This window comes from Nostoc sp., from assembly GCF_036916575.1.
GTDB lineage: Bacteria > Cyanobacteriota > Cyanobacteriia > Cyanobacteriales > Nostocaceae > Nostoc.
The window spans coordinates 1-115343 of record NZ_JBALGC010000028.1 but is presented as its reverse complement, the minus strand read 5'-3'; the positions used below and the strand labels follow the sequence as shown (position 1 = coordinate 115343).

Here is a 115343-nt window from a genome sequence, read left to right as displayed (position 1 = left end):
GAAGTTAAAGACTCTCATGATCGCCACGCCAATGTCGAGGTAAGCTATTTACTACAGCGTATGGAAAGTTACCGAGGACTTTCTGTATTAACAACTAACTTAAAAAGTTCATTAGACCAAGCATTTCTGCGTCGGATTCGCTTTATTACGCAGTTTCCTTTCCCCGATTCAACTCAAAGGGCAGAAATTTGGCGGCGGATTTTTCCAAAGTCTACACCAACAGAAGGTTTAAATTATCAAAAGTTGGGACAGTTGAATGTCGCCGGAGGTAATATTCGCAGCATCGCTATGAATGCAGCGTTTTTAGCAGCAGATGCTAACGATGCAGTAACAATGTATTATATGTTGCAAGCAGCGAAGAGTGAGTATATCAAATTAGAGCGATCGCTCACAGATACTGAGGTTAAAGGATGGGTTTAATCATTGATTAATTCTAAATATTAAGGTAATTACTATTTTACTGATAATTATTCGGATTCTCAACTATAAAGCTTTCTCCTAATGCCGCTATATTCAACTCATTATCAGCTGACACAAACGTTAAAGATATATTATTAGTTAAACATAGTGCATTGATTGCACAAGCTGCCGCAAGTTGAACTGCATCATAGCCTCGTAAACTATAAGTTTCAGCCAGGATCATTCCTAACGCAATAATATTGTTTGTAATTTCAACAATTTGATAATCGGTCTGATAATCATTGCGAAATTGGTTGCACAATGTTGTTGTATTTGCGGGACTTATACTTCCACCTCTTGACCTTCGTGCAATTGCTGCAATTATTTCAACACCTGTAATGGCTGCAATAAATATTTTGTTATTTGACTTAGAATTAAATAGTCCCAAAACCCAAGCGGAGCCAACTTCATTCACATAACGTTTGACAATGGCACTGCTATCGATGAAATAAACCGTCATCTAACGCCGTTCCTCAATAATTGTTTCAGAGAGGGGCTTTCCCTGCACTTCTATTAACTCCTCCCTGTGAACATGGCGGTAAGTAGGTTGCTTTATTTGTTTCACCAGTCCAGATTCTAACAATGCCTGCTCGAATGCAGTTTGTTCAGGAGTTTGCGTTTTTACAATCAGGCGTTGCTTAACTGCTCGATCAAGTTGATGTAATTCTTCTGTTTCAAGCTCTTGAAGTTGGCTGATAATTTTCTGAAGGATTCCTTGAGTCATAAACTTTTATTTTTACAATTGTGAATTTTCTAATTCTAATTATTCTAATATAGTATTCCGCTCCAGAGCGATAGTATTCTCTTTGGTGAGAAGGCAAGTTTTCAAGTTCATTAGACCAAGCATTTATGCGTCGTATTCGCTTTATTACCCAGTTTCCTTGCATCATACATTTAGCAGCGCTCACACTGGCGGTGTTAGTGAGGTTAGCGCTCACCTCGACTCTTTTGGTAATCGGAACAACAAGCGATCACTCTGACTATCTCTCCAATTCTTCCCTAGATTGAGGTAAAATGCACACACAGAGTGTGGAAAGCATGAAAGTGTCTGGTATGAAGTGGGATTAATCGAACAAATTGCCTCAGATGAAGTGATCGAACAAGCCTTTAATTGGCTGTGCGATAAAAGGCAGCACTACCACTACAATGCCGATGTATGGCAGGTGCGGCGCTGGTGGGCAGAAAAGAAGGTGCTGGTGCAGGCACTATTGCTGGCGGGTACTTACCGATTTCGGGAGTTGCGCCGCATACGGGGGAAGGAACGGGTGACGGAAATGTGGGCGTCGCTGGATGCGCTAGTGCTGAAGGCGATGGCTATTGTGTTGACACAACACCTAAACCGCATCTTTCCCCTCGCTGTTTTCACCTGGCGGGGAATGGGGGCATGAAGGCGGCGGTGCGGGAGGTAGCCGCGCATTTGTCGGAGAATGCTTTTGTATTTCGGACGGATGTGAAGGGGTATTATGCCAGCATTGACCAAGAGATTTTGTTTGAGATGGTGCGGAAGTATGTAAATGATCCGCAGCCCCCTTTCTTTCAAAAGAGGGGAGAGAATTTAAAGCCTTTGCCCTATGAGGGAAGAAGTTTAGAGAGGGGTTTTTAACATCCCGTGAAAAGTTTGGTACAGAATTATTTTCATTCAACTTGCTTAAGTCTAAATTTATACTTGACGTTAGCTTTTTTTCCTCCTCTTCCACCGAGAGCATTTGTATTGGCGCGATCGTAGTAAGACCTGCACACTGAATAGCATCAAGGTGATGACCGTAGCGTTCTGCCTGACTTAAAGAAGTTTTTAAGTCTGGTTGCTGGGAAATCGCCTTTAATTGCATAATAAACGGGCGTCCTTGAAGCATTCCCGAATTTTGATTAGTTAGGGAATGCAGCGTTTTTTTCTTATTTCTTTCCTGGCGCTGGTACACTTGGCTATATATACAGATACTCTGACTAAGAGGATGTTTGGAAAGTCATGATTGATGTATTAAATATTTTTTTACCCCTCCCTAACCCTCCCCTTTCTAAGGGGAGGGTACTAGATTTTCTTATTTCCCCCCTTTATAAGGGGGGATTAAGGGGGGTAATAATGTGATTCAAATCACAGCCAACCACTTTTCAAACAACCTCTAAGCTTTGATCATTAATACTCTATTTCTTATATCTTAAAACCATTATTAAGTAAGTCAACATAAAACATTAGACTAAAGTCTAATCTTTTGCAAGATTTTCCGCAAATCAATTGAGCTATAATTTGGGGTATTGCAATTCCATTATTATAATTTAGAATTTCATCTCAATAGTTTTGGAGACTTGGTTAGTACAGCAATTTATCGCTTATGTTAAGTCGCTCAGTTTAATAGATTTATTGTTCAACATTATATCTGGAAGCAACAATGAGCACTCAAAAACTTCTTCAGAAAAAGTCCACCTCAACAGACACTGCAACCTCAGATAATCAATTTGAAGGTCGTGGGTTTGCCGTGCAAAGGAAGTCAGATAACCAGCAATCAGACTTAAATACTCAATTAAAGCAGGCAAAGCGCTTTGGTCACAGTATCACCCAAATGAAGTCAGAATCTGCTCAACCTTCAAAACAAAACCAAACTAATCAAAATTCATCCTCTGGTTCTCGTGGTTCCATGCCAGCACCAGTAAAATCAAAAATGGAAAATTCGTTTGGAGCAAGTTTTGGCAATGTCAATATCCATACCGATAGCCCTCAAGCTAAATCGATGGGCGCCTTAGCTTTTACTCAAGGCGATAATGTTCACTTTGCCCCTGGACAATATAACCCGCAAAGCTCTTCAGGACAAGCACTGTTAGGACATGAACTTACCCATGTTGTACAACAAAGAGCCGGAAGAGTAGCTGTACCACACCAAAGTAAAGGTGCCCCTATTAATGCTGACCCCAGCTTAGAAACAGAAGCTGACCAAATTGGAGCAAAAGCTGCCAACGGTGAGCAGGTGCAAGTTCCTGGTGCAACTAATAACTCCAAGACAAACCTACCAATCCAGAACAGCACCAAACCCGTTCAATGTTCCTTACTAGGTGGGTTAGGTGGGTTAGCAGAAGGAGCCTTGGGAATGATGGGCGGCGGCCAGCAAGAAGAAGGTGGTGGAGGTCTGATGTCAGGTATCGGTGAAGCAGTTGGAGGAATGGCTGGTCCGCTTGGAGGAATAGCTGGCGGTATGTTAGGTGGCGTTGCTGATGGTCTGTTAGGCGGATTAGGCGGTGGTAAAAAGAAAAAACCGGCGTAATTACAAATTTGTTTTTGGTGCGTGACACTGTTAATCAAAATGTCGAGTAAATTATAGCGGTTCTCAGTTGAGTCCAATATAGACCTAACCCCCAGTCCCAACCCTTGTAGCGTTGGGGAGTAAAATTCAAAGCCTCTCTCCTTTTAGGAGAGAGGTCAAAGTCTATTGCATACAAACGAGAAGCGCTATATTTGTTCGTAGCGTTACGCACCCTACATTATTTAATTGTGATTCGCGGCGATTCGTATTCGCCGCTTTGGTTTTTGGATTTTGCACTCTCTGCTCCATCTACCTTTGCCCGCACTAAGTATTCTCCTAGTCTGATGTTTTTAAGGGGTACTGTGATAGTGTCGGTGTCTTCTGTTTGTGCTGGCGCCAAACAAGAGTATGTGACTGGCTCATTATTTGAAATTCGATTTAGTTGTAATATCACTCTTTGGTCTTTACCAATTTTTGGACTAAATTTAACGCTGATATCTATTGAGCGTAAATCCTCCTCATCATTACCCTGTAGAGATGTTACATGTAACGTCTCTACGGTAATTTTTGGATGTAGCACAAAAGCCATAACGTTTGATTCGACGAGATTATGTTCATCTTTACTAACTAAAGCTTGGTGTATAATTTGTACGGTTTGCACACCTGCGTGTAATGGAGGTACTTGTAGACTTACTTGTGTATCTTGAACATCAAAAGGTGTAAATAATTTATCTATATTACTTAGTCTTACTTTAGTGATATCACCGCGTAATTGTTTACCCTGAATCAATAGCGTACTACCTACAATAATATGAGCTTCGGCTTGTGCGGGCATCGTTACTTTTTCGATAATTGGTTCAGACAACACCAAGTCAAGAACCCCTGATTTATCACTACTATCACTCTCTATCAGAGCCATTGATACTTGATAAGTAGCCGAAGGTCGATAATTTGTTTGCAGGGCAGACCAAATTCTGGAAGTTTCTTCCATAGTTAAGAATGCTGGACTAACTTTGATTTGCCCAACTTGAAGAGCTAGATTAGATACAGGCAAACCTGTAATAGCCTGTGAAAATACACCAGACGTACTTGTCTGGACAGCATTTTTTAAAGCATTTTCTATAGTGTTGGATGTAATGGTAGGTAATTTATGTAACATTTGCATTGCGTAACCCAGTAAAATCTCCGCTTGAAAATCTTTAGGACCGTAAGCCGTTAATACATAATGTAGGTCAAGAGCTAGGGGTGGATTGGTCGAGTATGTATTACTAGTGCTATAACGATTGCGATATTCTTGAGAGATCCAATCAACGTTACGATTTTGCGTGACATGATATAAAAAAAGGTTGATTTGCGCGCGCTCGTCACTTCCCACTTGAACTTTATCTGGTGGCAAAGCTGTAACAAGTACATCACCAACACTAGCTGCTATGGCATCACTTACTAAACCATTTTCCAGCAGATTTTTTATCACTGCTGTGACGGTGGCTATAGAGAGCGCATTACTCATCCTGCTTCCTCATCGCATCATAAATAATAATACCTGAGAATAATTATTATGTATGTTGAGTTCCGTGTAGCGAAGCCCACTTACGCATTTTTGACAAATTTTGTGATTTCGACAAAAGTACAATGTAGAATATTAAATACATATATTAAGATATTAATATCGCGTTCTAGCTAAAAATAAATATTAGTATATTTATTAATTGATTGTCTAATTTTATTTAGTACATCAGGTCTCTGAAAAAACTTTATTAAAAAATAGGATGGGTTTATTTAAATGAACTCCCCACCATCAAATAATTCTTGGATAGGTCGCTTGATTGGTGATAACCAACGCTACCGTTTGGATAAACGTCTAGGTGGAGGTGGTATGGGAGAAGTTTTCCTAGCCACAGATATCCGCGTTGGTAAAGATGTAGCCCTTAAACTGCTTAAAGACAAATTGGTTGCATCTGGTGAGATGAGAAAACGCTTTGAGCGGGAAATTGCAATTTGTGCTGCTTTGCAAAGCGACCACATTATTGAAATTAGCGACTGTGGTGTCACTACAGAAGGATATCCATTTTATGTCATGGAGTACCTGCGTGGGCAAACGCTGCGTCAACTGCTGATGCGCGAAAGGCAATTACCACCAGAACGTGTGGTAAGAATTATGACACAAGTGTGCAAGGGTTTGCAACTTGCCCACCGAGGGGTAGTTATGCAGCGCGATGGGAAGAACACAGAACGGATCAAAGTTATTCATCGCGATTTGAAACCAGATAATATTTTTTTAGTTCCCACAGATTTTGGCGAGTGGGTAAAGATTTTAGATTTTGGGATTGCCAAAATTTACAATGAGTCTTCCGAGCAAACAAATCTTACTAAGACATTTATTGGCACTCTTCGCTATTCGTCACCCGAACAAATTCAAAATAACAATAGTATAGATATATCTGCTGATATTTATAGTTTAGGGATCATTTTCTATGAAATGCTTAGTGCCGCAGATCCTTTTGGGTTAAGCATTCAAGGTAATAATATCAGTGAAGCTTCATGGTTACTTGCTCATAGCTATGAACCACCTAGACCGTTACGCGAGCAACCTGGCTGTGAGCAATTGTCTCCAGAATTAGAAGCTGTGGCGATCAAATGTCTTCAAAAAAATCCAATCAACCGCTTTCAATCGGTGCAAGAACTTGGTCAAGCATTGGAAGCGGCAATTAAACCCGTAACAAAAACCACTATTAAAAGTACAACAATTATTCAACCAAGACCACAGCGATCGCCAGATAGTTCTCATCAGGAAACTGCTGCCAGACCAATTCAAGCATCAAACGATGAGACAGTTGATAGAACACTACAATCATCATCGCAAAATAAAACTCAACCAGGTTTTGATGATGTAACAATTTATAAACCATTGCGACCGTTATCACAAACACCTCAACCCGGTTACAATGACGAAACAATTAACAAACCATTACAACCACCGCAACAACCTGTATCTAATCCACCTCAACAACAGGTGTCTGAAGGTACTATTTTCCAACCGAAGGCTGCTAATGGTAACAGACAACCACCAGATAAAACCTTATTTCAACCACGACCCGCGATCAATCCTGGTGGACAACAGGTTGTCGATAAGACTATTATGCAACAGCAACCTCGTGCTGCGAATAATCAACATCCAGGAAATACATCCCAAAACAAACGTGAAAATACAATATTACAACAACGGCCTGCTTCTAATCAAAGGCAAGAACAGATACCAGAACAAACAATCTTTCAGCCAAGAAAAGATCAAGCAACACCTCAAAAAAAATCTCTTAACACCTTACTGATTGCAGGTATTACTTTAGCGCTTGCACTCACACTAGGTATTATTTATTACTTGGTCTCTAATAGAATTAGTAATAATTATAGAAAGATGCCGACATCTATTATATTGAAGGTAAATGTGAGCAGTTAAACGACTTCCAAAGAATAAAACATCCCATAATAAATAATGATAATTATTATTTTTTCATATTTTGTGAGAAGTGCGAAAGAGGTATCCGCACCATTTACTTAAAAAACAATCGCACAATTTTAGGAAAAATAACCATGATTGATCTTTATTATTGGACAACCCCAAACGGTCATAAAATTACGATTTTTTTAGAAGAAGTCGGTTTGCAATATACCATAATTCCTGTGAATATTGGGGCTGGGGATCAATTTAAACCAGAATTTCTGAATATTTCTCGTAACAATCGCATACCGGCGATCGTTGACCACGAACCAGCAGATGGAGGTGTGCCAATTTCGGTATTTGAGTCTGGTGCAATTTTGTTATATTTGGCAGAAAAAACTGGGAAATTAATCTCCCAAGATTTACGTAATCGCACTCAAGTTTTAGAATGGTTGTTCTGGCAAATGGCAGGACTGGGGCCAATGGCGGGACAAAATCATCACTTTAGCGCCTACGCTCCCGAAAAGATTGAGTATGCCATTAATCGTTACGTGAATGAGACGGGACGCTTATACGCAGTGCTGAATAAGCAACTAGCAGATAGAGAATTTGTGGCTGGCGATTATTCTATCGCCGATATTGCTGCTTATCCCTGGATTGTGCCCCATGAGCGCCAAAGCCAAAACCTAGAGGATTTTCCTCACATCAAGCGCTGGTTCGAGACAATTAAGGCCCGTCCGGCAACAATTCGCGCCTACGAGAAAGCAGAAGCATTGAAAACTCAAGCGCTTGATCCAGATAAGTCACGAGATTTGTTATTTAACCAGTCGGCGAAGACTATTCAACCTTGAGCCTTTTGAATTGTCTTGTAACTAGACCTCTTGCATAAATGCTTAAATTGTCATGTTGAGCGGAGCGAAACATGTGGTGAGATTCTTCTCTCCACTGCGTTCCGTACCCTGCGGGAACGCTGCGCGAACAGAATGACATTCCTGATTTTTTGATTTTTGCAAGAGGTCTACTGTGGCGATCGCTAAGTTAGCTCTAACCCCAGATCATCAGTTGTAACTATGAGCTACGATTTCTCACTATCTTCTTTTCCTCAATTAGAAACAGAAAGGCTCCTTCTTCGTGAGACAACGTTGCAGGATGCTGAGGCGATCTTTACTGTCCTCTGTGATCCAGGCGTGACTCAGTTTCATGATCTTGATACCTTCACTTCTATTAAAGAAGCGATTGCAATCATTGAACGTAGAGCCAAGCGGTTTGAGCGAGGAGATGGAATTCGCTGGGGAATTGTTCATAAGCAAGACAACGTTTTGATTGGTTCTTGTGGCTTTACATGGAACCCACAAGAACACGCTGCTGAAGTTGGTTATGAGCTTGCCAGTACTTTTTGGAGACAAGGCATCATGACTGAGGCGGTGCATACTATCTTGGAATTTGGGTTTAAGAAAATGGATTTGCGTTTCGTTGTTGCCCAAGTCATGTTGAATAACATAGCTTCTAAAAAGTTGCTAGAGAAGTTAGGTTTTCAGAGTCAGGGTGTACTGAAACAGTATGGCTTCTTCAAAGGGCAGTTTTACGATCTGGAACAATTTGTGCTTCACAAATAAAAAACTGAGTGAGTAAGTTAGCAACGGATACAGGCTGATATTGAATTTAGTTTTTCAAATTGGGGTTGCTGACTTGCGCCTGTAATTTTCCTTCTATTTGGAAGGGTGGTTGATGATAGTTGTTAAGTTTATATTCTGGTGTGACTTTCCAATCATATTGTTGTAGCAACGTTGCCAAAAAAATCTTCATTTCCATCTTGGCAAACTCCATTCCAATGCATATATGTTCGCCACCACCAAAACCAATTAAAGCAAAGGAGTCTTTTTTATCTTCTTCGCGGGGAGGGGCAAAACGTTCTGGATCAAAACTTTCTGGATTAGTATAAATCTCGCTCATCCGATGCGTTAATCCTTGAGCAATAATCACTACCCAACCAGGAGGAATGCAGTAACCTGCGTATTCAATTTCTTTTACAACTCCCCGAAACAGTACTACACCTGCGGGGTTGTAAAGTCGTTCTATTTCTTTAAAAAAATAAGTCATTTGATTAAGTTGCTTGAGGTGTCCCAAGTTCAAAGGTTCATCTCCTACAACTTCTGCTAGTTCTTGACGGAGTTTCTCACGCCATTGCAGACGTGCTGCCAATTCAACCATTGCCCACGTTAAGGATGTAGCAGTAGTGAAATGCGCTGCATTTAATAAGTGTATCAGTTCGTCTATAATCTGCGACTGAGATAAAGCATTTCCCTGTTCATCTACTGCTGCTAAAAACAATCCCAATACGTCACAAGATTCCTGTAAGTTGCCTTGAAGTTTGCGTTCGCTGATAATCTTTTGTAATAAAGCTTTAAGCTGACGACGAGCATTTTGAGAACGACCATATTTTGTGAACGGTGTATCTAACCGTAATAATGCCAATGCTCCCTGTGTCAAAGTGTTATACAACTGCTCGACTTGCTCAATTTCGCTTTGTAGTTGAACACCTAAAAATAGCCGAATCCCAATTCGCAATGCTAACTGATTAAATTCATTCTTGATGGAAATTGGACTACCTTTCATCCAGTTTTCTAGGCACTTATTAACTTCAGTTTGCATGATGTCAAAATAGTTAGCAATGGCTTTTCCATGAAACGCTGGAGCGATTAAGCGACGAGTGCGGCGATGTTCTTCGCCATCCTGAAGCATCATTGGTTGCCCAAAAATATGCTCCATAGCCAGTTTCCATCCTAAATAGGAAGATACATAATCGGCTTTTTCTTGCAAAATTAGTCGATTTGCTTGTGTCCCTACCAAAACTGCATATTTCTTTCCTAAAATGCTGGTTTTAAAAACGGGCCCGTAGCGTTGGTAGTTCTTCGTCAGCCCCCATCCTTGGGTAGCAAATAATCGGAGAGTTTCACCTAAAATGGGTAGCCCAAAGCTACCGGGCATTTCCTCGGCTGGTTTTAGTTGTGTCATTTTTTGGACTATGGACTGAAAGTGTGGTGATAACTATTGAGTCTAGCTTTAACAAAATCATGCTGTCTCACGCAATCTTCCGAGAACTAGCGTTATCTTCCGAAAAATTCAGTGTAGCTTCTTAAATGCTTGAGGAGTGATGCCGATATATTTGCGAAAAACCTTGGCGAAATGACTTTGACTTTGAAATCCTACTAGTTGGGAGACTTGTATAACTGATAATTCTCGCTTTGCAAGTAAATACTTTGCTCTTTCAACTCGGCATTTAGTGACATATTGGTGAGGTGCTATTCCCATTGATTGCTTAAACAAGCTAGCAAAATAATGCGGACTTATCTGTGCGATCGCCGCAATTTCTGCAAGAGACAAATTTTGCTCTAAGTTATTGTTAATATAAGCGATCGCTTCTTCTAATTTATATTTTGGTAATCCACCTGTGTATTCTCTAAAAATTAATTTTTTGTTTGAGTAACGTTTCAATAAATGTACTGCCAGCAGATTTGCTGCTGACTCTATATACAGGTAACTATCAGAGCCACTAGTTTCTATTTCTTGCTTGAGTGTCAGTCCAATTTGTTGAATCAGTGGATCGTGGGTTTGCAGTTGTTGGACAATTTCAACGGCATCAGCATTTACTGACTCATAGGCAACACGAGTAATCATCGTTGGTTCAAGACCGACATGAATAAACCCTAATTCCTGTTCAAATTGTACTGCTGGAGAAATTTGGTGAGCAGGAAAAATACCCACATCAGTTGTTGCATAAGATTTACTTTGCCATTGTCCGTTAATTTTTAATTTTGCCTCAAACTCTCTACTGTAAATGGTAATAATGTGCTGAAAAGGCGATGTCTCAGGAAGTTGATAGTTCGACTGGCGATGATAGGCAAAATAAAAACCATTCCAACCGGTGACTGGGCTGGTGATAATTAAAGGTTTGGGAAGGAATTGTTTTAGCTTGTCTGGTTGGGCGGCATTAATTCTAAAAGGCTGCTCTATTTGCATGACAACTCGCACGCTTTTTTCTAAATATAAATTATCGAAGAACGCGAAGCACACAAGGAGGGAAAGAAGAGTTAGTCTTCACTAACTCTCTTACTAACGCAAGTTGCTAGTTAGTGCCCCTGAATCGTATCAAATGATACAAAACTAGCATTTTTACGTATTACTAGGCACAAAAATTTAAGATTTTGTACTTACAAAAAGGCGCTTTTTTATAACTAGCAACTTGGGTTACTACTTTAGTCTCTCTTTTGTCACTCTGGGGAAATAAAAATTGAGGCTAAATGATGAAACCTAGATTTAGTGAGAAGATTAGCGATCGCAAACTAATAGAAACATCCAAACAAAGCTTTATAGGTAAAATCCTGTCTGGGTAAGAGTTACAGATTATTCTCTGCCGAAAGTGACAAAAGAGGGTTAGTACAGCACGGCGTAAATAAACCAACATTCAAAATGGCGCAAAAGCCCGGAATATAATTCTTTTAACTTTTGACTTTTGACTTTTAACTTCCGCCTTGCGGTACCAGCCCTTCCCCTTCTGCAAAAAGTCTATTCTAGAAGTGCGAAAACTCAAACTACAGGAGAACAATAGCAGTGGGCAGGTTAGCAAAGGATACAGCAGGCAAGACACCTGTCTCATTAGGACTATTGGGCGCTGCTGCCTTCATGGTGGTTGCTGATGCACGGGTGATTGACCCCCTGCTGCATATCATTGCCGACGAGTTCAAAGTGGGTGTTGGCAGTGCTGCGGTGATTATTTCGGCATACTCGATTCCCTACGGGCTATTTCAGTTAGTCTATGGGCCACTAGGCGATCGCATTGGCAAACTTAAGGTAATTACAGTAGCACTGGCGGCATTTGCTGTGGGTACAGCTGGTTGTGCCTTTATGTCAAATATCGTCTTACTTACCTTACTGCGGTTTCTCACAGGGATAGCTGCTGCTGGGATCATCCCTGTCACCCTAGCTTATATTGGTGACAACTTCCTTTATGAAGAACGCCAAGCTGCGATCGGCAAGTATTTAAGTGCGCTGGTGCTAGGTCAAATCCTCGGTGGTAGTTTAGGCGGCATCTTTGGAGAATATATCGGCTGGCGTGACATCTTTCTCCTATTTGGGATCGTCTCCCTTGCCATTGCTGGACTTTTATGGCGGGGAACGCGCCACCTTAGCGATGAGCAACCTCCCCAAGGTCGGATAGGTACGATAACATTTCGCCCTTATTACCAACTATTGACTCAATCGATCGCCCGGACTGTAATTATTGGGGTGTTTGTGGAAGGCTTTTGCGTCTTTGGGGCATTTGCTTACATCGGCGCATTTCTGCGCGAGGGCTATAGTCTAAGTTATCTAGCAATCGGGTTTATGCTCAGTGGTTTTGGATTGGGTGGACTGATTTTCAGTCGCTCAGTTAAATGGTTAGTTAGGCGACTGGGTGAAATTGGTTTAATCGGCGTGGGAGGAGGCTTGATGTCTATCAGCTTTTTGGCGATCGCATTGTTCCAGAACTGGATGCTGTTTATCCCCTTGAATATTTTAATCGGATTGGGCTTTTATATGATGCACAGCACCCTCCAGACTCAAGCCACTGAGCTAACACCTGAAGCACGAGGTACTGCTGTTTCGCTGTTCGTTTTCAACCTGTTTGTCGGCCAGGGAATCGGCGCAGCGGTATTCGGTAGGATTGTGGATAACTTTGGCTACATTTATTGTTTTATTGTGGTTGGTGTAGCGATCGCTCTGCTCTCTATTTGGTTAGTCAAGCAGAAGCAAAACAGCGATGAAAGCTAAGTACAGCATTTGATTAATTCGTAGCGAATTCAAGAAAGGTAATATCTTGCAATGCTAATGCGTCGGCTGACAATGCCAATGCGTTGGCTGACAATGCCAATGCGTCGGCTTACAATGCTAATGCGTCGGTTAACAATGCCAATGCCTTCTCCTGCATTAATTGTTTGACCTTTACCAATCCTGTTAGAATGCATCGATGTCAAAAAAGCAACATCTCTTAAACAAAAAACCTGGTTGGTCTTTGGATGAGCGAGATCCAAAGTTCATAGAATTTTTGATGCCCCTAATAGGCTTTTTGTATCACTACTATTTCCGAGTTCAAACTAGTGGCTGGGATAATATTCAACCCCAAGAAAAAGTCTTATTTGTCGGTTCGCATAATGGGGGACTGGCGGCACCCGATATGACGATGGTAATGTACGACTGGTTTCGACGATTTGGTGTTGAGCAACCCGTTTATGGTTTGATGCATCCCAAGGCTTGGCAGGTTAGCCCGCCACTAGCGCAACTGGTCGTCAAGGCTGGAGCAATCATCGCTCATCCGAAAATGGCTTACGCTGCCTTGCGCTCTGGAGCTAGTGTGCTAGTTTATCCAGGGGGAGCCGAAGATATCTTCCGACCGCATTATTTACGTAATAAAATCCACTTTGCGGGGCGGCAAGGATTTATCAAGTTAGCGTTGCGGGAAAATGTGCCGATTGTGCCTGTGATTTCCTGGGGTGCTCACGATACGCTGATTATACTTGCTGACTGCTACAAAATTGTGCAGCAACTCCATGAATGGGGAATGCCTTGGCTGTTTGGGGTTGATCCGGAAGTTTTTCCGATCTATCTTGGACTGCCTTGGGGATTAGCAATTGGCCCGTTGCCTAACATTCCATTACCTGTGACCATCTACACGCGGGTTTGTCCGCCAATTGTATTTGAACGCTACGGCCGTGAAGCAGCTAGCGATCGCCACTATGTCAATCAATGTTATGAATTAGTTGTTAGTCAGATGCAGCAAGAGTTAGATCACTTAGTGGAGCTAACTGCTAAGTCCTAAAGCTATTGAATAGAATTGGCACGTACAACTCTAACCAGTTTGATTCCAGATTCTTTAACTCATAACTCCAAACTCATAACTGTTTTGCTAGCCGCCACTGACTGGCGGAATTAACACAACTTCATCGCCATCTTGTAGTAGGGTATCTGGTTCGACAAATATCAGATTAATCCCAAAGCGGGTGATGTCACGCCATTGGGAGAGTTCGGGGTGTTCAGCTATGAGGCGATCGCATACTGCTTTGACTGGCATACTATTGGGAAATTCCAGCACCAGTTCCGAAACCCTAAAGGCTTCTTGATAAGCAGCGAACAGTTTGACGGTAACGGTGATTGCAGATTTAGACATACAACATGCTTTGGCAGTACTAGCAAGTAGTTTAATACTTGACAAGCATCCTGAACTATTGGGGTTCATTGTACATTATTATGTATATGATTTCATAAGTTGATAGCTAAAAAAATTGCCTGATATTAAAGATTTTACCTAAATTACCTATATACTGTCTTTTGACGTAATCTGTCGTCGAGCCTTTCTTTTTATCTGCTATCTCATCAATAATCAATGTAATTTCTCGTCCAGCTAATACTTGTAAAATTAGCTTTAATCTAGCTTCTCTTAATTTCTCAATTTTCCCAGGGGATTCTGTTAGGAAATGTCATAACCCTTGTTTGTTACTTAATCCTACTACCCGCACTATTTATAATATAGTTTTGCGTCTAACCTCTGAAATCATTCCCACATGTAGACGCGAAGCGGCTTCCTGTTCACGTAGCGTCTCCCTTAGGAGAAGCAAGTGGCATTTGAGGGACGTAGACCTAAAGGGGCTTCCCGCAGAGTAACCCAACATTTTCGGGACTTTGTTGGGTTTCACTACGTACCCCTACAATACAAGCAAGCTACAACCCAACCTACAACTATCCTTAACCCAAGCGTATTGCAATCAATTAATAACGCAATTCCAGGATTTTAGACCAAAACTTTACAACTGTTTTGAATCATGTAGCGATGCCTGTATGGATTTGTTGGATGCGTTCGCGGATAATATAGGAACCAATTCACTAAGCATCCTTAAAGCTAATTGCCAGCAACTATTCTGACTCTTATCCACTGAATAATGTGATTGTCATGAAACACTACGCTCATCACCAGTTTTGATCTCTCGCAAGATTCGTTCGACTTGGTTAACTTTTTCATTTCTATTCTGTGCTTTAAAAATATTTAAAGCTTTTTCTAGAGAAGATAGTGCCTCATCTTTTTTATTTGTTTGCCACAATGCCAGTGCAAAATTAGTCAGCCCCTCGCCATAATTAGGATTAATTTTTAGAGCTTTTTTATATTCAGTAATAGCTTCTTCCCAGCGACTTTCGCTAGCATAAACAATACCGATTGCATTGTAGGCTACAGCATATTTTGGCTGGATGCGAATGGCTTCTCGATAAGAGCTAATTGCTTCTTCTAATTTCTTCTGCTGAAAAAGCACATTTCCCAGTTGAAAGCGTCCAAAGGCATCGTCTGGGAATTTTTTAATTAACTTGCGTAAATTTTCCTCTGCACCTGTTAAGTCTCCCTGATTAAATGAAGCATTGGCTTGTTGCATCATCTGCGATCGCTCTGATGATCCTGTGTCTGGAGCTTGAGACTGTGCTAGTTTTTGTGGTTGTCTGTGTGCATACTGTTGAGGCGAATGCAAAGAAACTTTTGCCGGAACCGCTAACACTAGTGGTGATATCCCCATCACAGTGATCATACTCAGCGTCATGCCGCTAAAAGATTGAACAAATGCTGATTTAGGTTTGTACTTCAACTTCATCGCCCTGAGCCCCTCAATAATGTTCTAATCTTTATAATAATATTGAGGTGCGTTAACACATAATGCATCACAAGACAGACGGAGCGCAGATATATGCGCCCCTACTAGGCTCATGAAATTATTTACGTACCTTGCCGTAATTTCTCCAACACGCTTTTATCTTCCAATGTCGAAATATCCCCAGATACCTCTTCACCCGCAGCCAGATTCCGCAGCAATCGGCGCATAATCTTACCCGATCGCGTTTTCGGCAAAGCATCGGTAAAGCGAATTTCTCCCGGACGAGCGATCGCACCAATTCGTTTAACAACGTGCTGTTTGAGTTCTTTACTCAGTTCCTCACTTCCCTGATAACTGCCTTCTAGAGTCACAAAAGCAACTACTTCTTCACCCTTAAGTTCATCTGGTTTACCCACTACCGCCGCTTCTGTAACCGCTGGATGAGAAACCAAGGCTGATTCTACTTCCATTGTACCGAGCCGATGTCCTGACACATTCAGTACGTCATCCACACGACCCGTTATCCAAAAGTAACCATCCTCATCGCGTCTGGCGCCATCACCAGCAAAGTAAGTATAGTTACCATCTTTGACCGGGATGTGTTCCCAGTAGGTGCGGCGGAAGCGTTCTGGATCGCCGTAGACTGTCCGCATCATTCCTGGCCAAGGATATCGCACTGCTAAATAACCGCTTTCGTTATTGGGTAGGGTGTTTCCATCCAAATCTGCGATATCTGCAATAATTCCTGGGAAGGGAAGAGTTGCTGAACCCGGTTTGGTGGGAATTGCTCCTGGTAGCGGTGTAATCATGATTCCGCCTGTTTCCGTTTGCCACCAGGTATCAACAATTGGACAACGTTCACCACCAATTATTTTGTGATACCACATCCAAGGCTCCGGGTTAATCGGTTCGCCGACGGTTCCTAGCAAACGCAACGAAGACAGGTTTCGCGCATTAGGATGTTGTTCTCCCATCTTAATAAATGCTCGAATTGCCGTAGGTGCAGTATAAAAAATATTGACACCATATTTTTCAATCACATCCCATGTGCAACCAGGATTAGAAGCACGGGGCGCACCTTCATACATCAGGCTCGTTGCACCGTTGGAAAGGGGGCCGTAGACAATATAGCTATGTCCCGTAATCCAACCTACATCGGCGGTACACCAGTATACATCTGTATCTTGCAGGTCGAATATCCACTTGGTGGTAATGTGGGTATATAAATTATAACCAGCAGTTGTATGCACTACACCCTTCGGTTTGCCGGTGCTGCCTGAAGTGTAGAGGACAAAGAGCATATCTTCGCTGTCCATTGGTTCGGCGGGACAATCTGCTGATACTCCTTTTTGCAAATCATGCCACCAATGATCGCGTCCGCCCAACTGCATATAAGTTTCCTGTCCGGTGCGCTTGACAACTAGGACATTTTCTACATTGGGAACAGCACCATCAGCTAAGGCTTTGTCTACCTGTTCCTTGAGAGGGACGATCGCATCTTTGCGCCAACCACCATCAGCCGTGATTACTAGTTTAGCTTTAACATCAATTAAGCGATCGCGCAAAGCTTCGGCACTAAAACCACCAAATACCACACTATGGGGTGCGCCAATTCTGGCACAAGCTAACATGGCGATCGCAGCTTCGGGAATCATCGGCATATAAATACCAACGCGATCACCTTTTTCTACACCCAGTTGCTTCAATACATTGGCGAACTGGCAAACTTCCCGGTGCAGTTGGGCATAGGTGAGGGTACGGGAATCTCCTGGTTCTCCTTCCCAAATCAATGCTGCTTTATTCTTACGCCAAGTAGTGAGATGTCTGTCAAGGCAGTTGTAAGAAATATTAATTTTACCGCCAACGAACCATTTAGCAAAAGGCGGTTGCCAGTCTAATACTGTATCCCATTTTTGGAACCATTCTAATTCTGTTGTAGCCAAATCTGCCCAAAATTGCTGTGGATCAGCTTTGGCTTTAGCATAGAGACGCTGATAGTCATCCAGGCTTTTGATATGGGCATTCTGTGAGAATTCCGAAGGAGGATGAAAGAGGCCGTTCTCTTGTGGGATTGATTCTATACTTGGTTGAGACATGGTTATAAGGGCGATCGCTATTGTTATTAAAAACTATTCTTAGCCCAGTTGTGTTATACCGTGCTTAGATTTTCGTTAAGCTAGGTGAAAATTGCCGAGTTATTTAGCTTACATTCATTTTCACACCCCAAAACCAAACCATCAAGAAATACAAGTGTGATTTGGCAAAGTATAGATTACTAAGCATGAAGCCTGTTTTACTCAGGTCAAACGCATCTAAAGTATAATAATCGTTTAATAGCAAGGAAAAGATATTCCATTGCAACGTCTCTACTAACAATGTTGCAAAATATAAGTAGTCTGGACAAATAACGCCTGAAACTATGACGCTCACCGTCGAAGCTAGCAGCCTATCTCTCAACGATGTTCATCGCTTTCTCAAACGAGAAAAGCTTTATAATGCTTCATTCGTAGACTTTTTAAGTCTAGAACCACTTTCTGAGTTTGAACAGCAGGATTTATTAAAAATCAGAAACGACTTTGATCGCTATTTAAGCGCTAGGAAAATTTCTGAAGGTTTAGTTAAATTGTTAACGCTTGCACCATTAATGCGATTAGCAGGATTTTACGATGTGTCGATTCGGTTGACAATGGAAGACAGCATTGCGATGCCTGCGGCGGTAAACAACGCAGTCGAAGATGAAGACAGAAGAATTACCGGACGGATGGATATTTTAGCAATCAACAATCCTCAAAGTAATATTGCGCCGCCTTTTTGGGTTGTGGTGATTGAAACAAAAAATAGTGCGGTTGAAGTGGGTGAGGGTTTACCTCAATTACTCACTTATGCTTTTAAAAGTTTAGATCAACAACCATCTGTTTGGGGAGTGGTAACTAACGGACTGCGTTATCAATTTGTTTATTTAAGACATGACGAACAACCAACTTATCAGTTAATGCCATTATTAAATTTGAATGAATCTCCAGATGCAATTGAGTTATTACAAGTTCTCAAAGCCATCTGCAAGTTACCGAATTTTCAGTAAAATGAACGTAAATTGCGGGGCGATTGCTGATGTCTGAACCTGCTATCCTAGAATTCATCTCTGATAATATTTCAGAGGACGAAGTTATTTTTCCTCCTGGCGATATACTGAGTGACGAACCACCTTTAGAAAGTGACCTGCACCGTGACCAAATCGATTTACTGATTCGCATACTTAAATTATGGTGGCGATCGCGGCAAGATTTCTACGCTTCTGGCAATTTGACCATTTACTACAGTCCTAACCAAAAAAATCAGAAAGTTTCCGCGGCCCAGACTTTTTTGTAGTTTTGGGAACCGAAAAAAAAGACCGTAAGAGTTGGGTAGTTTGGCAAGAAGACGGCAAATATCCGAATCTGATTGTGGAAATTTTGTCAAGTTCAACAGCAACAGTTGATAAAGGCTTAAAAAAACAAGTTTATCAGGATACCTTCCGTACACCAGATTATTTCTGGTTTGACGTTGTAACAATGGAGTTTCAGGGATTTCATTTAGTTGATAGTAAGTATCAAGAAATTCAATTAAACACTGATGGACGTTTGTGGAGTCAGCAGTTAAAACTTTATTTGGGAGTTTATGAAGGTAAATTAAGATTCTTCACTGCTGAAAATCAATTGATACTATCATTTGAAGAACTAGCTGAACAAGAACGTTTACGTGCCCAACAAGCAGAAGAACGCGTCCAACAAGTAGAGGAAGAAATTACTCGACTGCGGGAGGTTTTACGTACACAGGGCATAGACCCAGAGAACATTTAATGACATCAGAAAATTAACTAAAGACATTTTCAGGTTAAAATTTAGTTACAAGTGTGTAAAAAAAGCATTATCTTCTGAAAGTAGGGCATCGTTTGCAAGCTAAAGAGATTAAGGAGAAGCTAAAGTCCCTTATCGAGCAAGCCTCCTCGATAGATCATAATTTAGCGAGAAGATTAGATGAAATCAATCGCTGGGTAAAGGATATTAAGCCAGGTTCCCTGACTGCAAAACCTTTTGTCCTTGCCTTTCTCCTAGAGGTAATTACGGATTCGACAATTTGGCTGATAATCAAATCATTACCTTCAGAAGAACAAAAAGCAAAGTTTGAGCAAATGACGCCGATTGAGAGATATTGGTATGGTTATCTCTTTCCCAGATGGTTCAATGCAAGTGACTCCAAGTTTTATATTTGGAAACAAAAATTGATGACAGGCGAATTTAATCAGGTTGATCATGATATCATTAAGTCAATAGCCCAAGATATTGTTCAGCGAGAAGGTAGTTTTTGGCAGCGTTATATTGCCGACCTTTCTATGGCAACAGATTTAATTGTTAGTCGTAACAATCAACCACTGTGTATTCAAGTTACCAGTGTTAGTGAAGAACTTAATCAACAAAAGTATCAAGCTTGGCAAAATACACTGCGCTCGTGGGAAATAGAGAGAGGACTGTTCTTAAGTTACAATCCCAAGAATGCTAATTTTGTCAACCAGTTAGTCAACGTGGCACTGTATAACAGTGATTATCTTTCTAGTGGCAAGTATTTAAAATTTTCTTGAATTTTCTGGAATTTGATATTCCAGATTTGTGTTATAGCCTACATACCTACCTGCTAATTACAGCTTTTATGCCTAATAAAAGAGAAACTCACAGCTGCAACAATCAAGTAGATAGATTTGCTGAAGCTTTAGCAACAGCGCGACAAATGCAACAAAGCTGGCTAACTTACGGGGTTGATTTTGTTAATTTTTACGTTGAGGATGTGGATGGAGACTGGCTGGAAACGTGGGGACATGACGAAATATTAAGTAATTCTCGATTAGATGCTATTAAAGAATTTTTGGTAAGTCATGATAGTGTAGCTGTAAAGATAAGACAGCATTTAAAAGAGCGATCGCTGTTTGATTTTGCAGTAAACTTAGAAGAATCTTGGAGAATTTCTGAAGCAGATGACAGGTTATCTGCTGTGATAAGCTTATTAGCTGGTGAAGGAAGTAGTGTTGATACAGATGATATCAAGTTAGTAGATTTAGCAAATAGTCTGTTGGTAAAGTTAGAAGATATTTTGTGAAATTTTTAGTTGAGTAGTGGTAAAGTAAATTTTGAACTCAAGGGTTTTCATGTTTTATTTTGGTTGTGATTGGGTGGCAATATAGGCGATCGCTTTTCCAGACAAGCTTTAATAATCTTTTAGATGTGCAATCTTTATCACTGTTAGTAGTAAAGGTTGCTCCTGAATCTGGTAAATAATGCGGTATTCACCCAAACGAACCTTATACAGCCGTTCAGTGTCTTTTAATGGATAAGCGTCTTTTGGACGTGGATTTAATGCTAGTTCCTCTAACTTTTGTGCTAATTGTTGCTGCACCACTGAGTCTAATTCTGTAAGTTTTTGAACAGATGAAGGTGCTAATGCTACTTGGTAGCTCAGATCCCTAGCTCCTTTTTAATTTCTTCAAAGGGTGTTGTCCCCACCCCTGCAATTTCCTCTAGTGTTTTATAAGCATCTCTTACATCAGCGTCATCTAACCTTGCTTCAATTAGCTCATGCATCTGCTCTGTCGAGGTAATTTCAGTTCCTGGTTCCTCTCTAAGTTTGTCCGTTAATGCATGAAAAGCTTCTTGATCATCTCGATGTTCCAACACATAAGCTCTTAACTCTTGTTTGGTCATTGCTTGAAAATTTGCCTTAGTCATAAATATCTTACCCTTCCATTTGGCAATATTTCTATTTCAAAGCTTTGTCCAGCCAGAATGTAAATGCGTGTTGTCCGTTCATCTAATCTCACCAAGGAAATAGGTAGGTACATCTGAGTTAAATCTTGACACACCTTAAATAATTCAATTCCTTGTTCATTAGTTGGTTTCATTCAGCATCATTAACAAATTAAATTGTAATAAATTGCTTGCAGACGCTATTTACTTTGTTTTATTTCAATTATATACGTAGACGTCGGATAAAAATATTACACTTTTGAAGCAATTGTGACTAACATTTAAGTGTTTGTTGCAAACGTTCAAATGTTTCTTATCAATGTTGAAGCAATAGTTACTCAGGTTGAAGCATATATAAGAAAGATTTAAGTATTTCTTAAAAGATTAAATATTTTCTTATATATATTAAAGCAATAGTTACTCAGGTTGAAGCATATATAAGAAAAGTTTAAGTATTTCTTAAAAGATTAAATACTTTCTTATAAATATTGAAGCAATTGTTACTCAGGTTGAAGCATGTATAAGAAAGATTTAAGTATTTTTTAAAAGATTAAATATTTTCTTATGAATGTTAAAGCAATTGTTACTCAGGTTAAAACTTTGGTTAATAACGTTGAAAGTTTTCCCTACAGCGTACACTCGACTTTCACCAGAGAAACTGGATTAACCTCTATCTCTCTGGAATCCAAACATCTGTTATTGTATGCATCAGTTAAGATGTCGCCAGATAAGGTAGGATATTTTGGAACCAATCACAGCTAGTGCGATCGCAATAAAACCTCTGTAGCTGTAGGGTGTGTTATGGCTTCCATAACGCACTATTTATTTCAGGTTTTCGGTGCTTTAGGCTAGGCTAACGCGGTAACAGCGATAACACACTCTACATTTTTTCAACGTCCAAAGAGCAGTTTGGCATCAAAAACCACTTTTATCAAAATAGCTTTACCAACAAAAGTTAAATAAGTTTCCCTTTTGGGAATTATAGACCTATTGAAGCTCAGGCAAGTAGGTCAAAAGTATTGATTAGTGAAACTGCAAAACTATTTTACCCCTCGGTGGAAAAATTGGTTAACGAAATTGTGGCAGTTAACCACGCTTGGAAAGTGGCTTGTGAATTATTTGGACAAGATTCTGTCAGCCGAAGCTATAGGTCAAGCTGTAGGTCAGCAGATTAAGCCATGATTTCCAAAAGTTAGTAAATCTCATATTGAACAAGCTCGATTTGCAAGACTTCAAGTCAAATCGGCTATGTAGACGCAGGGATTTTTGGGCTGATTATAGTAACCGCTTTGAAAGGCTTCGCATCTTGTTACCTAAGACATCACAAATTGCCATAGGGTATCAAATCCAAGGTGATGTTGATTTATTAGAAGATGATGGTAGCGATCCGACAGAGGTCTGTATATTCGATTTTGGTGAGTGGTTTGTAGTCGAATTCTTTCGTGGAAGAGGTAGTGAGACGCGCCTGTTTCCGAAAAATTCCAGAAATGAGCAAATCCTCTTTGGTGAATCCATTCTTTCAGTTAAGCGGATTCGCTGTCTGGGTGGCAATAAGCACGATCATAAATTTCTTTGGCAGATATTTTCCCGCATCTGGCTTGCAAATAATGGAATTTTGCCTAATCCAAATACCCAGCCTTCCAGAAACCCGACAGCAGATCAATTGCAACAGCGAGAAAACAGGCTTGAGCGGTGGAAAAGAGAAATTGAACGTCTAGAACGGGAAGCTAAAGTCTACTGTAACAAGATTTGTTTTTTAATAGACTGAAAATTATCACCTTAAATCATCTTCTAATTCTAGAAGCGAAATGACAGCAGCCCATTGCGATCGCATTCACTAGATGTTAAAAGTTTTGGTGTATTGACTTATACGCAAATTACCCCACTCGCACGGCGATCGCATCCATTCAACCCTCTTCAAAATGCACCACAACCACGTTAAGCTGGATCAGAGTGGCAATTTATTGCGCTTTTTAATATTAAAATCTCTGTTCCTGTCAAATTTTAATTTTTTCTGTTTGAGAAACCCGGAATGCTAGACCGAATTTTTGATTACCTCGATTTTCATTTCAGCATTGAAGCCCCGATAGTTCTGGTCATCCTGGTGCTTTTAGAGGCGCTGTTATCTGCCGACAATGCCATCGCCCTGGCTGCGATCGCTCGGGGGCTGGAAAACGAAGAACTTGAGCGTAAAGGACTCAACTTTGGTTTAGTCGTTGCTTATGTGCTGCGAATCACCCTGATTCTCACTGCTACTTGGGTGCAACAATTCTGGCAATTTGAATTATTGGGCGCTGCTTACCTGCTGTGGTTGGTATTCCAACACTTTAGCTCTCAAGAAAGTGAAGATGAGCAGGATCACGAACCGCGTTTTAGTTCGTTGTTGCAAGCGATACCCGTGATTGCCTTTACAGATTTGGCATTTTCTTTGGATAGCGTGACAACTGCGATCGCAGTTTCTCAAGAAAAATGGCTGGTGCTGACGGGTGCAACAATTGGTATTGTTACGCTGCGATTCATGGCGGGATTGTTTATCCGTTGGCTAGACGAATATGAAAACCTAGAAGACGCAGGCTATGTAACTGTGGCCTTGGTGGGCTTGCGCTTGTTGTTGAAAGTGGTGAACGATAGTTTAGTTCCACCAGAATGGATAATGATTGCTGCCATCTTCCTAATTTTAGGCTGGGGATTTTCCAAGCGTGTTGGCACTGAATTACCCCAAGTAGAACCGGAAAAGAGCGAAGTCTCAAAGTAAGTCAGAAGTTAGGAGTGAGGAGTTATTAATTTTCAACTCCTAACTTTTGTACAGACGCGATTAATCGCGTCTCTACTCCTAACTCTTCATTACTCGTGCAACCAAGGCGTTAAGTGTGGTTGCCAATTAACTAATTCTTCATCTTTAAACCATAGAGCTATTTCCCGTTGCGCGGTTTCTTGAGCATCAGAACCGTGGATTAAGTTGCGCCCAATATTCAAGCCAAAATCGCCCCGAATCGTTCCCGGTTCTGCTGTTAAGGGGTTCGTCGCACCAATAATCTTTCGGGCAGATGCAACCACGCCATCACCTTCCCATGCCATTGCCACCACTGGGCTAGAAGTGATAAATTCGACTAAACCAGCAAAAAAGGGACGTTCCCGGTGAACATCATAGTGTTGTTCAGCCAATTCCCGACTGACTTTCAGAAACTTCAAACCAACTAGGGTAAAACCTTTAGTTTCAAAGCGACGGATAATTTCCCCCACTAGTCCCCGCTGTACTCCATCAGGCTTAATTGCTAAGAATGTGCGCTCCATTGCTATCTCCAAAAACTTAATAAATTTTTTATCTGGTCAATTGTCCTTTATTATTTGTCATTTGTTCTTTGTCCTCTGTCTTGAGTCTAAGAGTTTTACACTAATGACCAATGACTAATGTACAGACGCGATTAATCGCGTCTCTACTGACTAATGACACATGACTCTTGACCAATCAGAGTTTATCTCAGAAATTATCTTTGGGTGCATATCCGTTCCCAGATGAATGCGTTAAATTGTTAATTCGTGGGTGAAAAACAGAGGTTAGGAAGAAATGGGTGTTGAGCCAACTGCTACATCTGACGAGGTGGTACAAGTACCTTCCAATGGACAGAAATCTGAAGTGAAAAATCATAAACAGAAAAAGCTGTTACCACCTAGTACTACCACAGTAGATTTACCTCGCTCCTGGAAAATTGAGGATAGCGAAGCCTTATACCGGATTGAAGGTTGGGGACAACCTTATTTTTCGATTAGCGCTGCTGGACACGTTACTGTTGCACCCAAGGGCGATCGCGGGGGTTCTCTAGACTTGTTTGAATTGGTCAACGCCATGAAACAGCGCAACTTGGGACTTCCCATGTTGATTCGCTTTTCCGATATTTTGGAAGACCGAATTGAGCGGTTGAACGCTTGTTTTGCCAAAGCGATCGCCCGCTATAACTACCCTGGCCTCTACCGTGGCGTGTTTCCCGTCAAGTGCAATCAAGAGCGGCATTTGATTGAGGATTTAGTGAAATTTGGCAAGCCCCATCAATTTGGTTTAGAAGCTGGTTCCAAGCCAGAATTAATGATTGCTCTGGCTATCCTGGATACACCAGGAGCATTGTTAGTTTGCAACGGCTACAAAGACCGAGAATACATTGAAACGGCAATGTTAGCCCAAAGACTAGGGCAAACACCAATCATCGTTTTAGAACAGATTGAAGAGGTTGATTTGGTGATTAATGCCAATCGCCAGTTAGGTATTAAGCCGATATTAGGTGTTCGTGCTAAACTCAGTACCCAAGGTATGGGACGTTGGGGAGCCTCTAGTGGCGATCGCGCTAAATTTGGTTTGACGATGCCTGAGGTAATCGAGGCTGTTGACAAGTTACGGGAAGCTAACCTGCTCGATTCTTTGCAGTTAATGCACTTCCACATCGGCTCACAAATCTCTGCCATTAATGTGATTAAAGATGCCATCCAAGAAGCCAGCCGCATTTACGTGGAATTGGCGATGCTGGGGGCAGATATGAAATACCTTGATGTTGGTGGCGGCTTGGGCGTAGATTATGATGGCTCCCAAACCAACTTCTATGCATCGAAAAATTACAACATGCAGAACTATGCCAACGACATCGTGGCAGAGTTAAAAGATACCTGTGCTGAACGACAGATTACCGTACCCACACTGATTAGCGAAAGTGGACGAGCGATCGCTTCCCATCAGTCGGTGCTGATTTTTGATGTTCTCAGCACTAGTGATGTCCCCCTCGACACACCAGAATCTCCACAAGAGGGAGAATCCCCGATTATTAATTACTTGTGGGAAACTTACCAATCCATCAATAAAGAGAACTATCAGGAGTTCTACCACGACGCTGCACAATTCAAAGAAGAAGCCATCAGCCGCTTCAACTTAGGAATTTTACGCCTTAGAGAACGAGCCAAGGCCGAACGCCTCTACTGGGCTTGTTGTCAGAAAATTCTTAACATTACTAGACAGCAAGAATACGTACCTGATGAGCTGGAAGACTTAGAGAAAATTATGGCTTCCATCTACTACGTCAACATGTCAGTGTTTCAATCAGCACCAGATTGCTGGGCCATTGATCAGCTATTCCCAATCATGCCAATCCACCGCTTGGATGAAGAACCAACGCGGCGGGGAATTTTAGCAGACCTCACCTGCGACAGTGATGGTAAAATCGACCGCTTTATTGACCTGCGCGATGTCAAATCGGTTTTAGAACTGCACACCTACAAGCCTGGAGAACCCTATTATTTGGGGATGTTCTTAAATGGAGCTTACCAGGAAATCATGGGTAATTTGCACAACTTATTTGGCGACACCAACGCCGTTCACATCCAATTAACGCCCAAAGGCTACCAGATTGAACACGTTGTCAAAGGTGACACCATGAGCGAAGTGGTGAGTTACGTCCAGTATGACTCCGAAGATATGGTAGAAAACATTCGCCAGCGTTGCGAGCAAGCATTAGAAGAAAAGCGTATCACCCTAGCAGAATCTCAGCGACTCCTGCAAACCTACGAGCAGAGTCTCAGAAGATATACGTACTTAAATAGTTAGGATTGGGCATTGGAGAGTCAGTCACATGGGCGGATTTCTCGACTTGTGCGAACTGGCATCATTGGGCATTGGAGAGCCAGTTGCATGGGCGGGTTTCCCGACTTGTGCGAACTGGCATCATTGGTTATTCCCCTTGTCTCCCTTGTCCGTCCATTCCCCACTCCACATTCCACATTCCCCATTCCCCATGCCCCATGTCCTAATTTGCGTTTGTCCCCAGCAATTCCTCTATCGCTTGTTGTTCAAAAGGGGTATGTAATGGTGGTGTCTGACGGGCATCGGTAATCAGCCAGTCTAAAGCAGCGGCTTGAACATCTATTGCAGCGCCAGTTTTATCTACGCAATAACGTCCAAACACCAGCTTATCGACTAACCGGACTCCGGGGCCCAGGCGCGACCATTCAAAAATCACGCTGTTATCCACTGTTGCGCCACTACATATCCAACAATTGGGGCCAATCATCGCTGGGCCGACAATTTTAGCTCCGTCTTCTATTCTGGTCATGCCACCAATGTAAACTGGGCCTGTGATATCCACTTTGTCCCAATTTACGGCGACATTTAAGCCAGTGTAGATGCCAGGGGCAACTTCATGACCAGGGACTTGCACATTTTTGATTTCACCCAGCAGTACACCGCGAATCGCCCGCCAATAGTCTGGTACTTTACCAATATCTACCCATTCAAAGTCCATAGGGATGGCGTAGAAGGGAGCTTTGATTTCTACTAATTTGGGAAACAATTGGCTACCAATGTCATATTCGACACCAGAGGGGATATAGTTAAAAACCTCTGGTTCAAAGATGTAAATACCTGTGTTGATGTTGGTGCTGAGGGCTTCTTCAGTTGAAGGTTTTTCTTGGAAAGCTTTGACACGACCCTCTTCGTCAGTCACAACCACCCCGTAGCTAGAAACTTCTTCCTTGGGGACAGATTTGGTAATAATAGTAGCGATCGCTCCTTTAGCTCTATGCCATTTAACCGCCGCAGTTAAATCCAAGTCAATCAAAGCATCACCACACAAAACCACAAAGGTATCATCAAAAAACGGTGAAAAGTCTTGAATGCGCCGCATCCCTCCAGCTGATCCTATCGCTTCCCCCACCAGTTTCCCGTCATCATCAATTTTTCCTTCAAAGGAATAGGCAATCTGCACACCAAACCGCTGACCGTCACGAAAATAGTTTTCAATTTCCTCAGCTAAATGACTAACATTGACCAGAATCTGGTCAAATCCATGATGGCGTAATAGTTCCAGCAAGAATTCCATCACTGGCTTTTGCAGGATGGGCATCATCGGTTTGGGCATAGTATACGTAATCGGACGCACACGAGTACCCTTGCCAGCCGCGAGAATCATCGCTTTCATAAAAATTTATTCCTCAACCACAAGCCAGTTTATTTTCATCGAGTGATACTTAATCATCAGTTTTTATTTATGCTCTAAGTTATCCCTCAAGACAGGGATAACAGGAATTTAGTGGTTATTGCAACCATAGGTATACTTAGATGACCAGTGATCGCTTATCTTTTCAATTTACTCGGATTTTAGGGCTGAAGCACAAATCTGTAAATTATCTGTAGAGCTACTTTTGGCTTTCTTAGTTCATCGGATGCTCAAATGGTTTACAGGAGTTAGCTGAATCTCTAATTAAGCGAATTTTAATCTCATCGTAAAACTCCTCTTGAAATAGCTCTACTTTCGATTGAGCCGAGAGTAGTAGTAGCGCCCAGAAAACGCTAACTAAATTACTGTGTTTAGACTCATGTCCAGACCCATTTTGGTTGAGAAGCTTTGTCTGAGTCCACAACTCTACAAGTTGTTCTAAACTTAGCTCTGTTGCCGACAAATTCAACACCTGCTCTAGTTCCCCAGCGACTTCTGTCAGATTTTCCTGGTGAGCTAACTCCAGCGCCTCCCGCATACTTTGGACGCTAGGTTGACGCCTGGGACGGATAGGTTTACTGGCTTTTTCTACCAGTTTTAGCTGGTTAGCCATGATCTGCAATTGCTCAATTAACTCTTGCAGAGTCACCCGGCGCTTTGGTGGCGGCATTGCCGCTGGACGACGACGCAATTGCCGCTCTAATGGTAGACGATGACCTTGATGTAATACACCGTCTTCACCTTCCAATAGGGCATCATCTTCTACACCATCCTCTGCAACTCCTACTGTTGACAATTGCATTAAGGTATTGGCTTTGAATAATACCAGCATTGATGCCGACAAAAATGCCTGTCCAGATTGAGATAAGTCCGCTTCATAGCCTCTTGTTACTGCCTCCGGTGCCATCAGTTCTAAGTAACGGTCAATCACCTCAATCACTTGGACATCCCAAGGATCAATTTCTCCTTGTTCAGCTTGATAAATCAAGAGTGTAATTGTTTCTAATAGCTCAGAAGCTTCCATCAACAGGTTCTAAGTTAATTAATGAGAATCAAAAGACCGTAAATTTAACATTAAACTCATTGACTATTGGCAAAGCGTGTACTTTATCATAAATTAAAGAGTTTAAGACCCCTCTGTTATAAAGTTCTATTCGCCTTTGGCGTTGCCGCAGGCAGACGCTCTCTACGAGACGCTACGCGTAGCTTGCTTCTTTGCAGGAGTACGCGAACTCGCCCAGTTTCAGTCGGGATTTAAATCCCCGTCTGAAAATGTCTTGAATGTGTAAATTTTGAATTATTAAACATTTGCTTGTGCTTCTTTTAATCAGGAATCGCCTGCTGGCAGTATCCCCTGAAATTTGTAATCAATCACCATTGTGAATTGTGAGATCAGATTGTGCAACTTTTGACATGGGCATTCGGGAGCCAGTGCGTTGCGGAGGTTCTCTCCGTTGTACCCCTATGGGGAAGCAAGCTAGCAAGAGCGTCTCCGACAGGAGAAGCAACTGGCGTCATTGGGCATTTATCTTGTTCCCAGTCTCCGACTGGGAATGCCCCTCATTGAGGCTTTGCCTACCTTATTCGCGGCAGAGCCGCAATGAACAGCATTTCCAGCCAGAGGCTGGAAACGAGGTTTGAAACCCAGATTCTGTAGATTAGTTTGAAAATTTCGGTATTTTCTATAAATCAACTCTTGTCTTGGGTTTGGTGCATTGAAGCAATATTTTGCACTCTGCGATACCTTCTCTACGAGACGCTATGCGTAGCTTCTCCGTAGTAGTACGGTGAGCTACGCTAACGCAACTCTGGTAAGTGTCAAAATTTATGACCTTCTGTTTCAATCGGGGGGCGAGTCATGGGCAATAGTGACAGTTGAAACAAAGTTACTCTGCTTGCCGCTCTTGATTGCATCGAAAGTGCCTTTAATAGTACCAGCAACGGGAACAGCAACAAGCGTCCCCAACAACCCAGCAATCTCAAATCCCATCAAAATAGCCACAAAAATCCAGATGGGATTCAGTCCAATAAAGTTGCCGAGTAACCTGGGAGCTAACAGGTTATCTTTAAGCTGCTGCATGACAATCGCCGCTATGGCAACTTGAACTGCCAACCACCAATTTTGCAGCAGTACTAAAATCGTCACCAGACCAATGCCTAGAGACGCCCCGATAAAGGGAATAAGTTCTGAAATACCAATTAATATGGCAAACAACAGGGCAAAAGGCACCTTCAGCACTAAGAAAATTGGCGTCAGAGTTAGCACCATGAACAGTCCTAGCAACAATTGGCTGAGGAAAAAGTTCTGGAAATTTAGGCGCAAGGATGTGGTAAGGGGATCTGCAATATTAGAGGGCAAAAGATTGACCAGACCATACCAGACGCGATCGCCATATAAAAGCATATAAAATGCAAGCACTATCACTAACACTAAGTCAAGTAATCCTGAGAGCAGTGTTCCAGCAAATCCTACTGCACCAGAAGCTAGCTGTTGCACCACATTTTGAATGTTGGCATTGATTTGACTGCTCACAACTCTTAAATCAATTGGCAAACGTCGTTGCTTTGCCAACATCTCAAATTGCTCTAGGTTTGCTTGACTAGCAGCTAACCAATCAGGAATCTTATTTAACAGTTGGATTGTTTGGTCAATGATCAACGGCACTAAGGTGACCCCCAGAATCCCAAACAGGGTTAATGTTGCAAGTAAAACTATGCTCACCGCCTGAGTACGCGTGATCCGAGCACGTTCAAAGAACTTAACCGGATAATTTAGTAGAAAAGCTAGAATTGCCGCAATGCTCAAGACAGTAATAGGATGCTGGAAATAGCGAAAAAGCACAGACAGCAGCCAGACATTGAGAGCGATAATTGGACCGCTCAAACCATAAATTAACAGACGTTGAAAGGAGGCCGAACGGCGCATCTTATGCAACCTATTTTAGATATTCCTTGAGAGAATTTGTAAAATTCTAGATGGCACTGATCATCATCATAGATATTTTTAACAAAGACATGTATAAGCGTATCTGATAGCGAGGAACCAAATCAAAATGGACAAAACCGTAGCTGACCTTCGCAAAGACTACACCTTGGAAGGTTTGAGCGAACTCGAAGTAAATCTCAATCCTTTTATCCAATTTAAAAAATGGTTCGATCAGGCTCTAGCAGCACAACTCCCCGAACCGAATGCTATGACCATTGCTACCGCCACACCAGACAGTAAGCCTTCAGCCAGAATGGTGCTGCTCAAGGATTTTGATGAACGCGGCTTTGTCTTATTCACCAACTACAACAGTCATAAAGGACAAGAACTAGCAGAAAATCCCCAGGCGGCTCTAGTTTTCTGGTGGGCAGAACTGGAGCGTCAAGTCCGGATTAGTGGGTATGTGGAGAAAGTTTCCGAAACTGAGTCCGACCAGTATTTTCACAGTCGTCCTGCCAACAGTCGCCTGGGTGCGTGGGTATCTAATCAAAGCCAGGTGATAGAAAGCCGAGAAGTTCTGGAGCGACGCTTGCAGGAGTTTAAGAGCAAATATGAAAATCAGGAGATTCCTCGACCGCCTCATTGGGGAGGCTTACGAGTGATTCCCACAGAAATTGAGTTTTGGCAAGGACGCCCTAGCCGTCTGCATGATCGCTTGCTCTATAGTCGTTTAGATAATGGCACTTGGAATATTGAGCGATTGTCACCGTGAAGAAGAGGCAGGGGAAGCAGAAGAAGAATTTATAACTAATGCCCCATGCCCAATGCCCCGCGTCCTCTTACCACTGGGCGATCGCATCTTGAATTGCTGCCCGTGCTTTTGATAGAGATTTGGTACGGGCATCATCACCATTACTCAAGCTATTAGCGTTAATAAATTGAATGTCTGTAAGTCCAATAAACCCGAAAATCGCCCGCAGGTATGGTTCTTGGAAGTTATAGGCAGCAGCAGGAGATGTTGCACTATAGTCACCGCCGCTAGCTGTAATGATAACTGCCTTTTTACCCTCGACTAATCCTCTAAAACCTTGAGCATCTATTGCAACAGTCCGGTTAATCCGAACGATTTGGTCGATGTAAGCCTTGAAAGTGGAAGGTATATTAAAGTTATACATTGGCACTCCAAAAACGTAGCGATCGGCAGCGAAAAATTCATCTACTAACTCGTCAGAAATCCTAATTGCCTCAGTTAACTCTGGGGTATGGGTTTCTGGTGGTGAAAATGCAGCTGCAATCCAAGGTTCATCAACGTGAGGAACTGGGTGATGTCCTAAATCTCGATAAGCGATCGCATCTTCAGGATGCGCTGCTCTCCAACCACTGACGAATTCTTTAGATAGTTCTCTTGAGTGTGATCGTTCACCACGGGGGCTGGAATCAATATGTAAAATGTTTACCACCAAATATCTCCTGATTAACTAGGATCTACTGCTTTGACTTTTTTTGAGTCTAAATTTCAAAGCATTTCATCCATATACTAAAAGTAACTAGTTACTAAAGTAAAGTAGTTACCATAAAGTAACTGTTAGACAATTTTGGCGAACTTATCGATGTCTGTCTCTAAAAATCCTAATGCTTGCCCTGTCAGTATTCTGATGTCTTTACTATCAGGGCCTTGGACAATGTATATACTGTGGGTGTTGTGTAATAGTGGGCCTACTCGCTTTGGTGCATTGAAGCACTTAGTTGAGGGCATCTCAACCAAAGTTTTGACGGAAAGACTGAGAATGCTTGAGGCAGCACAAATTATTTATCGTCACTATGAACCAACTGTGCCACCCCAAGTAACTTACGGTCTGACAGAACGTGGTCAGGAATTAATTGATGTGCTTCATAAACTCAATGCACTTGCTGAACGTTGGTATGGCAGCGAACAACGGCAACATAGCAACACTAATTTTTACTAGGACTTACGCATCAAGTACGAAGTGTAGGGGCAATTCATAAATTACCCCTACGATAAATCAAGGCTTTCACTGCATTTTTGCGTAAGTCCTGTTTACAAAAAGCTAGGGGAAGTGTAAAAAAGCCGATGCATTCTCCATCGGCTTAACTGACAATATTCAACAGATGAATACTCTACTGTTCTTGAGCAGTGGCTGTTTTGGGAGGAAACTGAATTCTGGGATCTGGCATGAAATTGTATCTCAAGTACAATCCTCCCCAGACAAATAGGATAATTAACAACCCACCGATACCAAGGGGACTAGGAAGCCAGAAAACAGCTTCTATGTGGTTTAGCTCACCAGTCTGGAGTTTCCACACTAATTGATTGCCATTTTTTTCTGGCGCGTAGACGCCTAGCGGCTTGTCGTTAGACATCGCAGTTTCAGTTAGTTGAATATTTTTGGCTCCCCAAGGAGTCTTCAAGCTAAATTCCAAGTCGAGAATTGAACCAGCATTAGCCAAGACGTTACCTTTACTGGCAATTAGAGACAGCGATCGCAAATCCAAATCATAAATTAACCGATTTCGGACTAAAAGTAAAAAATTGTTCTCCTCCAAGAGAACGTTTGATTCAATTTTCGGCAGTTCTGAGTTAGATTCGCTCTGCACAGATTCAGAGGGTTGATTCGCAGGGGAGTTAAAAAATTTGTTAAACTTCTCTTGCAATTCCCTACCACTACTAAAAGGAATTGTGACGATGATTTCTTCAGTGGAAACTCGCTGTGCTTTACCCTCAAGTTTACGGGCGCGACGCTCTATAGTATTTAACCATTCATATACATAATCGCCACTAAAACTGGTTAGCCGCTCTCCCAACTTAATATGCTGTACTAGTTCACCACTATTTGAGTTGTCAAAGTTAAGTCCTACATCATACTTAACACAGCCAGATAGTAGCACGGATGTTAACAGCACTAACCACAAAATAGGATTTCGGATGGTAAAAACGCGGTTGATTCGATTTCGACCATTCAGTGGTGAGAGAAATTTAATTTTTGTCAACACAAAACGAAATGGTTTGATTAACCACAAGAAAATCTTTCCTAAAGTTGAAGAATTCATAACTATAAGTCTCCCCAAAAGTCAACAGATATTGGATTTAAAATTTTGGATTTTGGATTGACCCCACTGAGAAACGGATGAAGCTCGAAGATTTTTAATTTTAGATTTTGGTTCATGCTTCAACTTTTCTGGGTGAAGCATGAACCAAAAGAATCTAAAATCCAAAATCCAAAATCCAAAATTGGTATCAGCCAGGGGTTCCTGAAAAACTTAACCAAACCAAGTACGAGATGGTTAAACCAATAGCAATAAGCGCCACCCAGATAAAGCGATTATCTCTGGTATTGACCTGACTGAGGTCAACGAATTCTGGCTGGACAGGTTTAGGCTTTTGCTGGACAGAAGATTTAGTAGACTTAGCAGGTACAGAAATTTTGAGTTCATTATCAGGTAGTGTGCCCAAATCGGGGATTTGGGTCATCCATTCGCTGGGTCTTTTCAGCTTTGGTGCTTTTAAAATGTAAAGCATCCGCCGCGCTTGTTTGCTGATTTCAAAATGGGGATGGCGTTTAAGTCTTTCGCAAAGAGCGATCGCATCATCTGTGCGTCCAGCAGCTTCATAAGCTGTCACCAGATAAATTTCTACTTCGCCCCCAAAGCGAGAATTACGAGCTAACAGGGCGCTGGCTTTTTCTAAATTTTCTACAGCTTGGCGGTATTGCCCATTTTCAAAGGCAACTTTCCCACTCTGGTAGCGGGTTTTAGCAATTTCTAAACTTTCTGCACTCACGTCTTCTACACAAATCAGCACTGTTTTAATTTTGCCAATGCCAGCAATCTTTTTGGAATTTTTTCAAAAGCTGGCAATCTGAAGTGGATAAACTTCTAAAATTTTAACTAAGTAGCTGCGACTATTTTCTGAGAAAAATTCTGGTATCAAATGCAGGTGAGCAAAATATGTTGAAAATCAAGCATTCGCAACTGAATTGGCTCTTAGCAGGTATGACTTTAGCAGTTATGGGTGTAAGCATTGCTCCAGCTTCTGCCCAGTCTGTGATCGTGATTGATGGTGGTTATGGAGTTAGGCGTAGCTGCGGAGCAGCTTGTCGTCAGACATCGCCTGCTGTCGGTTCCTTTATTTATGGTAGTCCGATTCCCACACCTATGCCTGTAGACCCAGCAACGGGACTAATGCCACAACGCAATAATTACCCCGATTCTTACTATCCTCATGTAAGGCAGCGCGATTCTTATTATCCCCATGTAAGGCAACCCGATTCTTACTATCCCCATGTAAGGCAACCCGATTCTTACTATCCTCACGTAAGGCAACCCGATTCTTACTATCCCCAGGTAAGGCAGCCCGATTCTTATTTTCCCCAAGTAAGGCAGCCCGATTCTTATTTTCCCCAAGTAAGGCAGCCCGATTCTTATTTTCCCCAAGTAAGGCAGCCCGATTCTTACTTTCCCCAGGTAAGGCAGCCCGATTCTTATTTTCCCCAAGTAAGGCAGCCCGATTCTTATTTTCCCCAGGTAAGGCAGCCCGATTCTTATTTTCCCAGGTAAGGCAGAACGTGAGATAATTCCACCATGATTAATCAAAGTTGGATTAATCCAACAATTCGAGACTCAACTGTAGTTAATCCGGTGATTATAAATAATTCATGGCGTCATACAACATTTAGCGATGGGCGATCGCGGGTTATTATTACCTATCACCACTAGGAAAGTGGAGGAGCAGGGGAGGCAGGGGGAGCAGGGGAGGTGAGTATCAAAGACTCGCTCACGAGTAAAAAAGACTCGTCCACGAGTATTAAAGACTCGCCCGCAAGCAAAAAACGAATCTTAATTTACACAAAATTACAGTTACAAATCATTCTCCCCTGCCTCATTTTCTTCTACTATGTAAACTGCGAACCGAGAATCATCGTCCCAATCCCAACATCAGTAAAGATTTCTAGTAATAGCGCATGGGGAATGCGACCATCGATGATGTGTGCTGCACGGACTCCTTGAGCAAGCGATCGCACACAGCAATTGACTTTAGGAATCATCCCACCGCTGACTATACCATTGACAATCAACTCGCGGGCTTCGCGGATATCTACTTTTGGAACCAAGGTAGACTGGTCTTTGTAATCTTTGAGAATACCTCTAGTATCAGTCAGTAAAATTAACTTTTCTGCTCCTAGTGCAGCAGCGACTTCTCCAGCTACAGTATCGGCGTTAATGTTATAAGCTTGTCCCGTTTCGTCTGCGGCGACACTGGACACTACCGGAATATAGCCATTGCTAGCGAGGGTGTCCAAAATCTTGATATTCACATTACTGACTTCCCCCACAAAACCAATGCCTTCTTGACCTTGGGGACGAGCTGTAAATAGATTACCGTCTTTACCGCAAAGTCCTACAGCCAATCCACCAGCTTGGTTAATCAAAGAGACAATTTCTTTATTGACTCGACCGACTAAAACCATTTCCACCACATCCATTGTGGCGGTATCAGTGACTCGCAGACCATTCTTAAATTGTGGTTCGATTCCCAGCTTATCTAACCAACTGTTAATTTCTGGGCCACCGCCGTGTACTACAATCGGACGCAAGCCCACGCAGGATAAGAATACAATGTCGCGGATAACTTTGTCTTTGAGTGTGCTATCTTTCATTGCTGCGCCACCATATTTGACAACAACAGTGCGACCGGCGAATTGTTGAATATAAGGTAGTGCTTCGCTTAGTACACGCACACGAGTGGCTTCAGCTTGCCTAATGTATTCAGAATCGTTGACCGTCATGAGGAGCCGCCGTTGAAAGTTAAAACCTATCTCAGACAGTGTAAAAGACTTTGTAACTCCTCACAATCTCTGCTGCCAAAGTCGAGTATGTTTGTACTAATCAGCCATCGCTGTTTGGTTCAGTTAAGAGTTCACCATCTGGCATAACGGGATTGTAGAAATAAGCCCCATACTTTTTTGCGCCGCGCCAGTTAACTTCCAATAAATTAGCATTTTCGAGATTGAAGCTCTCCATACAAGTAACTTTCAAATCAGCACCACGTAAATCAGCACCGCTGAGATTAGCGTCTCTTAAAAATCACTGTTCCCACATTATCTGACATAACAAGCAAGCGATCGATCCTTCAAGCCTCTAGAATTGAAATCATTCGGCTGAAGCTAGGGAATGAAAATGACCACGCTGCTAATCCAAACTGAAAGCACACCCCTAACGGTAAATTTCCCCTCCCTTGTGCAGATGACAAATGAGCAGTTCTACGAATTCTGCCAAGCCAATGGAGATTTGCGAATCGAGCGCAATGCCAATGGGGAAGTCATCATTATGCCACCAGCTTTTTCAGATACGGGCAACCGTAACTTTAACATTGCTGCACAGCTTGGTTATTGGACTGAACAAGATGGCACTGGCATAGGCTTTGACTCCAGTACAGGTTTTACGCTACCCAATGGAGCGATGCGTTCTCCTGATGCTTCTTGGATTGAACTAGAGCGTTGGAACGCCTTAACAGATGCACAAAAAGCCTCATTTGCACCAATTTGTCCCAGCTTTGTGATTGAGTTACGCTCCTCTAGCGATCGCCTGATAAAATTACAAGACAAAATGCAGGAGTACATCGATAACGGTGCATCACTAGGCTGGTTAATTGATCGGCAGAATCGAAAAGTCTACATTTACCGGACTAATCGAGAAGTTGAAATTTTGGAAAATCCGGAAGTAGTTACTGGTAATCCTGAATTACCAGGGTTTATCCTACGGATGGTCAAAATTTGGTAATTTGAGTCTTCCTAATGAGAAACTTGTGTTTTGAGAACGCTAGGAATTGCCTCAATTACTCGATTTACAACGTCTTCAGGTGTATCTCCCTCTTGCTCGGTGATGTGCAAATCGGCTTGAGAGTAAAGTGGTGTTCTTTGTTCGAGTAATGATCGCAATTTCCCTTTAGGATCAACATCTTGCAGCAGTGGTCTTGTGGTATCCTCAGCTAAACGGCTGTAAATTATCTCCACAGGCGTATCTAGCCACACTATCAAACCGTGGTGCAAGTAACCCCAATTTTCTCGCCGCAGTACAATGCCCCCACCGGTTGCTATAGTCAACTTTGTAAAAGCACAAACTTTTGAAAGTACGTCGCTTTCTAACTGGCGAAACCCTGCTTCACCTTCTTGAGCAAATAACTGATTGATAGATTTACCTGTTGCTTGGGCAATGACATTATCGGTATCCACAAACCCATAACCCAGTTCCTTTGCTAGTAAGCGCCCTACAGTCGTCTTACCGACGCCCATGATCCCAATTAAGTACAGGTTGACTCCTTGTAATAAGCTGCTCACCAGTTACTTTGCTCCAATTCTGAATGCTGAGTCACAGTTTCTAATTATAAACTCAACAACTCATACCTGGGTATTAAAGCGATGCCTGGGTTGAGCTGCGCTTAAGCACTTTATTATGTATCTCTTTAGATAGTCACAAAGGCGATCGCTATATTCTATGTATTTATATAATCCATTATAAAGATAAACTCTAGCGGTACTGCTACTACGATTTTAATAAACTAAATTAGCAATTTCCGCAGAAGTAAAACCGCAAAGTAAACCTCTAAGGAATTCATTTTCAACAAGTGTCAAGGCTTTTCTGTTTGTAAATGCTAAATCTACGTATAACTTTTTTAACTCTCAATTATTTTTAATTTCTAGAAATTTATCTTCTATTTAATCTGAATCAACTGCCGTCACTGCTGTTATTAATGTATTTAAAGCAACTCAGACAATATATTAACGATTCTTCTGGGAAATCAGCATAAATAATAAACGGTAAATTTCTAACGAATTTAGTAATTTTCCTTAAGTAACTTGACAATTGCTGCTTGGACTTTAGACTTAACGAAAAAATTAACATAGCTTGTTTGAAACTTTATTCAAACAATTTCTGTCTATCTAAATAATTAGGATTTTTACTCTGGTAGATAATTTTAAGTATTTTAATTACTATGTTATTAACAGCACAATATCATTATTCTAAAAGTTAAGTTATAACAAGCCTCGCTCAACTAAATGTTTCTGATAAAGGTATAAATGATGACTTATTTACTGCGATCGCCTAAAAAAAGCTTGCAAAGTTGAAGTTTTGGCACAAAGACTACTGCATATTTCACCCCAATAAGCCTGAATGAATAAATATAGTATGAATGAGGTGTCAACTATGACTCGAATTCGTGACGTTGTACAAAAAGCTTTAGCAACTGGCTATTTGACAGTGGAAGCTGAAAATCAACTACGACAACTGTTGACTACCCGATATGATTTGGAAGATTTTAATGCTTTCATGACTTTGCAGGAAGCTGCCATGATTGGTAAGGTCAAGCAGGAGTCTAGAGAGCGGTGTGGCATCAAGTAGAGACCTAACCTTCTATATCTCACCGACGCGAGCGTTTATCATCGTCCTCAAAATCATCATCATCAAAAAATTCCCAATCATCATCATCCGCTTGATTGGTAGTCGGCGGCTGATAAGGAGGGATGATTACCCGGTAATCAGCATCGTAAACGGATTCAGTTTTTCCCACAGCCGTATTTTTTGGCTCACGGTAGCTGTAGGAGTAAACTGAACCAGACCTAGAACTGCTTTTGGCTTCTGATTGACGTTCGTAAGTTTTAGAGTTTCTAGCAGGTTGAGCTTGAGGATTAGGGGTAGGCGCTTCCTCTGGGTTTTCATCAAAGTTCCAATCATCATCTTTACTGCCATTTGTCTCCCAATCATCAAATACATCACTGCTAGGCTCTTCTTTTTTACTAGCTGGTGGTGGAGAACTGGTAGGGCCAGATGTAGGTTCTTCTCTGCGGGTTGCCTTCGCACGAGGCGAAGTTGGGCTTCGGCGGTCAGGAGTTTGGCGTTGTCCTCCCACAAAATAATTGGATAATTTAAACAAGGTAGCAATCAATATAGATGTGAAAGCACCTGTGGCAATACTGAACAAAATCCATATCGCTAGTGGTAATGGTTGAGTTCGCACGCCCAAAAATACTAGCGATATAGGTGACCAATTTTGGACTAACAACGGCGTTAGTCCTCCCAGTACTGCCACCAATAGAATTAAGCGAATTACAGCCATAACAATTTTGTCAGTTGTCAGTTGTCAGTGGTCAGTTGTCAGTGGTCAGTGGTCAGTTATCAATCTAATTATTCTTTACTGATTACTGTTCGCTGACTACTGACACTATCAGCCATCTCTATCATTACCCTTTTAGGACTATTGTGAAATTTAGGAAATAATCCGCTCAGGGCATTAGCGACGACCTTGCCACCGCTGAATTGGTATGCAATCAATATCTAGTTGATCTAAAGCACGAGCAACTACAAAATCAACTAAATCCTCAATAGTTTGGGGATTGTGATACCAGGCGGGAATAGCGGGGACAATTCTCACTCCAACTTCTGCTAAAGAGGTTAAGTTACGTAGGTGGATGAGGCTAAAAGGCGTTTCACGAGGAACAATGACCAGCTTTCGCCCTTCTTTGAGTTGGACATCCGCTGCCCGTTCTAGTAAATCAGAACTCAAGCCAACCGCTAGCTTTGCCACTGTGCTCATGCTGCATGGAATGATCATCATCCCCAGAGTGGCAAAGGAACCACTGGCAATCCCGGCTCCAACATCACTCCAAGGATGACAGCGTAGTTTCCCGGAAAGTGCAACTCCAGCTTGCTCTCGCCAAAATTGTTCTTGCCCGGTTGGTTCTGGTGGCATCCTAATTTCCTGTTCTGACTGCCAAACCATGTAAGTTGATTTAGAGGCAACCAATTCAATACTATACTCCGCTTCTAGCAAAAATTTGATCGCGCGAACAGCGTAAATCAGACCAGATGCGCCCGATACGCCTAAAATTAAAGGCTTAGTGTTATTTGACACGTAAGTTTTAGTGTATTTTACTCATCCTCAGAGTAAGGGTCTAGGTCATCAGGCTCAATGTCATTTGGGAAGTAGAGGTCTGAAAGCTCCTCATTGGAAGCACTACCAGTTAAACCTTTGGCTAGACCATCGCTGCCGACGGTTACCAAATCAATTTGCTGACGGTAGTAATCTACACTTTTAACTTGCACAGCAACACGATCGCCTAGTCTATAAGAAGCACGATTTTTGCGACCAAATAGTGCCTGTTGTCTGGCGCGATATTCATACCAATCGTCTTTAAGAGAACTGACGTGTACCAATCCTTCTACCCTCAAAGGCACACCAGGATTACTGCTGGATTCTACCTCGGCTGCTGGTACTTCAATTTCCACAAAGAAACCGTAGGATTGAACACCAGTAATCACGCCTTGAAATACCTGACCGATGCGCTGCTTCATCAGTTGGGCTTTTTGCAGTCCGGCTAAATCGGCTTCAGCTTCTTGGACTTCTTTTTCTCGATCGTTGATTTGGACAATTACCCTAGTTAAATCGCTTTGGAGTTCTTGTTGCAATTCTGGGGGTAAAACGTTCCAGTTAATTTCTTCATGGCTGGAGGAGTGGCGCAGGTTAACGCGCTCTCTGACACGGGTATTGCGGCGATCGCGTCCGTTTTCGAGTAGCGCGTAATATACTCTCTGCATGAGCAAATCTGGGTAACGTCGCAAGGGAGCGCTAAAGTGGACATATTGCGGTAGTGCCAGACCAAAGTGAGATCCTTTGGTGGTGCTGTACGCAGATGGCTTGAGTGTATCTTGTAATAAGTAGGTAAGAACTTGCTCAGAGGGAGATTCGCCAAAAGCTGTGGTCAAATGTTGATAATCTAAGGGTTGGATATCTGCTTCTGGATCTAGTGTGAGGTCAACGCCTAAATTGACTGCCAATTTCAGCATTTCCTGGACATCTTCGACATCGGGTGTGCCTTGGACTCGCCAGATGGCGGGAACACCAAGGGCATTTAAGTGAGTTGCTACCAGTTGATTAACTAACAGCACCAACTCCGTGAGTAGCGATCGCACTGGTAAATCATTCACCACCACAGCCCCGAGAATCCCCTCATCATAGTAAGCGTTTTGGCTGGGTGGCAGATTCAACTGGAGGCTACCACGAGTCAACCGTACCTGTTTCACGGCTGTTTGCAAGGCTTGGAGGTCTTGCATTATCTGAGAAACCTGTGGAGATTGATCTTGAGATTGGCCTGTAAGAATTGCCTGGGCTTGTTCTGTACTCAGTGCAGTCTCTACATTGATCACACTGGGTTGAATTTCCCATTCCAACACTTGTCCTGATTGGGGATCGATTGTAATTAAAAAAGAGATGGTTAAGCGATCACTCCCAGGTACTAAAGAACAGCGTTCTGCCACAGTTGCGGGCAACATTGGCAGCACTAATTCTCCCAGATACACTGATTTGCCTCGTTTGAGTGCTTCTCTATCTAGGGGTTCATCAGGTTGGACATAGTGAGAAACATCAGTGATATGAACGCCCAAAAGCCAATTTCCAGCTAAGTTTTTTTCTAAACTAAAAGCGTTTTCTATAACTTTGGTGTCGCCATTTACTCCTTCAATGGTGAGAGTAAACAAATTACGTAAATCTAACCGATTTTTCAGGTCTGCTTTGAGCAGCTTTTTGGGCAACTTGGCGGCTGCATCTTGGACATTATCCGGGAAAGTGCGGGAAAGGTCGTGTTTGCATGTTACCAAATCTATATCAGCAGCGGCTTCGGCATCGCTGCCGAGGATTTGCACGACTCGACCAAGGGGAGGATATTGTGCCAACGGGTAACGCAAGACTTCCACATGAACAAGGTGATCGATCGCTTCTTCCAACTTCGCCCCGTTAGGTTGGATCTTGAGCTCAAACAGCAATCGATCATCTAAAGGCACAGCCCTAAAACCGCTTTCCACCTGCTTAATTCGTGCCAGTAACGTGTGGTTGGAACGTTCTAGAATCAGCTTCACCTCCCCTTCGGGAGAGCGACGGCGACTGCCTTCTTTGAGAACTCTGACCAAAACGCGATCGCCATTCCAAGCATTACTCAGATGACTTTCGCGAATGTAAATATCCTCAGCTCCTTCCACATCTTGAATAGCAAAGCAAAAACCTTTACTAGAACAACGGAGTTTTGCCTCGATTATTCCCTCTTCTGAGACACGGCGGTACTTGCCGCGTTCTTTTACTAAAATACCGATTTTTTCGAGAATATCTAAAGCAATGTGAAGTTTTTGTAAGCTTTTTTCATCTTCACAACCAAGTTTCTTTTCCAAAACTTTCCGAGCTACCAATTTATCATCGGTGAAATTGGCAAGGAGTGTAGCGATTGAAAATTCCATGCAGTGAACCGACCTTTGGTCAAAACATCATTTGTTGTTTAATCTGGTTCTTTCCTGTATACCCTCACGGCTTCTTACAGAAACAAGCTGGAAACGACCTGCCCTGAGACTAAGCTTCCTAAGTTCTAAGGAAAGGAAGCCCAACCCAGCAAGAGCAACAAACTACTCCCGCAGTTCCGAGCAAAAGAAGCCGACCCACGGACAACTCTGGGCGTCTACGAACTTCTCACTGCACGATGCTCTCAGAGTTCGCCTGCGTTTAAGTCCCTTCACCTAACCAAACTTCAGATTGCACGCCTGATTACAATTTAGCCCCGCTAGGTAATTACGCGACGGGTTTTTGAGAAGCTGGATTTAGAGAATCCATGCTGCCCAAAAGCGCTATGCAGCGGAGCCACTGCGGTCTTCTCCCTTGGCGTTAGCCTCTCCCAAAGGGAGAAGGGGAGACGCTAAAAGCGATAGCGCAGCCTAAAGTCTTTGGCATAGCTTCGCTTAGAGCGAGTCTGCGAGCGTCTGGGGTCTCCCCAAGTAGAGCAAGTGGCGTGGAAACTACAGGTGTTTGATTGTCTAAAGTGAAGGTAATTTTACGCCATTAGACTCTGATTTTTAACTAGGAGGAACTGCCGGTGAACCCAATTTTCCCACATGTAGAATCGGTAACAATTAGGTGAGCAGCTTGATAAGCAGTGAGGGTGAACCTTATCTCCATTATTGTAGATTTAGAGCGCACTTCCAGAAAATAGTTCTAGATAATGAGTTGGGTAATCAGTATAGCATTGCGGCCAAGACTACCCAGGTAAGTTAGCACTAGCCAAAAATTTCCTCAAAAAAAAGCTACTGCTACAATTGGGATACAAGGCAAAGCAAGAATATAACCTTGATGGCTCAGAGCAGAGAATTATACCTGCTCATCGCCTGCCAAGAAACTGATTACACATACTAAGCAATTAAAAATGTTCGCGTAGCGTCTCATAGAGAAAAAATGCAATATTGGTAAGCATCCTGGGTATCGAGTGGATGTAAATTAAAGTAAGAGCAGTTTACCTCGCTTGAGCATACAGGTAGTATCGACCCCGTTATTAAAAATATTTAGATTGGTAGCAGTATTATGTTGGCTCAATTCCAGAGCTTGTATCCCAAGGGCAGTCTGATTTCTGAATTAGTGCAAATTTTTCAAGGAAAATATATTGTCCGGGCAAGCGTGCAAATTGAAGGCGTAACCCGTGCTACGGGTATGGCAGCAGCAGAAACAGTAGAAGCAGCAGAAGACCAAGCCAGAACTAGGGCACTGATAGTTTTGGGTATTGCAAATGCGCCACCCGAATCAGTGGCATTTACCTCAAATCCAATTTCCCCGGCGCAGCTAAACCCTTCCTTGAACACCAAAGGTGGATTGAATGAGTCTGCTGCCTACTCCTCTGCAAAAGATGAAGATTTTGTTGGTAGTCAATGGTCAGTGGTCAGCGACAAAGAAATATCTATGCCGCCTTCCAAAGTACGGAACATCAAACCAGAAGTAGTAACAAACACTAACGAACAGTACGGCTACAGTAATCCTACGCCCCTATCAAGCGATACCTATAGCCAGGATTTAAGTGAAAACTTTCCTGTAACTGCTAACCAGGAGCTAGAATTTGATCCTCCACTTGAAGACTTGGAAATAAGCTTTGATAACCAGGTGGAAAATCAGACCTTTCCAGCAATTTCTGCCAATAATGTCACACCTTTTACACCCCGGAGTTACAGTCCTCAAGAGGATGTCGCTATCCCTTCAGGGACAGGAAAGAGAAAGAAGAAAGCTGAACCCGTGGATTTATCGGATGTAATTGCTAAAACAGATGTCGAACTTCAGCGCTTAGGCTGGACACCAGAACAGGGACGAGAGCATCTAATTAAAACCTACGGTAAGCGCGGGCGAACTTTGCTGACTGAAGAAGAATTACACGGATTCCTCAAATACCTCCAATCTGAGCCAGACCCATTAGCGGGATTTTGATTAGTCATTAGTCATTAGTCTTTTGTAATCGGTAAGGGTCAATCAGAAAAGACATAGGCTATTGAAATACTAATGAAGCTATGGAACCGGTAAATTTTTCTGAAGTAATTGCTCAAATAGATATCGAAATGCAGCTACGAGGCTGGACAACAGTCCAGGGACGGGAATATCTTAAAAAAACTTATGGGAAGCGATCGCGTTTTTTGCTGACCGAAGAGGAATTGCACGAATTCCTGCACTACCTGCAATCTCAGTAGTCAGACCCAATAGCAGGATTTTGATTTCCAACTCGTAAATCGAGTTTTGAACTTGTAAATCGAGTTTTGAAATCGTAAATTAGCTTCAGAACTTGTAAATCAGGTTTTTAATTCAAAAATATGATTTAAAAATCATCAAGCTCTTAGTTTATACAAATTACAGCAAATGTATCTGCATTTCTCCTGATTGCTAATTTTAAGGCTTTAAAAGTTCTGTAGCTTTGATGTGGCTGGTGCATCCTATTTTTTCAAATTGGTATTAAGTACTTGAGCAGGCCACAATACGCTTGTATAAGCCTTTTTCTCTCCCCCTGCCTCCTCTGCTTTCCCTGCTCAAGAACAGCCTGTCTAAACAGATAAATTTCCTTAACCCAAGCGTATTGGAGCAGGCGACCCATTCCAAAAATAACCCCTCTTCATAAGTGAAGAGGGATTATTTTGGGGTTTAAGAGAATTAAAAGTGGTAAATCACCATTTACCAATCGTGACTATTAATTAAGAACAGCAACTGCTGGACGGCTACCAGCTGCGTGACGGTCAATCACTTGGTCAATCAAACCATATTCCCTAGCTTCCTCTGGCGACATGAAGAAGTCACGTTCAGTATCTTCAGCAATCCGCTCAATTGGTTGACCTGTATGTTCAGCTAAATAGTCGTTTAGCCGCCGCTTGTGATACAGAATTTCCCGCGCCTGAATTTCAATATCAGTCGCCTGTCCTTGAGCGCCGCCTAAAGGTTGATGAATCATAATCCGAGAATGGGGTAGACTCATCCGCTTACCCTTAGTACCACCACTTAGGAGGAAAGCGCCCATACTCGCCGCCAATCCGGTACAAATTGTACAGACATCAGGGCGAATGTGTTTCATAGTGTCAAAAATGCCCATACCAGCCGTCACTGAACCACCGGGAGAATTGATATACATATAAATGTCTTTCTCCGGGTCTTCAGCATCCAAATACAGCAGTTGGGCAACAATCAAGTTAGCAATGTTGTTGTCAACTTGTTGTCCCAAAAAGATGATGCGCTCACGTAACAGCCGTGAGTAGATGTCAAAGGCGCGTTCACCTCGACCCGATTGTTCAATAACGATAGGAATCATGGAAGCGTGTTTGTGGCTACTTTAAATACATTTTATCGGTGACAGCACGAAACTGGGGCTGATCTCTACTGTTCCCAGGTAGATAGAAGTAAATCTTTCCCATTCTGCTTTATCTAACAAGGGAGCAAAAAGTGCTTATGCAATAGATTTAACCTGTAAGGGCACTTTTTAATCGCAAAAGCTGTCTAAAAGAATATCCCTATTTAGGGAAGAATAAATCAAAAACTCCAACTCTTGCCAATCTCATGTTTCGGCTTTTGCTGTACAACCTTGGCGATGTGGTAATTAGACCGATAACCGAAATCCGACTTGCTTAGGGAATTACGTTAAATACTCAGTAACATTTTAAACATTTTTTTAGGATTTACCTCAGCAATTATTAAGTTATTTTTGTTAGATTCGGTAAATCGGTAATACGAGGTGTATTTAGAATAACTAGTCATACTTGAAATGCTATCCACCCAGAGAGAGACGTGCCATGCTGGAAAAACTTGTACAAGCCGCCATCATCACCTTCTTGCTCCACCTGATAGCAGGACTTAGCCCGAATATTTTGATTCAGACAAAGACAGCATCACCTGTGCCAGAAACGCCACCAAATATTGTTAGCTTGCTATTGCAATCTATTCAGTAAGAATGTTTCACAATTTGCACAGGTGTAAGTAAGTCGGCGCAAATAAACCGAACTGTATAAAGAAAAGTAAAGCTTTATGATTGCCTTGTAGTGAGCGCTCTAGCGCTAAAGCGCTCACTACAAACCTGGAGTTTTTTACAACAACTTACTTAGGCGATGCCAAAGACATGCACTACTACCTCCTACTTAAGGAGTAATGGGTTTCTTGCTTATGTACATAGCCGTCTAGGCTAACACTCCTGGGAACAGGGTAGACTGAGCAAAGAAGGCAACTACTTGCATTTGATCATGACTAATCGCCTTGCTGAAGCTAAGAGCCTTTATCTCCGCAAACACGCCGAAAACCCGATTGATTGGTGGCCTTGGTGTGACGAAGCACTTGCAACTGCAAGAGCGCAAAATAAACCGATTTTTCTCTCTATTGGCTACTCTAGTTGCCACTGGTGTACTGTCATGGAAGGCGAGGCTTTTTCTGATATTGCGATCGCCCAGTACATGAATGCCAATTATCTTCCCATCAAAGTAGATAGGGAAGAAAGACCTGACCTCGATAGCATCTATATGCAAGCTTTGCAGATGATGAGTGGTCAAGGGGGTTGGCCTTTAAACGTATTTCTTTCCCCAGAAGATTTAGTGCCGTTTTACGCTGGTACTTATTTCCCTGTAGACCCACGCTACGGTCGTCCGGGATTTTTGCAAGTACTGCAAGCCCTTCGCCGTTATTACGATACAGAAAAAGAGGACTTACAGCAACGCAAAGCTTTAATTATTGAGTCTCTGCTCACGTCTGCGGTGTTGCAAGATGGTACAACAGATGAGCTTGAAGACCGGGAATTACTCCGCCAAGCTTGGGAAACCAGTACAGGCATAATTACCCCTAGTCAATCTGGCAACAGTTTTCCGATGATTCCCTACACAGAATTAGCACTGCGGGGAACTCGATTTAATTTTGAATCCCGCTATGATGGCAAGCAAGTTTGTACCCAGCGGGGACTAGATTTAGCGCTGGGAGGTATTTATGACCATGTAGGCGGTGGCTTTCATCGCTATACTGTTGACCCTACTTGGACAGTACCCCACTTTGAAAAGATGCTCTACGACAATGGACAGATTGTGGAGTATTTAGCTTCTTTGTGGAGTGCAGGAGTACAAGAACCAGCGTTTGAGAGGGCAGTTGCTGGTACTGTACAATGGCTGAAGCGGGAAATGACCGCGCCTGAAGGTTACTTCTATGCTGCTCAAGATGCCGATAGCTTCACTGAACCCACGGCGGTAGAACCAGAAGAAGGAGCCTTTTACGTCTGGAGTTACAGTGAGCTACAACAATTGTTAACGCCTGAAGAATTAACGGAATTACAACAACAATTTACTGTTACCGCTAACGGCAACTTTGAAGGACGTAATGTTTTGCAAAGACGCCATTCAGGTCAATTGAGTGCAACGCTGGAAACATCACTGAGCAAGCTGTTTACTGTTCGCTATGGCGTCAGTTCTGAGTCACTAGAAACTTTTCCCCCAGCTCGTAACAACCAGGAAGCAAAAACCACTAACTGGCCAGGTCGCATTCCCTCAGTGACAGATACGAAGATGATTGTCGCTTGGAATAGCTTGATGATTTCTGGGCTAGCTAGGGCTGCTGGGGTTTTCCAACAACCGTTATATCTGGAATTAGCTGCACCAGCGGCGAATTTTATCTTGGAAAATCAGTTTGTCGATGGGCGTTTCCACCGACTCAACTATCAAGGAGAACCAAGCGTTTTAGCGCAGTCTGAAGATTACGCCTTTTTTATTAAAGCTCTCTTGGATTTACAAGCTTCCAACCCTGAGCAGAAGCAATGGTTAGAAAAAGCGATCGCTATCCAAGATGAATTCAACGAATTTCTTTGGAGTGTGGAATTAGGTGGTTATAATAACACATCAAGTGATTCTAGTCAAGATTTAATTGTACGGGAGCGTAGTTATGCTGATAATGCCACACCATCAGCCAATGGAATTGCGATCGCTAACCTTGTCCGTCTCGCCCTACTCACCGATAATCTAGATTATTTGGATTTAGCAGAACTTGGTTTGAAAGCTTTTAGGAGTGTCATGCATCGCGCTCCTCAAGCTTGTCCCAGTTTATTTATAGCTTTGGATTGGTATCGGAATTCTACCTTGATTCGCAGCACAACTGAGCAAATAAACTCTTTGAGCCCCAAGTTTCTGCCAGTGGCTGTGTTTGCTATAACATCTGATTTACCAGAGGGAAGCGTTGGATTAGTTTGCCAAGGGATGAAGTGCCTTGCACCAGCAGAAAGTATAGAGCATTTATTGCAGCAAGTAGAGAAAAGTCAGGTGAGAGCGTGAAATAGTTTTATTTCTCCCAACTAGAATGTTACCAGCAGGTCATCCAATCTTGATCATATACTTTCTGCGCGGTTGCTCATTTGATCCCGTATAGTGATGATACCTAAACAGACCAAGGATTAACCATTACAACCCCTGTCCCAGCAAAATCTTTTTCGTTACGGGTGACAAGTGATAAAGAGTTGTGAATTGCAATCGCAGCAATAAGAGAATCCATGAGAGGTAAAGGTCACCCATTTTGTTCTAGTTGCCCGACTAAATTTCCCCACAAAAACATTGTTGGGACATCTATATTTAAGATTCTTTGTTGAAAGCGATTAGGCAAGGTTTCATTCAGCCAAGTTGTTAGAGATTCTTTCCGCTTAGATGCAGTAATTTTGCTGATGCCTTTAGCAATTTCGCCAATTGTGATGACGCTAAGGTAAAGTATTTCTGGCACTTGAGCATCTAGCCAATCTAAAACTTGTTGATTTGGTTGTTTGGCAGCAAATTCGGAAATCACGCAGGTATCAAGGAGGTAGGTCATGGGGTAAAGGCATCGCTCTTAAGGGTGCGATCTCGACTAAGGTCAAGTTCTTCGGTGAGTTCAGCCAAGGGGGATTAACGAAAAAACTCTGAAAGTTTGCTTGGTTGATCTAGGTGGATGTTGTTGTGTGTGGTCAGGCTTTGGGCAAGGAGTTGGATGATGTACAGTTTATCGTTGGGGGAAAGCTGAAGGAGTTGTTGTTCGAGTTCTTGGATAGCCATGATGGGGTTTAAGTAGAAGATAAATTTATTCTACTTTCAGCGTCAGGGGTTAATTTAGTTTGACTCGTTTTTTACCCTCTATTTTTGTGACGAATGACTATTAACTCATGTAGCAAGTTAACCGCCATTGTATTAGCAGGCGGTAAGAGTTCTCGCATGGGTCAAGATAAAGCCTTGATTCCTATTCAAGGAGTGCCGTTGTTACAGCGAGTTTGTGGGATTGCTAAAGGCTGTGCTGATACTGTTTATGTAGTAACTTCTTGGCCGGAACGCTATCAACACTTGCTTTTGCCTGGTTGTCAGTTTATCCGGGAAGTGCCCATGTCTGGAGAATCTCTTGCCCAGGGGCCTTTATTTGGGTTTGCTCAAGGATTAGCCAAAGTACAGACAGATTGGGTGCTGTTGCTAGCTTGCGATTTACCGAAGTTGCGGGTTGAGGTGTTGCAAGATTGGGTAAGTAGACTTGATCGCGTGGGCGATAATGCGATCGCAGCTTTGGCTGATCATCCTAAAGGCTGGGAACCTCTGTGTGGTTTCTATCGCCGTCGCTGTTTACCACAGCTCCTAGAGTTTATCAACCAAGGGGGGCGATCGTTTCAGCAGTGGCTTCGGCAATATCCTGTAGAAGTTTTGCCCTTAGCAGAACCAGAAATGCTGTTTAACTGTAATACACCAGAGGACTTGGCTTTAAGTTAATTCATGTCAAAAAAGGTAAAAACTTAATCGTGAACTTAACCTGCGGAAACTCTGGTAATAAAGTCATTCTTCGGATCAGGTCTGAGCGCGTGAATTATAAGTGTTAATTAAAGCTAAAATTGGGATTGGCAGTATCAAAAGTGAAATTATCCATTTACGCTTCATTTTTATAATTATTAATATTTTTACTTATAATTTTACCTTCTCTGCGCCCTCTGGTAGGAAGAGGCTGTGCTTGCACTCACAATTAAATCTCTACCTCAGCCATGAGGCATTGGCTGAAGTAGAAGCATTTTCAATTGCCTATTCAACGTTTTAGCCCTAACGTGGAACTGCTAACTATATGTATTAAGGACGCGAGGAGTGATCATGAGGCAGACACAGGAGCTAGGACAGATTATCATCCTGAATGGTGCCCCACGATCAGGGAAGTCGAGCATTGTCGCAGTCATCCAGGAGACATTTAATGGTCTGTGGATGAACTTGGGTGTCGATAGGTTTATGCAAATGACTCCCGCACGATACCTGCCTGGGATCGGTCTGCGGCCAGGGGGAGAACGCCAGGACATTGAACCCCTCGTTCCCATTCTGTACAGCGCCATGTATGAGTCCATCGCCGCCCACAGCCGCTTGGGTTTGAATGTCGTGGTTGATGTCGGACACCATGACGCCTACGCAAGGGAGCGGGGTATTCTGGCCGATAGTGCCCGGCGTTTGAACGGATTGCCGGTCTTGTTCGTAGGCGTTCGCTGCCCCATCGAAATCATTATGGAACGACGACAAAACACTCCTCGGAACGTAGTCAGTGCTGCCGACTCCCCGATACCACATCCAGTTCAGTTATGGCAACGTGAAGTCCACATCCCTGGCATATATGACCTTGAAGTCGATACCTCGTTGTTAACTCCGGGTGCGTGTGCCGAGGTGATACGCCAGCACCTCGCAGATAGTCCAGTATCGTCGGCATTCCAACGACTCGCTGCTCACTATACTTAAGCTGTAGTTATGACTGTGTTTATTATATTTGGTATGAATTTGTAAAGTGTTAGGACTTACGCAAAAATAACGTAATTTCGTCATTACGAGCGATAGCGAAGTAATCCCTCCTGACGCTCTTATTGCTTCCCTACACTTTGTTTCGGTCGCAATGACAATATCGGCGTTGCGTAAGTCCTAAGTGTGTGATTCTATAAGGTGAAAGTTGAAAGGGAAATTCAATCCCTTTCACTACTTGTGTAAGAAATTTACTTAACTCGACAGAATTTGCGATCGCTATCACTCTCAGGATATTGCCAAGAATAAGCAAAATGGCTAACTCCCTTCAGTTGGGGGGCGAATTGGCGAAGTGCCTGCATTTGCGCTTCTAGGGAGGGACGATTACTAACGGATTTTCCCCACACACCAGCTAAGGCAGGGATTATCTGCGTACCCGGTTTTGCCATACTCAAAACCCGTTGCACTTGCGACACAATACAACTGACATTACCGCAATTCCCGTAAGACATAGGATGCCACTCTAATGTAGTCGGGAACCGATCCCAAGGTTGCAAACGGGAATCATACCCTTGTCCTACAGTTTGGTTGCCATTAGGGAAAAACACCACGCCTGTGGGAATACCTTGCTGCTTTGCTGGGTAACTAGCTATGGTGACAAAATCTAGAATTCCTTGCATGGCGTGGGCAACGGCAAGCTGCCACAACTCCCATTGTAAAAGTGGTTGTCTGTCGGTTGCAGACAGGATTGACTTTTGCGTTGATGGCAGAGGGCGTCCTTGCCAAAGGGGTTCTCCTTCTTGAGGATAAAGTTTATCAACTTCTGCTATATCTCCGCTAGTGACGTATCCTTTACTCAAAAAGCGGCGAATCAACTCCAGTCCTTTGTAATTCTGTGCCCGTTTAAATAAAGCTTCTTGAATTGCAGGAGTAAATAGCCATAAATCTGAAACTTTGGTGGCGATAGAATCACTTCCTGCTTGTCGGGGATAGCGCACGTAGTCCAATAGCAAGCCATCTGGGCGACGGCGCAAAACTTCTCGTGCTAATTGGTAGTAATCGCGTTTTGCTTGCAGGTTGTAGGGATCGATAAATAGTTGAGAACCGTTATCTACAACATATAGGCTGGTTTGACCTTTGCCATTACGAGCGATCGCTGCTTCTCTATCTCGGCGCAGGGCGTAAGTATAGCCGAAATTTGTGGTAAACATCCAGGCGTAGACCTTCAAACCGCGTTGCCGACCTTTTTTAATTGCTGTGGCGAGTAAATCGGCGTTTTCTGATCCTGGAGTGCGAATCACAGAAGGCCAAACCGTTGGGTTAGCTTTTGCTGGCAATAATACCTGCCCGTCGTAAAATACTTCTAAATAAACTTGGTTATACCCACCGTTGACAATTCGATCCATAACCTGATCAATTATTCCTGGGTGAATGTCACAGGGATACACGCGCAACCAAATGGCTTGGGTTTGAGGCCAAGTCCGAGTGCGGCACTCCTGTAATTCCTGTGCCTGTTCTTGTAGCAAGTTTTGGTAGCGCGTTTGAGCATCTTGCTTACCTTTGAGGGCTGATAAACGTAAGTTTTCTTTTTCTTGCGCCGCTGCTGATGGTAACTGACAATACTGGGTTACTTGCGCCCTTGCTGGTTCGGTTCCAAAGTTAGGCAGCAACGAACTACTAGTGAAAACAACAGCGAATAGACGCCGCCAAAATAATGTTGATCTTGCAACGTTCAAGCGATGGTTAGACATACCTACCAGTAGATGGACACAATAATCATCGACCCCAATTCAGATAATTGTAGGCAACGTGTATCGAATTATATAGTTAAGTAGTAAAGGTTTTAAAACCTATTTTTTCAAGACTGCCAAAGGCCTATTTGTGTTGCCACATTTTTTTATAAAGACATAAACCCATACAGGGCTGTATAAAAACAGTTTAATACGCAGCAAGTTTAGTCTCCTATTAGGGAGATTTTGCCTCTACCTTAGTTAGTGAAAATCTGTCAAAACCAGTCGGATTTTTGAACCAAGAATACCCTGACTTTTAGCTCTTGTCATTGCTGGCTTACCGCTACGCATATACGCAACAATGGCAAAGTCAAGCCAAGTTAACTAAAAGCTACATTTGCTATTTTTGAATATGGTGCTGAGTATGCTTCTTATGCCATTCTTACCCCAGAAGGAATTTTAATATGTATCGTCGTTGGCTCTTATCTGCTTTAGCACTTTTGATGAGTATAGTTTTAGCTGCTTGCACGACTCCAACCACTCAGCAGCCACAAACAAAAGTCACAAACCCTACTGAGGTAACAAACACAAATTCTCAGCAATTACCAAAAGGATCAGCAAAAAGAGTTGTTGCTCTTTCTCCTCTTTCTGCTGACATTATCTCCCGACTTGATCAAACAAAAATTGTCGGAATCACTGGTAGCAAATTATTTAAGAATGACTCAAGATTCAAGGATATTCCCCACGTTAGTGAAGGGCAAAGTCCGCCAAATTTAGAAAAAGTGGTAGCGCTCAAACCAGATTTAGTTATTGGTGCAGAAGGTTTTTCTAACATCCCAATTCAAAAACTTCAGCAGCTAGGAATTCCCACCTTTCTCACTAAGGTAAATAACTGGGAATCTCTAGAAGAACTTACTAAAACACTGGCTAAATCAATTGACGCTGATCCTCAACTTTTGTTAAATCGTTATAAAACTTTCTTGCCAGAAAAGGCAACTCCGGGTTTTTCTACTCTAGTGCTGGTTAGTCGTCAACCAATTTTAGCCCCGAATAAAAATAGTTGGGCAGGGGATTTGCTGGCGAAATTCCAGGCGAAAAATATAGCAGCAGATTTACAAGGAAAAAGTCCAATTCCTGGCTATGTGACGCTTTCGGCTGAGAAAGTTTTAGAAGCAAATCCAGAGGTGATAATTTCAGTTAATCCTCCGCAAGGAAATTCGGAAGTAACGCTTTTAGATTCGCTAAAAAAGGAAGCTTTTTGGCAGCAACTGCAAGCAACTAAAAATAACCGAGTTTATGTGTTTGATTATTATGGTCTGGTGAATCCAGGTAGTATAGATGCAATTGAAAAGGCTTGTGAGCAGCTTAAGCAAGCATTGTTTGCACCACAGGGCACTTAGCTCAATAATCAGAGAACGTCGCAGTCAATCAAGGATGCATTTATCGGAGGTTAGGACTCCTGTTTGACTTTTGAACAAAATTTTAGATAAAACCCTGATAAAACAGGCTTTTCAGTCTTAGTATATTTTTAGAAATCAAATCGGAGTTCTATATTAAAGAGTATTCTTTACTTATGGATACCAGTATTTAAAAATGCAGATTGCTAAACTTCTCAAAAACTTTTGGCGATGGGTTCGTTGGTTGTTGATAAGTTTTGGTAGCGCGTTTGAGCATCTTGTTTGCCTTTGAGGGCTGACAAATGTAAGTTTTCTTTTTCTTACGCCGTCGCTGATGATAACTATTAGTGATATAGATTCACATTCATGCCGATATTTTTCAGAAAAAATTCTACCCTAATCTGGAATTGCATATCATCAAGCTGTATAACATACAAGTACAAGGTTATAAGGCTATTTACCTGTAACGTGACACTACAAATTACTATCAACACTTGAAGGAACAAAAAATGTCTAATGATCCTTTTGAGAAATCATTTAGGGTTGCTATATATTCCTCAATGTGCCTCCTTTAATCTTCGTACTGTTTCTCTTTGCTTTTACTTACAAACAGTTTCTTACATTCAAGAGAATGATATGAATTTTCTTCAAATGCTCAGTAATCTATGGCGATCTTTCAAAGCCTGGTTAGTCAAAAGTATAAGGCTAAATCGATACTCAATTCGGGGATATCGATTTAAAAGATTCATGAATAATAACGGTTCATCATCGATAAGATTGCCACTGACGGCTCAAATTGACCAGAGCATTCTGTACATCACGCTTGCTCGCCCAGCCGTACTCAATGCCATTAACCTGGAGATGGCTGAGTTGTTGCAGCAACACCTGATTGAAGCAAGACAGAATCCGGCAATTCGAGCTATCGTGATTACGGGTAAAGGGCGTGCTTTCTGTGCTGGGGGAGATTTGAAGTTCGCCGTTCAAGCAAATCCTGATACTCCGGGCGATTCATTTTTAGCTTTAACTGCTGTGCTGCATCAGTGTATTGAAGAAATCCGCACCACACCAAAGCCTGTGATTGCTTCGATTAATGGAGTCGCAGCAGGGGCAGGCTTATTCCTAGCATTAGCTTGCGATTTACGGATTATGGCAAAGTCGGCTTACCTGAAGCAGTCCAATACATCCTATGGATTGCCTACACCCGCTGGTGGGTCGTTTACCCTACCTCGTTTAGTGGGAATCGGACGAGCTATGGAAATCATTATGCTGGATCAACCGCTCAATGCCAAAGCCGCTCATCAACTTGGTTTAGTGAATCGGATCGTTCCTATTCATAAGCTGATTGAGAATACCCAAGCATTAGCAAAGCGCGTTGCCCAAATGCCAATCGAAACATTGGGGCACATGAAGCAATTAATCAACCAGTCTTTTGATCACACCCTGAACCAACAACTCGCAGCAGAACGTCAGACAATGGCGATTTGCGCCAATTCAGCTGAAGGACGAGAGGGACTGTCCGCGTTCTTGCAAAAACGGCGTCCGGTGTTTTTGAGTAATCCAGAATAATTGGACTTTTGGACAAAAAAGATTTGTTCGCGGAAAGGTTCGCGTTCGCGATTGACAAAAAATTCTTTATTCATAATTTCAAATCTTGTTTCCAGGTTCTACCTTGAATGATAAATAGAGGAGGCAAAGTCTCCCAATAGGCATTCCCAGTCTCTGACTGGGAACGAGGGAACGAGGCAAAAAATATAAAATTGACCCTACTTTTAATCCTTTGTAGAACTAATTGGTTTTTGAGCAAAGGGGATATTTTTTTTACCTTGAGGAGAAGCACCTCCAAGGCTGCGGAAATACAGTCCTCCAATGGTGAATAAAAAGATCACATATCCCACTGCTTGTACAAGATAGAGATTCTCTGTATAACCAAATAAAGATTTGAGGATGATGCCAGGAAACTGTTCGTCAGGCAAGATTGTGGAAGTATTTGAAACCATTGGCCCCAAAATACAGGAGTGGACTTTTGTAAAACGTTCGTAATAGAAACAAAGGCTTTCTGTGGCACGACTGCTAAGGGCAAGGTTAGCCACAGCGTCGTCAAAATGTTTCAAAGCTGAAACTACCAACCCAGCGACAATCAACACTAATAAAACGCCCATTACCTGGAAAAACTGGCGGATGTTAATTTTGACACCCCATTTAAATAGCAGCACCCCAATGGCAGATGCCGCTACCAAACCACCAATAGCACCCAACGCTGGCATTAATCCCTGTTGAAAATTAGCAGCAACGAACAGAACAGTTTCAAAGCCTTCGCGGACAACGGCAACTAAAATTAAAATAAAAACACCCCAACCAGCATTTGAGTTTTGTGTCAGTGCTTGTGTAACTGCTCCTTCAACTGTAGCTTTCATAAATCTGGCTTGTTTGGTCATCCAGATTAGCATCCAACTGAGCATTGCGATCGCTAACACACTAAACACACCTTCTAGCCCTGGCTCAACTACGGAGGTGTATTGAGGATTCACTGCTCCCAATACTTGAATTATCCAACTGAATAGCACACCTATTAAGGCACTGACGACAATGCCAACGCCGACACCAGCATATACCCAAGAGTTGAGTCGTGATTGTTTAGCTTTTTGGAGCAAAGCTAGCACAATACCAACAACAAGGGCAGCTTCTACTCCTTCTCGGAGTGTTATTACAAAGGTAGGTAGAGCACTACTAAAATTCATCTTTTGTCCTTTGTCTTTTGTCCCTGTTGCTTGCGCGTCTCCCTTAGGAGAAGTTCTTATAGTCGGAAGCCAAAGATTGAAAAATCCAGAGCGGAGATTTTCTCTGCTCCGGTTTTTCGCTCCGTTCATACTTCTATCTTTGTCATTAATCCCTAGCCAATAACTAATATACCTCTTGCAAAAGTCCCAAAATCAGGTATGTCATTCTGTTCGAGCAGCGTTCCCGCAGGGTACGAAACGCAGTGGAGAGAAGAATCTCACTAGATGTATCGCTCCGCTTAATATGACGATTTAAGCATTTATGCAAGAGGTCTAATGACTAATGACTAATGACTATTAACCAAAATCGCGTAGCATCTTTTTCAGTTCGAGATTATGCATCTCTTCTTGCCCAATCATGCCGCGAGCGAATTCTTCAAGATAAATGCTGGCATTGGTGACAGTTTCGAGCAGATCTTTATACAGATCCAATGCCTTTTTTTCATGGGATAAGCTTTCTGCTAAGATATCCTTGACTTTATGCTGGTAGGTTTCTTCCATTGGGGCAATTTTCAGGGAGGGATGCCCATCTAAACCAGTGAGAATTTCTCCCACTTGTTCGGCATGAAGTAAAGACTCACTTGCCTGTGCTTTGAAAAAAGCCACGATTGGAATACGGTTAGGACCAGTCACCATCAAAGAATAATGTGTATAGCGCACTACTCCTGCTAGTTCAAATTCCATGATGGCGTTCAGCAGGTCAATGGTCTTTTTCTGGTCAAGTTCTTGCATCAGTTGTTAGTTTAAGTAACGAATGGAGTTTAATTAGTTAGGAGTTAACAGTTAGAAGTGAAGAGTTGGAAGTTACGAGTTAACATATTGAGATTCATAACTCATAACTCATAACTCATAACTTCTAACTCCTAACTCGTAACTATTTCCTCATTTTAAACTCCTTACCCTACCCTTCCCATTAAATGAAAGTGTTATCGCTATGCTTGGGTATTGGATTTGTCAACCACTTTTTGAGAGTTTTCCTCAATGGTTTTCACTAGCTTGGTAACATCATTAGGAGTTTTGACTGCTTTCGCTGGTGGGATGGCGGCGGGCCAAACTTTTATTAGTTCAGCGAAACTAGCATCGATCGCTTTGTGTGCTTCGGGATCTGCTTGAGCTACTTGACTAGAAATTCCTTTGTATAAATCATTGGCGTAAACGACAAAACCACGAGAGTCTTGATACTCAATTGGGGCGGTTATTTTACCATTTGCGATCGCAGCGCCATATTCGGAGTTAGCTGAATCTAGCAATTCATTAATTACCTGTAGCACAAATCCTGGTTTTGAGCGTTGATCTGCTGGCAAAGCTGCGATCGCTCCATCAACTGCTTGCACTGAAGAAGTAAAATTAGTTTTAACTTTGCTATTTTTGGGATTAGATTTCACTAAATCTTGCAAACTCACCAAAGTTGTCTTAAATTCTTTGACTTTGCGTTCATTCAATTGTTCTTCTACATCAACGTAAATCTCCTCAACTGGATGTCCAATATGAGGTTCTGCCTGTTTCGGCTGATTTTGATCAAGTAGTTCTTGTGCTACCAAAAGATGCCCTTTCATTAAGCCTAATTTAGACATATAGTCAACATCTTTTGCCTCACCTGTAAGTACCACTTCCTGAACACCAACCTGGTCTTTAATTTGGTTGAACTGCTCTTGAGTAATTACTTTTTTACTAACTAAATCTTCTGGGCTGCCATAGGGGCGATTTGCCTGAATTTTGTTGGATAAAGCCGGGATACCTAGCTTGGCTTCAAACTTATCCAATTCTGACAATATTGCGGTGTTAATGTTAATTTTCTCTTTGCCACCATGACCACTATGACTGTTCTCACTTACTGCCTCTGTAGCTTGAGGACTAGTAACTGGTGCTGATGGATTTTCTGCGGTTGGTGTACTGCTACAGGAACTTAAGGTAACTATTGCCGCAGCTGCCACTGTTAAACAGATATAGCGAAATTTTTTCATTTCTGATCCTGGCACAATTTAAAAGGTATTGGTTCAAATGCTTCAAACTATTACTCAAACGTAGTTTGTTTAAGAAATCGTCATAAATTTTACTTTCGCATATAATGATATTTTTTATCAACTATTTGATTTAAAATTTTATTAATTACCAATTGTGTACCTTGTACTTAGCTTGAATAGAAATTACTAATTATTTTGTCATGAATTGTTAACAGTGTTTTGAGATTTGCTTTGAGCAACTACTTCAAATTGACCCATGCAACCGTTTTCTGCGATCGCATCTTGATGGGGATGGAACATATACTTACCTGGGTAGCGAAAAGCAAATTCCAAGATGTGCCTTTCTGCTATACCCATCGTAATCACATCTGCTTTCTCGCTAGGAGTCATACTCATGCCATAGCGATAGACATCAAAGAAGTTGGCGTGGAGGTGAAAGGTTACTGCCGGATCGTATTCAATGATGTTGAGAATATATAGCCGAATCAACTGATCTTGGTAAATAGGAATGGGATGATGCATGTAATGATGGGGCGAACCGTTGAAGGCATAATAATCATTATGGCCATCATCATTCACGTCATACCCAGCCATCACGAGTACAATCTCATCAGCCGGGGGACGCGCAGTCGGTGGATCGATGATAAACATTCCGTACAGTCCCTTGGCAATGTGACGAGTAACTGGTTCAATATGGCAGTGGTACAAGTGTACACCATAGGGTTCAGCATCAAATTCATAAATTGTGGCTTTGCCATTGCTGATTGGGCGAACCCCATCCATTTGTGCCGGATGAACGCCATGAAAATGCAAAGAGTGAGAATGTCCTGCTTTGTTGAGAAAAAGCACTCGCACGCGATCGCCCTGTTTTGCCCGTAGTGTTGGCCCTGGTATGCGACCGTTTAAATCCCAAATGTTGTAAGAGACAGCACTATTGAGATTTATGATGGAAGTACCCGCAGTTAACTGAAATTCCCGGATAGTCCGCCCATTTTCTTGCTTCAGTGTCCCATAATCAAAATCCCTTAACATCTTCATCGGGTTAGTACCGTCGTCTGGTGCTTCCATATCTAGTGGTGGGACTTTGACGATTGACTTACTTTGTAGATTTAGCGTCTGCCAAAGTCCAGCTGCACCAATCACTCCAGCACCTGCTAGTCCTAGCTTCAGTAATTCACGGCGGCTCCACGGTTTTTCGTTACCTAGAGCGAAGTTGTTGGGCATGACATTTAGTTACGGTTAGCACCAAAAAAGAATTGTAAAAGATTTGCAATTGCTAAATATTAGAGGAATTAATAATTATTGTCAATAATTTTATATTACATCAAAACTGCTAATTAAGTTGTTAAATCCAGAACAAGCAAGAATCAGTCTCGAAAAACTCTAATAAAAGTTTCTGAGTTTTAACAGTATTTATACGTTAATTTATGTATAAATCATATTTAGATAAAAATAATTAGTTCATGCCTATTCTTGATATAGCTTATTGCTTTCGGAGTATGTTGGAGAAACCTTAAATTTGAATGTTCAGAAAAATCCAATCAATATAAATATTTTGTTATTATAGCAACTATTTTACTATCACTTGGAGTGTTGGGTGGTTGGGTTATTGGTGGACAACAAGAAGAAATTGCACCACATTCAGTGCGCCTTTTATTAAGTGCATTGGCAGTAGTGGCTAGAGTAACCCTATTAGTTATCAACATTAGTGCAGAAGTTGCAGAAGGTCATGACAGTGAACACTACTCAAATAGTACCGAAGCGATGTCTACGACGGGCACAGCTGCAGCACCATCATCTCAAAAATCTCAGGGATTGGAAATTAGCCTTGACGGAGATAAAAATGCAACTGTCAGAAAACGTGCGAATTTAGCGTTACAGGTGGAAGATGCCACAATTGGGCAACCTATCACAGATGTAGCTTTGCAGGTAAAAGCGATCGCCACAGAACATAATTTAATAGGACTTACGCAAAAAACCTCTTAAACTCTTATTCCCACCGAAGCCTTTTTCGGCATTGCTATGGCGGTTGGGTTGCTAATATAGCACCGACGAACACCACAAGCAAGGAAAAATTAGTAATATCAGAGCTTTACTAAGGATTCCCGCTAAGACAAAGATGTGCATTAATAAATCAAAATAGTTGTGATCAAACCACACTATTTTTTTGTTAATGGGTTATATATATATAAACTATAAAAACCTAGTGTGTTAGGACAAGGTAAGTTATTGTATATAGCTGTCAAAATAATTCATAATTATTACCCCACGCATGTAGCTTGCCCGTTGCAGTATGTGCTTGCTCTAAAATATCGATGCACCTTGCATTTTTCCCATTGATAAATTAAGTTGCCTTGTCCGGAATTAGGAATTATAAATTAATAATCATTAGTCAAGCATTGATTAAATCAACTGGTAAATTACTCTAGGTTTTAAATATCCATAACAGCAATTAGTATTATGATGATAATTTTGCCTCTTGTCTCCTTAATTATGATTTTTTTGCTAATTAACAAAAATCGTAACGATTGGCGTGATTCGGTGATATTAGCATCTACTTACTGGGGAGTTTTACTCGCTGTAATCACAGAATTTTTGAGTCTTTTAAAATTAATTACTTTTGGTTGTATATTAGGAACTTGGGGATTAATATGTATCATATTAATTTATTTATACTTTCGGCTAAATCACAAAATAATTACGGCTTTTGAACCAAATAAGTCTTTTCAAATAAAGAAAGATATTAAAATTCAATCCTCTATCAATTTCTTGTTATACGGCACAGGTTTTGTTGTAGCAACAGTTGGATTAATTGCCATCATAGCACCACCTAATAACTGGGATTCTATGGACTATCATATGAGTCGTGTTGCTTATTGGATACAAAATTATAGCATTGCTAATTATCCAACAAGTTATACTCCACAGCTATATCAAAACCCTTGGTCAGAGTTCGTGATTTTGCATTTTAAAATTTTGAGTAATGGTGACTACTTCGCTAACTTAGTTCAATGGTTGAGTATGATTGGCTGTATTATTGGAGTGTCATTAATTGCAAAACAACTCGGAGCAAATTTACGAGGTCAAGTTTTCTCTGCTGTTGTAACTGCAACAATCCCTATGGGAATCTTGCAAGCTTCAAGCACTCAAAATGATTATGTGGTTGCATTTTGGTTAGTTTCTCTTGCCTACTACTTGCTATCAGCTATCCAAGCAAAACAAAGTGAGATTTGGACGAATTCCTTCAAGATTGGTAGTAGTATAGGATTAGCTATTTTGAGCAAGGGAACTGCTTATTTTTATGTATTTCCCTTCTTAATCTGGTTTGCTGTCCACCAGATTAAACGCTTACGCTGGCAAGCATGGAAGCCTGCTTTTATAGTAGTAAGTATATCTTTATTGCTTAATATTAGTCACTATTTACGTAATTATAATTTATTTGCTTCGCCACTTGGTGAACCAGGTGGCTATCGGAATGAAGTATTCGGTGTTAATATACTTATTTCTAATATTCTAAGAAATGTTGCTTTACATATAGGCACACCGATTGGTTTATGGAATGGAATAGCAAATAGATTAATTCAAATTATACATATATTTATCGGTGTTGACGTAAATGATCCTCGGATAACTTTTTCTAAGACATTTTTTGTACCAGGAGGTTGGGCAACAATTGGGATAATTGGTAATGAAAATAGTGCTGGTAATTTAGTACATTTAGCACTAATAATAATATGTTTGATTATTTTTATATCTCGAAAATCTATCTGGAAGCAAAATTATATTTTTGCTTATCTTATTACTACCATATCTACATTTTTGATATTTTGCTACTTGGTAAAATGGCAAGCCTGGAATAGTCGTCTGCATTTGCCTTTTTTTGTACTAATTTCTCCATTCTTAGGTGTTGTGTTATCTAAGCTAAAAAAGCATAAACTAGCAACTTTTATAATAACATTTTTACTAATATCATCATTAACGTGGGTATTTTTTAATAAATATAGACCTATTATTGCTAGCAACAATATATTCCAAACAAGTAGGATTGAGCAGTATTTCAGTAATAGGCCATACCTTCAAGTTACTTATACAGGAGCAGTTGAATTTTTAAATTCAAAAAAATGCTCGAATATTGGGCTATCAATGGGAAATGACCCTTGGGAATACCCTTTATGGGTACTTTTACAACAAAATAATCAAAAACTAGTTAAAATTCAACATGTTAATGTGACTAATATTTCCGCGATTTTAGAAAAAGATGATTCATATAAAGATTTTGAGCCTTGTGGGATAATTTCAATGGAAACTAAAAAAAGTAAACAAAAGAAATCTTTTAAGATTAATTTTAAGGGTAAAACTTATATTCGAGCTTGGGATTCTCCAGAGCTTGGTGTATTTATTAAGTAGAATTTTATTATTTACAAGATCAGAAAATTAATATTCACTGAGAAATTAGGAAAGTAATGCTGACAAAAATCGCTGTTGAAAAAATTCTTGAACGTGCCTTGATGGGGTACGATTTATCTCTCGAAGAGGGAGTGGTATTGTTAGAACAAACTGAGCCAGAGGTGATCGCAGCAATACGTGCTACATCCGACACACTCCGTCACACTCAAGCAGGCGATACGGTTACATACGTAATTAATCGTAATATCAACTTTACTAATATTTGTGAGCAGCACTGTAGTTTTTGTGCTTTCCGTCGAGATGATGGTGATATCGGTGCATACTGGTTAGATTCGGCGCAAATTTTGGAAAAGGCGACAGATGCGGTGCAACAGAGTGCGACGGAAATCTGTATGCAGGGCGGATTAAATCCACAAGCGCGGATAAATGGTAAATCTTTGCCCTACTATCTCAAGGTAGTGCAAACCATCAAACAGGAATTTCCTCAGATACATCTCCACGCTTTCTCTCCCCAGGAAGTGCAATTTATCGCCAGACTTGACGGACTTGAATATGCTGATGTGATCACTGCTTTGCGCGATGCTGGTGTTGGCTCAATGCCAGGAACAGCCGCTGAAGTGTTAGACGATAAGGTAAGGCGGATACTGTGTCCAGAGAAGATTGACACAGCCACTTGGCTAGAAATTGTCAGCACTGCTCATAAATTAGGCTTACATACTACTAGCACCATGTTATCTGGGCATATTGAAACCCACGAACAGCAAATCAAGCATTTAGAAAAATTGCGATCGCTTCAAAAAACCGCCGTCAATCAGGGATATCCAGCAAGGATCACAGAGTTTATTTTATTACCCTTTGTTGGACAAGAAGCGCCTAAATCCTTACGTCGCCGTGTCGGACGCGATCAACCAGTTTTGAGTGATGCACTGCTGCTAGGGGCTGTGGCGCGGATTTACTTGGGTAATTGGATTCCCAACCATCAGCAGAGTTGGGTAAAACTGGGGCTTGCTGGTGCAACAGAAGCCTTAGTTTGGGGTTGCAATGATATCGGCGGCACCTTAATGGAGGAGCATATTACCACAATGGCAGGTGCTTTGGGTGGTACGTGTATGGAAGTGGAAACTTTGCAAGCTGCGATCGCTTCTTTAGGAAGACCTTACCAACAAAGGGATACTCTTTATCAGAAAGTTAGGAGTCAAGTCAAAGACTCGCAAACGAGTATCTAAGTTAGATTAACGGAGTTTTCTAACTATTGACTCCTGACTCCTAATTCAGCACTCAGCAATAAATTGATCCCCAAGATACCAATCCAAGATAGGATGGACGTTGATTTACGTATTCTTTTACTTAATGCATATGAAGCGCTATTGGTCGCGTTTGCTTGCGCTGGTTTTGGTTGTAGCTATCGGCTTAATGGGCTGTTCTGGCAGTCCAGATAGCTTGACTGGGGATTATCGCCAAGACACCTTAGCTGTGGTCAATATTATGAGACAAGCTCTGGATCTATCACAAGATTCACCAAACAAAACAGCAGTTCAAGCAGAAGCGCGTCAAAAAATTAATGACTTTTCAGCTCGCTATCAGCGGGTTAACTCTGTTTCTGGTCTTGGCTCGTTTACAACCATGCGAACAGCCCTCAACTCCTTAGCTGGACATTACAGTTCTTACCCAAATCGTCCTGTACCCGAAAAACTGAAAAATCGTTTAGAGAAGGAGTTACAGCAGGTAGAAGTAGCACTGAAGCGTGGCGGTTAATTTTTAACTATTACCTACTCCATAATCAAGAGTCAAGAGTCAAAAGTATTGACTCTTGATTATTTTATCAACTTGATATATGTCTGAGTTGCAAATTTTCAACTAACTAAACTTCTCGACACTTCTCTAGCTAAAAGACTTGTCACAGTCCAACTTACTTCGTCTCCATCCAATTATCACCGACACGCGCATCCACCAGCAACGGCACACTCAACTGGACTGCGTTTTCCATCACCGACTTAATTTGCGGTTGTAATTCTTCCCACTCCTGAGGGGGGATTTCAAACACTAATTCATCGTGAACTTGCAACAACAAATGCGCCTGATAGTTCTTCAAAACCTCATGCAGTCTTACCATTGCAATTTTGATAATATCAGCGTTGGAACCTTGAATTGGTGCATTAGCAGCGGAGCGGAGTAAACCTGCATCGTAAGCACCTAAATTCTTTAATTTACTCAGATCAATATCTTCTGGGTTACTGCCTTTTAATTTACGTAAACTGTTATTAGTAAAATCAAAGTAACGACGACGACCGAGAATAGTTTCTACATAACCAAGAGATATCGCTTCTTTTTTGACTCGCTCCAAATATGCAAATACTTTAGGATATCGTTCATTAAACCGCTTAATGAACTCATTGGCAATGGTTTTATCTATCCCGGTTGAGCGCGAAAACCTTAGAGAACCCATTCCATAAATCACGCCAAAATTGATAGTTTTTGCCATCCCTCGTTCTTCTGAGGTTATATTTTCTTTTTCAAGCACTAACCGTGCCGTAACAGTGTGAACATCTTCATTTTGCTGATATGCTTGCACTAATATCGGCTCTTGACTCAAATGAGCCAAAATCCGCAATTCAATTTGTGAGTAATCAGCAGCCACCATTAACCAACCAGGATCTGGCAAAAACGCCTTCCGAATTTGGCGACTAAAAGCTGTCCGAATAGGGATATTTTGCAAATTCGGATTAGAAGAAGATAACCTACCAGTTGATGTCGCTGCTTGATTAAAATCAGTATGGACTCGCTGGGTATCTGGACGCACCAATGCTGGCAATGCATCAACATAAGTAGACTTTAATTTAGATAGGGTGCGGTACTCAATGAGCGCCTCAACAAATCCAGTGTTATCATCTTCTTGAAGTCTTTCCAGTGTTGCTGCATCTGTAGAGTAGCCCGTTTGAATTTTACGAGAATGTTTGGTGCTTAATCCTAATTTTTCAAACAAGATTTGGCTCAATTGCTTAGGAGAACCTAAGTTAAAATTTTCCCCAGCTATTTCAGTTGCTTTCTCTTTTAGCTTCGCTAACTCCGTTTCTAAATGCTGCGAAAGTTCTTGTAAATAAGCTGAATTAATCCGCACGCCTGTGTATTCCATTTCGGCTAAAACCGCTTCTAGTGGCTGTTCAACTTCCACTAAGAGCTTAGATAAAGCTGGAATTTTATCCAGTTCCTCACGCAATTTTGGCACTAAGCCAAAGGTAGAATAAGCATCCATTCCGCAGTAATCTGCTACAGCGGAAATGTCTATATCAGCGATGGTTTTGCCTTTAGGAACTAAATCTAAGTAACTTTTTGCTATTAATCCCAAATATCGCTGCGCCAAATCCATTAAATTATGGCTAGAATCTGGATTTAGAATGTAACTTGCCAGCATCGGATCAAATACTACTCCCGCCAAATTAATTCCTTGACACTTTAAAACTAAACGGTCAAATTTGGCATTCTGTAAAGCTTTGGGATAATCGGCACTTTCGAGAATTGGGCGTAGTGTTTCTAGCGCAAAATCTTTATTCAAATTTTCCCCAGTTTTGTGCCCCAGAGGAATATAGGCTACCTCATCTGGTTTCGTTCCCCAACAGCAACCAATTCCTACTAACTCAGCGTCTCTTGGTTCTAAATCGGTAGTTTCAGTGTCCCAAGCAACGGGAGTCTCTAGGTTGGTGAATTTTTGCAAAAGTTTCACTAACTCAGTTAGTTTGGCTTCGGTGTTGATGATGCGTGGTGTAATTGCAGAAGTAGATTGTTGTGAAACTGCTGCTGTATCACTAGCACTGAAAAACCACAAATCATTATCTTCATCAGCCCTGAATTCTGAGTTAGTATTGGGATTAATTACGTCTGTTTCGGCTTCTTGGTTTTCTGCAATGCCGCCAAAACGTTGCTGGAGGTCGTTTATTTTGCCTAAAAAAGACTTGAATTCTAATTTTTCTAAAATAGGAGTCAGGACACTTGTATCAAACCCTTTCAATTTGCAATCTTCTAAATTAATTTCTATAGGAACATCCAGAATTATAGTTGCCAAATAACGAGACCTATCGGCATCTTCTTTCCCACTTGCTAGTTTTTTCTGAGTTGCTCCTTTAATTTCATCTAACGCAGCATAAATATGGTCAAGGGAACCATAGGTATTTAGCAGCTGTACTGCTGTCTTTTCCCCAATTCCCTTGACCCCAGGAATATTATCCGATTTATCACCACAAAGAGCTTTGAAATCAACAATTTGTGAAGGTAAAACGCCCATTTTTTCTTTGACTTGTTCTGCTTCAAATTCCGTGATACTATTTGTAGAGCGCTTTAGGGCATCTGGACTAAAATTCAGAACAGTGATTTGTTTATCAGAGTCGATCAGTTGAAATAAATCGCGATCGCCAGTGAGAATCTTTACCCTATACCCAGCAGCAGTTACTCGCTGTGCTAAGGTTCCTAAAACATCATCTGCCTCGTAACCAGGGGCAGTGAAAATTGGTAGATTGAAGCCATTGAGCAACTCATGCAGATTTGCTAAGTCGGGAATGAAGTCTTCTGGCGTTTCAGGACGATCGGCTTTATAAGTATCGTCAGCTTCGTGGCGAAAAGTTGCTTCACCCAAATCAAAAGCGATCGCCATTGCTTGTGGCTGTTGTGTTGCCATTACCTCCAACAGGCACTTCACAAAACCAAAACATATACTGGTAGGAATCCCCGTTTTGGTATGCAGTCCTCCATCTCGCCCTTTGGCGAAAGCAAAGTATGAACGATAGGCCAGGGAATGTCCATCTACGAGGATGAACGTGGGGCGTGTTGCGGTTACAGAAGTCAAAGTTTGAGACATAGCCCTATTTTAGCCAGAAGCTTCCTTACATAGTTAGCAATTTCAGATGCTCGTTTAAGCCAGAAGCTTTGGCGACAATAGCAAAATTCATTTTCCCACTGGTCGCTAGAGCCTGTTAACCTCTTACTGGAACTTAAAATCTAGGAAATTATGCAGAAAGCATCTGCTACACATTTGATATCTAGTGATCATCAGGCTGCTGCAAAAGACATTAAACTACTAGTTTTGGATATAGATGGCACGATCGCCGGACATTCTAACACCCTCAGTACAGGTGTAAAGCAAGCTATTATTGCGGCCCAAGCACGAGGAATTCAAGTGGCGATCGCTACAGGTCGAATGTATCGTTCAGCCTTGCGTTTTCACCAAGAAATCGGCTCTACTTTACCATTAATGGCCTATCAAGGAGCCTGGATTCAAGACCCGATCACCCAAAAAATTCATCGCCATTGGGTTGTTTCCCGGGAAATCGCCCACCAGCTAATCGACTATTTTGAACAGCCTGAGTTGCGATCACTTCTATCTGTCCACTTCTACATCAATGACCAGCTCTACGTCCGTGAGTTAACCAGAGAAACCCAAATTTATGCCGAACGTTCTGGTATTATCCCGATTCCTGTGGGTGATTTGCGCCAAACCTTAACGAATGAACCCACAAAAATTCTTGCTTTATGTGATGACACTGATCTGATCAACCAGCTATTGGGGAATATGCGCCGCCAATACACACCCGCTGAACTTTATCTGACAACATCTGTTGCTACCTTTTTTGAAGCAACTAACGCCTCTGTGAATAAGGGAACTGCTGTCCGTTACCTAGCCGAAGAATTGCTGGGCTTACAGACAGCCAACGTTATGGCTATTGGCGATAACTTCAATGATTTGGAAATGCTGGAGTATGTTGGACTTGGTGTAGCTATGGGCAACGCACCAGCTGGAGTGCAAGCGATCGCGCAGTGGGTAGCTCCTAGTGTAGAGGAAGACGGAGCAGCAGTAGCAATTGAAAAGTTTTTGCTCTAGTAAGGGTACTTTTTCAAACCTAACCCATATAAATCAGAAAGGACACCGACGACTGGCCGTGTTTCGTCTCGGTGCCCCTGCTGGTTCGCTCCTCACACACTTGCTAATGTAGCCGAGGTGGTGCATTGAGTCAATAGGTATATAAAAGTTTTTATTTTCTGCCTAAACGACATTACCAATTTATAGCTCCAAGGGCGCAAAAACCCCCAAGTTTTCCTCTAGCACATATCTTAATACTGACTGAGTAGCCATCAGCAATCCAAGTCTAGCTTGGGCTAGCTCTGGTGACGTAATTTTCACCTCACCCCAAATCCGGCAATTAGACCAGAACTTTTCAAAAGCTTGGCTCAAATTCAGCGCTACTTTTTCCCATTTCACAGAACCACTAACATCAGGGCACTCTATGTTATCTACCATTTGCACTAACTCGGCGATTAGACGACGCTCATCTGGGTGATTTAGCCGTAGTGCTCCGTCACTGGTGAGCCAAGGTATGGGGTTGGGGGCGATAACACTCCAAAATGCTGGACTACTATTTGCAACTGGTTCTCTAAGTTTAATCAATCCCTCTCGGTGAGCCAGAAGCACTAGCGAATAGCAACGTGCATGGGCATATTGAACAGCAAACAACGAATTAGGCATTGGGCATGGGGCATCAATTGTCCCCTCATCTCCCCCTGCTCCCCCTGCTAAGAGCTTCCTACTCCCCTGCGCCCCCTCTCCCCCTGAAATCACGACTATAAGACTTTGTAACCAAGTCGCTAACGTGGAGTGAGTCAATTCAAAATGTATCCAACCAGGGGGAACTATTTGGATGCTAAAAACACCCCCACAGATCCCTGATATATCTGAGGCGATCGCACTAGCAAGCTCCATAGCTTTTCGATTCTGAGATTTTGACAGCTGTAGAGCCACACCTGAGATATACAAAACTTTACTATCATCTCTACCTTTATATAGAAGAGTTTTTTCGTCTTTTATGCATATATTTTCGGTTTTATGAGCATTAATACTTAGTAAATTTATAAGATAACTGCTTACTAGCTGTTTTGTTGACGTATATTTGCTAACTAGTAATTTATGATGCACGTAATTTTAATGAAATAATCATGTAAAATATATTTTTTAATTTTCTGTCATCTATCTTGCGATATAAATTTAATCTAGATAAAGAAAAATGAGAGAAGGATAAAATTTGATGAATAATCGATGAATAGTAAGTAAACTTTACTACCATCATTGTACAGTAGGAAGTATAACAAAAGAGTAGAGAGTAATTTGCTTTCTATTCTTTGGATTGGCTGGCGCTGTTAGGCGTTAAGCCTACCTCGCCAACACAAAGACACTCCTTGCACCTTTTTATTTACGTCTTTGTCTTCAGCCGAACGCTCTTTGTTACCTATGCAATCTCCATCCTCCTTTTCTGAGGCATCACGGCCTTTTTTGACTTGGCAACGAATTCTTGACTGGGCTCAAGAACACTACCGCTGCCGTACCTTTAGCAAAGATGAGCGCATTCCAGCTCGACCTGGATTGCTATATTTGGTGCAAAGGGGTGCGATCCGCATGGTAGGAACCGCACAAGTTAGTGCGACTGCTAGTCAGCTAACGTCTCGACGAATTAACAGAACCCCAGAAGAAGCGTTCTTGGGTTTTGTGGGAGCGGGACAGCCATTTGAAATTGTTGCCCAATCACCATTTACACTTCAGGCTTACGCCCATGTTGACCAAACTGCGGTGTTGTGGATGTACTGGCACGACTTAGACAACTGGCCTCACTTTCGTCGCGAAGTTATGGATGCTTTTAGGTATCAGCACCAGCGTAAGCTGCTGTGGCTGAGTGCCTTGGGACAACGCCGCACAATTGACCGACTCTTAGGATTTCTTACATTGTTAATTGAGGAATATGGAGAGCCAGCAATGAGCGACACTGATCCTGATGTGATTCGCGGCTATTGTCTGCCCTTCCCCCTCACCCATGCCCAAATTGGTAGCGCGATTGGTTCCACTCGTGTCACCGTCACCCGCTTGATGGGCAAGCTGCGTCAACGTGGCTTAATCCTCACTCAAGGGGATAATCTCATTTGCTTGCCAGCAGAGTCGATTAATAGAGCTGGTTAAAGCACAGTTCAGAGCGGCGATTTCCGCCACTCTGTCTAAGTGTGATGGGCTACGCCTCGCCAGAGGCGATCGCTCCTGTCAGCGAATTTTGACAAACCCAGCTTGGGTAATCAGTTCCTGTCCCTGCTCAGTCAGCAGTAAGTTGGCGTAAGCGACACCTGCTTGCTGCTCATTCTGACCATTCTGTTTGACCACCACAAACAGATTGCGGGTAATCGGGTATTTTCCTGCTTGGAAAGCCTCAATGTTCAATTTGTTCCGTTTACCAGGACATTCAGACGGGAGGACAGATGGTTCTTGGTACGGAGCAATATATGTCCCTTGCGTCCGCCCCAACGGCAAGGCTTTGATTGAGCATTGAGGAATCACCTCTGGGGCAGAAGCGTAGTAGATGCTACCAGGACTACCAGCTAATTTTTGCAAGGCTTGGGTGGTTGTGGAAATAAATTCCACATTGGAGCTGAAAGCTTGACCACCCAAGATGTCTTGGACAAAAAGTTCGACCGTACCGCCATCAGCAATGCGGCGAGAATAGGGCTTAATTGGGATATTGGGGCCGCCCACTTGGCTCCAATTATTGATTTTGCCCGTGTAAATTGACTTTAACTGGTCTAACGTCAGTCCTTGGATATTAAGGTTAGGGTTAACTGCGACTGCCAAACCATCAATTGCCACAGGAATTTGTTTCAAACTGAACCCACGCTGCTGGGCACGGCTTAACTCCGGATCTAGAACTGGTCGGGAGGACTGAGCAAAAGCTAATTGACCGTCTATCAGCGACTGGATACCAGTACCAGAACCAGGAGATGCACTGCTTGGTTCTACATAACGCAGCCGAAGCTCTGGTCGCGCCGCTTGAATTGCTGGATCAACTATTAGTCGAATCGGCGCCCAAGATGTACTGCCTCCGTAATTGAATAATCCTGTTGGAACATCCTGTACTGAGGTGAAAGTCTTGCCACTAGGTTGTTCTGATCCAGTTTGGGGTGTTTTGGTGTTACCAGAATTAATTGTATTTAGGTCAAGACCAGACTTTCTGCTGAACCACCAAAAACCGCCAGCTATTAGCCCGACCGTGATTAGGATGGATAAGACAAGAATAGGTATTTCATTTTTTTGGGACATAGGAAATTACCCGCGCGTCCATTCAATATAAGTGCTTGACTTGATAGGTGCTTGCTACTTGAGATTGTATTGGAGCCCAGGTGTTTTGTTAATGAATTATGATAAATCCTCACTTCTGACTACTTTAGAAGCGAAGGTATTAGTTGAAAACAGCCAAAAACTTTGTCTGACACTTTTATACTGAGTTGAAATTAATCGAGGAACGGACTCAGAAGGAGTCCTCCACGGAAATGGTTCGCATTTAATCCGCGGTCGAGCTTGAGTTGGGAGCCTTTCCCTAGATGGCGATCAAAGATGTCGCCATAGTTGCCTACAGATGCAAGAACACGGCGCTGCCACTCCTTGTCGAGACCCAGTTCTGGTGCAAAGATCGGCATCACTCCAGCACCGCCCGCATACCAGGGTGTTTCCGGTCTCTGGGCGTTGATCAATGTATTCACTGTCCACGCGACGATCGCCGACCACTGAGCGTCCGCAGTTCCGGTTGCAGCGATCACCGGAAAGGTCGTCAGTGACTCCGGGAGGATGCGGCTCGATAATCGGTTCACCCCAGGGTCGAGGCGGATATTTGCAAGGGTGGTGATCTCACCAGCGATCGCGTGGCAATTTTGCACATTGTATGTATCGATCATCTCCCCGTCTTCAGAGAACGGCCGACGGAACCAGTTCTTGTGGAGTCCACCGAAGTAAGCCGTCAGGCTCCGCTCGACCGAACTGCCAATCATGAAGCAGATGCTTTCTTTGGCCAGGTCGCTGACGTGCTGTGCAGCCGAGGTGGACGCCACCATCACCGCATTGGATTCTACGAAGATAGTAGGGCCTGGTACCAACTTACCGGCTAGCTTCTGCTCGTCAATCTCCGATCCTGTAAGGAAGTATACGTCGTCCTGCTGGTTACGCACAGCATCGAAGTCCTTCGGCGTTTCGTACTCATGATATTCGATGCGGTCAGCAGATCCCAGGACGGCGGCGGCGATCGCCCGGCAGACGTCGACGTTGAGACCACTCCAGCCTCCTGGCTCGGCTTGAGTTGCCAGACCTGTCCGCTCGACGCTGCCACAGCGAACCACATTGTGTTCCTTGACACGTTTGATTACAGAACCCGCCTGAGCGGTAGAAATCGAGCAGCTGACACCAAGCAGAGTCAGCAAGACTAAGATAAAGCGCATGAATTCTCCTCAGGGAATGTCGAAAAATGGGGATATTTGAAAAGTGCTGAGTAAAGAAGTGAGATTCCCCACTTTTTTACTCAGCACTCAGCACTTTAAGGGTTAGCTACTGGATAAGTACTTGGTAGTGGGTTGAAGTCCTTGGGGATTTTGTTGACTATCCCTTGGCGCTTGTCCTCCGGCGTGACTCCGATCGCCCGGCAGCCTTGCCCACCGTAGTGCGGTAGTGTGTTTACAACGCTGTCTGGAATTTTCGCAAACGAGGCTGGCAGTGGCGGCGAAACACCGAGCAGGCGCTTCGGATCAAAGCCCGATAGTAGGCTGTCGGTGATCGGCGAATTGATGTCCCGTGGGCCGAGGTACTTCTGCTCAAATCCTGGCGGCCCGAACTTGTTGAACTGTGGGGAGTTACCAGCAGCAAGTGCCTGTGCCTCATCGGGCAGGCTGGCAAGCGCAGGTAAACCAAAGATCGTGTTGATCGTCTCGATCACCGAGTTGTGATCGCCCTCGACGTGTGAGACGGCGTGCGTCCGGGCGTAGGGTGAGATTAGGAGCAATGGCACACGGACACCACGGGAGAGCGGCAGCCCGTCAGGGCCATAAGACAAGATCCTCGGTGGCACATGGTCGTAGAAACCATCGGACTCGTCGTAGGTAATAATGATAGCACTCTGCTGCCAAAGCTTCGGATTTGAGGCGATCGCGTTGATCACCCTGGCCGCCATCGCTTCGCTGAGCTGGCGATCAGTGTAGCCCGGATGGTCGTCATCGCCCGACTTCGCCGCATTAATCGCGGCGATCTCATCCGCAGGCGTGTTGGGGTTCGTGATCGGCGGTTTCAACCCCTGCTGGTTCGTGTAGCCACCACGAATGTAGAAAACGCCACTTTCGGGCAGCGCATTTTTGGCTATGTCGCTAAAAAAGTCATTCAGCCCACGGAGATTTTTGCTCACCTCCGGCGTGTTGGCGATATAGCCGAAATACTGTGCACCGTTGTGATGGGTGACATATGCATCGTGCGAGGCGACTCCGTTAGCATCGGTCGGTTCGAGATCGTAGCCTTCTTGATACCAGCGCCAATTGACAGGCTCAGCTCGGAGTTTCTGGATATAAGGGATATCCTGCTGGATATCGGCTAGATCGAATAAAGGATTCCTGTTACCAGCTAAGACTGACCGAATATTGCGCCCCTGGAAGGTGAGCGGCAGACTGGCGAAGGTCAGGTTAGAGGAGATGTTGTTATCGGCGTAGCTCTCTTTCGTGCCAGCAGGTTGCTTGTTGTTCGTCGTTGTGTCGAATTGGGAGCCATAGAATGGCTGTGGGTCGTTGACCAGGGGTACTCCCTGCGTCGTGCCAGTGTGGCTACCCACGGTGTAAGATTTGCCATTTGAACCGTGCTTGACCCATTGCGTTTCACCACCCTGCCCTGCGATCATCGCCACCGCATTCGGGGTTGACGGCGTGTCCTCGGTTGCAAAGATGTTGTCAAAGACCGTAAAGCGACTAGCCCACTTCCAGAAGAACGGAATGGTATCGCAGTCGATGTGCGACATGACAAGGCGGGCAAACTGCTTGCCCTCAGCAATGTTGGCTGCTCCACCCTTGGATGCGAAGCGTGTGTACTCGTCGTAGGCGAACTGATCCATCTGTGGCTTGCCGTCCACAACATGGAGCTTGGTTGCAAGTCCGATGTGCGAGTGGTCAACGCTGTCAACGGCGCTGGCGTTCTGTTCAGACCCGAGCCGGAATGGCTGGACTGTGACTCTCAAGCCGTCCGTATCCGTATAGGTCTGAGTGAAACCCGGCGTTTTCTTTGGGTCACGAGGCTTTTGTCCATCTGAGTAGAGTCCGTTAACACCGGGCAACGTGCCATACTCGTTGTCGAAAGAGTGGTTCTCGTTAAAGATTACGAAGACATATTTGATCCGCTCATGAAGCAGTTTCGTGAGCAACTTCGGCGGCAGCTTGGGTTCCTTGTGCGGATCATTTAAGTATCGCGTCACGTCTGGCGTTACATCTGGCTGAGTTGTGACGGTTGAGTTTGCTGGCAATGCTTCATGTGGAGAAGAATCCTTTGCGATCGCCGAGCCGAGAAACATCGACGGTATGATCGAGGACGGCAGTAGCAAGAGTGTTATAGCAAAATAGAACTTTGTAAATAGTTTCAAAGCACATCTCCTTGGTAATTCTTATTCATATACCGCAAGCGTTTGATTGATTTAAAATAGGTATTTGGCTTCCGCCGTGCTTTATTGGTTCCGAAATTAAGAAAAACTTAACACCTTTGAGCCGAAGCAAAATTCTGCCGCTATTTAAGCTTTTTGCTTTCTTTTCAGCCACAAACCGATAGTAGTAACAACTACTGTTCCAGCAAAAGTTTGAGGTTCAGGAACAGGCTCACTTTTAGCAAAACTAACAGCAGTAATCCCGGAGCTTTGGACACTTCCCAGGTTACTGTTGTCCAAAAATTTTCCATCATTGGTACTACCCGTACCTGTGAAATTTCTGTCAAAATATAGTTCTAAACTGTACAAATCATGGTTTTGCTTTGTCAATAAGCCTGCATCTGCAAAAGCAAGTATGTTCTCTTGAATGTAAGCTGTATTGCCAGCCAAACTGTTGGATAATGTTCGCAAAATAGTATTGTCATTGACTAAGTTGACAGTCCAACTTGTCAAATTTACAAAAGAATTAGAAGCGGGTAATTGATCCACATCCACTGTGTAAGTCCCATTAAAAGAAGCATTTGCTAAATTCACAGATAGCCCTACTGAACCATCAAGAGCCGCAGGAGCAAAATTTCCTGAAATATTAAATGTTTTCAAATTGACAGCCTGGGCAGGATCTGTACCAATAGCTGCAAGCATAGCAAAACCAAGCGCTGCGGTAGCAGTTGCTTGCGATAACCTTCTTAAAGATATTGCACTCAGCATAAGTTTGCTGTTAATATTTTTTTGCCCATAGTTTAGAAAAGTGTGTTCTTTGCACACTGAAAATAATGCCAAAGTGAAGACACTGCTATGGCTAGGCTTGAAGGTATAAAGAAAAATCCAGAAGTCACAAATGACTGCACCCATAATTTGGTACAATTTCCATCGCATCAAATTATTCTTGATTTTCTCCACAAGGGACAAGGTATTAAACAACTCGTCCATTAGCCCTTTAGGTTTGGCAGTTACTCACTTGGGAAAACTTCAAGATTGCACTACCTCATCAGGTGCTAAAAATCCCCACTTCTGTATTTTGTTACCTAAAAATTAATAACAAGTTAAGGAAAAGCAAAATTTATTAAATAGTCATAGCAGTATTACTCCGATTTCTCATAAGTGAGAAAAAAGCATTCAGACAATCTCGATAGCAGATAAGTAAGTTGGCATCATAAAACCAAACTATGTAAAGAAAGATAAACTAGGCTGAAACCCACCTGCCTCCTGCTCTCTGCCTTTCTTCGATGGTTATCGGACTGGTTCAAAGTCATAACCAGTGTTAGAGCGAGAACCAGGAACGATTTTCACAAGTTGGACTGGTGCATTGCGATCGCCTGATACTAAAAATCGAATTGTACCAGAAGCGCCAGTGGCAGAAAAGTCAGAGGACAAGAGTGCTTGTTGGACTCCCGATCGTGTGGGATTGCGTTTTAATGCCTCAATTAGGGCTACAGTGGCATCATAGCTGAGAGCGCTTCGCCAACTCACATCACCGCCCCATAACTGTCGAGATTTCTGAGGAAAATCTGACTTAGGATCACTATCAATATGCCAGGGAACTGCCACTACCATTCCCGCAGCTTGTTCTCTGCCAATTTCTAAAGTTTTGACAGTGTAAACATCATCTCCCGCCAGCAGAGTTAACCGTTTCTGGTTAATCTGAACTACTTGTAACGCTTTATCTAGAGTTTCAGTGTTAGCTGCTAACATCAACACTTCTGCCCCTTGCTTAGTTGCTTGTTCTACACTTTTAGCCGCACTAAAATCCACTTTGGATAAGTCAAATTCGCTCGATACTTGTCCACCTTCTAAAGAAACAGATGAAACAAACTCAGACTTTAAAGACTGGCTATAGTTACTCTGAGAATTAAAGAAAACCACTGCATTTTTTTTCTGCAAGGTTTTCACCATGTAGTTAGCTAAACTTCTAGCAGCCATAAAATCACTGGGAACCGTGCGAAAAACGTAGCGGCTAAAGTTAGAAATTTTTACAGATGTGCTGGTAGGAGATATGGCTACAAGTTGTCCAGCATCATAGACAGTACCTGCGGCTAAGGTAACATCGCTGGCGTAAAGGCCAACCACACCTAATACTTCCTGATTTTTGACCAAGGCGGTGGCAATTTGTTTGGCAATTGCTGGGTTATTATCGTCGTTAGCGATTCCGACCCTCAAAGGTACTCCCTTGACTCCTCCAGAGCTATTAACTTGATTTTGGGCTTGGGCGATGCCACGTAAAATTTCTAAAGAAGTATTGGGGTCAGTGCCTATTGGCACAGAAGCCATAATGGTGTAGCTCTTGGAACTGATGCGGGCATTGTTAAGAAAGATTAATGCTTCTGGATCGTTACGGTTGGATTTGAGGGCAGCAGTGAAATTGGCGATCGCTTGATCATGACTTTTAGCAGCGATCGCCTGTACTCCTTCTTTTTTAACTGGAGAAATGTCACCCGGAGTTAAGGATTTTTCCCCAAAACTAATCCGGTCTTGTAAAGATAGATTGTTACCTGTTTCCTGATTTGGAATGATGGTATTACCAATTTTGATCCCATTGTTACTAAACCACCAAAAACCACCGCTAACTATTCCAACTGTTAGCAACAGAGCCAAGGCTAAAATTGTGGTTTCATTCTTTTGTGACATGAACAAATTTGAATAAAGTAAAAATATTTATTATTTGATTATTTTGATAAATCTAACCGCTTTAATCATTTAAGTCTGACAAATCCAGCCTTTTCGATCAGTTGTTGACTCTGAGATGTCAGTAGCCAATTTGCATAAGCTTCTCCAGCTTGCTGATCTGTTTGACTATTCTGTTTAACAATTACAAATAAATTGCGGGTAATTGCATAGTCCCCACTACGAAACGCCTGAATATTCAACTGATTACGCTTACTAGGACATTCAGATGGAGATACAAAGGGTTCTTGGTAAGGAGGCACAAATTGACCGCTTATGCGCCCTAGTGGCAGGGATTTAATCATACACTGGGGTACAACCTCTGGGGCAGAAGCATAGTAAATTCCGCCAGGACTTGCAGCTACTTTTCGTACTGCTTCAGTGGTTGTGCCAACATAACTAACGTTGGCACCAAAATTTTCTTTATTTAAAATATTTTCGACAAAGAATTCCACTGTACCCCCAGCTTCTTTGCTACGAGAGTAAACTGTAATTGGTAAATTTGGCCCACCCACCTGTTGCCAATTACTAATCTTGCCCGTGTAGATATCTTTGAGTTGGGCAACAGTTAAACCAGGAATGTCGAGATTGAGGTTAACAGCGATCGCAATGCCATCAATCGCCACCGGAATTTCTTTCAAACTAAATCCTTTTTGTTTAGCTTCGGCATTTTCTTCAGCTTTGACTGAGCGAGAAGATTGAGAAAAAGCTAATTGATTGTCTATCAACATCCGAATACCAGTTCCAGATCCTGGTTGACCTGAAGGAGGTTGAGTGTAGCGTAAAATAAACCGAGGACAGAGGCTTTGCAGCACGGAGTCAACGTCTTGACGGATGGGTGCCCAGGTTGTGCTACCACCATAGTTGAACGTCCCCTCTGGGAGGTTTGCCACGTCACATTTACTAATAGTATTACTTGTCTTGCCAGTCTCTATAGGTTTAGGAACAGAAATGGTATCTCTGGGATTGTTATTCTCCGACTGGTTAGCAACAGGTTTATTTAATTGCGCCCAGCGTTCCATAAAAAACCATAAGCCACTAAAGATTAAGCCAATGGTGATGACAGCGGCTAAGAAAAGGCTAAGTGTTTCATTTTTCTGAGACATAGGTGGCTCTTAGCACCAAGAGTTTTTTAAAGTAAAAGGGATAATAATTTATAAATAAGTCGAAACACGGCTGTCAGTGAAATGGCTATTAAGCCTGCTGCAAGTGCTAAAACAACTACCGCCTGAATGCCAAGACCTCCTTGTAAAAAGGGGAGAAAAAAAATAATCGCAAAAGTAATTGTCGGAATAATTAATAAATCGAACTTTTCAATCCACCGCCTGGTTTGGGCAAAAATTAGTATACCTAAAATCAGAGCACAAGTAGTCAAAGTAATTACTGGTGATTTTACTAGACTGAAGAGGGCGATCGCTATCAATGCACCCTCAAACCCACTAAATGCCGCCCCACCTAATAATTCCACTGTAGAAAACGCTGGTTGAGTTGGTGGACGGCGGGGGACGACAGGACTAGAACCTTTGGGTGGTTGTGGTGGAAGTGTTACAGAAGGCGAATTAAGTTGTGTGGGGGCTAGAGGCTGTGAGTTCAGTGCATCTAAAACCTCCTGGGCTGACTGGAAGCGCTGATTAGCAGCAGGTAGCAACATCTTGTCTAAAATGTCAGCAAGGCGAGGGTTGACACTCACTTGCGTTCGCCATTTCCACTGATTGCTATAGGCATCAAATAGTTGAACTGCTTCCTGATTTGTCAATAAGGTAATAAGAGTTATAGCTAAGGCGTATAAATCCGTAGATGGGAATACTTGACCCCCAGCCATCTGCTCAGGTGGTGCAAATCCCATAGAATAAATTCCTGTGGAAGAAGCCGCAGAACCAAGTGCAGCATTTGTTACTTGCTTAACTGCGCCAAAATCTAGTAAAAAAAGCTTACCATCACGACGGCGCATGATGTTAGAGGGTTTGATGTCTCTGTGGATAATGCCTCGATCATGGACAAACTTTAGCACCTTCAGGATTTCTTGCAGCACCTCCAACACTTGCTGTTCAGAAAATTTACCATTTTGAACTAATTCTTCCTCTAAGTTTTGCCCATTAATGTATTCTTGCACCAAGTAAAAAAACTGGTCTTGCTGTCCTGGTTGCAAGCTATTAACTATCACTGGAAAGAAGGCAAACAAATCAGGGATTTGCTCGTGATCGTTGCCAAGTTGTGCTAAAACTTCTGCCTCTCTCTCAAACATCAGCTGCGCTTGTTGCAGTTGAGTTAAGGTTAAATTTCCTGTTGGTTGAAACTGCTTAACTACGCATTGACGCATTCCCGGTATTCGGCGATCGCGTGCCAAAAACGCTGCTCCAAATCCCCCCCTTCCCAGCAGCTTCATGGGTACATATCGACCATCTAGCATCAGTGGCATACCACAGGTAGTACAGTACTTTTGCTGCGTTGTTTTCAGCGTCGTAATATCATCTAAATCGGCAAAATAGTTTTGTGGGCGTGGGCAACGTGGACGAGTACAGTAAACTTCCATTTTCCTGATTAGTCATTAATCAAAATAATTCGTAATTGATAATACTTGCCAAGGCGCGAGAAGCAAGCTACGTAATTCGTAATTCATTCAGGTTACATAGAAACTAAATTTATTTAAGAATAACAGAGCCTTTTTTTCCTGATGTCAAACCCCTAGCTTGCCTACGGCACACTGCGCGAACAGCTATGAGGTAATAATTACGAATTACGTAGGCGCAGCCTGACAGTAGGATATTACGAATTATTTGGTCATTGGTCATTTACAAAACAACAAAGAACAAACGACAAAAAAAGAAGTATGAGCGCCGACTTTTGCCCATAGCGCAGCCTTTTTGAGTCCGCGAGTGTCTAAGCCTTCTTGTTCGCTGAAAGTGTCTCCTTGGCGCAGCCCAAGGTAGAGAAGAGAAGGGTACAGTTCAAAGACCAATGACCAGATTTTAGTCTTTAGCCGGAAGAGGTGGGCGTCGCTGCATCGAATGTAGTCACCACCATGCTTTTTTGTGACAATGTTAACACATCTTGATTCCATCCTGGGTTAGCAAACTGGGGCAAAATTTCTTGACTAAAAGCTTCTGCGGCCTTGGATCTATAGCGATTAGGATTAAAAATCAGCCACAGTGTCCGTTTGATGACGACGCCTTCAATGTTGGCACAGTGCAGAATGCCCATTTGTAACTCTTTAGCGATCGCGCTAGTTGAGACAAAGGCAGCCCCTAAACCAGATTGCACAGCATTTTTAATTGCTTCAATGGAATTTAGTTCCATTTCAACTCTCAAACGCCTTGTATCAATCTCACAGCGTGCTAGCACTTGGTCAATTACTTTGCGGATAGTCGATTGGGAATCTAGGGCAATGAATTGTAATTTATATAAATCTTCTTTTTGGATTTTTTCATGTTTGGCAAAGGGATGGAAGACAGGTAAAATCAGTGCTAGTTCGTCTTCAGCGTAAGGAAGAATTTCTAAAGATTCTGATAATTCACCGGGAATTTCACCGCCAATAATCGCCAGATCAACTTGTCCGTTAGCGACACTCCAAGCAGTTCGTCGGGTAGAGTGGACGTGTAACTGCACTGCCACATCTGGATATTTTTGTCGGAACATACCGATCATTCTAGGCAAAAGATAAGTGCCGGTGGTTTGAGAAGCTCCGACAATCAAAGTACCGCCTTGGAGATTTTGTAAATCCTCGATCGCGCGGCAGGTTTCCTGACACAGACTAAGGATTTTTTCACCGTAGTTTAAGAGTAGATGCCCTGCTTCGGTTAATTGGGCGCGTCGTCCTCCACGATCGAATAAGGGGACATCTAGCTGCCGTTCGAGATTTTGGACTTGCAAGCTCACGGCAGGTTGGGAAACGTAAAGACTATCAGCGGCACGCTTGAAGCTTCCTTCTTGGGCGATCGCTTTTAAAATACGTAACTGATCTAAAGTGAAAGGAAGGTCAGACATAAAACTCAACCCACAAACTTTTAAAGGAGCGGATGCACGTAACAAATCAGCTTTGACAGCAATCAGCCAGGCATGATTTGTTGCATATTAAACTTGAAGGCTTGACTCGAAAAAGACAGTAGCACAACATCTTGACTGAAGTCTCCTTTTGAATACTTTGTGGTATTGGTTGTACTGAATTCAATTTTCTTTAAATTACTTCATCCGTGTATATGATCCTGACTCCTTGGTTGACCCCCAGTCATTTTGTCATACTGGGGTTAGAATTAGCTTTTGTGATCGCTCACAGTGGAGGCGCTGCTTTACGCCCTTGGGCAGAAAAATATATTGGTCCAAGGCTTTATCGCATTCTCTTTGCATTAGTCAGCCTACCGTTAGCTGTGATATTAATTATTTACTTTTTTGGGCACCGCTATGATGGTTTGCAACTTTGGCAGGTACAAGGGGTGCTAGGAGTGCGAGAATTTGTTTGGGTGCTGTCAGCGATCTCGTTTTTGTTTTTATATCCTGCTACCTTCAATCTACTAGAAATTGCTGCCATTCAAAAGCCCCAAGTTCATCTTTACGAAACAGGAATTATTCGGATTACCCGTCATCCCCAGATGGTGGGACAAATAATTTGGTGTGTTGCCCATACTCTCTGGCTAGGTACTACCTTTACCCTTGTGACTTCGATTGGATTGGTGTTGCATCACTTGTTTGGAGTTTGGCACGGGGATCGCCGTCTCGTGCATCGCTATGGGGAAGCTTTTGAAATTGCCAAACAGCGGACTTCAATTATTCCCTTTAAAGCAATTATTGACGGGCGTCAATCTCTCAAATGGCAGGAATTTCTGCGTCCTGCCTATTTGGGAGTTGCCATTTTTATAGCTTTGCTTTGGTGGTCGCACCCTCTGTTGCTAGAAGCAACTAGTAGGATAAGATGGGAAATTTAGGCGATCCCCAGTGTCAGCATAAAATCCCAAATAGATGAAAATTTCAGCTTATCAATTGCCCCAAATCAATGTAGGATAAATTCAAACATCTATCAGTGGGGGTGCATTCAGTCAGCTTGAGATTTTATATTGGTAGTTGTTGGTCAGTTGCTTTTTCTTGGGAGGAAGTGACAGATTCAGTCAAATTCCCAGGTGGAGACGGCAATCAGGAGTTTAAGAACCAAAAAAGCCACCGTGAAAGTCGCGCTGGCTTTTTTGTCAGAGACACATCAACGCGCTCAATTTTTGCTTAATTATTCTGTGTCCTGAGATTTGTGTCCTGAAAGCATCTATACGGCAGTTACTGGCTTGCCAATCCTTCACTTCAGTGCGGATAGCTAGTTTAATATAAAAACCCTATAATCCAAGAGGCGTCATGGTGTTGTCGGTTAGTGAGCAGACATTTACTCAAGAAGTTTTAGAATCTCCTATTCCTGTTTTAGTTAATTTTGAAGCACCTTGGTGTGGCTTGTGTCGGGTTATCCACCCACTGTTGTTGCAATTTCAAGCTCAATGTGGGGAAGAAATTAAATTGGTTGGAGTTAATGCCGATCAAAATTTTAAATTGTCTACTACTTATAGGCTAAAGTCACTGCCAACTTTACTATTGATTGAAAATGGCAATGTTTGCCGTCGCTTGGAAAGCTTTCGTGGCAGAGAAGATTTACGTCTAGCTTTAGAAGACATTAAAGCTAGTTATAGCAATTACCCGAAAATCTACAAGAGTTCAAAAACAGTGGATTTAGAGTGTCGGTCAGCTTGAAGAGATTGCCCAGTCGTGAGTAATAATTAAACTCACGATTGGGCACTCACCACTCAGGGCTATTCTCGGCAAATCTAAAACCATGCTTAACACCCCACCCAATCACCCTTGGGTGGGTTATTTTATCCTAAAGGGTGTGTGTCACAATTATTAACAGTTCCGACACGCTAGTCAAGAATTCTAAAAGTAGGCGTCAGTGATGGAAGTAATCTATCAGTATGCTTGGCTGATTCCGGTGTTACCTCTTTTTGGGGCAATGCTGGTCGGTCTAGGGTTAATCTCGTTGAATCAGGTGACAAACCGCCTACGGCAGCTTAACGCTGTGGTGATTATCTCCCTGATGGGAGCAGCTATGGGGCTGTCGTTTGCCTTGCTATGGAGTCAAATTCAAGGACACGCGCCTTATATCCGCACCTTGGAGTGGGCAGCAGCAGGTAATTTTCACCTGAACATGGGCTATACTATTGACCACCTGACAGCCCTAATGCTGGTGATTGTGACAACGGTAGCCTTGTTAGTCATGGTTTACACCGATGGCTACATGGCTCACGATCCAGGTTACGTGCGGTTTTACGCCTATCTCAGTTTGTTTGGCTCCTCAATGTTAGGTTTGGTGGTCAGCTCCAACCTAGTACAGATTTATATATTCTGGGAACTGGTCGGGATGTGTTCCTACTTGCTGGTCGGCTTTTGGTACGATCGCAAGTCAGCAGCAGATGCCGCTCAAAAAGCATTTGTGACCAACCGCGTGGGTGACTTTGGTCTATTACTCGGCATTTTGGGACTGTTTTGGGCAACAGGCAGCTTTGATTTTAATGTCATGGGCGATCGCCTCGCCCAACTCGTACAATCAGGTTCTATCAGCAATTTTCTCGCTGTCCTGTTTGCGATTTTAGTTTTCTTAGGGCCAGTTGCTAAATCAGCTCAATTCCCCCTCCATGTCTGGCTACCAGATGCAATGGAAGGGCCCACCCCCATTTCTGCCTTGATTCACGCGGCAACGATGGTGGCGGCGGGTGTTTTCCTAATTGCCCGGATGTACCCAGTATTTGAACACGTCCCAGCCGCAATGAATGTCATTGCCTTTACTGGGGCGTTCACGGCGTTTTTGGGGGCAAGCATTGCGATTACCCAAAACGACATCAAAAAGGGCTTGGCTTACTCCACCATTTCCCAACTTGGTTACATGGTGATGGCGATGGGAATAGGTTCCTACAGTGCTGGACTATTCCACCTGATGACCCACGCCTATTTCAAGGCAATGCTGTTCTTGGGTTCAGGTTCTGTAATTCACGGCATGGAAGGTGTCGTCGGTCACGACCCAGCTTTAGCGCAAGATATGCGGCTAATGGGGGGACTGCGAAAGTACATGCCGATCACGTCAATTACCTTTTTGATTGGTTGCTTGGCAATTTCTGGTATTCCGCCCTTTGCTGGCTTCTGGTCAAAAGATGAAATTCTGGGGAAGGCTTTTGAGGCTAACCCACTTCTCTGGTTTATCGGCTGGCTAACTGCTGGGATTACGGCTTTCTACATGTTTAGAATGTATTTCTCGACATTTGAAGGCGGATTCCGGGGTAATGACGAGAAAATCAAGCAAAAACTCAAGAAGGCAGCCACAATTGTCCTGGAATTAGAGTCAGAAGAACTAGCTCCGAATTTTGGGCCTGGGGCGATGAAGAAAGGAGAATTGGCGGCAACTAGTGAGCATCATGACTCCCACGACTCCCACGGGCATCACAGCGACTCTCCCCACGAATCGCCGTGGACGATGACGCTGCCGTTGGCACTGTTGGCTGTGCCTTCGATTTTCATTGGTTTGGTGGGAACTCCCTACGCCAATTATTTTGAAGAGTTTATCTTTCCTCCTAGCGAAACTCTCACCGAAGTTATAGAAAAGGCTTCCGAGTTCAATCCGACGGAATTCTATATTATGGCGGGTGCTTCAGTGGGAATTTCTTTGATTGCGATTACCTTAGCTTCGCTGATGTATTTACGCCGGAAAATTGACCCGGCGGCGATCGCTGCTAAAATCCAACCACTTTACGAGTTATCCCTCAACAAGTGGTACTTTGATGACATTTACCATCGGGTTTTTGTCCTCGGTTTGCGTCGCGTAGCCAGACAAGTTATGGAAGTTGACTTCCGCGTTGTCGATGGTGCTGTTAACCTCACAGGCTTTTTCACCCTTGTTAGCGGTGAAGGTCTGAAGTACCTAGAAAACGGTCGCGCTCAATTCTATGCCTTGATTGTGTTTGGGGCAGTTTTGGGCTTAGTGGTTGTCTTTGGTGTTACCTGATTTTCATAGCCAGGGCGAATAGAATTCGCGGCTACACAAACAAAGCCCACTCCGTAGGATAAAATGAAAATTTTTTAACCCGCGCAGGCGGGTTTTGCCTGTGTAGATGCGGTTTATAACCGCCCTTTCACTTAGGAGCCTGATTAGGGCTCCTTTTTTTTGACTAATAGTCAGCAATTAAACTCACATTCCGCAAATGTGACTCATATAATGTGGTTTTTGATTCCGACTAAAAATTGAAGGAATAATGGAACCAACAATAGCTCAACTTAAATCGCTATACCGAGTATGCGTACAAACTAGCAATCTATTAAAAGCAATTAACATGACTCGATTAGATGAACTAACACGTTGCATCTACATTATTGTTGAAGAGACAATAGAAATAGAAATCGACATTGATGGGGGATTAACGTATGACGGAATCACATTTTGAAGGAATGACGCGCCAAGAACTACTAGTATATGTACGCCGTAACCCTCAAGATATTGAAGCCTTTCACAAATACGTAGATATGTTACAGGCAGTTCCAGGACGAGTAAAAATATCAGCAGAAGAGATTGATACAGAGTTACCCAAACGACTGCAAGCAAGCTAAAAACAATTTGCAATTACGTTTTGTAACGGGGATTTTACCCCGACACAAAACGCACTGCTTGATATTTACTCTTTACTTAAACTCCCAAATTGTGTTAAATATTAAAGTCTTTTTTTACATCATCTGGCGGTTCAAACATAATCTCAAAACCTCCATTGGGAATAGTTCGACGCAAAAATCTTAAATGGTCATCTGCATCTTGGCGGTTAGCAAAACGGGCGACGGTGTGAGATTGGGTAATAACTACAGTTTTTACTATCACCCAAGGATGATTTTGGGCAATAACTGGTTTTATCATGGTGAATGTCTCCTTTTGTTAGGGAGCCAAGAGCCAGCAGGAAGCCTCGGAAACTTATTTGCTGGCTTTTGACAAGATTTGTAATTTTGTTGCTGTAAGTGTGAGTGTGTTTTCATCGCTTCTAAACACTTTCATCTCATAGATTTTGTGGTAAAAGCTGGGTTGCATCATGGTCGTGCAGTCCTGGGACAACTAGCCATAGCCACATCCGGCACTTGAACAACCGCAGTGATAGCAGTTCTTCAGGGAATATTTGATTTCTGTGACCTTGCCAGTGTCCAAGGTGTGCAAGTTGTTGTTTGGCGCAGGTTGGGTAGAGGTCGCCTGGTTTTCCTTTGTCGATGGTGTAGTTTGAGTCTTCAGGATTTAGGGGTTTAATGCCGGGAAAGCGCCCTGCTTGGGAATGGAGGCAGGGTTTGCCGTCGAGTTCTGCGGGGATGATGCCAGTGCAAATTAGGTTGTCAGGGTATACGTTGCCGTCAGGGGAGAGAAAGAGGGCTTTTGGTTCGGTGTTTTAAATATTCATTCATGCTTTATCGAATAAAATGTTTGACACTAAAACAATATATGCGGTAAAGTATTATTATGTAAATAGCTTTAGTTTAAATTTTGAATCCAACTTGTTTTGCAATTAAGGTCAAATACTTAGATATAGCTAAAGTCGGCTCATATACACTGTTTTCCCATTGGCTCACTGTTGCTTGACGCACACCTAGTCTTTGAGCAAACTCCACTTGTTTTAAATCCATGTGTAGCCGTAGTGCTTTGATTAACTCAGCATTCCACTGTACCGTATCACCCTTAAGCTGAACTTGATATTTATCAGGAGGTTTACGAAATGTTACTTGTTGCTGATCAAAATCCACTTTTTCAATACGATATCCCGCTTCCATCCAAGCGTAAGCTTGTGATGAGCGTTGTTTGCGGTTACTCCACCATGCCTGTTTATTTCTTGCTGATTCAGGCAATACATCATTTATTAAAGTCTCGATTTCAGCAAATGATAGAGTTATTTCATTTTGATCATTGCCACGTAAAAATTCTAGGAGTGGCTGGTATTTGCTGCCCTCCTTCATGTCACTTCTTCTTCTCCTAATATCATCCGTTCTACATAGGCTTTTGCTTCAGTGAGTAAGTTTTCAGCTTCTACATACAAACACTTGGCTTGTATAACTGTATGTTTACCATTGGTTAAAATAGCATAACGGGCAGATGGTGAAGCACTCATGTAAGCATTGAGTCGGTTAAGATGATCAACCCAACCTTCCCCCTCAGTCCCGCCAACTTTTTTACTTGGTTCCATAGCCTCCATAATGAAGGCTACATCCAAATTACCTATAGAATCAGCATAACGGTCATCATAAACTACAACATCTGCCCGTCCTTGATAGCGTCGTCCGCCTTGATAAGTTCCCTCGGCAAAATCTGCATTTAGTTCTAGTTCCATTGCCTGTATTGGAACACCGTACTCTTCTACTAAAATCTGAAGCGCCCACATCGTCACAGGATCTTCTGCTGGACGCACATAAGAACCATCAGCTTTAAATAATTTCTGTAGATTTATATGCTGGCGATAGTTCTGTGGAATGTTAGCCGGATTTTGGTAAGGATTAGTGAAATCGGAGAAAGGCATGAAGTTATTGCTATGGAAGACAGACTACACAGTAGATAAATGATATGCGATCGCGGGCAATAGAAGCCCAACATTTAGTAAAATAATAAATTTATTACTAATTACAATAAAAAAAATAGTTGATGTATTGTCAAAATCTAGTTTTTTCCCGTCATGCTATCCAACAAATGTTTTATCGTCGTATCAGTCAAAAGGAAGTAAAAACTGCGATTTCTTATGGAGAAGTGATAGAAGAAAAGCTTGATGATACACCCTACCCCAGTTATTTAATATTGGATTTTATAGAAGGTAAGCCGATTCATGTTGTATTTTCCTACGATGAAGCTACAGATACAGGATATGTAGTAACAGCTTATATTCCTAATACTAATATTTGGTTAGATGGTTTTACAACTAGGAGACAAAGATGATGAGATGTGTAATTTGTCAGCATGGAGAAACTAAACCAGGTTTAGTAACTGTTACATTAGAAAGAGATGAATGTATTATTGTCTTAAAAAAAGTCCCAGCAGAAATTTGTGATAACTGTGGTGAATATTATTTAAGTGATGCAGTTACAGAACAGGTTTTAGAAAAAGCAGAGTCAGCTATTAATAATGGAGCAGAAGTGGAGATTATTAGATATGCAGCTTAGTGTTATTATTTGCTTCTCTGTTACCATTCATGAAGCTGATGAGACAGATATTGTTTAGTCAGAATTTTGAGACGGCGTTTGAAGGGAGGAGTAAAACGAACTTTTGCGATAAATTTAGACTTCGATATCGTCCCAAAGCTCTGAAACTGGGAAAGTTTGTCCTATTGCTGCTTGTTGCAAGGACTCTTGCAGATCGGCTAATATTTGTGCTTTTGGCTCTTGTTCATCAACTCAAGCTAAACCACTGACGTTATTAGAACTTATGGAACTCATCAGCTGTTGCCAAAGTTCTATAGGGACGAGTACATCTGTTGTTTCTCCCTCTATGTTGGTGACATAATGAATCTGATTTTCAATTTGTGCGATTATCATTATGGTTATTTCTCCTGTTATGCTTTTTTGCACCAAATTGCTTTTTTCAACAACCACCAAACAGCATCGTGTATTTTAGCGATGGATTGGACTACGCGATCGCACCTCTAAACTATAATTTTAGCGGCTTTTTTAGGGTAAATTTTTGACTTGACTAGGAGTATTACAACCCACATTCCGCACCCTCAACTGTCAAAAAAGATTCTCAAGAGTAACAATGGAGGATTGGCAATTTAATTAAATCAACCTAACGGGGAAGACGAAATCCTCAAAAAGCTGTTAGTTAATAACTAGTGACTTTTTGCCAAACATGATTTTGATAGCAGACAAATTGTGATGAATACAGCTAATTTTCCGTGGCTGACGACGATTATTCTGTTGCCGATAGCCGCCTCACTACTGATTCCTATCATCCCGGATAAAGAAGGCAAAACAGTGCGCTGGTACTCCCTCATCGTAGGGCTGATAGATTTTGCACTAATTGTTTATGCTTTTTATACTGGGTATGATTTCTCCAATCCAGGTTTGCAGTTGGTGGAGAGTTACTCCTGGGTACCCCAACTAGATTTGAATTGGTCAGTAGGGGCAGATGGGTTATCTATGCCCCTAATTATTTTGACTGGATTCATTACCACGCTGGCGATTTTAGCAGCTTGGCCTGTTACCTTCAAGCCCAAGCTATTTTACTTCTTGATTTTGGCGATGTATGGCGGTCAGATTGCCGTGTTCGCCGTCCAGGATATGCTGTTATTTTTCCTGGTGTGGGAACTGGAACTGGTGCCGATATACTTTCTGCTGTCGATTTGGGGAGGCAAAAGACGACAGTACGCAGCGACAAAATTTATTTTATACACCGCTGGCGGTTCGCTGTTTATTTTGCTGTCTGCCCTGACAATGGGATTTTACGGCGATACGGTGACGTTTGACATGCGATCGCTCGCCTTAAAAGATTTCGCCCTGAATTTTCAACTTGCCCTCTATGCTGGCTTCCTGATTGCCTACGCCGTCAAGTTGCCGATTATTCCCTTGCACACCTGGCTACCTGATGCCCACGGTGAAGCTACAGCCCCTGTACACATGTTATTGGCAGGTATTCTGTTGAAAATGGGCGGTTACGCCTTAATTCGGATGAATGCTCAAATGCTCCCCGATGCCCACGCTCTTTTTGCACCAGTGTTGGTAGTTTTGGGGGTAGTTAATATCATCTACGCTGCCTTGACATCATTTGCCCAGCGCAACCTGAAGCGAAAAATTGCCTACTCCTCAATTTCCCACATGGGCTTTGTGATGATTGGTATCGCCTCCTTCACCGATTTGGGATTAAGTGGGGCAGTGTTGCAAATGGTTTCCCACGGGTTAATTGGAGCGAGTTTGTTCTTCCTGGTTGGCGCAACTTATGATCGCACACACACCCTAATGTTGGATGAAATGGGCGGTGTCGGTAAGAGAATGTCGAAGATTTTCGCCATGTTCACCGCCTGTTCAATGGCTTCTTTGGCATTGCCAGGGATGAGCGGTTTTGTGGCAGAATTAATGGTGTTTGTCGGCTTTGCTACTAGCGATGCTTATAGCTCTACCTTCAAAGTCATTGTGGTGTTTTTGATGGCAGTGGGAGTAATTTTAACTCCGATTTATCTGCTGTCGATGTTGCGGGAAATTTTCTACGGAGAAGAGAACAAGGAATTAGTTTCTCACCAAGCTTTGATAGATGCTGAACCCCGCGAAGTATTTATTATTGCTTGTTTGTTGGTGCCAATTATTGGTATTGGTTTCTATCCGAAGTTGCTGACTCAAATGTACGACGCCACAACTGTACAATTGACAGCAAGATTGCGTGATTCCGTGCCAACATTAGCACAGCAAAAAGAAGCACCAAAGGTTTCTTTGAGTGCGCCCCAAATCGCTAATTAAATTGCGATCGCTAGTTTAGTTTAAATATTTATTCCTTTGAGGGCGGGTTTTGTACCTGCCCTTTTTTGATGTAGCTTGCTTGGAGGCGATCGCTTAATCAATTTTCTAGTTTAAATCTTCAAAATCCTTTTATTTTTTTCTAACGCCAAGAAGGTTTCTTTACCTTTGTAGACAATATTAATTTGTCCTCCAAACACATCATCAATAGCCAATTCACCATGAAATTGAATAGTCTGCGACTTCTGGAATGTTCTAGTTCAACAATATTCCACCCTTTTTTGCTATTGTCAGTTAGACACTCTGGTAGTCAGCACCGAAAAAGCACGTATAAAATAAAAGTATTATATACTTTAGGCTACTTAAATACTGACAAAAGAGACACAAAGCGATGTTTACGACGGGCTACGCCTACGCTAAAAATGATTTTTGATTTTTGTTATGCGATCGCACATCATTTTTGTACTACATTGTAAACAATCCCCCTTCGCCGTAAAAAGCCGCCTTTTGAAGTGTATTACGTAGTTAATGGGGAATATATCTTAATGTCAAGAAATCGCGTTTGGCTACCAGAGATTGGTTTAGGAATTGGGCGAGAACCGGAATTTATCAAGGTATGGTGCGGGAGTGGCTGTACTACTATGACGAGAAAGGGCAAAAATTGCTGACACCAGAAGAACGCATCAGGAAAGCGGAAGAACGCGCAGCTTTTGAAGAACAGCGACGTGTGGAAGCAGAACAACAAGTGAAAATGTTAGCGGAAAGGTTGAAAGCGCTAGGTGTTGAGCCAGAAACTTTGTTATAGATTTACCAAATTTTGTAATTTTCGCTGCCATAATGTTAATTTGCCTGCTGGCTAGGGAATTATATCTATAAAGTCACTAATAACTTGACGGTAAAAATCGTAAAATTTACCAAAACCTTCAAATATGGAAGTTAAGTTAGGATTTGGAGCAGCCCCCAAACCTCAATATGTCTTTGTCAGCAAAGAATCCGATCACTGCTGGTATATGCTATCCGACAATACAAGACAAATCCCAATTTATGAGACAGCCTTGACTGGGGTGATAACAGGGATAGAAGTTAATAAAAAAGTGGAAACTTCACATGGAGATACAGAAAAAACTGATTTACAGATTTTGGCAGATAAACCTTACGTTATCCGCTCAGGAAGTGAATCTTACTTTTCTAAAAGTTTGTTGCTTTCACTTGATGTTCTGACTTCGGAACAGTTGCGTCATCCACTGACGATCGCCGTTAGCCCAGGAAATAGTAATGTAGTTTTTTGTAATATTTATGATCCAGTCACTTATCGCTTTATAGGTGTTAGTTGGGATGGATACAGGGAAATTAACTGGCAAACTCTAGGGCAAAAAATTAGTATAAAAATTAATAGAATTCAAAATTTAGATCCAGATCTCACAAAAGTATCTCCTTATACAACGGCATCAGAAATTCATGCAGTTTTAATAGCTCAAAGTGACACATATTTAGCCCAATTAAATTGGACTCCAGAGCAGGGAAAGGAGTATTTACAGCAAAAATATGGCAAGCGATCGCGCCTAGAACTCACTGATGTAGAAATTCTGGAGTTCATTGATTACCTAAAGCTACAACTAACCTAAAAACATATATAAATTGCTAGGTTTTCTTAAGTCAAATCAATTTACAGTGATGAGCGATCGCACTCAAGATGAAAATGATTGACAACTGCATTTATCGCAGTCTCAAATTTATACTTTCTGAATGTTAATTAGTTGGTATCTCCGGTAAATATAAGTATAATGGGATGCCTTTTCTTTATATTTAACCCGTAGACAAGTACTAATTAAATACTAATTACAATCAGGAGTATTTCATGATTTCACTGATTTTGGGTGCTATTGCTTTAGGAACCGCTACTTTCGGAGCAGTAAAAGGTGCTGAAAGTGTTGGCAATATGAATGAGGCAAAAGAAATTGGTGAACGTGCCAAAAACTGTCACTTATATGCAGTCAATGAATTAAAAGCAGACTGGGAGGTGACTAACAAGTTTGCAGAAGAGTATGGTCAACTTCAGCTTGATGTGATGAGGAGTACGATTGGACGCTTTGTTGACTTTATTGAACGAAATATCGGTAAAGCAAAACAAAGCGAGAAGGAGTTTTTAGAAGGGTCAAAAAGTAGCACTTTTTGTTAAAGCACTTGCAGAAATCATGAAAACTCCTGTTTTAGATAGTGAAGGGCAGTTGAATTCTATTACTGCGACTATACAAGCCAAGTATCGTACTTGGGGAGGTAATTAGAAATGTCGTCCAAAAAAGTTACCACACTAGTCAAGGAATTTATCAATCCTGCTGAATGCTTACAGCAAATGGTTTCAGCCTATACTGAATATAATATAATTGCTGAACAGGAAAAGATAAAGCGACGAGAAATTGAGGCTTGGGAAAAAGAAACAATCACCAAGATTAATGCCCAGCGAGAGTTGCTGATGGTGTATCTAGAGCGCTCTTTTGATGAACGTGCAGAAAACTTTCGCGCTTTGTTTGCTGTAGTTGATAATGCGATGGCATCCGGTAATAATGACCAACTAGCCCTTACCTTAAACTCTATTACAGAAATTGCTAAATCAAGCCCTTTCAAAGACCTTGCTAACTTAGCTTCTGTTCGCGCCGCCTTAGATGATCCAGACCACGAATGGACATTTTGATTTTATAACAGTGCGATCGCTCTCCAAAAACCTTTCAAAAAAGCTTGCCAATGCAGGCTTTTTTTATGTAGGTGAGCTTTCCACCTTGAGGCGCTCTGAAATAATAGCGATCGCTACTACCCATACACACAGTCACAAATAAAATTATCAAATATCGCTTGCTTCCGGTAGCCAGTCTTCATCCAACACTAACTCTAAAGAATATGGGCACTCTTCTGGAAACACGGATAAAAGTATCCCTGTTTGCTTGGCTGCTTGGCGACGTGCCCTTTGATAGCTTTCCTCAAGCTGCTCTGTAGGATAGTTTTTAAGACTAGGACTATCGAGTATAGCTAACTCAATTTGGGTGCGAGAATCAGTAATCGAATCGAGCCAACTATCTGAGCGACGCTGGGGTTGATATTGCCACTTGAGCAAATGCAATAGTAAGCGAGTTAGTTGACTAGCAATACCCCGTCGTTCACTTTTGCCCAAGCCTTCAACCTCTTCAATCAGATGTTCTACATCAACTTCCTGCCAGCGATGCGCTCGCAATAGTTGGGCTGTCTGTTCAATCCACAAATTAAAATCTGCTTTATAATTTGCGCTCATAGCCATTTTCAATCAGCTGTATAGCTTAGGCAAGCCAAAATATCCTCTTGTGTCAAATAAGAAAAATCATCAAGCACTTCCTCGTAGGTCATGCCAGAGGCAAGATAAGATAAAACATTGTATACAGTAATTCGCATTCCTCGAATACAAAGCTTACCTTCTCATTTTCCTGGTTCGCTTGTAATAATGTTTTGGTACTGCACAGCTATTCAGTCCTCAAAAATCTTCATCATCAACAAAAAATTCGGCATCGTCTTCCAATCGAGAATTACGCTGTCCAAAACTAGCAAGTCCCCAGAGAGGTTGCAGCAGTGCCATGCTAATTAACCCTACACCGGCACTAAAAGCTAACACCAAACCCATTGGTATCTGAATCGATTGGAATGTTAAGAATTTTAACGATACTGGTGTGGCATTTTGGACTGAAATAATTGCGATCGCTATTACCCAAACCGCTACAACTAGAGATGTCAAAAAAGGAGCGATTTTCATACTTTGATAAAAGTTAGGAGTTAGGAGTTAATAATTCTTAACTTATAACTCCTAACTCCTAACTCTGAGTGATTAAACTACTACTGCCTCTAGTTTAGCAATGACACTCTCTAACTCTTGCGCGATTTGGGTGAGTTTTTCGGGAGTGTTGGTTTCTAGGTAGACGCGCACTAGTGGTTCTGTACCAGAAGGACGCAGTAAAACCCAGCTACCTTCTTCTAAATACAGCTTAATACCGTCTTTACGCCCGACTTCCTTGACCTTAATTCCTGCTACCTCTGTAGGTGGATTTTTGGTAAAAGAGTCGATGACGGCGGTTTTGTGCGCTTCTGTGAGGTGCAAGTCTAGGCGGTTGTTGTAAAGTGGGCCATCGGCTTCGGCGATCGCTTCTTTGACAAGTTGACTTAAGGGTTTGCCTTCATAGGCGATCGCTTCTGCCACCAGCATATCGGCTAATACCCCGTCTTTTTCGGGAATATGCCCGATAATACTCAAACCACCTGATTCCTCTCCACCGATTAATACAGCAGTTTCCCGCATTTTTTCACCGATGTATTTAAAACCTACTGCTGTTTCGTAAATTTGCAGCCCATTTTTAGCAGCAAAATTATCCAGCAGGTGGGTTGTAGCCACAGTGCGGACGATAGCACCAGTTTTACCTTTGTTTTTGATTAAATGACGTGCTAGAACTAACAGCACAGTATTAGGAGTGAGGACGGTACCTTGTTCATCAACGATACCAAAGCGATCGCTATCTCCATCCGTCGCCAAGCCCAAATCTGCTTGATCGCGAAGTACTGCTTCCACTAACTCAACTAATTGTTCTCCTTTGGGTTCTGGCATCCCACCCCCAAATAACACATCTCTCCAATCGTGGAAACTTTCTAACTGAACGCCGCTATGTTGCAAAACTTCATCTAAATAGCCACGAGAGGTAGAATAGAGGGCATCGTACTTTACCTTTAAATTAGCGCTTTTAATCCTTTCTACATCAAGTAGGCTGTAGATAAATTGCAGGTAATCTGGTTTCGGATCGAAAATTGAAATTGAACCTGATGGGCTGCTCCCAGGCAACTCATCCGATGCACTTTCTATATTTGCCACAATAGTATCAGTAATCTCTGGAGTGGCAGGCCCAGCATAATCGGGTATATATTTAATTCCACAGTAGGGTGCTGGATTATGACTAGCAGTAAACATTAACGCCCCAGCGGAATTTAGATGACGGGCGTTGTAGGCAATTACTGGTGTGGGGCAATCCCGATCAGTAATTTTGACAGTCCAACCCAAGTTTGCCAGGACTTGGGCCGCTGTTTGGGCAAACTGGTCAGCTAAAAAGCGAGTATCGTAGGCAATAAGTACTGGTCTGTCTTTGGTGTAAGCTCTTTCTAAGTAAGTGGCGATTGCCCTTGTTACTTTCCGCACATTAGGAAAAGTAAAATCATCGGCAATAATCCCTCGCCATCCATCGGTGCCAAATTTTATTTTGCTGGACATTTTTGCCACTTGCTCCCGTACATTATCAGTACTATTAAAGCTTCTCGCATAGCGTCTGTAGCAGCAAGTATTCCCCGAAGTTCTTTTCTAAGGAAGCTTTAGCTGAAACTTCTCCCCACCGTATTTTCTCTCACTGTTTCTGAGCAATGTCAACCCCCGATCAACCTTTTGCCAGTTATCACCTTTGGTCTCTAGTTGCCCCAGCGACCGGGCAAGAACGCTGGCATTGCCAGATGAGACGGGGGTTTATCAAAGCGCGGCAACACGAACCTCAAGTCAAAGCGCTTTTAGCGCAAGCCACCGCACCCCAGCGAATTGGGATACTCGCCCAAAAAGGCGTTTATGAGTTTCATCATCACAGGCATCTGTTGAAGCAATCAGATGGTGTAGAAAGAGTTGCACAGCTACTTAAATTAGGCAACTCCAGCGATCAAGTCCAGCAACGCGTGCTGCAAATTTTGAAAAAATATCACGATGCTCCATTGCTTTTGGATAAAGATATTATCCAATTAACTCCGGGTGATGAAGGCTTTCCTAAACCGATAGTAGTTGAACAAGAAGATTATTGCTTTCGCTTATATGCGGCTATGGACTGCGTTTTCATTGAATCTGATAGCACTTTACATATTTTAGATTTCAAAACTGGTAAGTCAGCTTTTGACCGACGACAGGCATTAGTTTATTTGCTAGCTGCTCGTTATCTTTACCCGGAACGGCAAGCTGTTGCATCATTTTATAATTTAGAAATATGTAAAAAATCTGAGTTAATTAGCATTAATAATTATGAATTAGAATCGTTAAAATTTGAGTTAGCTAATGTTGCCCACAAGCACCAGCACGATTTGCAAAAATATCAGGAAGAAACTAGTAATTTCAGTAAAATTTTTCCTCCCAATCCTGGCTCTCACTGCCGCTTTTGCCCATTTAACTCAATCTGTGACTTTGCCGATTTTAAGCAGCATCAATCATATCCACTGCCCAGTTTAAGAATTAATAGCTAACTGGAGAAATGGTGAGTAATTAATATGCCGGACGATTATCATTTACTTAAACTTGGTGGTTTGACGTCGCTAATTACAAGTGTAAATGTGTCTCTATGGGGAAACGAAGTATCAGTTGAATGTGTGTACGATCCTACCGAGGATCGCTTGCCTTATGTACTAGTTTTTCAGGACTGTCATGACATAAGGTGGAGTGTGCATGACTCAGAGGAAGTACATGAACTAGAAGCTGATCTCATCGGCTTTTCTATCGGTGCAGAATCCCATAAGAAAGCTGCTGTAATTACCACAGACATCTTTGAACTATCTATAATTTACGGCAGTTTTGTTATTCAAAAAAATCGGTAATAAGCAGAGAGTAGTCAGGTGTGTTATGCCGTAGCCTAACATACCCGACTCGCTAAATTCAATTGGAGTAATCAATATGAGGAATCTATCTATACTTCTTCAAGATATTAAAGAAAATCCAGTCATGTATATAGATAAGCCATCAATTACTCACCTTAGTTCCTTTGTAAGTGGGTGGTATTTCAGTCAAATAAATCACTTCGGATTCAATCCAGAAGGTTACCCAATGCAAGGATTTGACGAGTGGATGCAAGAAAGAGCAAAAACTACAGTTTCACGATCATGGACTGAGATAATTCTGTTTCTTTGTCGGACTGAGAGAAATGCCTTCTACAGATTTTTTGAAGAATATGAGCAGTTTCTAAAACACAAAGATGATTTCAAAATTCAACAAAGTGAAGAAAAAGCTAGCCCTACTGAAGATAATTTAAAGTTTCGTCAATTTGATATTACAACGATATTCTAAAGGGCATAAAGAAAAGACCGGGTATGTACTTAAGAACTAGTCCAATCACTGAACTAGATATGCTTTTGCGAGGATATAGTCTGTCTCGAAGAGAAGTTGGCGTATCTCCAAGCAAGCCAGAAAGGGAATTTGAGGGGTTTCAATCATGGATTAAAGAAAAATATGGAATTAACTCAGGTCAGTCATGGGCTAAGATAATCCTTTTCTATTCTGTAGATGAGCATGAGGCACTACAGAAATTTTTTGAATTGTTTGAAGAATACTTGAATAAGAACAAGAGTTCAGAAGTAGACAAAAATAGTGGTTAAGCAGAGAGGATTAAGGTGCGTTAGCCTACGGCATGACACACCCTACTAATTTTCTCAGGGTCTTTCCCCAATAACCAATGTCCTAATTCAAAAAGGCGGTAATTCTTTAAGAATTGTGAATCGAATATGATTAATCGCCAAATCACCGATGGGAATATCTTGTTTGGTTAACCGCGCACCTTGACTTGTCACGGTTTCAAAGGTGATACCTTTGCCAATTTCAATGTGATACCAGCATAAGCCCATAAAAAAGCGCGTCGGATAAGGCCCACCTTCACCCACATCGTCAGGATTTGATTCCATTGGCAACCAGCCAAAATTCGGTACGTAGAACTCCAGCCAAACATGATTAAAGTCAGGTTGTAGCGGCACTCCTTGTAAATCACTATGGGGAGGACATTTGTACCTACCTACGGTACGACAGGGGATGCCATTTAAACGGGATAGGGCAAGTAAGACGCCAACATATTCACCACAGGAACCAACGCCCCGTTCTAAGACTATATCTGGCGTGTCAATATAAGGTTTAATACCGTAGGATAACTCATCATACACGTAGTTACGGATGCGGTGCATCTTCCGCAACACATTGGTTTCAGAACCAATCGCTTCTCTGGCAGCACGGCGAACAATGGTAGTATCCATTGCTAAATCGTCGTCATCCACTAGGTAGCGTGTTTGTAATTCTGGGGACAGTTTGGGTATATCTTCTACATCTCTGGGTGTGATGCGATACTTAATCCCGCGAACTTCCAAAAGTGCTTTCCAGCCGAATATATGGCGTTCTCCTGGGGTAAGAGAATCAAATTTAAAGACTGCTACACGTTGCCCCTCAATCACTTCTTCAGTAAAGGGTATACCAATGGGTTCAACATGTTTCACCTTTTGACGCTCTGTTTCGGATGGTAGGGCAATGCGCCATTCTACCTCAGGTAAATAAACCTCGTCTAAAGGAGCAATTTCCTCAGCATAGGACATTTCAATCAAATAGCCATTAGAGAGGGCGTAGCGCTTATCTGGCTGGTAATGATAATACAGAGGGTGAATAAAAGTGCGATCGCGGAACGTTAGCTCATGACTCGGATCAGCATTTGGGTTGTCCCGAATATAAGGCTCCTCTGAAGCGTAAGCAACGTAAATACTTTCTTTGCCTGTTTCGCTATTTTTATGTATCGCTATGCCTGTGGGACATTCAAAGGGTGTCAGGACACTGAATTTAAGTTCTCCCGTCGCCCTGTCCATCGCGTAAACTGATTGTTCAGTGCGATCGCAAATCCATAGCATTTCTTGACTGACTGCCAAATTCTCTACCCCAACTCCAGGGGCATAAAATCTAGTAATTTCTTTTCGCGTTTCGCGGTCATAAATCAAAATGTAGCCCAACCTTTGGCAGGTGAGGTAAACTGTTGTTTCCCAAACAGCAACGCCGTCAGCCTCATAAGGCAATGTCACAAAATGTTCCAGATCCAAAGCATTGAGCTTGCACAAGTAAACACTATTTTCTCGGCTCACCCACAGAGTATCTTCCCATGCCGCTAGACCAGTGACATCGGTAAATTCTTTAACTTGATGGGGATTGAGAATTTTGCTGTTGTCAGAAGTGGGATCAATTTCCAGTAGATGTCCTTTAATACTGTCAATCGCAATTAGTCTATCTTTAATGAAAGTAATGCCACACAGGGTAGCAGCAGTAAGCGGTCGAATTGTTTTTTGCCCAAACATCTGGTTTGCGGTCGTGGGGAGTGCAAAACTCATATTAAGCATATTTATTGAATGGTTTAACACGCCTAAGTAATTCAAAATTAAAAATTCGGCTTGAAAAGTTTGCTAGGTCAAAAAACTCTACTGGTATGCGAGTTGGCTTGAGCGAGTAAATACACCAGCGACTGGCTTAACTTTTCGCAAAATTCAAAATAGAGAAATGCAATCGTGCCATGCATCTTGGCTATTGACTAGATGTAAATTAAAGCAATGGCAGCCTAAAATTAATTGTGGCATATGCTTTTGTAACAAAGCTTCAAAGCTCTATTACTTACAATTATCGGTACAATATGTTCCGAAAAACTCTTTCGTAAGAAATAACACTATCTGAAAAAAGTATAGATTTACAAATGTTAAGAATTACATATACATTCATCCAACTGGGCAACAGCCATAATGTAACTTTAAAAGATGTTTTTTAGCCATCACTAAATTATTATGTATGATCAAATTTTGTAACCATTTCCTGTAACCTACACGATGTCTGCTAATTCTCTGCCTGAAGGTGCCGCCGTTTGGCATAGTTTAGAAGTTGATAAAGCGTTAGACTTGCTCGATAGTAACGCAGACAGTGGCTTAACATCCCAAGATATTCAACAGAAGTTGCAAAAATACGGCCCCAACGAATTAGAAGAAACTGCTGGCCGTAGTGCTTGGGAAATTCTGCTGGATCAGTTCAAGAACATTATGTTGTTGATGCTGATTGGCGTAGCTCTGATTTCTGGATTTTTAGACCTGATGCGTTTGCAGTCAGGCAATTTGAAGCCCGGTGAAGTGCCATTTAAAGATACGATCGCTATCTTAGCAATTGTCATCCTCAATGGCATACTCGGCTACGTCCAAGAAAGCCGTGCCGAAAAAGCCCTGGCAGCCTTGAAAAAAATGACCTCTCCCTTAGTGCGGGTCATCCGCGACGCTAGACTGGTGGAGATAGCAGCCAAGGAACTAGTCCCAGGGGATGTAATGCAGCTGGAAGCTGGGATGCAGATAGCCGCAGATGGACGCTTGATAGAAGAGTCTAGTTTACAAGTGCGGGAGTCGGCATTGACTGGTGAAGCCGAAGCAGTGAATAAACAGGCATCACTAAAATTGCCGGAGGAAACATCATTAGGCGATCGCCTAAATGTGGTGTTTCAAGGAACCGAAGTAGTCCAAGGACGAGCCAAAGTTCTGGTGACTAACACTGGAATGACTACAGAACTAGGCAAAATTGCCACCATGTTGCAGGCGGTGGAAAGTGAGCCGACACCGTTACAGCAGCGGATGACTCAACTGGGCAATGTCTTGGTTACGGGCTCTTTGATTCTTGTGGCGATCGTCGTCGCTGGCGGTGTGATCAAGGACGGAGGTTTTAAAAACATTCAAGAACTCTTGGAAGTTTCCTTGAGTATGGCGGTTGCTGTGGTGCCAGAAGGTTTACCAGCCGTAATTACCGTCACTTTGGCACTGGGAACCCAGCGAATGGTGCGCCAAAATGCTTTGATTCGCAAATTGCCAGCAGTGGAAACATTGGGTTCTGTAACTACCATCTGTTCTGATAAAACCGGCACGTTGACTCAAAACAAAATGGTGGTGCAATCGGTTTTCACTAATAACAGAACTTTTGGCGTCACCGGAGAAGGTTATACTCCCACAGGGGATTTTCAGTTAAATGGTCAAAAAATTTCCCTAGAGGAGTCGCCAGAAATCTCAGCGTTGTCAGTCGCCTGTGCTGTTTGTAATGATTCTGTGTTGCAAAAAGAAAAAGGAGAATGGGCAATATTGGGAGATCCCACAGAAGGGGCATTGTTAACACTGGCGGGAAAAGCGGGAATTGAAAAAGACCAGTGGAACAGTAAATTAACTCGCGTTGCAGAGTTTCCCTTTTCCTCAGAACGCAAGCGAATGAGCGTGATTTCTCAGGTGCAGGAAGTCGCAACAGGTGAAGCATCTTTGAGAGGCGTTGACCCAGCGATTACTAGTTTTCTCCAATCTGAACCTTACTTAATGTTTACCAAAGGTTCTCCAGAGTTAACCTTGGCACGTTCTACTCAGATTCATTTGGGTAATGACACAGCCCCCTTGACTGAAGAACAACGCCAAAAAATTTTGGCAGAAAATGACCAAATGGCGAGTAAAGGTTTACGGGTACTAGGTTTTGCCTACAAACCCCTGACACAGATCCCACCGGAAGGTTCAGACGAGATATTTGAGCAAGAATTGGTGTGGCTGGGATTGGTGGGAATGCTGGATGCGCCACGCCCAGAAGTAAGGGCAGCAGTCCAAGAGTGTCGGAATGCAGGTATTCGCCCAGTAATGATTACTGGTGACCACCAGTTAACAGCACGAGCGATCGCTACCGATTTGGGAATTGCCCAAGAAGGTGACCGCCTCCTCACAGGTCAAGAATTGCAACGGATGAGTGACCAGGAACTAGAGCAAAACGTTGACCTGGTGAGCATCTATGCTAGGGTTTCCCCAGAACACAAACTGCGAATTGTTCAAGCACTGCAACGCCGGGGCAGATTTGTAGCGATGACAGGCGATGGCGTCAACGATGCCCCAGCCCTCAAACAAGCTGATATCGGCATTGCGATGGGCATTACTGGCACCGATGTAAGTAAAGAAGCCAGCGACATGGTGTTACTTGATGACAACTTTGCTACCATTGTCAGCGCCACCAAAGAAGGCAGAGTTGTTTACACCAATATCCGCCGTTTTATCAAATACATCCTGGGCAGTAACATTGGCGAAGTTCTCACAATAGCATCTGCACCATTAATTGGTTTGGGAGGCGTTCCCCTTACCCCCTTACAAATTTTGTGGATGAACTTGGTAACAGACGGTTTACCAGCTTTGGCATTAGCTGTGGAACCTCCAGAACCGGATGTGATGCAACGTCCGCCTTTTAGTCCCCGCGAAAGTATTTTTGCTAGGGGATTGGGTTCTTATATGATTCGCATTGGAATCATTTTTGCCATTATCACCATTGCCTTGATGTGGTGGGCTTATCAACATACCCATGCCGCTGGGTATCAGGGCGATCGCGATGCTTGGAAGACGATGGTATTTACTACCTTGTGTATTGCCCAAATGGGACATGCGATCGCCATTCGCTCCAACAACCGACTGACTATCGAGATGAATCCCTTTTCTAATATCTTTGTACTAGCGGCTGTTGTCGTGACCACAATTTTACAGTTGATGCTAGTTTACGTCCCGCCCCTACGAGAGTTCTTTGGTACTCACTACCTGAATATGCAAGAGTTGGGGGTTTGTATTGGCTTCAGTGCCTTAATGTTTGTCTGGATTGAATTGGAGAAGGTATTTTTGCGGATTATGGGCAAGAAGGCTGTGTAAATAGGGCATTGGGCAATGGGGCATTGAGCATTGGTTATTCCCCTCTGCTCCCCTGCTCCTCTGCTCCTCTGCTTTTTCCCCAGTACCCAGTACCCAATCCCCACTATGTACCTCAAAACTCTAAACCTCCGACAATTTCGCAATTATCAAGACCAAAAGGTTGAGTTTAATGCTGCCAAAACAATTTTGGTAGGTAATAATGCTCAGGGAAAGTCGAATTTGTTGGAGGCGGTGGAGTTGCTGGCGACATTGCGATCGCACCGAATGGCCCGCGATCGCGATTTAGTTGAAGAAGGGGAAGCCATAGCCCAAATTAATGCTACTCTTGAGCGACAAACAGGCGTTAGTGACCTGACTTTAACCCTGCGCCGCAATGGTCGCCGTAGCGTTGCTCTCAATGGTGAATCTATACGCCGTCAAATGGATTTTCTCGGCGTTCTCAATGCAGTTCAATTTTCCAGCTTAGATTTAGAACTAGTACGTGGCGGTCCCGAAGGTCGCCGCAACTGGTTAGATACACTCTTAATTCAACTCGAACCAATTTATGCTCACATTTTGCAGCAGTATAACCATGTGTTACGCCAGCGCAATGCCTTTTTAAAAAAAAATCAGGACTCAGCACTAGACACTCAGTACTCAGAACTTGCAGTGTGGGATGCACAGTTAGCTACCGCAGGAACAAGGGTAATTAGACGACGCGATCGCGCCATACAACGACTAGCTCCCATTGCTACCGCTTGGCACGCCAGTATCAGTGGCAGTACAGAAATTCTGCAAATCAAGTACGTGCCTAATATTCCTTTAGAGGATAACCATCCAGAAGAAGTGCAGCAAGCTTTTTTAGCAAAAATTCAGCAGCGAACAATTGCTGAAATGCACCAAGGCACTACCCTTGTCGGCCCTCATCGCGACGAAATAGAATTAACTATTAACCAGACACCCGCTCGTCAATACGGTTCTCAAGGTCAACAACGAACGCTGGTTTTAGCCTTAAAATTAGCAGAATTACAATTAATTGAAGAAGTCGTCAAAGAGCCACCGCTGCTATTGCTTGATGACGTTCTTGCTGAACTTGATCTATCCCGCCAAAATCAGTTGCTTGATGCCATTCAAGACCGCTTTCAGACCCTGATTACTACTACTCACTTGGGTTCTTTTGATTCCCAGTGGTTGAAGTCCTCCCAAATTCTTTTTGTGAAAGCAGGAGAAATAATCTCAAATTAGTCACTTGTGACTTATCAAGATTAGACCTCTTGCATAAATGCTTAAATCGTCATATTAAGCGGAGCGATACATCTAGTGAGATTCTTCTCTCCACTGCGTTTCGTACCCTGCGGGAACGCTGCGCGAACAGAATGACATACCTGATTTTGGGACTTTTGCAAGAGGTCTATTGAACATAGATGATTAACTAATAATTAATCACGTTTTTCTAACCTTCTAAAAACGTTGAGAACCAGAAAAGTCAGTACAGCACCAATTAATCCTAACTGCCACAAACCACAGCCGGCAGCAATTCCCAAAGCAGCCGAAACCCAAATAGCTGCTGCTGATGTCAGTCCGTGAATTTCAAGTTGGTGTGATTGCTCGGAAGATTGACGTACAATTTCTCCAGCACCAAGAAATCCCACACCAGCTGCAATCCCCTGAATCACGCGGCTGAGTGCATCATGACTGGACTGTGATTCACCTGTTTGAATAATTATCAGAGTAAACATAGCTGAACCGAAACTCACGAGCATATGAGTTCTTAAACCCGCTGGTTTGCGCCTAATTTGGCGTTCTAAGCCGATAATTGCTCCAATAAACAATGCAATGCATAGCCTGAGGCTGAGATTTAGCCAATCATTAGTTGCAAGGTAGTAAGTATTTGGCAATGCTTAGTCTGGTATAAAGAATTTTATATAGCTCAATTAACAAGACATGGGGCTTCAGCCCCTTGTTAAAAGTAGGCAAACTTCCGTCACAGTGTACTAGGTTAATTAATAATATTTTTACAAAAAAAATAGTGCAAAAATATCTTAATCTTTTATTGATGGAGTCTAATTCAACTGGTGCAATTTAATATCCGACATCAGATTTGGATTCTATCAATTCGGTAATACTTTTTTAGGTGCAAATCAATATCTTCCATTCTTAAGATTATTTTCCAATAAGATAGAATTTTTATCAATAATAAATGAAGGTTTGCATTGTTAAATTATGACAATGTTCATAATCTGGGCAAAGGACATAAATTTAACTTTTTTATATAGCTTTTTGACTATTTCAAATGACTGAACTATAAAATTCTACCTCGAATTGCTAGATTTAACCCATACACTTAATAATTAAATATGATACTGCTATCTACAACTCGATTAAACAACTAAACCCCCGGTTTCAGGGAAGAGAGGCTAAATGAAGGAAAATATTTGATTTACAAAGGAGTCGAATTACAGCAATACATCGTGTAACTAGCAATTAACCACTAATAAGGTCGGCAAATTAAACGTAAATGCTGGAAACTCCTCTTAGTAGGGAGTCAGTGGATTTACGACTGATAACGTACCAGGAGGAAATGGCTGTGGCTACAAATAGATAACTGACAACTAACAAATTGAGTGGACAAACTCTACTGGCTAGACCAAATTAAATTACAAGACCGCGCCAAAGTAGGTGACAAAGCGTTTCACTTGAGCAGAATCATGCAGCGTGGCTATGCGGTGATGCCTGGTTTTGTCGTTTCGGCAGAAATTTTGCGACAATTTCTTGAAAATCTGAACAGTTCAGAGTCATTAGTGGCTGACTTACCCCATTCTTCGTTACACCTAGATGTAGCTAATTGGCGTCAACTTCAGCAGGTAGCTGGTCGCTTGCGCGAAGAAATTCTCACTGCAACTGTGCCACAGCAGTGGGTGAGTACAATTTTCCAAGCAGCTAGAGAATGGCAAACTGGCTGTTTGATTCTTCGACCTAGCTTGGCAGTATCAAATGCTACCCTAAGTATGAAGAATATATCTGGTTTGCTGGAGTCAGTGTTTTGCCAGTGCGAACCCGAAGCGATCGCAAGAGCATTAAAGCGTACCTGGAGCCAGATATTTCGTGCTAGAAGTCTACTATATTGGCAGCACTCAGGAATTAACCTGCAACAAATCAGTTTAGCAGTTTTGGTTCAACCTGTTGAGAATGCGATCGCCAGTGGTTTGCTCAGAGCCAATTCCTCTGGGTGGGAAATTGAAGCTACTTGGGGATTAGGAATTGCGATTACTCAAGGCGAAGTACAGCCAGATGTTTACTACATTCAACAGGCAACTGGGGTTGTGCTTGAGCAACAGCTCGGCAATAAAATGCTGGCTTATGGTGTTGATAATGCAGCATCTGAAGCTTTTTTGCAAGCCGTGCCGAACTCAGTGCTAACATCAGATCACACTTGTCTGAGTACCTACGTAATTCAAGAAGCCCAACAAAAACAGTACGCTTTACAAGAAGAATACTTACAACAAATAATTGCTTTGGGAACTCAACTGGTGAGTGAACTAGGTAAAACTTTTACCATTAAATGGACTATCACTGGGCAAACTACATCTAGCAAGCTCTACATCACACAAGTTAGTTTTCCCCAATCTGTAATTCCCCACGGACACTTCATTAGGGGATTAGGAGCAGCAGGGGGACGTGTTGTAGCGACTGCCTTAGTAATTAATCCGCAACAGAAACTTGAACAACTACCCAAGGGAGTGATTTTAGTAGTACCAACGATCGCTCCTGATTGGTTACCATTACTGCAACAAGTTGCTGGTATTATTACCGAACAAGGTGGATTAACCAGCCACGCTGCAATTCTTGCCAGAGAATTAGGTATCGCAGCAGTAGTGAACGCAACATCTGCTACAAGCTTAATTCAAACTGGCGAACGACTGCTGCTTGATGGCGACAGAGGAGAAGTTTATCGGATCACAGCAGAAGGGGAAACTGGCACAAGGGGAGAAATGGAGAGGGGGAAAGTGGCAGAAAATCCTGTGTCTCTCCATCCCCCTATCTTCCCATACCATTCTCCTGCTCTTACTTCTCATCTACCTATGATTACTACCCAACTGTTGATTAACTTGAGTCAGTCTACTTTAATAGAACAAGTGCAAAGCTTGCCTGTGGATGGGGTGGGATTATTGCGCTCAGAATTGATGGTACTAAATATATTGTCTGGGCAACATCCCAATAGTTGGATTTTAGGCGGGCGTCAGGCAGAATTGTTAGAGCTATGGTCTGAGCAGATTATGCAGTTTGCCCGGGCTTTTGCACCAAGACCAATTTTTTATCGTTCTTTAGATTGGCGATCGCAGGATTTTCCATCATTGAGTGATAATTTACAATCTTCACTACAGTCGATATTAGGTGAACGCGGCACTTTTAGCTATTTACAAAATCCCGCAGTATTTGAGTTGGAACTGAAAGCTTTAGCGAGTGTACAGCAAGCTGGTTACAGCAATGTCAACCTACTGTTGCCTTTTGTGCGGACTGTGGAAGAATTTGTCTTTTGCCGTCGTAAAGTTGAGCAAGCTCTTTTAACCGAGGTGTCCCAGTTTCAATTGTGGATGATGGCAGAAGTGCCAAGCGTACTGTTTTTACTGCCAGAATATGTCAAAGCAGGTGCAGATGGAATTTCTATTGGTACAAACGACCTAACCCAATTGCTGCTAGGAGTGGATCGAGAACAAGGACAGCTAGCAAAAGTATTTAATGAACGTCATCCGGCAGTTATGAGTGCGATCGCTCAACTCATTCAAATTGCTAAAAGTGCCGGCATACCTTGTTCAATCTGTGGTCAAGCACCAGCCATTTATCCAGAAATCATCGATAAGTTAGTGGAATGGGGTATAACTTCCATTTCCGTTGAACCGGAAGCAGTCGAGCGAACATATCAGGCGATTGCTCGTGCTGAACAACGCCTAATTTTAGAAGCTGCACGACGAAAACTTCATTTGATTTAGGACTGCTATAGCACGTTCAACTTTATACAACACCGCCAAAATGTTCAATATCGGTAAATCGCTGCAACGGCTGTGCTATATGGAATCTGTTCTAGGGGAACAGCGTAAACCGTGCCACCGTTTAATAAAGTATGAGCAGCAACAAAATCCAACAAATCTTCATCACCAGTTTCTTTTTCTGGGTGCAAATAAACCGTTTCTGAAGTTGGATCGAATAAACCCCACTGTTGCTGACCAACTGCAACTACTAATGAATCCACTCGTTGATAATAAGCCGCTGAGACAATTTCTTGGAGGTTGTTAGATGCTTTACCACTATCACCACTAAACAATTGGTGAAATTGCTCTAAAACCCCTTGCTGCGACTTTTGGAAATCAGCTTCGACAATTGGCCAAACTTCGTTATGTAACTCTTGGGCGCTGAGAATTTCTGGATTACCAGTGATAGCTTCATCCATCAAATGCTGGTAAGTATTTGCTTGTCTATATAGGGGCAAGAGATACTCTACCCCAGCCAGTACCACAGGCGCTTTTTGCGATCGCAATTTTTCATGCAATGCGCCATCAACAATTTGAAAGAATTGTAGGATGTCTTCTTGGTGTTTATCCCTGTCGGGGCTTCCTTGCCCGTGAAACGTACCCGGCTGTGAAGAAGCATTGGCGGTTCCCCCTTTTGATGTTGCGATGCGAAACTGACCTTCTTTAGCAGTCTCGTCTTTTTGCAGAGCTTCATCTAGACTTTTAGGGAGATTTTCTACTTCCACCTGATTGATGCTGTAGCGTGTTCCTTCAAAGAACCTGACATCTTTTTGGCTCAAAGCCAGTATATAAAAACGACGATTGCCATTTAAAATTGGCAACAGTGGCTTGATGTGAAATCGGTCTGTAACCACGACCAACTCTTGAAAATCGATTGGCAGGGTATAATAGCGAAAAATATTTTCAGAAATAAAAATCGCCAGTCCTTGCTCTCCCATTTGCTCCCAAAACTCTTGGGTATCAATTTCATCGGATTTTTCCAACAATGCGATCGCTTCTTTCTGTTCCAAGCCTGCATCAACTAAACGGGTCTCCGCTTCCTTGACCAAATTTTTAAAGCGAATTGGGTCTTGTCGCACTTCTGGACCGGCTGGGTGCGTTGGCATATAAATTGAAACACAATTTCCTTTTGGCTGTTCTATTAATGCCTTTATTTCCTCTCTAGAGATTAATTGCATATCATACCCCTCCTATCAACATGACCAGATACATTAGACCAGACCATCGCTATTCAATGATCTAATAGGACGTTATTTTCACATGGTAGTGGTTGAAGTCCAACCCTTTGCTTCTGAGTTTATTTAACCTCAAGGAGGGTTTAGTTGCATCTTTCTTTTGACAAGAAATTACCTATTGTATACACTATTCTTTAGATAGATAAATAGGTGGCTCCAGAAGAATTATGAAGTCAGTTGTTACGAGGTTGGTTAAGTATGAGGTTTTGGAAGGAAGACTCAATAGAGTATGAGATATTCAAGCAATACGAATATGCATTATCTGCAATTGGTGTAGATTTTAGCAGAGAAGACGTGCAGGATATCTTAGAAGTTTGTTGTTTTGGACTTGAAGATGCTTTAAAAGCCGTCATTGCGTATTGGATTTGGTTGCAACAGCAAGAAAAACCAATGGAATATCCTAACGCTGTATTAATCCGCGCACTTGACGAACAGTGGAAACCAAAAAATTGGTATAATGAATGGCTTAGTTTACCTCAACTGCAATCTCAAGGACAAAGATGGTATGAGAGTGCTGCCAAGATTTGGGGTTATGATCTGCGTAATCAAGCTGTTGCAAATATTGCTCACGATCAAGGTAAAGAGTACATTGTATTCACTAATAGTAAAGAATTGCTGGTGAAGACTGCATGGCGTTGGGGATGGGAACGAGTACTTAACTACGCAACCACTTGATAAATAAATATTTTATTGCTCGAACATGATAGTTCTTTAGAGTTAATTGTGATTGATTACATACAGTTATCGACAGAAAACAATGATGAAAATCGTGCGCGAGAGTTAGCGAAGATTACACGTTCTCTGAAAGGACTAGCCAAAGAACTCAATTGTAATAAAAAACCTTCAATCATCGAGCATTTGGGGTGTTAGGATCGGCTGATTGTGTCTTGATAGGATATGCATCTTTTGGTTGCCTAACAAAACCTAAAGTTACTCGTTTCATAATCCAATACAAACCTGCAAGTACCACAAAGGTGATAGCAATAATTACTACGGGTTGTTTGCCAAGAATTTCTTCTACCCCTTTGGTGAGTACGGCATCGGGTTGAGTAATAAAATCCCAACTGTTGAAACGTAAAAATCGCCCCCAATAAACACCAACAGCGCAGAGAAAATGTGTAATCAATTCAAAGCGCCAAATCCATTGGCTCTTGCCGATGCGATGTAAGTAGTAACCCCAATTAATTAACGATATTACGTAAGCTTCAAATCCACCGAGAATTACTAACAAATATACGGGAATGAGTACTAAAGTAATCATCCAAACAGATTGAATCGTGCGGATATCATCTATCAGGTGAATTACATCAGTCAACAAATATGGTGCATTCGGTAAGAAAGCATAGAAAACTAAAAATCCTAGCCACCAAAGCCAAGAGCGACTACGCTGAAAGCGAAATAGCCACACACTCAAAGCTAAAGGTATAAAAGCCAGAAATAAATTCCAAGTCATCCAACTCATATTAATTTGCAAGACATGCATAACTCTGGCTATCAATTCTTCTTTCATAGGTGCTAACTTAGAAGATGTTTAACTGATCTAAATTTAGTTTGTAATATTAGTGTTAACTTTAGTGTTTGCCTGACAAAGTTTTTCTAGTCTCCAAGGAAATTGATTTCTTCCAACACCAGACAAGATTTTTGTGTCAGTTAAAAGTAAATGCATACTAATAGATGTCCGAAACGTAGGACTTTGTGTATTTCATCCTGGGGAATGAAATTTATCAATCAATAGGCTTAAGTCACTAGTATAGCCAGAAAATCATCAGGTTAAAATCTACCACAGATGGAAGTATGAATGGCAAAAACGCCATTGAATAACTTCCAGTAGACTTTTTTAATTGGAATGTTGCCCCTGTCCTAGCTATTATATTGATTTAATTTTGCCTTGCTAGAGTTCCAGAAGTATCCTAAAACTTTTGTCAAGAGTCTAAAACAATTGTCCTATCCCTTGAAAACTACCCATGTTAAATAACAAACGTAATAGCACTCGATTACGGCGGACGATCGCTTGTTTGGGTAAAGAGGGTCTTGGGCAGCTATTGACAAAATCCTGTGAACAAGCAGCTTGAGTAGGGGTTGCAGGGTTGACAACTACTTGATTGACCTCCAGGGAATTTCCGTTACTCAACTCCATATTAGGTGTAGTAGAGAGCGATGGAGAATTAGGCCTATATGTGTACGTTGCAGGTGTTGAGGAAGCGATTAGTAGATACCAACGACGCAGTAGAACCCAAATTGCCCGCAGATAACCCTATTAACAGCAAATCTCATACAATGGGCTACCTAATCCCCCATCAGATAGATTATTCAGGCTGGTTACAATACTTATTCATTTCATTCACTAACGTATCCGAGTGCTTGCCAATAGTTGTAGCTGTTGTCAGTGCTGAGTCAATTTCGGTTCTAGCCTCTTGGATTTTTTCTCTACCAGATGCCGAGGCTTCTGCTGTCTTGGTCGTACCAAGCGCCTTACCTGCTTTGGCGATCGCTTGACTAAGATTCTCAAAAATCTTCACAAAACCGCTTTGAAATTCTTTCAACTTAGGATCTGTTAAATTCAGTTCCTTAATCGATTTAGTCACAAATTCCAAATCCTTAGACAGCTGTATGCTGGTTATCACTTGCGTCCCTTTATTTTTATCAATTAGAGAAGTTCCTGCATTCACAACTCGAATCAGTCGTTGGCACTGGGAGACTTTATTTTCAGTGCAACTAGTAATGAACAAAGCAATGCTCAGGCTAACAGGAGCAATAACGGTATATTTATGTAAAACAGACATTAACACCCCAACAGCAATAAAACAGAGAATATAGTATCCAATATTATGAGTAAAGATAGTAACTAAGGTAGGGGGCAGAGTTAGAAAACTCTATTCATCCAACTTTGATTCTCATTAAACAGTATTTGAACTGCCATGCACCAAAATTTACATTCAACACCATACAGTAACTCTTAACACATAGCTTTGGCTACAAAAACTGTACTTTTACCTCAATTTTGGAATAATCACCTCATGCTTACAGTAGATTTCAAGTTGGGTGTTGTACACAAGCTAAGAGCTGATTCGTAAACAAAAGCTTAAGATGCCATTCGCTTTAACATCAGACGAATTAACGAGCCAAAAATCATAGCTTCACTTAATTCTGTA

Annotated in this window: 113 protein-coding genes and 4 pseudogenes (1 of these 117 running past the window's edge); 57 read left to right on the top strand and 60 right to left on the bottom strand. The window is 42.3% G+C overall.

The window, feature by feature from the left end:
- A protein-coding gene (locus V7L29_RS07870) for an ATP-binding protein (protein ID WP_334735077.1) crosses the window boundary here: on the top strand, positions 1-420 show its end. It extends 1593 nt beyond the left edge of the window; the window shows 420 of its 2013 coding nt (coding positions 1594-2013); the start codon falls outside the window, past its left edge; it ends in the stop codon at positions 418-420.
- 37 nt (positions 421-457) lie between these two features.
- On the opposite strand, the gene V7L29_RS07865 is transcribed toward V7L29_RS07870, so the two are convergent.
- Entirely contained in the window at positions 458-919 is a 462-nt protein-coding gene (locus V7L29_RS07865; protein ID WP_334735076.1) for a type II toxin-antitoxin system VapC family toxin, read from the bottom strand.
- Positions 920-1183, bottom strand: coding sequence for a hypothetical protein (locus tag V7L29_RS07860; RefSeq protein WP_334735075.1), 264 nt, complete (start codon positions 1181-1183; stop codon positions 920-922).
- Between the two features lie 125 nt (positions 1184-1308).
- On the opposite strand from V7L29_RS07860, the gene V7L29_RS07855 reads away from it, so the two are divergent.
- From V7L29_RS07855 to V7L29_RS07845, 3 genes are all read left to right on the top strand, one after another.
- A complete protein-coding gene (locus V7L29_RS07855) occupies positions 1309-1467 on the top strand; it encodes a hypothetical protein (RefSeq protein WP_334735074.1) in 159 nt (52 codons plus the stop codon).
- A 148-nt stretch (positions 1468-1615) separates the two neighbouring features.
- Positions 1616-2062, top strand: coding sequence for a hypothetical protein (locus V7L29_RS07850; protein WP_334735073.1), 447 nt, complete (start codon positions 1616-1618; stop codon positions 2060-2062).
- A gap of 784 nt (positions 2063-2846) precedes the next feature.
- The gene (locus tag V7L29_RS07845) at positions 2847-3713 is read left to right on the top strand and encodes an eCIS core domain-containing protein (protein WP_334735072.1); all 867 of its coding nucleotides are present in this window, start codon (positions 2847-2849) and stop codon (positions 3711-3713) included.
- A 217-nt stretch (positions 3714-3930) separates the two neighbouring features.
- Here the strand turns inward: V7L29_RS07845 and V7L29_RS07840 are convergent, their stop codons facing one another.
- Entirely contained in the window at positions 3931-5202 is a 1272-nt protein-coding gene (locus V7L29_RS07840) for a DUF4255 domain-containing protein (RefSeq protein WP_334735071.1), read from the bottom strand.
- Between the two features lie 273 nt (positions 5203-5475).
- Between V7L29_RS07840 and V7L29_RS07835 the strand changes: the two genes are divergently transcribed.
- The 3 genes from V7L29_RS07835 (at position 5476) to V7L29_RS07825 (ending at position 8747) form a co-directional block, all read left to right on the top strand.
- The gene (locus V7L29_RS07835) at positions 5476-7149 is read left to right on the top strand and encodes a serine/threonine protein kinase (protein WP_334694183.1); all 1674 of its coding nucleotides are present in this window, start codon (positions 5476-5478) and stop codon (positions 7147-7149) included.
- Positions 7150-7283: 134 nt separating this feature from the next.
- The gene (locus V7L29_RS07830) at positions 7284-7982 is read left to right on the top strand and encodes a glutathione binding-like protein (RefSeq protein ID WP_334735070.1); all 699 of its coding nucleotides are present in this window, start codon (positions 7284-7286) and stop codon (positions 7980-7982) included.
- 219 nt (positions 7983-8201) lie between these two features.
- Positions 8202-8747 carry a GNAT family N-acetyltransferase gene (locus V7L29_RS07825; protein ID WP_334694185.1) on the top strand — a complete coding sequence of 182 codons (546 nt, stop codon included), beginning with the start codon at positions 8202-8204 and terminating at the stop codon, positions 8745-8747.
- A 46-nt stretch (positions 8748-8793) separates the two neighbouring features.
- Here V7L29_RS07825 and V7L29_RS07820 read toward each other — a convergent pair whose 3' ends face one another.
- Together V7L29_RS07820 and V7L29_RS07815 are read right to left on the bottom strand one after the other, a co-directional pair.
- Positions 8794-10146, bottom strand: a complete 1353-nt coding sequence (locus V7L29_RS07820) for a cytochrome P450 (RefSeq protein WP_334735069.1) — start codon at positions 10144-10146, stop codon at positions 8794-8796.
- A 108-nt stretch (positions 10147-10254) separates the two neighbouring features.
- Positions 10255-11151, bottom strand: coding sequence for a helix-turn-helix transcriptional regulator (locus V7L29_RS07815; RefSeq protein ID WP_334735068.1), 897 nt, complete (start codon positions 11149-11151; stop codon positions 10255-10257).
- 591 nt (positions 11152-11742) lie between these two features.
- Here V7L29_RS07815 and V7L29_RS07810 point away from each other — a divergent pair.
- The gene (locus tag V7L29_RS07810) at positions 11743-12939 is read left to right on the top strand and encodes an MFS transporter (RefSeq protein WP_334694188.1); all 1197 of its coding nucleotides are present in this window, start codon (positions 11743-11745) and stop codon (positions 12937-12939) included.
- A 29-nt stretch (positions 12940-12968) separates the two neighbouring features.
- Here V7L29_RS07810 and V7L29_RS07805 read toward each other — a convergent pair whose 3' ends face one another.
- Positions 12969-13133 carry a hypothetical protein gene (locus tag V7L29_RS07805; RefSeq protein ID WP_334735067.1) on the bottom strand — a complete coding sequence of 55 codons (165 nt, stop codon included), beginning with the start codon at positions 13131-13133 and terminating at the stop codon, positions 12969-12971.
- Between the two features lie 2 nt (positions 13134-13135).
- Here V7L29_RS07805 and V7L29_RS07800 point away from each other — a divergent pair, with 2 nt between their 5' ends.
- Positions 13136-13984 (top strand): lysophospholipid acyltransferase family protein, encoded by an 849-nt coding sequence (locus V7L29_RS07800; RefSeq protein ID WP_334694190.1) that lies wholly within the window; start codon positions 13136-13138, stop codon positions 13982-13984.
- An 87-nt stretch (positions 13985-14071) separates the two neighbouring features.
- Here V7L29_RS07800 and V7L29_RS07795 read toward each other — a convergent pair whose 3' ends face one another.
- The 4 genes and pseudogenes from V7L29_RS07795 to acs all read right to left on the bottom strand — a co-directional run bounded on the left by V7L29_RS07795 (position 14072) and on the right by acs (position 17893).
- Complete coding sequence (locus V7L29_RS07795) at positions 14072-14332, bottom strand: MoaD/ThiS family protein (protein ID WP_229483813.1); 261 nt, start codon at positions 14330-14332, stop codon at positions 14072-14074.
- A 124-nt stretch (positions 14333-14456) separates the two neighbouring features.
- A pseudogene (locus tag V7L29_RS07790) lies at positions 14457-14759 on the bottom strand (transposase); the annotation flags it as partial.
- 351 nt (positions 14760-15110) lie between these two features.
- On the bottom strand, positions 15111-15797 hold the full coding sequence (locus V7L29_RS07785; protein WP_334694191.1) for a tetratricopeptide repeat protein: 687 nt from the start codon (positions 15795-15797) through the stop codon (positions 15111-15113).
- A 122-nt stretch (positions 15798-15919) separates the two neighbouring features.
- Complete coding sequence (acs, locus tag V7L29_RS07780; protein ID WP_334735066.1) at positions 15920-17893, bottom strand: acetate--CoA ligase; 1974 nt, start codon at positions 17891-17893, stop codon at positions 15920-15922.
- Positions 17894-18216: 323 nt separating this feature from the next.
- Here acs and V7L29_RS07775 point away from each other — a divergent pair, with 323 nt between their 5' ends.
- The 4 genes and pseudogenes from V7L29_RS07775 to V7L29_RS07760 all read left to right on the top strand — a co-directional run bounded on the left by V7L29_RS07775 (position 18217) and on the right by V7L29_RS07760 (position 20927).
- Positions 18217-18879, top strand: a complete 663-nt coding sequence (locus V7L29_RS07775; RefSeq protein ID WP_334735065.1) for a restriction endonuclease subunit R — start codon at positions 18217-18219, stop codon at positions 18877-18879.
- 29 nt (positions 18880-18908) lie between these two features.
- Positions 18909-19636: pseudogene (locus tag V7L29_RS07770) on the top strand (Uma2 family endonuclease).
- A 92-nt stretch (positions 19637-19728) separates the two neighbouring features.
- On the top strand, positions 19729-20415 hold the full coding sequence (locus tag V7L29_RS07765) for a hypothetical protein (protein WP_334694193.1): 687 nt from the start codon (positions 19729-19731) through the stop codon (positions 20413-20415).
- A gap of 68 nt (positions 20416-20483) precedes the next feature.
- Entirely contained in the window at positions 20484-20927 is a 444-nt protein-coding gene (locus tag V7L29_RS07760) for a hypothetical protein (protein ID WP_334694194.1), read from the top strand.
- A gap of 108 nt (positions 20928-21035) precedes the next feature.
- On the opposite strand, the gene V7L29_RS07755 is transcribed toward V7L29_RS07760, so the two are convergent.
- Genes V7L29_RS07755 through V7L29_RS07745 form a run of 3 tightly spaced genes read right to left on the bottom strand, consistent with a single transcriptional unit; the run spans position 21036 to position 21726 of the window.
- Positions 21036-21227, bottom strand: coding sequence for a type II toxin-antitoxin system RelE family toxin (locus V7L29_RS07755; RefSeq protein ID WP_334735064.1), 192 nt, complete (start codon positions 21225-21227; stop codon positions 21036-21038).
- Between the two features lie 56 nt (positions 21228-21283).
- Positions 21284-21553, bottom strand: a complete 270-nt coding sequence (locus V7L29_RS07750) for a DUF6887 family protein (RefSeq protein ID WP_334735063.1) — start codon at positions 21551-21553, stop codon at positions 21284-21286.
- Positions 21550-21726: a DUF6888 family protein gene (locus tag V7L29_RS07745; protein WP_334694197.1), complete on the bottom strand. Its 177-nt coding sequence runs from the start codon at positions 21724-21726 to the stop codon at positions 21550-21552. The genes V7L29_RS07750 and V7L29_RS07745 overlap by 4 nt, the downstream gene beginning before the upstream one ends.
- Positions 21727-22778: 1052 nt before the next feature.
- Here V7L29_RS07745 and V7L29_RS07740 point away from each other — a divergent pair.
- The gene (locus tag V7L29_RS07740) at positions 22779-23339 is read left to right on the top strand and encodes an EH signature domain-containing protein (protein WP_334735062.1); all 561 of its coding nucleotides are present in this window, start codon (positions 22779-22781) and stop codon (positions 23337-23339) included.
- Between the two features lie 264 nt (positions 23340-23603).
- Positions 23604-24326, top strand: coding sequence for a TerC family protein (locus tag V7L29_RS07735; RefSeq protein WP_334735061.1), 723 nt, complete (start codon positions 23604-23606; stop codon positions 24324-24326).
- Positions 24327-24415: 89 nt separating this feature from the next.
- On the opposite strand, the gene ndk is transcribed toward V7L29_RS07735, so the two are convergent.
- A complete protein-coding gene (gene ndk, locus V7L29_RS07730; RefSeq protein WP_334735060.1) occupies positions 24416-24865 on the bottom strand; it encodes a nucleoside-diphosphate kinase in 450 nt (149 codons plus the stop codon).
- A 274-nt stretch (positions 24866-25139) separates the two neighbouring features.
- Between ndk and speA the strand changes: the two genes are divergently transcribed.
- On the top strand, positions 25140-27158 hold the full coding sequence (gene speA, locus V7L29_RS07725; RefSeq protein WP_334735059.1) for a biosynthetic arginine decarboxylase: 2019 nt from the start codon (positions 25140-25142) through the stop codon (positions 27156-27158).
- A 199-nt stretch (positions 27159-27357) separates the two neighbouring features.
- Here speA and V7L29_RS07720 read toward each other — a convergent pair whose 3' ends face one another.
- From V7L29_RS07720 to V7L29_RS07710, 3 genes are all read right to left on the bottom strand, one after another.
- On the bottom strand, positions 27358-28527 hold the full coding sequence (locus tag V7L29_RS07720; RefSeq protein WP_334735058.1) for an NDP-sugar synthase: 1170 nt from the start codon (positions 28525-28527) through the stop codon (positions 27358-27360).
- 232 nt (positions 28528-28759) lie between these two features.
- Complete coding sequence (locus V7L29_RS07715) at positions 28760-29569, bottom strand: ScpA family protein (protein WP_334688229.1); 810 nt, start codon at positions 29567-29569, stop codon at positions 28760-28762.
- Positions 29570-30385: 816 nt separating this feature from the next.
- Positions 30386-31471: an AI-2E family transporter gene (locus V7L29_RS07710; protein ID WP_334688230.1), complete on the bottom strand. Its 1086-nt coding sequence runs from the start codon at positions 31469-31471 to the stop codon at positions 30386-30388.
- Between the two features lie 127 nt (positions 31472-31598).
- On the opposite strand from V7L29_RS07710, the gene pdxH reads away from it, so the two are divergent.
- Entirely contained in the window at positions 31599-32243 is a 645-nt protein-coding gene (gene pdxH / locus V7L29_RS07705) for a pyridoxamine 5'-phosphate oxidase (RefSeq protein WP_334688231.1), read from the top strand.
- A gap of 67 nt (positions 32244-32310) precedes the next feature.
- On the opposite strand, the gene V7L29_RS07700 is transcribed toward pdxH, so the two are convergent.
- The gene (locus V7L29_RS07700) at positions 32311-32931 is read right to left on the bottom strand and encodes an FMN-dependent NADH-azoreductase (protein ID WP_334688232.1); all 621 of its coding nucleotides are present in this window, start codon (positions 32929-32931) and stop codon (positions 32311-32313) included.
- 150 nt (positions 32932-33081) lie between these two features.
- Between V7L29_RS07700 and V7L29_RS07695 the strand changes: the two genes are divergently transcribed.
- The gene (locus V7L29_RS07695; protein WP_334735057.1) at positions 33082-33438 is read left to right on the top strand and encodes a winged helix-turn-helix transcriptional regulator; all 357 of its coding nucleotides are present in this window, start codon (positions 33082-33084) and stop codon (positions 33436-33438) included.
- A gap of 172 nt (positions 33439-33610) precedes the next feature.
- Here the strand turns inward: V7L29_RS07695 and V7L29_RS07690 are convergent, their stop codons facing one another.
- Together V7L29_RS07690 and V7L29_RS07685 are read right to left on the bottom strand one after the other, a co-directional pair.
- Positions 33611-34540, bottom strand: a complete 930-nt coding sequence (locus tag V7L29_RS07690) for a DUF3153 domain-containing protein (RefSeq protein ID WP_334735056.1) — start codon at positions 34538-34540, stop codon at positions 33611-33613.
- 187 nt (positions 34541-34727) lie between these two features.
- On the bottom strand, positions 34728-35270 hold the full coding sequence (locus V7L29_RS07685) for a tetratricopeptide repeat protein (protein WP_334735087.1): 543 nt from the start codon (positions 35268-35270) through the stop codon (positions 34728-34730).
- 167 nt (positions 35271-35437) lie between these two features.
- On the opposite strand from V7L29_RS07685, the gene V7L29_RS07680 reads away from it, so the two are divergent.
- Entirely contained in the window at positions 35438-36046 is a 609-nt protein-coding gene (locus V7L29_RS07680; RefSeq protein ID WP_334735055.1) for a hypothetical protein, read from the top strand.
- A 24-nt stretch (positions 36047-36070) separates the two neighbouring features.
- Positions 36071-36205 (top strand): hypothetical protein, encoded by a 135-nt coding sequence (locus V7L29_RS07675; RefSeq protein WP_334735054.1) that lies wholly within the window; start codon positions 36071-36073, stop codon positions 36203-36205.
- Positions 36206-36381: 176 nt separating this feature from the next.
- Here V7L29_RS07675 and argB read toward each other — a convergent pair whose 3' ends face one another.
- From argB to V7L29_RS07660, 3 genes and pseudogenes are all read right to left on the bottom strand, one after another.
- On the bottom strand, positions 36382-37275 hold the full coding sequence (gene argB / locus V7L29_RS07670) for an acetylglutamate kinase (protein WP_334735053.1): 894 nt from the start codon (positions 37273-37275) through the stop codon (positions 36382-36384).
- A 100-nt stretch (positions 37276-37375) separates the two neighbouring features.
- Entirely contained in the window at positions 37376-37510 is a 135-nt protein-coding gene (locus V7L29_RS07665; RefSeq protein WP_334735052.1) for a hypothetical protein, read from the bottom strand.
- Positions 37511-37522: 12 nt separating this feature from the next.
- Positions 37523-37570, bottom strand: a pseudogene (locus tag V7L29_RS07660) (pentapeptide repeat-containing protein); the annotation flags it as partial.
- Positions 37571-37666: 96 nt separating this feature from the next.
- On the opposite strand from V7L29_RS07660, the gene V7L29_RS07655 reads away from it, so the two are divergent.
- Complete coding sequence (locus tag V7L29_RS07655) at positions 37667-38269, top strand: Uma2 family endonuclease (RefSeq protein WP_334735051.1); 603 nt, start codon at positions 37667-37669, stop codon at positions 38267-38269.
- A gap of 11 nt (positions 38270-38280) precedes the next feature.
- Here the strand turns inward: V7L29_RS07655 and V7L29_RS07650 are convergent, their stop codons facing one another.
- Together V7L29_RS07650 and V7L29_RS07645 are read right to left on the bottom strand one after the other, a co-directional pair.
- Positions 38281-38826 carry a shikimate kinase gene (locus V7L29_RS07650; protein WP_334688240.1) on the bottom strand — a complete coding sequence of 182 codons (546 nt, stop codon included), beginning with the start codon at positions 38824-38826 and terminating at the stop codon, positions 38281-38283.
- 153 nt (positions 38827-38979) lie between these two features.
- A pseudogene (locus tag V7L29_RS07645) lies at positions 38980-39204 on the bottom strand (NB-ARC domain-containing protein); the annotation flags it as partial.
- A gap of 490 nt (positions 39205-39694) precedes the next feature.
- Here V7L29_RS07645 and V7L29_RS07640 point away from each other — a divergent pair.
- Complete coding sequence (locus tag V7L29_RS07640) at positions 39695-39889, top strand: hypothetical protein (protein ID WP_273768857.1); 195 nt, start codon at positions 39695-39697, stop codon at positions 39887-39889.
- Between the two features lie 19 nt (positions 39890-39908).
- On the opposite strand, the gene V7L29_RS07635 is transcribed toward V7L29_RS07640, so the two are convergent.
- The 3 genes from V7L29_RS07635 to V7L29_RS07625 form a co-directional block, all read right to left on the bottom strand.
- Positions 39909-40604: a LapA family protein gene (locus V7L29_RS07635; RefSeq protein ID WP_334688241.1), complete on the bottom strand. Its 696-nt coding sequence runs from the start codon at positions 40602-40604 to the stop codon at positions 39909-39911.
- Positions 40605-40778: 174 nt separating this feature from the next.
- Complete coding sequence (locus tag V7L29_RS07630) at positions 40779-41399, bottom strand: flavin prenyltransferase UbiX (RefSeq protein WP_289797221.1); 621 nt, start codon at positions 41397-41399, stop codon at positions 40779-40781.
- A 17-nt stretch (positions 41400-41416) separates the two neighbouring features.
- The gene (locus V7L29_RS07625) at positions 41417-43771 is read right to left on the bottom strand and encodes a ribonuclease R family protein (protein ID WP_334735050.1); all 2355 of its coding nucleotides are present in this window, start codon (positions 43769-43771) and stop codon (positions 41417-41419) included.
- A gap of 1108 nt (positions 43772-44879) precedes the next feature.
- On the opposite strand from V7L29_RS07625, the gene V7L29_RS07620 reads away from it, so the two are divergent.
- Positions 44880-45767 (top strand): hypothetical protein, encoded by an 888-nt coding sequence (locus tag V7L29_RS07620; protein WP_334735049.1) that lies wholly within the window; start codon positions 44880-44882, stop codon positions 45765-45767.
- An 80-nt stretch (positions 45768-45847) separates the two neighbouring features.
- Positions 45848-46024, top strand: a complete 177-nt coding sequence (locus V7L29_RS07615) for a hypothetical protein (RefSeq protein ID WP_334688244.1) — start codon at positions 45848-45850, stop codon at positions 46022-46024.
- A gap of 491 nt (positions 46025-46515) precedes the next feature.
- Here the strand turns inward: V7L29_RS07615 and clpP are convergent, their stop codons facing one another.
- Positions 46516-47127 carry an ATP-dependent Clp endopeptidase proteolytic subunit ClpP gene (clpP, locus tag V7L29_RS07610; protein WP_334688245.1) on the bottom strand — a complete coding sequence of 204 codons (612 nt, stop codon included), beginning with the start codon at positions 47125-47127 and terminating at the stop codon, positions 46516-46518.
- Positions 47128-47605: 478 nt separating this feature from the next.
- On the opposite strand from clpP, the gene V7L29_RS07605 reads away from it, so the two are divergent.
- A complete protein-coding gene (locus V7L29_RS07605) occupies positions 47606-47761 on the top strand; it encodes a hypothetical protein (protein ID WP_334688246.1) in 156 nt (51 codons plus the stop codon).
- A 288-nt stretch (positions 47762-48049) separates the two neighbouring features.
- Entirely contained in the window at positions 48050-50107 is a 2058-nt protein-coding gene (locus V7L29_RS07600; protein WP_334735048.1) for a thioredoxin domain-containing protein, read from the top strand.
- A gap of 229 nt (positions 50108-50336) precedes the next feature.
- Here the strand turns inward: V7L29_RS07600 and V7L29_RS07595 are convergent, their stop codons facing one another.
- Together V7L29_RS07595 and V7L29_RS07590 are read right to left on the bottom strand one after the other, a co-directional pair.
- Entirely contained in the window at positions 50337-50633 is a 297-nt protein-coding gene (locus tag V7L29_RS07595) for a PIN domain-containing protein (RefSeq protein WP_334688248.1), read from the bottom strand.
- Positions 50634-50707: 74 nt separating this feature from the next.
- The gene (locus tag V7L29_RS07590; protein WP_334735047.1) at positions 50708-50854 is read right to left on the bottom strand and encodes a hypothetical protein; all 147 of its coding nucleotides are present in this window, start codon (positions 50852-50854) and stop codon (positions 50708-50710) included.
- Between the two features lie 93 nt (positions 50855-50947).
- Between V7L29_RS07590 and V7L29_RS07585 the strand changes: the two genes are divergently transcribed.
- Together V7L29_RS07585 and V7L29_RS07580 are read left to right on the top strand one after the other, a co-directional pair.
- A complete protein-coding gene (locus V7L29_RS07585) occupies positions 50948-51550 on the top strand; it encodes a molybdenum cofactor guanylyltransferase (protein WP_334735046.1) in 603 nt (200 codons plus the stop codon).
- A 369-nt stretch (positions 51551-51919) separates the two neighbouring features.
- Positions 51920-52546, top strand: coding sequence for a chloramphenicol phosphotransferase CPT family protein (locus tag V7L29_RS07580; RefSeq protein ID WP_334688251.1), 627 nt, complete (start codon positions 51920-51922; stop codon positions 52544-52546).
- A gap of 248 nt (positions 52547-52794) precedes the next feature.
- On the opposite strand, the gene V7L29_RS07575 is transcribed toward V7L29_RS07580, so the two are convergent.
- A complete protein-coding gene (locus tag V7L29_RS07575) occupies positions 52795-54294 on the bottom strand; it encodes a family 10 glycosylhydrolase (RefSeq protein ID WP_334735045.1) in 1500 nt (499 codons plus the stop codon).
- A gap of 443 nt (positions 54295-54737) precedes the next feature.
- On the opposite strand from V7L29_RS07575, the gene V7L29_RS07570 reads away from it, so the two are divergent.
- Both V7L29_RS07570 and V7L29_RS07565 read left to right on the top strand, forming a co-directional pair.
- Entirely contained in the window at positions 54738-55673 is a 936-nt protein-coding gene (locus V7L29_RS07570) for an ABC transporter substrate-binding protein (RefSeq protein WP_334735044.1), read from the top strand.
- 744 nt (positions 55674-56417) lie between these two features.
- Positions 56418-57236, top strand: a complete 819-nt coding sequence (locus V7L29_RS07565; RefSeq protein ID WP_334735043.1) for an enoyl-CoA hydratase/isomerase family protein — start codon at positions 56418-56420, stop codon at positions 57234-57236.
- A 203-nt stretch (positions 57237-57439) separates the two neighbouring features.
- Here V7L29_RS07565 and V7L29_RS07560 read toward each other — a convergent pair whose 3' ends face one another.
- The 4 genes from V7L29_RS07560 to V7L29_RS07545 form a co-directional block, all read right to left on the bottom strand.
- Positions 57440-58408: an FTR1 family iron permease gene (locus tag V7L29_RS07560; RefSeq protein ID WP_334735086.1), complete on the bottom strand. Its 969-nt coding sequence runs from the start codon at positions 58406-58408 to the stop codon at positions 57440-57442.
- 336 nt (positions 58409-58744) lie between these two features.
- Positions 58745-59179 (bottom strand): ferritin-like domain-containing protein, encoded by a 435-nt coding sequence (locus V7L29_RS07555; RefSeq protein ID WP_104906910.1) that lies wholly within the window; start codon positions 59177-59179, stop codon positions 58745-58747.
- Between the two features lie 200 nt (positions 59180-59379).
- Positions 59380-60411 (bottom strand): ComEA family DNA-binding protein, encoded by a 1032-nt coding sequence (locus tag V7L29_RS07550; protein WP_334688255.1) that lies wholly within the window; start codon positions 60409-60411, stop codon positions 59380-59382.
- A gap of 198 nt (positions 60412-60609) precedes the next feature.
- Positions 60610-61635 (bottom strand): multicopper oxidase domain-containing protein, encoded by a 1026-nt coding sequence (locus V7L29_RS07545; RefSeq protein ID WP_334735042.1) that lies wholly within the window; start codon positions 61633-61635, stop codon positions 60610-60612.
- Between the two features lie 366 nt (positions 61636-62001).
- On the opposite strand from V7L29_RS07545, the gene V7L29_RS07540 reads away from it, so the two are divergent.
- The 4 genes from V7L29_RS07540 to psb27 all read left to right on the top strand — a co-directional run bounded on the left by V7L29_RS07540 (position 62002) and on the right by psb27 (position 66573).
- On the top strand, positions 62002-62397 hold the full coding sequence (locus V7L29_RS07540; protein WP_334735041.1) for a hypothetical protein: 396 nt from the start codon (positions 62002-62004) through the stop codon (positions 62395-62397).
- A gap of 474 nt (positions 62398-62871) precedes the next feature.
- A complete protein-coding gene (locus V7L29_RS07535) occupies positions 62872-64818 on the top strand; it encodes an ArnT family glycosyltransferase (protein ID WP_334735040.1) in 1947 nt (648 codons plus the stop codon).
- A gap of 56 nt (positions 64819-64874) precedes the next feature.
- Positions 64875-66044 (top strand): 7,8-didemethyl-8-hydroxy-5-deazariboflavin synthase subunit CofH, encoded by a 1170-nt coding sequence (cofH, locus tag V7L29_RS07530; RefSeq protein ID WP_334735039.1) that lies wholly within the window; start codon positions 64875-64877, stop codon positions 66042-66044.
- 124 nt (positions 66045-66168) lie between these two features.
- On the top strand, positions 66169-66573 hold the full coding sequence (psb27, locus tag V7L29_RS07525; RefSeq protein WP_334735038.1) for a photosystem II protein Psb27: 405 nt from the start codon (positions 66169-66171) through the stop codon (positions 66571-66573).
- A 154-nt stretch (positions 66574-66727) separates the two neighbouring features.
- Here the strand turns inward: psb27 and polA are convergent, their stop codons facing one another.
- Complete coding sequence (gene polA / locus V7L29_RS07520; protein ID WP_334688261.1) at positions 66728-69667, bottom strand: DNA polymerase I; 2940 nt, start codon at positions 69665-69667, stop codon at positions 66728-66730.
- 150 nt (positions 69668-69817) lie between these two features.
- On the opposite strand from polA, the gene V7L29_RS07515 reads away from it, so the two are divergent.
- On the top strand, positions 69818-70687 hold the full coding sequence (locus V7L29_RS07515) for a Cof-type HAD-IIB family hydrolase (RefSeq protein ID WP_334735037.1): 870 nt from the start codon (positions 69818-69820) through the stop codon (positions 70685-70687).
- Positions 70688-70867: 180 nt separating this feature from the next.
- Here the strand turns inward: V7L29_RS07515 and V7L29_RS07510 are convergent, their stop codons facing one another.
- Positions 70868-71563: a DALR anticodon-binding domain-containing protein gene (locus V7L29_RS07510; RefSeq protein ID WP_334735036.1), complete on the bottom strand. Its 696-nt coding sequence runs from the start codon at positions 71561-71563 to the stop codon at positions 70868-70870.
- Positions 71564-72088: 525 nt separating this feature from the next.
- On the opposite strand from V7L29_RS07510, the gene V7L29_RS07505 reads away from it, so the two are divergent.
- A complete protein-coding gene (locus tag V7L29_RS07505; protein WP_012412419.1) occupies positions 72089-72808 on the top strand; it encodes a Crp/Fnr family transcriptional regulator in 720 nt (239 codons plus the stop codon).
- A 78-nt stretch (positions 72809-72886) separates the two neighbouring features.
- Here the strand turns inward: V7L29_RS07505 and V7L29_RS07500 are convergent, their stop codons facing one another.
- The 8 genes from V7L29_RS07500 to V7L29_RS07465 all read right to left on the bottom strand — a co-directional run bounded on the left by V7L29_RS07500 (position 72887) and on the right by V7L29_RS07465 (position 83972).
- Positions 72887-73933: a PstS family phosphate ABC transporter substrate-binding protein gene (locus V7L29_RS07500; RefSeq protein ID WP_334688264.1), complete on the bottom strand. Its 1047-nt coding sequence runs from the start codon at positions 73931-73933 to the stop codon at positions 72887-72889.
- A gap of 191 nt (positions 73934-74124) precedes the next feature.
- Positions 74125-75102, bottom strand: coding sequence for a hypothetical protein (locus V7L29_RS07495; protein ID WP_334735035.1), 978 nt, complete (start codon positions 75100-75102; stop codon positions 74125-74127).
- A 95-nt stretch (positions 75103-75197) separates the two neighbouring features.
- Positions 75198-77270, bottom strand: a complete 2073-nt coding sequence (locus V7L29_RS07490; protein ID WP_334735034.1) for a phospholipase C — start codon at positions 77268-77270, stop codon at positions 75198-75200.
- 144 nt (positions 77271-77414) lie between these two features.
- Positions 77415-78203 (bottom strand): PEP-CTERM sorting domain-containing protein, encoded by a 789-nt coding sequence (locus V7L29_RS07485; protein ID WP_334735033.1) that lies wholly within the window; start codon positions 78201-78203, stop codon positions 77415-77417.
- 354 nt (positions 78204-78557) lie between these two features.
- Positions 78558-79952, bottom strand: a complete 1395-nt coding sequence (locus V7L29_RS07480) for an ABC transporter substrate-binding protein (protein WP_334735032.1) — start codon at positions 79950-79952, stop codon at positions 78558-78560.
- Between the two features lie 65 nt (positions 79953-80017).
- Positions 80018-81094, bottom strand: coding sequence for a PstS family phosphate ABC transporter substrate-binding protein (locus tag V7L29_RS07475; protein ID WP_334735031.1), 1077 nt, complete (start codon positions 81092-81094; stop codon positions 80018-80020).
- A 26-nt stretch (positions 81095-81120) separates the two neighbouring features.
- Positions 81121-82521 (bottom strand): serine/threonine-protein kinase, encoded by a 1401-nt coding sequence (locus V7L29_RS07470; protein ID WP_334688270.1) that lies wholly within the window; start codon positions 82519-82521, stop codon positions 81121-81123.
- A gap of 443 nt (positions 82522-82964) precedes the next feature.
- Complete coding sequence (locus V7L29_RS07465; protein WP_334735030.1) at positions 82965-83972, bottom strand: LysR family transcriptional regulator; 1008 nt, start codon at positions 83970-83972, stop codon at positions 82965-82967.
- A gap of 212 nt (positions 83973-84184) precedes the next feature.
- Between V7L29_RS07465 and V7L29_RS07460 the strand changes: the two genes are divergently transcribed.
- From V7L29_RS07460 to V7L29_RS07445, 5 genes are all read left to right on the top strand, one after another.
- On the top strand, positions 84185-84907 hold the full coding sequence (locus tag V7L29_RS07460; RefSeq protein WP_334688272.1) for an NnrU family protein: 723 nt from the start codon (positions 84185-84187) through the stop codon (positions 84905-84907).
- Between the two features lie 415 nt (positions 84908-85322).
- Positions 85323-85709, top strand: a complete 387-nt coding sequence (locus tag V7L29_RS07455; RefSeq protein WP_334688273.1) for a thioredoxin family protein — start codon at positions 85323-85325, stop codon at positions 85707-85709.
- A gap of 199 nt (positions 85710-85908) precedes the next feature.
- Positions 85909-88008 carry an NAD(P)H-quinone oxidoreductase subunit 5 gene (locus V7L29_RS07450; RefSeq protein ID WP_334688274.1) on the top strand — a complete coding sequence of 700 codons (2100 nt, stop codon included), beginning with the start codon at positions 85909-85911 and terminating at the stop codon, positions 88006-88008.
- A 247-nt stretch (positions 88009-88255) separates the two neighbouring features.
- The gene (locus V7L29_RS35465) at positions 88256-88444 is read left to right on the top strand and encodes a DUF6888 family protein (protein WP_442944149.1); all 189 of its coding nucleotides are present in this window, start codon (positions 88256-88258) and stop codon (positions 88442-88444) included.
- Complete coding sequence (locus tag V7L29_RS07445) at positions 88425-88607, top strand: DUF6887 family protein (RefSeq protein WP_334688275.1); 183 nt, start codon at positions 88425-88427, stop codon at positions 88605-88607. The genes V7L29_RS35465 and V7L29_RS07445 overlap by 20 nt, the downstream gene beginning before the upstream one ends.
- A gap of 94 nt (positions 88608-88701) precedes the next feature.
- Here the strand turns inward: V7L29_RS07445 and V7L29_RS07440 are convergent, their stop codons facing one another.
- From V7L29_RS07440 to V7L29_RS07430, 3 genes are all read right to left on the bottom strand, one after another.
- Positions 88702-88905 carry a hypothetical protein gene (locus V7L29_RS07440; protein ID WP_334688276.1) on the bottom strand — a complete coding sequence of 68 codons (204 nt, stop codon included), beginning with the start codon at positions 88903-88905 and terminating at the stop codon, positions 88702-88704.
- Positions 88906-89507: 602 nt separating this feature from the next.
- The gene (locus V7L29_RS07435) at positions 89508-89981 is read right to left on the bottom strand and encodes a helix-turn-helix domain-containing protein (RefSeq protein ID WP_334735029.1); all 474 of its coding nucleotides are present in this window, start codon (positions 89979-89981) and stop codon (positions 89508-89510) included.
- Complete coding sequence (locus V7L29_RS07430) at positions 89978-90538, bottom strand: type I restriction enzyme HsdR N-terminal domain-containing protein (RefSeq protein ID WP_334688278.1); 561 nt, start codon at positions 90536-90538, stop codon at positions 89978-89980. Before V7L29_RS07430 ends, V7L29_RS07435 begins: the two co-directional genes overlap by 4 nt.
- A 122-nt stretch (positions 90539-90660) precedes the next feature.
- On the opposite strand from V7L29_RS07430, the gene V7L29_RS07425 reads away from it, so the two are divergent.
- Positions 90661-90948 (top strand): DUF4258 domain-containing protein, encoded by a 288-nt coding sequence (locus V7L29_RS07425; RefSeq protein WP_334688279.1) that lies wholly within the window; start codon positions 90661-90663, stop codon positions 90946-90948.
- A complete protein-coding gene (locus V7L29_RS07420; protein ID WP_334735028.1) occupies positions 90945-91172 on the top strand; it encodes a type II toxin-antitoxin system MqsA family antitoxin in 228 nt (75 codons plus the stop codon). The genes V7L29_RS07425 and V7L29_RS07420 overlap by 4 nt, the downstream gene beginning before the upstream one ends.
- A 231-nt stretch (positions 91173-91403) precedes the next feature.
- Here the strand turns inward: V7L29_RS07420 and V7L29_RS07415 are convergent, their stop codons facing one another.
- Entirely contained in the window at positions 91404-91544 is a 141-nt protein-coding gene (locus V7L29_RS07415) for a hypothetical protein (protein ID WP_334735027.1), read from the bottom strand.
- A 336-nt stretch (positions 91545-91880) separates the two neighbouring features.
- Between V7L29_RS07415 and ndhD1 the strand changes: the two genes are divergently transcribed.
- The 5 genes from ndhD1 to V7L29_RS07390 all read left to right on the top strand — a co-directional run bounded on the left by ndhD1 (position 91881) and on the right by V7L29_RS07390 (position 96144).
- A complete protein-coding gene (ndhD1, locus tag V7L29_RS07410; RefSeq protein ID WP_334688281.1) occupies positions 91881-93455 on the top strand; it encodes a photosynthetic/respiratory NAD(P)H-quinone oxidoreductase subunit D1 in 1575 nt (524 codons plus the stop codon).
- 559 nt (positions 93456-94014) lie between these two features.
- Positions 94015-94257, top strand: a complete 243-nt coding sequence (locus V7L29_RS07405; RefSeq protein ID WP_334735026.1) for a hypothetical protein — start codon at positions 94015-94017, stop codon at positions 94255-94257.
- Between the two features lie 124 nt (positions 94258-94381).
- Positions 94382-95077, top strand: coding sequence for a hypothetical protein (locus V7L29_RS07400; RefSeq protein WP_334735025.1), 696 nt, complete (start codon positions 94382-94384; stop codon positions 95075-95077).
- Between the two features lie 233 nt (positions 95078-95310).
- Positions 95311-95631: a hypothetical protein gene (locus tag V7L29_RS07395; RefSeq protein WP_334735024.1), complete on the top strand. Its 321-nt coding sequence runs from the start codon at positions 95311-95313 to the stop codon at positions 95629-95631.
- Between the two features lie 108 nt (positions 95632-95739).
- The gene (locus V7L29_RS07390; protein ID WP_334735023.1) at positions 95740-96144 is read left to right on the top strand and encodes a hypothetical protein; all 405 of its coding nucleotides are present in this window, start codon (positions 95740-95742) and stop codon (positions 96142-96144) included.
- Between the two features lie 147 nt (positions 96145-96291).
- On the opposite strand, the gene V7L29_RS07385 is transcribed toward V7L29_RS07390, so the two are convergent.
- The 4 genes from V7L29_RS07385 to V7L29_RS07370 form a co-directional block, all read right to left on the bottom strand.
- Positions 96292-96735, bottom strand: coding sequence for a DUF29 domain-containing protein (locus tag V7L29_RS07385; RefSeq protein ID WP_334735022.1), 444 nt, complete (start codon positions 96733-96735; stop codon positions 96292-96294).
- A gap of 8 nt (positions 96736-96743) precedes the next feature.
- Positions 96744-96881: a DUF433 domain-containing protein gene (locus V7L29_RS07380; protein WP_334735085.1), complete on the bottom strand. Its 138-nt coding sequence runs from the start codon at positions 96879-96881 to the stop codon at positions 96744-96746.
- A gap of 70 nt (positions 96882-96951) precedes the next feature.
- Complete coding sequence (locus tag V7L29_RS07375; RefSeq protein WP_334735021.1) at positions 96952-97227, bottom strand: LapA family protein; 276 nt, start codon at positions 97225-97227, stop codon at positions 96952-96954.
- Between the two features lie 72 nt (positions 97228-97299).
- Positions 97300-98724: a phosphoglucomutase/phosphomannomutase family protein gene (locus V7L29_RS07370; protein ID WP_334735020.1), complete on the bottom strand. Its 1425-nt coding sequence runs from the start codon at positions 98722-98724 to the stop codon at positions 97300-97302.
- A gap of 146 nt (positions 98725-98870) precedes the next feature.
- Here V7L29_RS07370 and V7L29_RS07365 point away from each other — a divergent pair, with 146 nt between their 5' ends.
- From V7L29_RS07365 to V7L29_RS07350, 4 genes are all read left to right on the top strand, one after another.
- Positions 98871-99725: a PD-(D/E)XK nuclease family protein gene (locus V7L29_RS07365; RefSeq protein WP_334735019.1), complete on the top strand. Its 855-nt coding sequence runs from the start codon at positions 98871-98873 to the stop codon at positions 99723-99725.
- Between the two features lie 24 nt (positions 99726-99749).
- Positions 99750-100073, top strand: coding sequence for a hypothetical protein (locus V7L29_RS07360; protein WP_334735018.1), 324 nt, complete (start codon positions 99750-99752; stop codon positions 100071-100073).
- A 76-nt stretch (positions 100074-100149) separates the two neighbouring features.
- Complete coding sequence (locus V7L29_RS07355) at positions 100150-100539, top strand: hypothetical protein (protein ID WP_334735017.1); 390 nt, start codon at positions 100150-100152, stop codon at positions 100537-100539.
- Between the two features lie 23 nt (positions 100540-100562).
- A complete protein-coding gene (locus tag V7L29_RS07350; protein ID WP_334735016.1) occupies positions 100563-100847 on the top strand; it encodes a hypothetical protein in 285 nt (94 codons plus the stop codon).
- Positions 100848-100934: 87 nt separating this feature from the next.
- On the opposite strand, the gene V7L29_RS07345 is transcribed toward V7L29_RS07350, so the two are convergent.
- Positions 100935-102602 (bottom strand): transglutaminase family protein, encoded by a 1668-nt coding sequence (locus V7L29_RS07345; RefSeq protein ID WP_334735015.1) that lies wholly within the window; start codon positions 102600-102602, stop codon positions 100935-100937.
- 486 nt (positions 102603-103088) lie between these two features.
- On the opposite strand from V7L29_RS07345, the gene V7L29_RS07340 reads away from it, so the two are divergent.
- Together V7L29_RS07340 and recF are read left to right on the top strand one after the other, a co-directional pair.
- Complete coding sequence (locus V7L29_RS07340) at positions 103089-105947, top strand: cation-translocating P-type ATPase (protein WP_334735014.1); 2859 nt, start codon at positions 103089-103091, stop codon at positions 105945-105947.
- 105 nt (positions 105948-106052) lie between these two features.
- Positions 106053-107171: a DNA replication/repair protein RecF gene (gene recF, locus V7L29_RS07335; RefSeq protein ID WP_334735013.1), complete on the top strand. Its 1119-nt coding sequence runs from the start codon at positions 106053-106055 to the stop codon at positions 107169-107171.
- 194 nt (positions 107172-107365) lie between these two features.
- Here recF and V7L29_RS07330 read toward each other — a convergent pair whose 3' ends face one another.
- Positions 107366-107824: an MgtC/SapB family protein gene (locus V7L29_RS07330; protein ID WP_334688293.1), complete on the bottom strand. Its 459-nt coding sequence runs from the start codon at positions 107822-107824 to the stop codon at positions 107366-107368.
- A 726-nt stretch (positions 107825-108550) separates the two neighbouring features.
- On the opposite strand from V7L29_RS07330, the gene V7L29_RS07325 reads away from it, so the two are divergent.
- Positions 108551-110917 (top strand): putative PEP-binding protein, encoded by a 2367-nt coding sequence (locus V7L29_RS07325; RefSeq protein WP_334735012.1) that lies wholly within the window; start codon positions 108551-108553, stop codon positions 110915-110917.
- Positions 110918-110961: 44 nt separating this feature from the next.
- Here the strand turns inward: V7L29_RS07325 and V7L29_RS07320 are convergent, their stop codons facing one another.
- Positions 110962-112134 carry a baeRF6 domain-containing protein gene (locus V7L29_RS07320; RefSeq protein WP_334735011.1) on the bottom strand — a complete coding sequence of 391 codons (1173 nt, stop codon included), beginning with the start codon at positions 112132-112134 and terminating at the stop codon, positions 110962-110964.
- Positions 112135-112389: 255 nt separating this feature from the next.
- On the opposite strand from V7L29_RS07320, the gene V7L29_RS07315 reads away from it, so the two are divergent.
- Positions 112390-112866, top strand: a complete 477-nt coding sequence (locus V7L29_RS07315) for a hypothetical protein (protein ID WP_334735010.1) — start codon at positions 112390-112392, stop codon at positions 112864-112866.
- A gap of 15 nt (positions 112867-112881) precedes the next feature.
- A complete protein-coding gene (locus V7L29_RS07310; protein ID WP_334735009.1) occupies positions 112882-113061 on the top strand; it encodes a DnaB-like helicase C-terminal domain-containing protein in 180 nt (59 codons plus the stop codon).
- On the opposite strand, the gene V7L29_RS07305 is transcribed toward V7L29_RS07310, so the two are convergent.
- The 3 genes from V7L29_RS07305 to V7L29_RS07295 form a co-directional block, all read right to left on the bottom strand.
- Entirely contained in the window at positions 113039-113701 is a 663-nt protein-coding gene (locus tag V7L29_RS07305) for a DUF1361 domain-containing protein (protein WP_334688298.1), read from the bottom strand. The two genes, V7L29_RS07310 and V7L29_RS07305, sit on opposite strands and share 23 nt — an antisense overlap.
- 420 nt (positions 113702-114121) lie before the next feature.
- On the bottom strand, positions 114122-114328 hold the full coding sequence (locus V7L29_RS07300) for a hypothetical protein (protein ID WP_334735008.1): 207 nt from the start codon (positions 114326-114328) through the stop codon (positions 114122-114124).
- Positions 114329-114497: 169 nt separating this feature from the next.
- A complete protein-coding gene (locus V7L29_RS07295; protein WP_334735007.1) occupies positions 114498-114974 on the bottom strand; it encodes a hypothetical protein in 477 nt (158 codons plus the stop codon).
- Positions 114975-115343: the final 369 nt, after the last annotated feature.

Excerpts from the sequence above, each read along its gene's own strand:
- V7L29_RS07865 (WP_334735076.1), bottom strand. The coding sequence starts at position 919 with ATGACGGTTTATTTCATCGATAGCAGTGCCATTGTCAAACGTTATGTG.
- V7L29_RS07860 (WP_334735075.1), bottom strand. The coding sequence starts at position 1,183 with ATGACTCAAGGAATCCTTCAGAAAATTATCAGCCAACTTCAAGAGCTT.
- V7L29_RS07855 (WP_334735074.1), top strand. The coding sequence starts at position 1,309 with ATGCGTCGTATTCGCTTTATTACCCAGTTTCCTTGCATCATACATTTA.
- V7L29_RS07850 (WP_334735073.1), top strand. The coding sequence starts at position 1,616 with ATGGCAGGTGCGGCGCTGGTGGGCAGAAAAGAAGGTGCTGGTGCAGGC.
- V7L29_RS07845 (WP_334735072.1), top strand. The coding sequence starts at position 2,847 with ATGAGCACTCAAAAACTTCTTCAGAAAAAGTCCACCTCAACAGACACT.
- V7L29_RS07840 (WP_334735071.1), bottom strand. The coding sequence starts at position 5,202 with ATGAGTAATGCGCTCTCTATAGCCACCGTCACAGCAGTGATAAAAAAT.
- V7L29_RS07835 (WP_334694183.1), top strand. The coding sequence starts at position 5,476 with ATGAACTCCCCACCATCAAATAATTCTTGGATAGGTCGCTTGATTGGT.
- V7L29_RS07830 (WP_334735070.1), top strand. The coding sequence starts at position 7,284 with ATGATTGATCTTTATTATTGGACAACCCCAAACGGTCATAAAATTACG.
- V7L29_RS07825 (WP_334694185.1), top strand. The coding sequence starts at position 8,202 with ATGAGCTACGATTTCTCACTATCTTCTTTTCCTCAATTAGAAACAGAA.
- V7L29_RS07820 (WP_334735069.1), bottom strand. The coding sequence starts at position 10,146 with ATGACACAACTAAAACCAGCCGAGGAAATGCCCGGTAGCTTTGGGCTA.
- V7L29_RS07815 (WP_334735068.1), bottom strand. The coding sequence starts at position 11,151 with ATGCAAATAGAGCAGCCTTTTAGAATTAATGCCGCCCAACCAGACAAG.
- V7L29_RS07805 (WP_334735067.1), bottom strand. The coding sequence starts at position 13,133 with ATGCATTCTAACAGGATTGGTAAAGGTCAAACAATTAATGCAGGAGAA.
- V7L29_RS07800 (WP_334694190.1), top strand. The coding sequence starts at position 13,136 with ATGTCAAAAAAGCAACATCTCTTAAACAAAAAACCTGGTTGGTCTTTG.
- V7L29_RS07795 (WP_229483813.1), bottom strand. The coding sequence starts at position 14,332 with ATGTCTAAATCTGCAATCACCGTTACCGTCAAACTGTTCGCTGCTTAT.
- V7L29_RS07785 (WP_334694191.1), bottom strand. The coding sequence starts at position 15,797 with ATGAAGTTGAAGTACAAACCTAAATCAGCATTTGTTCAATCTTTTAGC.
- acs (WP_334735066.1), bottom strand. The coding sequence starts at position 17,893 with ATGTCTCAACCAAGTATAGAATCAATCCCACAAGAGAACGGCCTCTTT.
- V7L29_RS07775 (WP_334735065.1), top strand. The coding sequence starts at position 18,217 with ATGACGCTCACCGTCGAAGCTAGCAGCCTATCTCTCAACGATGTTCAT.
- V7L29_RS07760 (WP_334694194.1), top strand. The coding sequence starts at position 20,484 with ATGCCTAATAAAAGAGAAACTCACAGCTGCAACAATCAAGTAGATAGA.
- V7L29_RS07750 (WP_334735063.1), bottom strand. The coding sequence starts at position 21,553 with ATGACTAAGGCAAATTTTCAAGCAATGACCAAACAAGAGTTAAGAGCT.
- V7L29_RS07745 (WP_334694197.1), bottom strand. The coding sequence starts at position 21,726 with ATGAAACCAACTAATGAACAAGGAATTGAATTATTTAAGGTGTGTCAA.
- V7L29_RS07735 (WP_334735061.1), top strand. The coding sequence starts at position 23,604 with ATGCTAGACCGAATTTTTGATTACCTCGATTTTCATTTCAGCATTGAA.
- ndk (WP_334735060.1), bottom strand. The coding sequence starts at position 24,865 with ATGGAGCGCACATTCTTAGCAATTAAGCCTGATGGAGTACAGCGGGGA.
- speA (WP_334735059.1), top strand. The coding sequence starts at position 25,140 with ATGGGTGTTGAGCCAACTGCTACATCTGACGAGGTGGTACAAGTACCT.
- V7L29_RS07720 (WP_334735058.1), bottom strand. The coding sequence starts at position 28,527 with ATGAAAGCGATGATTCTCGCGGCTGGCAAGGGTACTCGTGTGCGTCCG.
- V7L29_RS07715 (WP_334688229.1), bottom strand. The coding sequence starts at position 29,569 with ATGGAAGCTTCTGAGCTATTAGAAACAATTACACTCTTGATTTATCAA.
- V7L29_RS07710 (WP_334688230.1), bottom strand. The coding sequence starts at position 31,471 with ATGCGCCGTTCGGCCTCCTTTCAACGTCTGTTAATTTATGGTTTGAGC.
- pdxH (WP_334688231.1), top strand. The coding sequence starts at position 31,599 with ATGGACAAAACCGTAGCTGACCTTCGCAAAGACTACACCTTGGAAGGT.
- V7L29_RS07695 (WP_334735057.1), top strand. The coding sequence starts at position 33,082 with ATGTCTGTCTCTAAAAATCCTAATGCTTGCCCTGTCAGTATTCTGATG.
- V7L29_RS07690 (WP_334735056.1), bottom strand. The coding sequence starts at position 34,540 with ATGAATTCTTCAACTTTAGGAAAGATTTTCTTGTGGTTAATCAAACCA.
- V7L29_RS07680 (WP_334735055.1), top strand. The coding sequence starts at position 35,438 with ATGTTGAAAATCAAGCATTCGCAACTGAATTGGCTCTTAGCAGGTATG.
- V7L29_RS07675 (WP_334735054.1), top strand. The coding sequence starts at position 36,071 with ATGATTAATCAAAGTTGGATTAATCCAACAATTCGAGACTCAACTGTA.
- argB (WP_334735053.1), bottom strand. The coding sequence starts at position 37,275 with ATGACGGTCAACGATTCTGAATACATTAGGCAAGCTGAAGCCACTCGT.
- V7L29_RS07665 (WP_334735052.1), bottom strand. The coding sequence starts at position 37,510 with ATGGAGAGCTTCAATCTCGAAAATGCTAATTTATTGGAAGTTAACTGG.
- V7L29_RS07655 (WP_334735051.1), top strand. The coding sequence starts at position 37,667 with ATGACCACGCTGCTAATCCAAACTGAAAGCACACCCCTAACGGTAAAT.
- V7L29_RS07640 (WP_273768857.1), top strand. The coding sequence starts at position 39,695 with ATGACTCGAATTCGTGACGTTGTACAAAAAGCTTTAGCAACTGGCTAT.
- V7L29_RS07635 (WP_334688241.1), bottom strand. The coding sequence starts at position 40,604 with ATGGCTGTAATTCGCTTAATTCTATTGGTGGCAGTACTGGGAGGACTA.
- V7L29_RS07625 (WP_334735050.1), bottom strand. The coding sequence starts at position 43,771 with ATGGAATTTTCAATCGCTACACTCCTTGCCAATTTCACCGATGATAAA.
- V7L29_RS07620 (WP_334735049.1), top strand. The coding sequence starts at position 44,880 with ATGTTGGCTCAATTCCAGAGCTTGTATCCCAAGGGCAGTCTGATTTCT.
- V7L29_RS07615 (WP_334688244.1), top strand. The coding sequence starts at position 45,848 with ATGGAACCGGTAAATTTTTCTGAAGTAATTGCTCAAATAGATATCGAA.
- clpP (WP_334688245.1), bottom strand. The coding sequence starts at position 47,127 with ATGATTCCTATCGTTATTGAACAATCGGGTCGAGGTGAACGCGCCTTT.
- V7L29_RS07605 (WP_334688246.1), top strand. The coding sequence starts at position 47,606 with ATGCTGGAAAAACTTGTACAAGCCGCCATCATCACCTTCTTGCTCCAC.
- V7L29_RS07600 (WP_334735048.1), top strand. The coding sequence starts at position 48,050 with ATGACTAATCGCCTTGCTGAAGCTAAGAGCCTTTATCTCCGCAAACAC.
- V7L29_RS07595 (WP_334688248.1), bottom strand. The coding sequence starts at position 50,633 with ATGACCTACCTCCTTGATACCTGCGTGATTTCCGAATTTGCTGCCAAA.
- V7L29_RS07590 (WP_334735047.1), bottom strand. The coding sequence starts at position 50,854 with ATGGCTATCCAAGAACTCGAACAACAACTCCTTCAGCTTTCCCCCAAC.
- V7L29_RS07585 (WP_334735046.1), top strand. The coding sequence starts at position 50,948 with ATGACTATTAACTCATGTAGCAAGTTAACCGCCATTGTATTAGCAGGC.
- V7L29_RS07580 (WP_334688251.1), top strand. The coding sequence starts at position 51,920 with ATGAGGCAGACACAGGAGCTAGGACAGATTATCATCCTGAATGGTGCC.
- V7L29_RS07575 (WP_334735045.1), bottom strand. The coding sequence starts at position 54,294 with ATGTCTAACCATCGCTTGAACGTTGCAAGATCAACATTATTTTGGCGG.
- V7L29_RS07570 (WP_334735044.1), top strand. The coding sequence starts at position 54,738 with ATGTATCGTCGTTGGCTCTTATCTGCTTTAGCACTTTTGATGAGTATA.
- V7L29_RS07565 (WP_334735043.1), top strand. The coding sequence starts at position 56,418 with ATGAATAATAACGGTTCATCATCGATAAGATTGCCACTGACGGCTCAA.
- V7L29_RS07560 (WP_334735086.1), bottom strand. The coding sequence starts at position 58,408 with ATGAATTTTAGTAGTGCTCTACCTACCTTTGTAATAACACTCCGAGAA.
- V7L29_RS07555 (WP_104906910.1), bottom strand. The coding sequence starts at position 59,179 with ATGCAAGAACTTGACCAGAAAAAGACCATTGACCTGCTGAACGCCATC.
- V7L29_RS07550 (WP_334688255.1), bottom strand. The coding sequence starts at position 60,411 with ATGAAAAAATTTCGCTATATCTGTTTAACAGTGGCAGCTGCGGCAATA.
- V7L29_RS07545 (WP_334735042.1), bottom strand. The coding sequence starts at position 61,635 with ATGCCCAACAACTTCGCTCTAGGTAACGAAAAACCGTGGAGCCGCCGT.
- V7L29_RS07535 (WP_334735040.1), top strand. The coding sequence starts at position 62,872 with ATGATGATAATTTTGCCTCTTGTCTCCTTAATTATGATTTTTTTGCTA.
- cofH (WP_334735039.1), top strand. The coding sequence starts at position 64,875 with ATGCTGACAAAAATCGCTGTTGAAAAAATTCTTGAACGTGCCTTGATG.
- psb27 (WP_334735038.1), top strand. The coding sequence starts at position 66,169 with ATGCATATGAAGCGCTATTGGTCGCGTTTGCTTGCGCTGGTTTTGGTT.
- polA (WP_334688261.1), bottom strand. The coding sequence starts at position 69,667 with ATGTCTCAAACTTTGACTTCTGTAACCGCAACACGCCCCACGTTCATC.
- V7L29_RS07515 (WP_334735037.1), top strand. The coding sequence starts at position 69,818 with ATGCAGAAAGCATCTGCTACACATTTGATATCTAGTGATCATCAGGCT.
- V7L29_RS07510 (WP_334735036.1), bottom strand. The coding sequence starts at position 71,563 with ATGGAGCTTGCTAGTGCGATCGCCTCAGATATATCAGGGATCTGTGGG.
- V7L29_RS07505 (WP_012412419.1), top strand. The coding sequence starts at position 72,089 with ATGCAATCTCCATCCTCCTTTTCTGAGGCATCACGGCCTTTTTTGACT.
- V7L29_RS07500 (WP_334688264.1), bottom strand. The coding sequence starts at position 73,933 with ATGTCCCAAAAAAATGAAATACCTATTCTTGTCTTATCCATCCTAATC.
- V7L29_RS07495 (WP_334735035.1), bottom strand. The coding sequence starts at position 75,102 with ATGCGCTTTATCTTAGTCTTGCTGACTCTGCTTGGTGTCAGCTGCTCG.
- V7L29_RS07485 (WP_334735033.1), bottom strand. The coding sequence starts at position 78,203 with ATGCGATGGAAATTGTACCAAATTATGGGTGCAGTCATTTGTGACTTC.
- V7L29_RS07480 (WP_334735032.1), bottom strand. The coding sequence starts at position 79,952 with ATGTCACAAAAGAATGAAACCACAATTTTAGCCTTGGCTCTGTTGCTA.
- V7L29_RS07475 (WP_334735031.1), bottom strand. The coding sequence starts at position 81,094 with ATGTCTCAGAAAAATGAAACACTTAGCCTTTTCTTAGCCGCTGTCATC.
- V7L29_RS07470 (WP_334688270.1), bottom strand. The coding sequence starts at position 82,521 with ATGGAAGTTTACTGTACTCGTCCACGTTGCCCACGCCCACAAAACTAT.
- V7L29_RS07465 (WP_334735030.1), bottom strand. The coding sequence starts at position 83,972 with ATGTCTGACCTTCCTTTCACTTTAGATCAGTTACGTATTTTAAAAGCG.
- V7L29_RS07460 (WP_334688272.1), top strand. The coding sequence starts at position 84,185 with ATGATCCTGACTCCTTGGTTGACCCCCAGTCATTTTGTCATACTGGGG.
- V7L29_RS07455 (WP_334688273.1), top strand. The coding sequence starts at position 85,323 with ATGGTGTTGTCGGTTAGTGAGCAGACATTTACTCAAGAAGTTTTAGAA.
- V7L29_RS07450 (WP_334688274.1), top strand. The coding sequence starts at position 85,909 with ATGGAAGTAATCTATCAGTATGCTTGGCTGATTCCGGTGTTACCTCTT.
- V7L29_RS35465 (WP_442944149.1), top strand. The coding sequence starts at position 88,256 with ATGGAACCAACAATAGCTCAACTTAAATCGCTATACCGAGTATGCGTA.
- V7L29_RS07445 (WP_334688275.1), top strand. The coding sequence starts at position 88,425 with ATGACGGAATCACATTTTGAAGGAATGACGCGCCAAGAACTACTAGTA.
- V7L29_RS07440 (WP_334688276.1), bottom strand. The coding sequence starts at position 88,905 with ATGATAAAACCAGTTATTGCCCAAAATCATCCTTGGGTGATAGTAAAA.
- V7L29_RS07435 (WP_334735029.1), bottom strand. The coding sequence starts at position 89,981 with ATGAAGGAGGGCAGCAAATACCAGCCACTCCTAGAATTTTTACGTGGC.
- V7L29_RS07430 (WP_334688278.1), bottom strand. The coding sequence starts at position 90,538 with ATGCCTTTCTCCGATTTCACTAATCCTTACCAAAATCCGGCTAACATT.
- V7L29_RS07425 (WP_334688279.1), top strand. The coding sequence starts at position 90,661 with ATGTATTGTCAAAATCTAGTTTTTTCCCGTCATGCTATCCAACAAATG.
- V7L29_RS07420 (WP_334735028.1), top strand. The coding sequence starts at position 90,945 with ATGATGAGATGTGTAATTTGTCAGCATGGAGAAACTAAACCAGGTTTA.
- V7L29_RS07415 (WP_334735027.1), bottom strand. The coding sequence starts at position 91,544 with ATGATAATCGCACAAATTGAAAATCAGATTCATTATGTCACCAACATA.
- ndhD1 (WP_334688281.1), top strand. The coding sequence starts at position 91,881 with ATGAATACAGCTAATTTTCCGTGGCTGACGACGATTATTCTGTTGCCG.
- V7L29_RS07400 (WP_334735025.1), top strand. The coding sequence starts at position 94,382 with ATGGAAGTTAAGTTAGGATTTGGAGCAGCCCCCAAACCTCAATATGTC.
- V7L29_RS07395 (WP_334735024.1), top strand. The coding sequence starts at position 95,311 with ATGATTTCACTGATTTTGGGTGCTATTGCTTTAGGAACCGCTACTTTC.
- V7L29_RS07390 (WP_334735023.1), top strand. The coding sequence starts at position 95,740 with ATGTCGTCCAAAAAAGTTACCACACTAGTCAAGGAATTTATCAATCCT.
- V7L29_RS07385 (WP_334735022.1), bottom strand. The coding sequence starts at position 96,735 with ATGAGCGCAAATTATAAAGCAGATTTTAATTTGTGGATTGAACAGACA.
- V7L29_RS07375 (WP_334735021.1), bottom strand. The coding sequence starts at position 97,227 with ATGAAAATCGCTCCTTTTTTGACATCTCTAGTTGTAGCGGTTTGGGTA.
- V7L29_RS07370 (WP_334735020.1), bottom strand. The coding sequence starts at position 98,724 with ATGTCCAGCAAAATAAAATTTGGCACCGATGGATGGCGAGGGATTATT.
- V7L29_RS07365 (WP_334735019.1), top strand. The coding sequence starts at position 98,871 with ATGTCAACCCCCGATCAACCTTTTGCCAGTTATCACCTTTGGTCTCTA.
- V7L29_RS07360 (WP_334735018.1), top strand. The coding sequence starts at position 99,750 with ATGCCGGACGATTATCATTTACTTAAACTTGGTGGTTTGACGTCGCTA.
- V7L29_RS07355 (WP_334735017.1), top strand. The coding sequence starts at position 100,150 with ATGAGGAATCTATCTATACTTCTTCAAGATATTAAAGAAAATCCAGTC.
- V7L29_RS07350 (WP_334735016.1), top strand. The coding sequence starts at position 100,563 with ATGTACTTAAGAACTAGTCCAATCACTGAACTAGATATGCTTTTGCGA.
- V7L29_RS07345 (WP_334735015.1), bottom strand. The coding sequence starts at position 102,602 with ATGAGTTTTGCACTCCCCACGACCGCAAACCAGATGTTTGGGCAAAAA.
- V7L29_RS07340 (WP_334735014.1), top strand. The coding sequence starts at position 103,089 with ATGTCTGCTAATTCTCTGCCTGAAGGTGCCGCCGTTTGGCATAGTTTA.
- recF (WP_334735013.1), top strand. The coding sequence starts at position 106,053 with ATGTACCTCAAAACTCTAAACCTCCGACAATTTCGCAATTATCAAGAC.
- V7L29_RS07320 (WP_334735011.1), bottom strand. The coding sequence starts at position 112,134 with ATGCAATTAATCTCTAGAGAGGAAATAAAGGCATTAATAGAACAGCCA.
- V7L29_RS07315 (WP_334735010.1), top strand. The coding sequence starts at position 112,390 with ATGAGGTTTTGGAAGGAAGACTCAATAGAGTATGAGATATTCAAGCAA.
- V7L29_RS07305 (WP_334688298.1), bottom strand. The coding sequence starts at position 113,701 with ATGAAAGAAGAATTGATAGCCAGAGTTATGCATGTCTTGCAAATTAAT.
- V7L29_RS07300 (WP_334735008.1), bottom strand. The coding sequence starts at position 114,328 with ATGGAGTTGAGTAACGGAAATTCCCTGGAGGTCAATCAAGTAGTTGTC.
- V7L29_RS07295 (WP_334735007.1), bottom strand. The coding sequence starts at position 114,974 with ATGTCTGTTTTACATAAATATACCGTTATTGCTCCTGTTAGCCTGAGC.